Origin of the sequence: Buchnera aphidicola (Macrosiphoniella sanborni) (assembly GCF_005080885.1) — a bacterium.
In the GTDB taxonomy this organism is placed as follows: domain Bacteria; phylum Pseudomonadota; class Gammaproteobacteria; order Enterobacterales; family Enterobacteriaceae; genus Buchnera; species Buchnera aphidicola_AU.
Map to the genome: position 1 here is coordinate 473,245 of NZ_CP034864.1, position 115,343 is coordinate 588,587.

Annotated in this window: 112 protein-coding genes, 6 tRNA genes, 2 rRNA genes, 1 other RNA gene and 3 pseudogenes (1 of these 124 running past the window's edge); 44 read left to right on the plus strand and 80 right to left on the minus strand. The window is 24.6% G+C overall.

Going from position 1 to position 115,343, the window contains the following annotated elements; genetic code table 11:
• A pseudogene (locus D9V74_RS02990) lies at positions 1–185 on the plus strand (nicotinic acid mononucleotide adenylyltransferase); the annotation flags it as partial.
• A gap of 134 nt (positions 186–319) precedes the next feature.
• Here the strand turns inward: D9V74_RS02990 and asd are convergent.
• Positions 320–1,435: an aspartate-semialdehyde dehydrogenase gene (gene asd / locus D9V74_RS02120; RefSeq protein ID WP_158362853.1), complete on the minus strand. Its 1,116-nt coding sequence runs from the start codon at positions 1,433–1,435 to the stop codon at positions 320–322.
• Between the two features lie 278 nt (positions 1,436–1,713).
• On the opposite strand from asd, the gene D9V74_RS02125 reads away from it, so the two are divergent.
• The 8 genes from D9V74_RS02125 (at position 1,714) to recD (ending at position 14,218) form a co-directional block, all read left to right on the plus strand.
• Positions 1,714–2,307: a YhgN family NAAT transporter gene (locus tag D9V74_RS02125; protein ID WP_158362855.1), complete on the plus strand. Its 594-nt coding sequence runs from the start codon at positions 1,714–1,716 to the stop codon at positions 2,305–2,307.
• A gap of 108 nt (positions 2,308–2,415) precedes the next feature.
• Positions 2,416–3,597: a phosphoglycerate kinase gene (locus D9V74_RS02130; RefSeq protein ID WP_158362857.1), complete on the plus strand. Its 1,182-nt coding sequence runs from the start codon at positions 2,416–2,418 to the stop codon at positions 3,595–3,597.
• A gap of 8 nt (positions 3,598–3,605) precedes the next feature.
• A complete protein-coding gene (fbaA, locus tag D9V74_RS02135; protein WP_158362859.1) occupies positions 3,606–4,682 on the plus strand; it encodes a class II fructose-bisphosphate aldolase in 1,077 nt (358 codons plus the stop codon).
• A gap of 106 nt (positions 4,683–4,788) precedes the next feature.
• Complete coding sequence (mscS, locus tag D9V74_RS02140; protein ID WP_158362861.1) at positions 4,789–5,634, plus strand: small-conductance mechanosensitive channel MscS; 846 nt, start codon at positions 4,789–4,791, stop codon at positions 5,632–5,634.
• A gap of 58 nt (positions 5,635–5,692) precedes the next feature.
• Entirely contained in the window at positions 5,693–6,745 is a 1,053-nt protein-coding gene (locus D9V74_RS03015) for an exodeoxyribonuclease V subunit gamma (RefSeq protein ID WP_315984289.1), read from the plus strand.
• Positions 6,733–8,898: a hypothetical protein gene (locus tag D9V74_RS03020; RefSeq protein ID WP_315984290.1), complete on the plus strand. Its 2,166-nt coding sequence runs from the start codon at positions 6,733–6,735 to the stop codon at positions 8,896–8,898. The genes D9V74_RS03015 and D9V74_RS03020 overlap by 13 nt, the downstream gene beginning before the upstream one ends.
• A 1-nt stretch (position 8,899) precedes the next feature.
• Positions 8,900–12,412, plus strand: coding sequence for an exodeoxyribonuclease V subunit beta (recB, locus tag D9V74_RS02150; RefSeq protein WP_158362863.1), 3,513 nt, complete (start codon positions 8,900–8,902; stop codon positions 12,410–12,412).
• Between the two features lie 3 nt (positions 12,413–12,415).
• On the plus strand, positions 12,416–14,218 hold the full coding sequence (recD, locus tag D9V74_RS02155; protein WP_158362865.1) for an exodeoxyribonuclease V subunit alpha: 1,803 nt from the start codon (positions 12,416–12,418) through the stop codon (positions 14,216–14,218).
• A 1,067-nt stretch (positions 14,219–15,285) separates the two neighbouring features.
• On the opposite strand, the gene D9V74_RS02160 is transcribed toward recD, so the two are convergent.
• A tRNA-Met gene (locus D9V74_RS02160) sits at positions 15,286–15,362 on the minus strand.
• A 97-nt stretch (positions 15,363–15,459) separates the two neighbouring features.
• Between D9V74_RS02160 and mltA the strand changes: the two genes are divergently transcribed.
• From mltA to nusB, 4 genes and pseudogenes are all read left to right on the plus strand, one after another.
• A complete protein-coding gene (gene mltA, locus D9V74_RS02165) occupies positions 15,460–16,542 on the plus strand; it encodes a murein transglycosylase A (protein ID WP_158362867.1) in 1,083 nt (360 codons plus the stop codon).
• A 33-nt stretch (positions 16,543–16,575) separates the two neighbouring features.
• Positions 16,576–17,052 (plus strand): 6,7-dimethyl-8-ribityllumazine synthase, encoded by a 477-nt coding sequence (gene ribE, locus D9V74_RS02170; RefSeq protein WP_158362869.1) that lies wholly within the window; start codon positions 16,576–16,578, stop codon positions 17,050–17,052.
• An 834-nt stretch (positions 17,053–17,886) separates the two neighbouring features.
• Positions 17,887–18,984: pseudogene (gene ribD, locus D9V74_RS03000) on the plus strand (bifunctional diaminohydroxyphosphoribosylaminopyrimidine deaminase/5-amino-6-(5-phosphoribosylamino)uracil reductase RibD).
• 26 nt (positions 18,985–19,010) lie between these two features.
• The gene (gene nusB, locus D9V74_RS02185) at positions 19,011–19,448 is read left to right on the plus strand and encodes a transcription antitermination factor NusB (protein ID WP_158362872.1); all 438 of its coding nucleotides are present in this window, start codon (positions 19,011–19,013) and stop codon (positions 19,446–19,448) included.
• A gap of 24 nt (positions 19,449–19,472) precedes the next feature.
• Here nusB and dxs read toward each other — a convergent pair whose 3' ends face one another.
• From dxs to D9V74_RS02200, 3 genes are all read right to left on the minus strand, one after another.
• Positions 19,473–21,293: a 1-deoxy-D-xylulose-5-phosphate synthase gene (gene dxs, locus D9V74_RS02190; RefSeq protein ID WP_158362874.1), complete on the minus strand. Its 1,821-nt coding sequence runs from the start codon at positions 21,291–21,293 to the stop codon at positions 19,473–19,475.
• Positions 21,294–21,311: 18 nt separating this feature from the next.
• On the minus strand, positions 21,312–22,199 hold the full coding sequence (locus tag D9V74_RS02195) for a polyprenyl synthetase family protein (protein ID WP_158362876.1): 888 nt from the start codon (positions 22,197–22,199) through the stop codon (positions 21,312–21,314).
• 92 nt (positions 22,200–22,291) lie between these two features.
• Positions 22,292–23,452, minus strand: coding sequence for an MFS transporter (locus tag D9V74_RS02200; RefSeq protein WP_158362878.1), 1,161 nt, complete (start codon positions 23,450–23,452; stop codon positions 22,292–22,294).
• A 60-nt stretch (positions 23,453–23,512) separates the two neighbouring features.
• Between D9V74_RS02200 and D9V74_RS02205 the strand changes: the two genes are divergently transcribed.
• A complete protein-coding gene (locus D9V74_RS02205) occupies positions 23,513–23,857 on the plus strand; it encodes a TusE/DsrC/DsvC family sulfur relay protein (protein ID WP_158362880.1) in 345 nt (114 codons plus the stop codon).
• A gap of 45 nt (positions 23,858–23,902) precedes the next feature.
• On the opposite strand, the gene cyoE is transcribed toward D9V74_RS02205, so the two are convergent.
• The 5 genes and pseudogenes from cyoE to cyoA all read right to left on the minus strand — a co-directional run bounded on the left by cyoE (position 23,903) and on the right by cyoA (position 28,646).
• The gene (cyoE, locus tag D9V74_RS02210; RefSeq protein ID WP_158362882.1) at positions 23,903–24,766 is read right to left on the minus strand and encodes a heme o synthase; all 864 of its coding nucleotides are present in this window, start codon (positions 24,764–24,766) and stop codon (positions 23,903–23,905) included.
• A 17-nt stretch (positions 24,767–24,783) separates the two neighbouring features.
• A complete protein-coding gene (gene cyoD, locus D9V74_RS02215; protein WP_158362884.1) occupies positions 24,784–25,107 on the minus strand; it encodes a cytochrome o ubiquinol oxidase subunit IV in 324 nt (107 codons plus the stop codon).
• The gene (gene cyoC / locus D9V74_RS02220; RefSeq protein ID WP_158362886.1) at positions 25,107–25,727 is read right to left on the minus strand and encodes a cytochrome o ubiquinol oxidase subunit III; all 621 of its coding nucleotides are present in this window, start codon (positions 25,725–25,727) and stop codon (positions 25,107–25,109) included. The genes cyoD and cyoC overlap by 1 nt, the downstream gene beginning before the upstream one ends.
• Positions 25,724–27,711 (minus strand): annotated as a pseudogene (gene cyoB, locus D9V74_RS02225) (cytochrome o ubiquinol oxidase subunit I). The gene cyoC and the pseudogene cyoB overlap by 4 nt, the downstream one beginning before the upstream one ends.
• A 68-nt stretch (positions 27,712–27,779) precedes the next feature.
• Positions 27,780–28,646 (minus strand): ubiquinol oxidase subunit II, encoded by an 867-nt coding sequence (cyoA, locus tag D9V74_RS02230; RefSeq protein WP_158362890.1) that lies wholly within the window; start codon positions 28,644–28,646, stop codon positions 27,780–27,782.
• Positions 28,647–28,918: 272 nt separating this feature from the next.
• On the opposite strand from cyoA, the gene D9V74_RS02235 reads away from it, so the two are divergent.
• The 8 genes from D9V74_RS02235 to D9V74_RS02270 all read left to right on the plus strand — a co-directional run bounded on the left by D9V74_RS02235 (position 28,919) and on the right by D9V74_RS02270 (position 41,309).
• Positions 28,919–29,227, plus strand: a complete 309-nt coding sequence (locus D9V74_RS02235; RefSeq protein WP_158362891.1) for a BolA family protein — start codon at positions 28,919–28,921, stop codon at positions 29,225–29,227.
• A gap of 113 nt (positions 29,228–29,340) precedes the next feature.
• Complete coding sequence (tig, locus tag D9V74_RS02240) at positions 29,341–30,660, plus strand: trigger factor (protein WP_158362892.1); 1,320 nt, start codon at positions 29,341–29,343, stop codon at positions 30,658–30,660.
• Positions 30,661–30,748: 88 nt separating this feature from the next.
• Positions 30,749–31,363 (plus strand): ATP-dependent Clp endopeptidase proteolytic subunit ClpP, encoded by a 615-nt coding sequence (clpP, locus tag D9V74_RS02245; protein ID WP_158362893.1) that lies wholly within the window; start codon positions 30,749–30,751, stop codon positions 31,361–31,363.
• A 94-nt stretch (positions 31,364–31,457) separates the two neighbouring features.
• Complete coding sequence (clpX, locus tag D9V74_RS02250) at positions 31,458–32,741, plus strand: ATP-dependent Clp protease ATP-binding subunit ClpX (RefSeq protein ID WP_158362894.1); 1,284 nt, start codon at positions 31,458–31,460, stop codon at positions 32,739–32,741.
• A 193-nt stretch (positions 32,742–32,934) separates the two neighbouring features.
• On the plus strand, positions 32,935–35,283 hold the full coding sequence (gene lon, locus D9V74_RS02255; RefSeq protein WP_158362895.1) for an endopeptidase La: 2,349 nt from the start codon (positions 32,935–32,937) through the stop codon (positions 35,281–35,283).
• A 116-nt stretch (positions 35,284–35,399) separates the two neighbouring features.
• Positions 35,400–37,295, plus strand: a complete 1,896-nt coding sequence (locus tag D9V74_RS02260) for a SurA N-terminal domain-containing protein (protein WP_158362897.1) — start codon at positions 35,400–35,402, stop codon at positions 37,293–37,295.
• Positions 37,296–37,792: 497 nt separating this feature from the next.
• Positions 37,793–39,541 carry a SmdA family multidrug ABC transporter permease/ATP-binding protein gene (locus D9V74_RS02265; RefSeq protein ID WP_158362899.1) on the plus strand — a complete coding sequence of 583 codons (1,749 nt, stop codon included), beginning with the start codon at positions 37,793–37,795 and terminating at the stop codon, positions 39,539–39,541.
• Between the two features lie 25 nt (positions 39,542–39,566).
• Positions 39,567–41,309: a SmdB family multidrug efflux ABC transporter permease/ATP-binding protein gene (locus tag D9V74_RS02270; protein WP_158363128.1), complete on the plus strand. Its 1,743-nt coding sequence runs from the start codon at positions 39,567–39,569 to the stop codon at positions 41,307–41,309.
• Positions 41,310–41,315: 6 nt separating this feature from the next.
• Here the strand turns inward: D9V74_RS02270 and ffs are convergent.
• An RNA gene (gene ffs / locus D9V74_RS02275) (signal recognition particle sRNA small type) lies at positions 41,316–41,411 on the minus strand.
• A gap of 225 nt (positions 41,412–41,636) precedes the next feature.
• Between ffs and dnaX the strand changes: the two genes are divergently transcribed.
• From dnaX to adk, 5 genes are all read left to right on the plus strand, one after another.
• On the plus strand, positions 41,637–42,725 hold the full coding sequence (gene dnaX / locus D9V74_RS02280) for a DNA polymerase III subunit gamma/tau (RefSeq protein ID WP_158362901.1): 1,089 nt from the start codon (positions 41,637–41,639) through the stop codon (positions 42,723–42,725).
• A gap of 60 nt (positions 42,726–42,785) precedes the next feature.
• Entirely contained in the window at positions 42,786–43,361 is a 576-nt protein-coding gene (locus D9V74_RS02285) for a DNA polymerase III subunit gamma/tau C-terminal domain-containing protein (protein WP_158362903.1), read from the plus strand.
• Between the two features lie 53 nt (positions 43,362–43,414).
• A complete protein-coding gene (locus D9V74_RS02290) occupies positions 43,415–43,744 on the plus strand; it encodes a YbaB/EbfC family nucleoid-associated protein (RefSeq protein WP_014499618.1) in 330 nt (109 codons plus the stop codon).
• A 140-nt stretch (positions 43,745–43,884) separates the two neighbouring features.
• Positions 43,885–45,762, plus strand: a complete 1,878-nt coding sequence (gene htpG, locus D9V74_RS02295; RefSeq protein WP_158362905.1) for a molecular chaperone HtpG — start codon at positions 43,885–43,887, stop codon at positions 45,760–45,762.
• 80 nt (positions 45,763–45,842) lie between these two features.
• The gene (gene adk, locus D9V74_RS02300; RefSeq protein ID WP_158362907.1) at positions 45,843–46,490 is read left to right on the plus strand and encodes an adenylate kinase; all 648 of its coding nucleotides are present in this window, start codon (positions 45,843–45,845) and stop codon (positions 46,488–46,490) included.
• Between the two features lie 6 nt (positions 46,491–46,496).
• Here adk and D9V74_RS02305 read toward each other — a convergent pair.
• Positions 46,497–46,570, minus strand: a tRNA-Arg gene (locus tag D9V74_RS02305).
• Positions 46,571–46,714: 144 nt separating this feature from the next.
• Here D9V74_RS02305 and folD point away from each other — a divergent pair.
• The gene (gene folD / locus D9V74_RS02310; protein WP_158362909.1) at positions 46,715–47,575 is read left to right on the plus strand and encodes a bifunctional methylenetetrahydrofolate dehydrogenase/methenyltetrahydrofolate cyclohydrolase FolD; all 861 of its coding nucleotides are present in this window, start codon (positions 46,715–46,717) and stop codon (positions 47,573–47,575) included.
• Between the two features lie 4 nt (positions 47,576–47,579).
• On the opposite strand, the gene cysS is transcribed toward folD, so the two are convergent.
• Positions 47,580–48,965, minus strand: coding sequence for a cysteine--tRNA ligase (cysS, locus tag D9V74_RS02315; protein WP_158362911.1), 1,386 nt, complete (start codon positions 48,963–48,965; stop codon positions 47,580–47,582).
• Between the two features lie 217 nt (positions 48,966–49,182).
• Between cysS and ybeD the strand changes: the two genes are divergently transcribed.
• Positions 49,183–49,446: a DUF493 family protein YbeD gene (gene ybeD / locus D9V74_RS02320; RefSeq protein ID WP_158362914.1), complete on the plus strand. Its 264-nt coding sequence runs from the start codon at positions 49,183–49,185 to the stop codon at positions 49,444–49,446.
• Between the two features lie 102 nt (positions 49,447–49,548).
• On the opposite strand, the gene cspE is transcribed toward ybeD, so the two are convergent.
• The 7 genes from cspE to D9V74_RS02355 form a co-directional block, all read right to left on the minus strand.
• Complete coding sequence (gene cspE / locus D9V74_RS02325) at positions 49,549–49,758, minus strand: transcription antiterminator/RNA stability regulator CspE (protein ID WP_158362916.1); 210 nt, start codon at positions 49,756–49,758, stop codon at positions 49,549–49,551.
• Positions 49,759–49,946: 188 nt separating this feature from the next.
• Positions 49,947–50,063, minus strand: a 5S ribosomal RNA gene (rrf, locus tag D9V74_RS02330).
• A gap of 111 nt (positions 50,064–50,174) precedes the next feature.
• Positions 50,175–53,100: ribosomal RNA gene (locus tag D9V74_RS02335) — 23S ribosomal RNA — on the minus strand.
• A gap of 163 nt (positions 53,101–53,263) precedes the next feature.
• A tRNA-Glu gene (locus D9V74_RS02340) sits at positions 53,264–53,336 on the minus strand.
• 137 nt (positions 53,337–53,473) lie between these two features.
• Positions 53,474–54,319, minus strand: coding sequence for a shikimate dehydrogenase (gene aroE, locus D9V74_RS02345; protein WP_158362918.1), 846 nt, complete (start codon positions 54,317–54,319; stop codon positions 53,474–53,476).
• Entirely contained in the window at positions 54,312–54,839 is a 528-nt protein-coding gene (locus D9V74_RS02350) for a Sua5/YciO/YrdC/YwlC family protein (protein WP_187308554.1), read from the minus strand. Before D9V74_RS02350 ends, aroE begins: the two co-directional genes overlap by 8 nt.
• 99 nt (positions 54,840–54,938) lie before the next feature.
• Positions 54,939–55,412: a DUF494 family protein gene (locus D9V74_RS02355; RefSeq protein ID WP_158362922.1), complete on the minus strand. Its 474-nt coding sequence runs from the start codon at positions 55,410–55,412 to the stop codon at positions 54,939–54,941.
• Between the two features lie 228 nt (positions 55,413–55,640).
• Here D9V74_RS02355 and def point away from each other — a divergent pair, with 228 nt between their 5' ends.
• Positions 55,641–56,159 carry a peptide deformylase gene (gene def, locus D9V74_RS02360; protein WP_158362924.1) on the plus strand — a complete coding sequence of 173 codons (519 nt, stop codon included), beginning with the start codon at positions 55,641–55,643 and terminating at the stop codon, positions 56,157–56,159.
• A gap of 6 nt (positions 56,160–56,165) precedes the next feature.
• Positions 56,166–57,110: a methionyl-tRNA formyltransferase gene (gene fmt / locus D9V74_RS02365; protein WP_158362926.1), complete on the plus strand. Its 945-nt coding sequence runs from the start codon at positions 56,166–56,168 to the stop codon at positions 57,108–57,110.
• Positions 57,111–57,196: 86 nt separating this feature from the next.
• Here fmt and rplQ read toward each other — a convergent pair whose 3' ends face one another.
• The 36 genes from rplQ to fkpA form a co-directional block, all read right to left on the minus strand.
• Positions 57,197–57,592, minus strand: coding sequence for a 50S ribosomal protein L17 (gene rplQ, locus D9V74_RS02370; RefSeq protein ID WP_158362928.1), 396 nt, complete (start codon positions 57,590–57,592; stop codon positions 57,197–57,199).
• Positions 57,593–57,638: 46 nt separating this feature from the next.
• The gene (locus D9V74_RS02375; RefSeq protein ID WP_158362930.1) at positions 57,639–58,628 is read right to left on the minus strand and encodes a DNA-directed RNA polymerase subunit alpha; all 990 of its coding nucleotides are present in this window, start codon (positions 58,626–58,628) and stop codon (positions 57,639–57,641) included.
• A 39-nt stretch (positions 58,629–58,667) separates the two neighbouring features.
• Positions 58,668–59,288, minus strand: a complete 621-nt coding sequence (gene rpsD, locus D9V74_RS02380; protein WP_158362932.1) for a 30S ribosomal protein S4 — start codon at positions 59,286–59,288, stop codon at positions 58,668–58,670.
• A 28-nt stretch (positions 59,289–59,316) separates the two neighbouring features.
• Positions 59,317–59,712, minus strand: coding sequence for a 30S ribosomal protein S11 (gene rpsK / locus D9V74_RS02385; protein ID WP_158362934.1), 396 nt, complete (start codon positions 59,710–59,712; stop codon positions 59,317–59,319).
• A 26-nt stretch (positions 59,713–59,738) separates the two neighbouring features.
• Positions 59,739–60,095: a 30S ribosomal protein S13 gene (gene rpsM / locus D9V74_RS02390; protein WP_158362936.1), complete on the minus strand. Its 357-nt coding sequence runs from the start codon at positions 60,093–60,095 to the stop codon at positions 59,739–59,741.
• A gap of 47 nt (positions 60,096–60,142) precedes the next feature.
• A complete protein-coding gene (rpmJ, locus tag D9V74_RS02395; RefSeq protein WP_158362938.1) occupies positions 60,143–60,259 on the minus strand; it encodes a 50S ribosomal protein L36 in 117 nt (38 codons plus the stop codon).
• 17 nt (positions 60,260–60,276) lie between these two features.
• Positions 60,277–61,596 (minus strand): preprotein translocase subunit SecY, encoded by a 1,320-nt coding sequence (gene secY, locus D9V74_RS02400; RefSeq protein WP_158362940.1) that lies wholly within the window; start codon positions 61,594–61,596, stop codon positions 60,277–60,279.
• A gap of 10 nt (positions 61,597–61,606) precedes the next feature.
• Positions 61,607–62,035: a 50S ribosomal protein L15 gene (gene rplO, locus D9V74_RS02405; RefSeq protein WP_158362942.1), complete on the minus strand. Its 429-nt coding sequence runs from the start codon at positions 62,033–62,035 to the stop codon at positions 61,607–61,609.
• A gap of 5 nt (positions 62,036–62,040) precedes the next feature.
• Positions 62,041–62,220, minus strand: coding sequence for a 50S ribosomal protein L30 (gene rpmD, locus D9V74_RS02410; protein WP_158362944.1), 180 nt, complete (start codon positions 62,218–62,220; stop codon positions 62,041–62,043).
• A gap of 10 nt (positions 62,221–62,230) precedes the next feature.
• Complete coding sequence (rpsE, locus tag D9V74_RS02415; protein WP_158363130.1) at positions 62,231–62,734, minus strand: 30S ribosomal protein S5; 504 nt, start codon at positions 62,732–62,734, stop codon at positions 62,231–62,233.
• 14 nt (positions 62,735–62,748) lie between these two features.
• Entirely contained in the window at positions 62,749–63,117 is a 369-nt protein-coding gene (gene rplR, locus D9V74_RS02420) for a 50S ribosomal protein L18 (RefSeq protein WP_158362946.1), read from the minus strand.
• A 1-nt stretch (position 63,118) separates the two neighbouring features.
• Positions 63,119–63,655, minus strand: a complete 537-nt coding sequence (gene rplF, locus D9V74_RS02425; RefSeq protein WP_158362948.1) for a 50S ribosomal protein L6 — start codon at positions 63,653–63,655, stop codon at positions 63,119–63,121.
• A gap of 10 nt (positions 63,656–63,665) precedes the next feature.
• Entirely contained in the window at positions 63,666–64,058 is a 393-nt protein-coding gene (gene rpsH / locus D9V74_RS02430; RefSeq protein WP_158362949.1) for a 30S ribosomal protein S8, read from the minus strand.
• Positions 64,059–64,088: 30 nt separating this feature from the next.
• A complete protein-coding gene (gene rpsN, locus D9V74_RS02435) occupies positions 64,089–64,394 on the minus strand; it encodes a 30S ribosomal protein S14 (protein WP_158362951.1) in 306 nt (101 codons plus the stop codon).
• A 19-nt stretch (positions 64,395–64,413) separates the two neighbouring features.
• Positions 64,414–64,953 (minus strand): 50S ribosomal protein L5, encoded by a 540-nt coding sequence (rplE, locus tag D9V74_RS02440; protein WP_158362953.1) that lies wholly within the window; start codon positions 64,951–64,953, stop codon positions 64,414–64,416.
• 17 nt (positions 64,954–64,970) lie between these two features.
• The gene (gene rplX, locus D9V74_RS02445) at positions 64,971–65,282 is read right to left on the minus strand and encodes a 50S ribosomal protein L24 (protein WP_158362955.1); all 312 of its coding nucleotides are present in this window, start codon (positions 65,280–65,282) and stop codon (positions 64,971–64,973) included.
• A gap of 34 nt (positions 65,283–65,316) precedes the next feature.
• Positions 65,317–65,685 carry a 50S ribosomal protein L14 gene (gene rplN / locus D9V74_RS02450; RefSeq protein WP_158362957.1) on the minus strand — a complete coding sequence of 123 codons (369 nt, stop codon included), beginning with the start codon at positions 65,683–65,685 and terminating at the stop codon, positions 65,317–65,319.
• Positions 65,686–65,793: 108 nt separating this feature from the next.
• Positions 65,794–66,069, minus strand: a complete 276-nt coding sequence (gene rpsQ / locus D9V74_RS02455; protein ID WP_261979377.1) for a 30S ribosomal protein S17 — start codon at positions 66,067–66,069, stop codon at positions 65,794–65,796.
• Positions 66,066–66,263, minus strand: a complete 198-nt coding sequence (rpmC, locus tag D9V74_RS02460) for a 50S ribosomal protein L29 (protein WP_158362961.1) — start codon at positions 66,261–66,263, stop codon at positions 66,066–66,068. Before rpmC ends, rpsQ begins: the two co-directional genes overlap by 4 nt.
• Positions 66,263–66,673 (minus strand): 50S ribosomal protein L16, encoded by a 411-nt coding sequence (rplP, locus tag D9V74_RS02465; protein WP_158362963.1) that lies wholly within the window; start codon positions 66,671–66,673, stop codon positions 66,263–66,265. The genes rpmC and rplP overlap by 1 nt, the downstream gene beginning before the upstream one ends.
• Positions 66,674–66,690: 17 nt before the next feature.
• Positions 66,691–67,392: a 30S ribosomal protein S3 gene (rpsC, locus tag D9V74_RS02470; protein WP_158362965.1), complete on the minus strand. Its 702-nt coding sequence runs from the start codon at positions 67,390–67,392 to the stop codon at positions 66,691–66,693.
• An 18-nt stretch (positions 67,393–67,410) separates the two neighbouring features.
• The gene (gene rplV, locus D9V74_RS02475) at positions 67,411–67,743 is read right to left on the minus strand and encodes a 50S ribosomal protein L22 (RefSeq protein WP_158362967.1); all 333 of its coding nucleotides are present in this window, start codon (positions 67,741–67,743) and stop codon (positions 67,411–67,413) included.
• A gap of 43 nt (positions 67,744–67,786) precedes the next feature.
• Entirely contained in the window at positions 67,787–68,065 is a 279-nt protein-coding gene (gene rpsS / locus D9V74_RS02480; RefSeq protein ID WP_158362969.1) for a 30S ribosomal protein S19, read from the minus strand.
• A 19-nt stretch (positions 68,066–68,084) separates the two neighbouring features.
• Positions 68,085–68,906 carry a 50S ribosomal protein L2 gene (gene rplB / locus D9V74_RS02485; RefSeq protein ID WP_158362971.1) on the minus strand — a complete coding sequence of 274 codons (822 nt, stop codon included), beginning with the start codon at positions 68,904–68,906 and terminating at the stop codon, positions 68,085–68,087.
• 15 nt (positions 68,907–68,921) lie between these two features.
• On the minus strand, positions 68,922–69,224 hold the full coding sequence (gene rplW / locus D9V74_RS02490) for a 50S ribosomal protein L23 (RefSeq protein WP_158362973.1): 303 nt from the start codon (positions 69,222–69,224) through the stop codon (positions 68,922–68,924).
• Positions 69,221–69,826, minus strand: coding sequence for a 50S ribosomal protein L4 (rplD, locus tag D9V74_RS02495; protein ID WP_158362975.1), 606 nt, complete (start codon positions 69,824–69,826; stop codon positions 69,221–69,223). The genes rplW and rplD overlap by 4 nt, the downstream gene beginning before the upstream one ends.
• Before the next feature lie 17 nt (positions 69,827–69,843).
• A complete protein-coding gene (gene rplC, locus D9V74_RS02500; protein WP_158362977.1) occupies positions 69,844–70,473 on the minus strand; it encodes a 50S ribosomal protein L3 in 630 nt (209 codons plus the stop codon).
• A 25-nt stretch (positions 70,474–70,498) separates the two neighbouring features.
• Positions 70,499–70,810: a 30S ribosomal protein S10 gene (gene rpsJ, locus D9V74_RS02505; protein WP_009874476.1), complete on the minus strand. Its 312-nt coding sequence runs from the start codon at positions 70,808–70,810 to the stop codon at positions 70,499–70,501.
• A 315-nt stretch (positions 70,811–71,125) separates the two neighbouring features.
• Positions 71,126–72,310 (minus strand): elongation factor Tu, encoded by a 1,185-nt coding sequence (gene tuf, locus D9V74_RS02510; protein WP_158362979.1) that lies wholly within the window; start codon positions 72,308–72,310, stop codon positions 71,126–71,128.
• A 58-nt stretch (positions 72,311–72,368) separates the two neighbouring features.
• Entirely contained in the window at positions 72,369–74,477 is a 2,109-nt protein-coding gene (gene fusA / locus D9V74_RS02515) for an elongation factor G (RefSeq protein WP_158362981.1), read from the minus strand.
• A gap of 100 nt (positions 74,478–74,577) precedes the next feature.
• Positions 74,578–75,048 (minus strand): 30S ribosomal protein S7, encoded by a 471-nt coding sequence (gene rpsG / locus D9V74_RS02520; protein ID WP_158362983.1) that lies wholly within the window; start codon positions 75,046–75,048, stop codon positions 74,578–74,580.
• 62 nt (positions 75,049–75,110) lie between these two features.
• Positions 75,111–75,485, minus strand: a complete 375-nt coding sequence (rpsL, locus tag D9V74_RS02525; RefSeq protein ID WP_158362985.1) for a 30S ribosomal protein S12 — start codon at positions 75,483–75,485, stop codon at positions 75,111–75,113.
• A gap of 130 nt (positions 75,486–75,615) precedes the next feature.
• The gene (gene tusB / locus D9V74_RS02530; protein WP_158362987.1) at positions 75,616–75,903 is read right to left on the minus strand and encodes a sulfurtransferase complex subunit TusB; all 288 of its coding nucleotides are present in this window, start codon (positions 75,901–75,903) and stop codon (positions 75,616–75,618) included.
• A gap of 11 nt (positions 75,904–75,914) precedes the next feature.
• On the minus strand, positions 75,915–76,274 hold the full coding sequence (tusC, locus tag D9V74_RS02535; RefSeq protein WP_158362989.1) for a sulfurtransferase complex subunit TusC: 360 nt from the start codon (positions 76,272–76,274) through the stop codon (positions 75,915–75,917).
• An 18-nt stretch (positions 76,275–76,292) separates the two neighbouring features.
• Complete coding sequence (gene tusD / locus D9V74_RS02540; protein ID WP_158362991.1) at positions 76,293–76,679, minus strand: sulfurtransferase complex subunit TusD; 387 nt, start codon at positions 76,677–76,679, stop codon at positions 76,293–76,295.
• Positions 76,680–76,744: 65 nt separating this feature from the next.
• Complete coding sequence (gene fkpA, locus D9V74_RS02545; protein WP_158362993.1) at positions 76,745–77,503, minus strand: FKBP-type peptidyl-prolyl cis-trans isomerase; 759 nt, start codon at positions 77,501–77,503, stop codon at positions 76,745–76,747.
• 1,513 nt (positions 77,504–79,016) lie between these two features.
• Here fkpA and tsgA point away from each other — a divergent pair.
• Positions 79,017–80,183: an MFS transporter TsgA gene (tsgA, locus tag D9V74_RS02550; RefSeq protein ID WP_158362995.1), complete on the plus strand. Its 1,167-nt coding sequence runs from the start codon at positions 79,017–79,019 to the stop codon at positions 80,181–80,183.
• A 106-nt stretch (positions 80,184–80,289) separates the two neighbouring features.
• Here the strand turns inward: tsgA and trpS are convergent, their stop codons facing one another.
• The 4 genes from trpS to aroK form a co-directional block, all read right to left on the minus strand.
• Complete coding sequence (gene trpS, locus D9V74_RS02555; RefSeq protein ID WP_158362997.1) at positions 80,290–81,312, minus strand: tryptophan--tRNA ligase; 1,023 nt, start codon at positions 81,310–81,312, stop codon at positions 80,290–80,292.
• Between the two features lie 23 nt (positions 81,313–81,335).
• A complete protein-coding gene (gene rpe / locus D9V74_RS02560; protein WP_158362999.1) occupies positions 81,336–82,022 on the minus strand; it encodes a ribulose-phosphate 3-epimerase in 687 nt (228 codons plus the stop codon).
• Positions 82,023–82,695: 673 nt separating this feature from the next.
• A complete protein-coding gene (aroB, locus tag D9V74_RS02565) occupies positions 82,696–83,787 on the minus strand; it encodes a 3-dehydroquinate synthase (RefSeq protein WP_158363001.1) in 1,092 nt (363 codons plus the stop codon).
• Positions 83,788–83,815: 28 nt separating this feature from the next.
• Complete coding sequence (aroK, locus tag D9V74_RS02570; RefSeq protein WP_158363003.1) at positions 83,816–84,340, minus strand: shikimate kinase AroK; 525 nt, start codon at positions 84,338–84,340, stop codon at positions 83,816–83,818.
• 441 nt (positions 84,341–84,781) lie between these two features.
• Here aroK and D9V74_RS02575 point away from each other — a divergent pair.
• A tRNA-Ser gene (locus D9V74_RS02575) sits at positions 84,782–84,866 on the plus strand.
• Positions 84,867–84,878: 12 nt separating this feature from the next.
• Here D9V74_RS02575 and deoD read toward each other — a convergent pair.
• From deoD to D9V74_RS02595, 4 genes are all read right to left on the minus strand, one after another.
• Complete coding sequence (deoD, locus tag D9V74_RS02580; protein ID WP_158363005.1) at positions 84,879–85,583, minus strand: purine-nucleoside phosphorylase; 705 nt, start codon at positions 85,581–85,583, stop codon at positions 84,879–84,881.
• 42 nt (positions 85,584–85,625) lie between these two features.
• Entirely contained in the window at positions 85,626–86,849 is a 1,224-nt protein-coding gene (locus D9V74_RS02585; protein WP_158363007.1) for a phosphopentomutase, read from the minus strand.
• Positions 86,850–86,903: 54 nt separating this feature from the next.
• Positions 86,904–88,499: a peptide chain release factor 3 gene (locus D9V74_RS02590; RefSeq protein ID WP_158363009.1), complete on the minus strand. Its 1,596-nt coding sequence runs from the start codon at positions 88,497–88,499 to the stop codon at positions 86,904–86,906.
• 109 nt (positions 88,500–88,608) lie between these two features.
• On the minus strand, positions 88,609–89,205 hold the full coding sequence (locus D9V74_RS02595; RefSeq protein ID WP_158363011.1) for an NfuA family Fe-S biogenesis protein: 597 nt from the start codon (positions 89,203–89,205) through the stop codon (positions 88,609–88,611).
• Between the two features lie 115 nt (positions 89,206–89,320).
• Here D9V74_RS02595 and bioH point away from each other — a divergent pair, with 115 nt between their 5' ends.
• Complete coding sequence (gene bioH, locus D9V74_RS02600) at positions 89,321–90,091, plus strand: pimeloyl-ACP methyl ester esterase BioH (RefSeq protein WP_158363012.1); 771 nt, start codon at positions 89,321–89,323, stop codon at positions 90,089–90,091.
• A gap of 55 nt (positions 90,092–90,146) precedes the next feature.
• On the opposite strand, the gene D9V74_RS02605 is transcribed toward bioH, so the two are convergent.
• Positions 90,147–90,659, minus strand: a complete 513-nt coding sequence (locus D9V74_RS02605; RefSeq protein ID WP_158363014.1) for a single-stranded DNA-binding protein — start codon at positions 90,657–90,659, stop codon at positions 90,147–90,149.
• 497 nt (positions 90,660–91,156) lie between these two features.
• On the opposite strand from D9V74_RS02605, the gene dnaB reads away from it, so the two are divergent.
• The 4 genes from dnaB to hemW all read left to right on the plus strand — a co-directional run bounded on the left by dnaB (position 91,157) and on the right by hemW (position 96,043).
• Positions 91,157–92,536: a replicative DNA helicase gene (dnaB, locus tag D9V74_RS02610; RefSeq protein ID WP_158363016.1), complete on the plus strand. Its 1,380-nt coding sequence runs from the start codon at positions 91,157–91,159 to the stop codon at positions 92,534–92,536.
• A 279-nt stretch (positions 92,537–92,815) separates the two neighbouring features.
• Positions 92,816–93,787, plus strand: a complete 972-nt coding sequence (gshB, locus tag D9V74_RS02615; protein WP_158363018.1) for a glutathione synthase — start codon at positions 92,816–92,818, stop codon at positions 93,785–93,787.
• Between the two features lies 1 nt (position 93,788).
• The gene (gene ruvX / locus D9V74_RS02620; protein WP_158363020.1) at positions 93,789–94,202 is read left to right on the plus strand and encodes a Holliday junction resolvase RuvX; all 414 of its coding nucleotides are present in this window, start codon (positions 93,789–93,791) and stop codon (positions 94,200–94,202) included.
• 710 nt (positions 94,203–94,912) lie between these two features.
• Entirely contained in the window at positions 94,913–96,043 is a 1,131-nt protein-coding gene (hemW, locus tag D9V74_RS02625; RefSeq protein WP_158363022.1) for a radical SAM family heme chaperone HemW, read from the plus strand.
• Here the strand turns inward: hemW and trmB are convergent.
• Complete coding sequence (trmB, locus tag D9V74_RS02630; RefSeq protein ID WP_158363024.1) at positions 96,035–96,772, minus strand: tRNA (guanosine(46)-N7)-methyltransferase TrmB; 738 nt, start codon at positions 96,770–96,772, stop codon at positions 96,035–96,037. The genes hemW and trmB overlap by 9 nt on opposite strands.
• A 120-nt stretch (positions 96,773–96,892) precedes the next feature.
• On the opposite strand from trmB, the gene mutY reads away from it, so the two are divergent.
• From mutY to murI, 3 genes are all read left to right on the plus strand, one after another.
• Positions 96,893–97,966, plus strand: coding sequence for an A/G-specific adenine glycosylase (gene mutY / locus D9V74_RS02635; protein WP_158363026.1), 1,074 nt, complete (start codon positions 96,893–96,895; stop codon positions 97,964–97,966).
• On the plus strand, positions 97,963–98,196 hold the full coding sequence (locus D9V74_RS02640) for an oxidative damage protection protein (RefSeq protein WP_158363028.1): 234 nt from the start codon (positions 97,963–97,965) through the stop codon (positions 98,194–98,196). The genes mutY and D9V74_RS02640 overlap by 4 nt, the downstream gene beginning before the upstream one ends.
• Before the next feature lie 86 nt (positions 98,197–98,282).
• Positions 98,283–99,074: a glutamate racemase gene (gene murI, locus D9V74_RS02645; RefSeq protein ID WP_158363030.1), complete on the plus strand. Its 792-nt coding sequence runs from the start codon at positions 98,283–98,285 to the stop codon at positions 99,072–99,074.
• Here murI and sbcB read toward each other — a convergent pair.
• Positions 99,061–100,506 carry an exodeoxyribonuclease I gene (gene sbcB / locus D9V74_RS02650; RefSeq protein ID WP_158363032.1) on the minus strand — a complete coding sequence of 482 codons (1,446 nt, stop codon included), beginning with the start codon at positions 100,504–100,506 and terminating at the stop codon, positions 99,061–99,063. The genes murI and sbcB overlap by 14 nt on opposite strands.
• A gap of 54 nt (positions 100,507–100,560) precedes the next feature.
• Here sbcB and D9V74_RS02655 point away from each other — a divergent pair, with 54 nt between their 5' ends.
• On the plus strand, positions 100,561–100,869 hold the full coding sequence (locus D9V74_RS02655) for a DUF496 family protein (protein WP_158363035.1): 309 nt from the start codon (positions 100,561–100,563) through the stop codon (positions 100,867–100,869).
• Positions 100,870–100,873: 4 nt separating this feature from the next.
• On the opposite strand, the gene D9V74_RS02660 is transcribed toward D9V74_RS02655, so the two are convergent.
• A tRNA-Asn gene (locus D9V74_RS02660) sits at positions 100,874–100,946 on the minus strand.
• 141 nt (positions 100,947–101,087) lie between these two features.
• Between D9V74_RS02660 and D9V74_RS02665 the strand changes: the two genes are divergently transcribed.
• Positions 101,088–101,160, plus strand: a tRNA-Ile gene (locus D9V74_RS02665).
• Between the two features lie 122 nt (positions 101,161–101,282).
• Positions 101,283–101,924: an orotate phosphoribosyltransferase gene (pyrE, locus tag D9V74_RS02670; RefSeq protein ID WP_158363037.1), complete on the plus strand. Its 642-nt coding sequence runs from the start codon at positions 101,283–101,285 to the stop codon at positions 101,922–101,924.
• A 22-nt stretch (positions 101,925–101,946) separates the two neighbouring features.
• On the opposite strand, the gene dut is transcribed toward pyrE, so the two are convergent.
• The 12 genes from dut to D9V74_RS02730 all read right to left on the minus strand — a co-directional run.
• A complete protein-coding gene (gene dut / locus D9V74_RS02675) occupies positions 101,947–102,411 on the minus strand; it encodes a dUTP diphosphatase (protein WP_261979360.1) in 465 nt (154 codons plus the stop codon).
• 48 nt (positions 102,412–102,459) lie between these two features.
• Entirely contained in the window at positions 102,460–103,209 is a 750-nt protein-coding gene (gene cysQ / locus D9V74_RS02680) for a 3'(2'),5'-bisphosphate nucleotidase CysQ (protein ID WP_158363039.1), read from the minus strand.
• 58 nt (positions 103,210–103,267) lie between these two features.
• Positions 103,268–103,720 carry a 50S ribosomal protein L9 gene (gene rplI, locus D9V74_RS02685; protein ID WP_158363041.1) on the minus strand — a complete coding sequence of 151 codons (453 nt, stop codon included), beginning with the start codon at positions 103,718–103,720 and terminating at the stop codon, positions 103,268–103,270.
• A gap of 26 nt (positions 103,721–103,746) precedes the next feature.
• Positions 103,747–103,974 carry a 30S ribosomal protein S18 gene (gene rpsR, locus D9V74_RS02690; protein ID WP_158363043.1) on the minus strand — a complete coding sequence of 76 codons (228 nt, stop codon included), beginning with the start codon at positions 103,972–103,974 and terminating at the stop codon, positions 103,747–103,749.
• Between the two features lie 80 nt (positions 103,975–104,054).
• Positions 104,055–104,396, minus strand: a complete 342-nt coding sequence (gene rpsF / locus D9V74_RS02695) for a 30S ribosomal protein S6 (RefSeq protein WP_158363045.1) — start codon at positions 104,394–104,396, stop codon at positions 104,055–104,057.
• Between the two features lie 156 nt (positions 104,397–104,552).
• Positions 104,553–106,754, minus strand: coding sequence for a ribonuclease R (gene rnr / locus D9V74_RS02700; RefSeq protein ID WP_158363047.1), 2,202 nt, complete (start codon positions 106,752–106,754; stop codon positions 104,553–104,555).
• 89 nt (positions 106,755–106,843) lie between these two features.
• Positions 106,844–108,139: an adenylosuccinate synthase gene (locus tag D9V74_RS02705; protein ID WP_158363049.1), complete on the minus strand. Its 1,296-nt coding sequence runs from the start codon at positions 108,137–108,139 to the stop codon at positions 106,844–106,846.
• 51 nt (positions 108,140–108,190) lie between these two features.
• Positions 108,191–109,120: a protease modulator HflC gene (gene hflC / locus D9V74_RS02710; RefSeq protein ID WP_158363134.1), complete on the minus strand. Its 930-nt coding sequence runs from the start codon at positions 109,118–109,120 to the stop codon at positions 108,191–108,193.
• Between the two features lie 2 nt (positions 109,121–109,122).
• On the minus strand, positions 109,123–110,325 hold the full coding sequence (gene hflK / locus D9V74_RS02715) for an FtsH protease activity modulator HflK (protein ID WP_158363051.1): 1,203 nt from the start codon (positions 110,323–110,325) through the stop codon (positions 109,123–109,125).
• Positions 110,326–110,379: 54 nt separating this feature from the next.
• A complete protein-coding gene (gene miaA / locus D9V74_RS02720) occupies positions 110,380–111,267 on the minus strand; it encodes a tRNA (adenosine(37)-N6)-dimethylallyltransferase MiaA (protein WP_222836972.1) in 888 nt (295 codons plus the stop codon).
• Positions 111,268–113,116: 1,849 nt separating this feature from the next.
• Entirely contained in the window at positions 113,117–114,301 is a 1,185-nt protein-coding gene (locus tag D9V74_RS02725; protein WP_158363055.1) for a mannitol-1-phosphate 5-dehydrogenase, read from the minus strand.
• Between the two features lie 48 nt (positions 114,302–114,349).
• Positions 114,350–115,343: the 3' portion of a PTS mannitol transporter subunit IICBA gene (locus D9V74_RS02730; protein ID WP_158363057.1), read on the minus strand. Its footprint extends 890 nt past the window's final position; 994 of the gene's 1,884 nt are visible here — the last part of the coding sequence; its start codon lies off the right edge, out of view; its stop codon occupies positions 114,350–114,352.

Here is a 115,343-nt window from a genome sequence, read left to right on the forward strand (position 1 = left end):
ATAATTATGTTGTTAATGATTATAATTTACTTCATCGACAATCTTGTGGATTAATTTTTTTTTCTAAAATATCATTTTTGAATATATCGTCTACTATTATTAGAAAAAATTATTCTATCGGAAAAAATTGTCATGCCTTTTTACCCTCCAATGTCAAAAATTATATTGTATTAAAAAAATTATAATAATAATTTTACTATATATAATCATAAAATATTTAATATATACACTTAAAATTATATATATAATATTTTATAAATATAAAAGTTTAGTGTATATATTAAAAAAGTGATATTATTATATTTTCATATATAAAATATTAAAAATTAATTAATAAATTTAGCATTCGTCTTAATGGTTCGGCAGCTCCCCATAATAATTGATCTCCAACAGTAAAAGCAGATAAATATTTTTTTCCTATATTTAGGATTCTTATACGACCTATAGGTATATCTAATGTATTTGTTACAGCTGATGGAGTTAATTTTAATAATGTATCTTGTATGTTATTTGGTATAACATTCACCCATTTATTATCATTATCTATGAGCTCTTCAATACTTTTTAAAGAAAGTTCTTTTTTTAACTTAATAAAAAATGATTGACTATGACAACGTAATGAACCAATGCGTACACATGTACTATCAATAATAACTTTGTTAACACATCCTAATATTTTGTTAGTTTCAGCTTGAGCTTTCCATTCTTCACGACTTTGACCGTTCTTTACTTCTTTATCAATCCAAGGAATTAAACTTCCAGCCAATGGAACAGAAAAATATTTTATTGGAAAATTACAGCTACGAGTTATATTAGTAACCTTATTTTCAATATCTAATATTGTAGACGAATGATTTAACAAATCTTGTTTTACAGTATTATATAATGTTCCCATTTGATTTAATAATTCTATCATATGACGAGAACCTGCTCCAGATGCTGCTTGGTAAGTAGATACAGTAATCCACTCAATTAATTCTTTTTTAAATAATCCTGCTAATGCCATCAACATCAAACTAACTGTACAATTACCTCCAATAAAAGTTTTAATGCCTTTTTGGATGCCATTTTTAATCATTTCATGATTAACTGGATCTAATATAATAATAGAATCAGTTTTCATTCTTAAAGTAGAAGCAGCATCTATCCAATAGCCTTTCCAACCATTTGTTCTTAATTTAGGATATACTGTATCAGTATATGAACTGCCTTGACACGTAATAATAATATCCATATCTTTAAGAAGATTAATATCATAAGCATTTTTTAAACAATCATATGATATCTTATTAATAACAGGACTATCTTTACCGTATTGTGATGTTGAAAAAAAAACAGGATTTATTTTTGAAAAATCATTTTCTTCTATCATACGTTTTAATAAAACTGATCCAACAATTCCACGCCATCCTACTAAACCTACAAGTTTTATCATTGATAAATACACGGATTTTTCATTAAAATAATTTTATTAAAAAAATAATCAATACAATTTTAAGAAAAAATTTCCGGCTCCTAAAATAATTACAAATTCTAAATGAGGAAATATATAATAATTATGTACAATCAGAAAATTTTTTATAATAATAGAAATTTTTATTTTATTTAAAAATATTATAAAATGATAATTTTATATCATAAAATAGTTTATATAATTATTTTTTTAAAAAATTATATAAAAACTACTATTTTAAAAGGACACAATAAATTAAAATGAATGAAATTATCTCTACAACTATCTTGCTAATTCTTATTATGGATCCTTTAGGAAATTTACCAATATTTATGACCATTCTCAAAAATTTAGAAGATAAAAGAAGAAAAATTGTAGTTATACGTGAAATGATTATAGCATTAATTTTCATGTTGTTATTTTTATTTATTGGAGAAAAAATATTAATTACTTTAAATTTAAAAACTGAAACAGTTTCAATATCTGGAGGAATTATTTTATTTTTAATGTCTATTCAAATGATTTTTTCTGCTGAAAATAATAAAAATAATACATCTTCTCAAAATGAAGAACCATTTTTAGTTCCTTTAGCAATCCCATTAATTGCAGGACCATCTTTATTAGCAACATTAATGTTATTATCTCATAAATATATACATCATATATTTTATTTAATTATCTCATTACTTATTGCATGGTCTTTTACTGTTATAATATTATTATTATCTGGTTTATTTTTAAAACTATTTGGTACAAAAGGTGTTAATGCTCTAGAACGTCTTATGGGTTTGATACTGATTATGATTTCTACTCAAATGTTTTTAGATGGAATTCGATCCTGGTTTAAAAATTAAAATATATTATTTTTTAAGATTAATTGCCCATTAAATTAAAGGTGACCAATCTTAATACCAAATAAATAAACACACTGAGTAAAAAAAATTATTATTTAAGGTACTATTATGATTTTTAAAAATATTACTGAAATACATTTAACAAATAAAAAAGTTTTAATAAGAAGTGATCTAAATGTACCAATAGAAAATGGTATTATTCAATCTGAAGCAAGAATATTAGCTGCAATACCTACTATTAAATTTGCTCTTCAGAAAAATGCTAAAGTAATTATCATGTCTCATTTAGGTCGACCAAAAGAAGGATTACATCAAAAAAAATATTCTTTATTACCTATATTTGAATATTTAAAAAAAACATTCAACCATACAAAAATATATTTCTCACATGACTTTCTTAATGGTATTCAACTTAATTCAGGAGAAATAGCTATTTTAGAAAATGTTCGTTTTAACAAAGGGGAATTGAATAATAGTAAAAAATTAGCTAAAAAATACGCGGATCTTTGCGATATATTTGTAATGGATGCTTTTGCTAGTGCTCATAGAAAACAATCATCTACTTATGGAATTGGTGAATTTGTTAAAATTGCATGTGCTGGAATGCTTTTTATAAACGAAATTAATTCTCTAAAAAAAGCATTACATAAACCTAAACGTCCTATGGTGGCAATAGTTGGAGGAGCTAAAGTATCAACAAAATTTAATGTATTACATGTATTATCTAAAATTGCAGATACAATTATTGTTGGTGGGGGTATAGCAAATACTTTTTTAGCTATTGATTATAAAATTGGAAAATCATTACATGAACCGGATTTTATATTTGAAGCTAAAAAATTACGCGATAAATATCATATTATCACCCCTATTGATTCACGTGTTGGAAAAAATTTTTGTAAAACTGAAAAATGTATTATGAAATTACCTTCTGATATTTTAGAAGATGAAGAAATTATGGATATTGGTGATCAAACTATTAAAAAAATTTTATATATTTTGAAAAATGCTCAAACGATTATATGGAATGGACCTGTAGGAGTATTTGAGTTTCCAAATTTTAGAAAAGGTACTGAAATGATCGCAAAAACAATTGCAAATAGCAATGCCTTTTCTATAGCTGGGGGAGGAGATACGTTATCTGTTATTGACATGTTTAATATTAAAAATCATATTTCTTATATTTCAACTGGAGGAGGAGCCTTTTTAGAGTTTATAGAAGGTAAAACATTACCTGCAATTCAAATGTTAGAAAAACATTTCAAAAACACATTAAATGAAAAAAAATAGGAAATCAATTGAATATTTTAAATATGGTTAGCTCAGGTGTTTTAAATGGCAATGAAGCACGAATAATTTTTGAAATAGCTAAAAAAAAACAATTTGCAATTCCAGCAGTTAATTGTATAGGAACTGATTCTATTAATACTGTTTTAGAAACTGCTGCTAGAGTACAATCTCCAGTTATTATACAATTTTCTTATGGAGGAGCTTCTTTTATTGCTGGCTATAAACACCGGTTTCCTAAATATCAAGAACAAATAATTCAAGGTTCTATTTCTGGTGCTCAACATGTGCATTTAATGGCAAAATATTACAAAATTCCCGTGATATTACATACTGATCATTGCCCTAAAGAATTATTACCATGGATTGATGGATTATTAGAAATAGGTAAAAAATATTATCATGATAATCATAAACCATTTTTTACCTCTCATATGATTGATTTATCTAAAGAAAAATTAAAAGACAATATTTCTATATGTCAAAAATATTTTAAAAAAATGAATGAAATAAATATGATGTTAGAAATAGAATTGGGATGTACAGGTGGAGAAGAAGATGGAATAGATAATACTAATATAGATAAAAAATTACTTTATACACAACCTGAAGATGTCAACTATGCTTATGAAAAATTAAATAAAATTAGTAATAATTTTAGTATCGCTGCTTCATTTGGTAATATACATGGTGTATATCAAGCTGGAAATGTTGATCTTCAACCAATTATTTTAAAACATTCACAAGAATACGTTAGTATCAAACACAATTTAAAAAAAAATCCATTAAATTTAGTTTTTCATGGCGGGTCAGGTTCACAGTTAAACGACATACAAGAAGCAATAAAATATGGTATTGTTAAAATGAATCTTGATACTGATATGCAATGGGCAACATGGAAGGGAGTTTTAAATTTTTATAATAAAAATAAAGAATTTTTGCAAAATCAATTAGGAAATAAACATGATCAAAATAAACCTAATAAAAAATACTATGATCCAAGATCATGGATAAGACATGCGCAAGAATCTATGTCAAAAAGATTAGAAAAATCATTTAAAGAGTTGAATGCTTATAATATTTTATAAATATTTTTTATAAAAGATTATAACTTATTTCGGGGAATAAATAAAAATATTCTCCGTAAAATGAATTTATTTAACATACATTAAACAAAATATATAGAGATAATTAATGGATGAACTAAATGTAGTAAATGATATTAATCATGCAGGAAACTGGTTGATACGTAATCAAGAATTATTACTTGGATATATAATAAATTTAACATCAGCTGTGATTATTATAATTGTTGGCATGTTTATATCTAAAATTATTTCTAATGGTGTAAATCAAGTGTTAATTACACGTAATATTGATGCAACTATTTCTGGTTTTCTATCTGCATTAATGCGATATATTATTATTACTTTTACACTTATTGCAGCATTAGGACGTATTGGAGTACAAACAACATCAGTAATTGCTATATTAGGAGCAGCTGGTATGGCTATAGGTTTAGCTCTACAAGGGTCTTTATCAAATTTTGCAGCTGGTGTCTTATTAGTAACATTAAGACCTTTAAAAACTGGAGAATATGTAAATTTAGGTAGTGTATCAGGAACTGTATTAAATATTCATGTTTTTTATACAACACTTCGAACATTAGATGGGAAAATTGTAGTAATACCTAATAATAAAATTATATCTAATAATATTATAAATTATTCCAGAGAACCTGCTCGTCGAAATGAATTTATTATTAGTGTATCTTATAATAGTGATATTGATTTAGTTATAAAAACATTACGGAAAGTTATAGAAAGAGAAGAGAGAGTTATAAAAGATAAAGATATTATTATTGGTTTAAGTGAGTTGGCTCCATCTTCTCTAAATTTTATAGTTCGTTGTTGGAGTAAAAATAATGATTTAAATCCAGTTTATTGGGATTTAATGGCTAAATTTAAAAAAGAATTAGATAAAAATAATATTAATCTTCCTTATCCTCAGCTAGACGTACATCTTTATAAAAAAAAATAAGTATAATAATTATATAAATATATTTCAAAATATTCTACTTAATAAAAAATAGGTATTTATGTTTATTATCTACAAATCTAATAATCTTAATCATTTATTATTAAAAGCAACTCATATCATTCGAGATAAACCTCTTGATAATATCTTTTCAAAAGAAATTTTTATTCATGATCATTTAATATTATTTGAATACCTAAATATATTTATTGCTCAAAAAATAGGCATTTCTGCAAATTTACAATACTATCATCCAGATGTTTTTATTTGGAAATTATTTGAAAAATTATTATTAAAAAAAAAAATAAACAATATCTTTACTTCTTCTATTATAATGTGGAAAATTGTAAAAATTTTAGATCATAAAAAGTTTGTTATACCTTTTAATATAAAAAATAATAATTTTGAAAAATTAAAATTTTCTTTTTTAATGGCAAATATATTTAAACAATATATTTTTTATCGTCCGGATTGGATTAATGAATTTGAAAAAAATAAAAATATATTAAAATTCAATCATGATGAACAATGGCAAATAAAATTATGGATAGAAATTATTAATGATATAAAAAAAAATAATCAATCTGTTTACCATTTTTCAAATCTGTTTCAATCTTTCCAATTATTAATTCAAGAAAAAAAAATAAATAAAACCTGTTTACCTTGTCGTTTATTTGTCATCTCTTCTTTTTCATTAAATCCTTCTTATATCAAAATTTTAAAAGAAATCAGCTTATATATTGATGTTTATTTTTTATACACTACACCTTATAAATACAATATATTTAATATAATCAAAAATACTAAATCAATTGAAACAAAAAATATATACAAAAAAAACGTTTTAAATAATTCATTAATAAAATTATGGGGACAATATGCAAAAATTTATGAATTTCATATTATAGAATCTGAAAAAATAAAAATTATACATTATTTTAAAAAAAATAAAAATAATAATTTATTAAAAAACATTCAAAATGATTTTTTAAAAAAATTTCCAAAAAAAAAAAAAGATTATTACAATCAACAGATCATTCAATTTCTATCAATATTTGTTATAATAAAAAAAATGAAATTGAAATATTACATGAAAAATTATTGTTATTTTTAAATAATAATGCTTCTATTAAACCTGGTGATATAATTGTCACTTCTACATCTATTGAGACTTATATTCCATATATTAATTTAATATTCAATACAATAGATAAAAAAAAACAAATACCTTTTTTTATTGCTAAAAATTTTTCTAAAAAAATAGAAATTATCTTTTTGTCTTTCAAAAAAATACTCAATTTGTCAAATATTCGATTTGAAAATAAAGAAATATTAACATTTCTCGATGTTCCTGAAATATCAAATAAATTTAATATTTCTCATGAAGAAATAAAAATTTTATACAATTGGATAGAAGAAACAAATATTAGATGGGCTATTGATGGTAAACATAAAAAATCTTTGTTATTTCCTGAAAATAAACAAAATACTTGGTTGTATGGAATAGAAAAATTATTGCTTAGTTATTCTATGAACAATACAGAAAATATTTGGAATAATATTTTGTCTTGTAGTATAATTAATGGTTCTAGAGTAGAATTAATATCAAAACTTATTGTATTTATAAATACACTTAAAAAATGGAAAAAGATATTCTCTATACCAAAAAAAATACAATATTGGAGTACATTAGCTCATAATTTAACTGACGATTTTTTTTCTTATACTGAAGATACAGAGAAAATTTTTCAAATTATTCAAAAAAAATGGATAAAAACAGTTAATGATTGTATCACATCTTGTTATTCAAATAAAATTTCAATTAATATATTAAAATATTTTTTTTTCAATAAATTAAATTTCACGAATAATAAGAATATTTTACCTGGTGTAATAAATTTTTGCCATCCTGAATCTGTATGCTCTATTCCATTTAAAATAATCTGTGTAATTGGATCTGATAATAAAAGTATTCCAAAAGAAAATCATTTAAATTATTTTAATTTATTAAAAAAATATTCTTCATTTGATGATACTAATATTTATGAAAAAAATTGTTATTTGTTTCTTCAAAATATATCTTGTGCTGAAAAATATTTCTATATTAGTTATGTGGGATATTCTCTGACGAATCAAAACAAAATATACCCTTCGATTTTAATCGATCAACTATTAAATTACATAGCATTAAATTTTTATCTTATTGGTGATAAAGATTTAAATTTATATGATAACACTAAAAAAATTATTCAACATCTTTGTACAACACATAAAAAACAATACTTTTATAAAAAAAAAACAATCGATATAAATATTGTAAATAAGTTAAAATATACATATATAAATAAAACAATTAATCATAGCTATTTATTGGATCAAAATCATTTCAATGAAATTAATCTAAAAGATTTAATTAATTTTTGGAAACATCCAATACGTTACTTCTTTAATTTTAACTTAAATATTAAATTAAATAAACATAATAAAATTCTTAAAACTACAGAACCATTTTCAGTAAATCACTTAGATTCTTTCAAAATAAAAAATATTTTATTAACAAAAATAATAAACAAACAAGATACTGATCAATTATTCAAATATTATCTTTCTTCTGGAAAACTACCTTATGGTATATTTGGAAAAATATTTTGGGATAATACTATTAAAGAAATGCGCTCTATAGCAGAATTGGTTATAAAATTTAGAATTCATACAAAAGAAAAAAAAATTAATTTAAATATAAAAAAATATAAAATCATTGGTATATTATCTGAAATACAAAATACAGGTTTATTACGTTGGAAACCAAATATAATTAATTATAGTGATCGTATTAGTTTATGGTTAGAACATTTAATTTATTGCATATTAGGTAATTGCGGAGAAAGTAAAATAATAGGTTATAAAAAACAAATGTGGTCTTTTGTACCTTTAGATGCAAATACAGCATATTTTTATTTATTAAAATATATTCAAGGATATATACAAGGTATAAAAAAACCAATTTTATTAACAAAATCTGGTGCATCTTGGTTAGAAAAAATTTATGACATAAAAAAAAATGTTATTAAAAATGATGAAAAAACAAAAACACAAGGGGAAAAAAAATTATTTGAAACATGGAAAGGAAATATTTTTTCTGAGGGAGAAGAAAATGATTTTTATATTCGAAAAATATTTTTAGAATTAAATAAACAAAACATAAAAAAAATTTGTATTACAGCTCAAAAATGGCTTATTCCAATATTAACATATAAAAAAAAATAATATGAATATTACTCATGTACAAAAAAAACTTGATGTATTTAAAGTTTCTTTAAGTGAGATAAATTTAATTGAAGCTTCTGCAGGAACAGGAAAAACTTTTACAATCGTTCTATTATATTTACGTTGTTTATTAGGTCTTGGAAAAAAACCATATACAAAAAAACTTCATATACATGAAATACTAGTATTAACATTTACAAATGCAGCAAAAGAAGAATTATATATACGTATTAAAGAAGGAATCTATAATTTATATGTCGCTTGTATTAATAAAACTAGCACAGATCCTGTATGTAGATTATTTTTAAATGAAATTACAAATATAGACGAAGCTATTTATATTTTAAAAAATGCACATAATAATATAAATCATTCAGCTATTTATACCATACATAGTTTCTGTCAAAATATATTAAAATCAGATACTTTTTATATTAATAATTTTTTTGGAGATGAAATTATTGAAAATGAAGATGGTTTATATCTAAAAACTACACAAGATTTTTGGAGATTATGCTTATATAATTTACCAGAAAATATTATTAAAATTATTTTGAAAGATTATAAAAATCCTAAAAATCTTTTAAAAATAATAAAGCCTTTTATTTCTATAAATTCAATAAATTTTAAAAATAAAATTTTAAAAAACGATGATATAATTTTACTACATAAAAAAAATATAAAAAAAATAAATTCTTTTAAAAAAAAATGGTTAATTTATACTGATATAATATTAAAAATCATCAATAATTTAAAAATAAACAAAAAAATATATAATAAATATAATTTATCTCGATGGATTAATCATATTACAATATGGGCTCAGTCTAAAACTAAAGATTATCAGATCCCTATTTCATTGCAATATTTTACTGAAAATAATATAAAAAAAAATACAAAAAATTATATTTCATCACAATACATTATATTTAAAGAAACTGAAAAAATATTAAAATATCATTTTTCATTAAATCATATTATTCTTCTATATTCTATAAAAAAAATAAAAAAATTATTAATACAAGAGAAAAAAAAACAAGCATTGTTAGGATTTAATGATTTATTAAGTATTCTTTTAAAAATTCTAAAAAAAGAAAAATATTTAAGAAATCTAATAAGAAAAAAATATCCTGTAGCATTTATTGATGAATTTCAAGATACTAATATTGAACAATATGAAATATTCCATCTTTTATATAAAAAAAATAAAGAGTTAGCATTATTTTTAATTGGTGATCCAAAACAAGCAATATATAGCTTTAGAGGAGCAGATATTTTTTCTTATTTTTATATTAAATCTAAAATAAAAAAACATTATTATCTCGATATGAATTGGCGTTCTTCAAAAAATATGTGTGATAGTATCAATGTTTTATTTTCACAAAATAATAATGCTTTTATATTTGAAAACATCTCATTCCAACCTATTATATCATCTGATAAAAAATCAAAAATGCATTTCACAATAAAAGGTCTGTCCCAAACACCTATTAGATTTTTTTTATATAAAAAAAAAGAAGCATCTTTAGATGAATATCAAATATGGATTGCTAATCAATGTGCAAGAGAAATTAGTTATTGGTTAACTTGTGCAAAAAAAGGAGAAGCTAAAATTATAACTAAAAATAAAGAAAAAATATTATCCTCTAATGACATTGCTATATTAGTTAGAAATAAAAAAGAAGCAAATATTATTAAAGAAGAATTATGTAAACATAATATATTTTCAGTATATTCTTCTGAAAAAAATAGTATATTTAAAACTTTTGATGCACAAGAATTACTATGGATATTAGAATCTATTTTAGATCCTGATAATCAAATATTATTACAAAAATCTATTTCTACACATATTTTACAAGGAATATGTACTACAATAACAGCAAAAAAAAACGATCAAAATTCATATTTTTTAATTGAAAAATTATATGAATATCATGAAATATGGGAAAATATTAGTATTTTTCAGATGATTAAAGTAATGATATTAGAATATCAAAAAAATGCCAATTTAATAGAAATGAATACGAACTACATTAAAAATTTAAATTTTTTGCATATCGCTGAAATATTAGAAGAAAAATCTCAATATTTTAATAAACAAGTATGTTTGATTCATTGGTTCCAAAAAAAAATATCAGAAACAAAAGCACCGATGTCATATGAATATATTAGAAATTTTTCAGAATCTCCATCAGTGAAAATTATTACTATACATAAATCAAAAGGATTAGAATATCCCATTGTTTGGATACCTTTTATGATTAATTTTAATCAATCTGTCTTATCTATTTATCATAATCCTAAAAATTTTAAAATGATTATTGATATGAAAAAAGATGATTATGGTTTAGAAATGGCAGATAAAGAAAGATTAGCAGAAGATATAAGATTTTTATATGTTGCGATTACCCGATCAATCATGCACTGTTGTATTGGAATAGCTTGTTTGATTAAAAAAAAAATAAAAAATAGAATTCATAGTGATATTCATAAAAGTAGCCTAGGATACTTGATTCAAAATACTCAACCTATGAATTATGAAAATCTATTAACACAATTGAATAAATTAAATATTAATAAATTATTTGAAATTAAAAACAACAAAAAAAAAATTATATTATCTAATAATAAAAAAAATCTTTATTTAATATACAAACCTAATTTTTTTAATCAAAATAATAAAAAAATTTGGAATATCACTAGTTTTACAAAATTACAAAAAGAATATAACTATATAAAAAGTAAAAAAAAAATACTATCATTAGATAGTTATAACATTCAAATTACAACAAAAAAAAATAAAAAGTTAACAATACATAATTTTCCCAGAGGTAAAAATACTGGATTAATGTTGCATTATATATTAAAAAATTTACATATATTAAGTGATAAAAAAAATAATTGGTTTTCTGATATTTTAAGAAAATATAATATTTCTTCACAATGGACAGAAGTATTGGTATCTTGGATAAAAAATATTATTCATGTACCACTTGATAACCAAAATATGAGTTTATCAAACATAAAAAAAAAATTATATATACAAGAATTAGAATTTTTTTTTCCCATTAAAAACATTCTATATAGCAAAGAATTAAACAACATTATTCAATTTTTTGATCCAAATTCTATTAATACTCCAAAATTATTTTTTCATCCAACAAAAGGTATCTTAAAAGGATATATTGATTTATTTTTTTTATGGAATAAAAAATATTATATAATAGATTACAAATCTAATTGGTTAGGAGATAATAATTCCTATTATTCTCCTGAAAATATTAAGAAAGAAGTAATGAAACAAAGATATGATCTACAATATCAAATATATACAATAGCAATACATAAATATTTAAAACAAAAAATAAAAAACTATCATTATCAAAATGATTTTGGGGGGGTATTTTATTTTTTTTTACGTGCTATAGATAATCAAAACAATTATAATGGAATTTTTTATACACTTCCAAATTACTCACTCATCAAAAAAATAATTTCTTTAATTTTATAAAAAATGCTTATTTTACTAAAAGACGCTGTGAATAAAAACATAATACGTCCAATTGATTTATACTTTGCAGAATTTATTGAAAAAAAAAATAATATTATTATACTAGTAGCAGCTTGTATAAGTTATGAAAGTAACCAAGGTCATATATCTTTACCGATTAAGTATTTTCAAAAAAACTTATTTTTTTCTAGCTCTAATAAAAAATTTATAAAAAATATATTGATAATTTTAAAAAAAAAAATAAATTGGGAAGATGAATTATTAAAGCATCCATCTATTAGTTATGGTTTAATTCCTACACCATTAGTATTATACAAAAAAAAAATATATCTTTATAAAATGTGGAAAGCTGAAAATAATATTTTCAATTATCTTTTAAAAAACAATATAACAAATAAAATTAACAGAAAAAAACTTTCTATTATTTTAAATAATTTGTTTCCTAGTAAAAGAATAGATTTTCAAAAAATAGCAGTAGCAAATACTTTAATTAATAATATTACTTTTATTTTCGGTGGACCAGGAACTGGTAAAACTACTACTATATTAAAAATTATTATCGCTTTAATAAAAAATTCAAAAAAAATACTAAAAATTCAATTATCTGCACCAACAGGAAATGCAACAACACATTTATCTGAAATTATAAATAATAATATTTTCGATATTTATCTTTCTCAAAAAGAAAAAAAATCACTTTTATTCTCACCCAAAACTATACATAAACTTTTAGCAATTCATGAAATATCACAAAAAAGTTTTTTTAACCAAAATAATCAATTAGATTTAGATGTATTAATCATTGATGAAATTTCAATGGTAGATATTTTTTTGATGGAAAAAATATTATGTGCAGTATCAAAAAATACCAAACTAATCTTTATTGGTGATTATAATCAACTGCGTCCAATAGAATCCGGATCAATTCTTAGACATATTATTTTGAACATTTGTAATAATTCTAATCGTAAAAATATAATTAATATTGAAAAAATAACAGGTTATAAATTATGTCGAAATATTACAAAAAAAATAGAAATGTTAATTAGTTGCAATATATGTATATTAAAAAAAAATTACCGATTTAAAAAAAAATCTGGAATTCATCTATTATCAAATGCAATAATTAATAAAAATATGCATATTATTCAAAAAGTTTTCAACAATACAATTGATAATGTTCGTTTTTATAATATAAATTCAATTCAAGAATATCAAAATATGATCGAAAAAATTTCTTTTCAATATATATATTTTTGGAAAAAAATACACAAAAAAAATAAGATTAAAGAAATAATACAAGCATTTCAAAATCATCAAACATTATGTATATTGAATCATGGAATATTTGGTATAAATATTTTAAACAAAAAAATTGAAGAAAATATGCATAATAAAAAAATAATAAAATACCTTTATATTAATGAAGAACCATGGTATATAGGAAAACCTATTTTAATTACTAAAAATAATCAATATTTAAATATATTTAATGGTAATATAGGAATTACTAATATTAATAAATATGGTATTTTACAAGTATCTTTTTTAAAAGAAAACGATACTATTCATAGTATTCCAGTAAAAATTCTAAAAAATTACAAAACTGCTTGGGCTATAACTATTCATAAATCACAAGGTTCAGAATTTATAAATACTACATTAATAGTACCAAATATTTATTCATCTTTTTTAAATCAAGACATTATATATACTGGAGTTACAAGAACTAAAAAAAATTTAAATATCTTTGGCAACAAAGATGTATTTATAAAATCTATTCTGAATAAAATTAATGAAATATAATTTTATATTAAATTAATATCATATTTTAAAAAAAATAATTATAAAATTTTTTTTAAAAAAATTTTTTAAATATGTAAAATTTTGATAATTAGGATAAATAACTACATATTTTTGTATCTTTTATATTTTTATAATAAGATAACATATAAAAAAAATAATTATTTAATTGAATTTAATATATTTTAATATCACTACTAAATTCTATCTTATTATATTTGATAATTTGTAAACATCTTAATATTAATAGAATATAAAAATAATATTATTATATTAAAAAATATTTATAATTATTAATATCATAATATAATTAACTACTTTTATATTCCAGTATTTTAAATCTTTAAAAAAATATAGTCTACGTTATAATAATTTGTGATTTTTTATTTTATAATTTAATTTAATAACATCTTAAATTACTATCTTGTTAGAATAAATATTTTAACTTTTTATAAATGAAACATTAGTATAAAAAATAATTAAACTTTTTAAATTATAATTAATAATATTTGAATCATTTTTGTTAATATAACTACTATTATATAAAACACTATTTTTTATTTTTATTACTATACATAATTAAAAATTTTTTATTTAATACATTAATATTTTTTATATTATGAATATAATATAACTCAATTAGTATTAAAATTTTAATACTTGTATTTCTTGGTTGTCTTATTTTAAATATGAAAAATATTTGATTATTTAAAATAAATAAATATTTAAAGATATTTAAAAAAAGATATTTATATAAGAATATAATTTCTTAAAAAAAATTTAATAAATACTTAAATTAATTATAAAAAAACCATTTTTTTATTAATATTATGCTTAATTATAAATATTTTATTCTAATAAATAAACATTTTACAAAAACAAAAAAAGAAAATTCTAAAAATTTTCAACTAATTATTTATTGCGATTTTTAAAAGAATCTTCTTGAATTTTTTTATGATCTATATATTATTTTTTATTAAAAAAAACATCTAAATTAAAGAAATTAAGAAGAAATAGAAGAGTATATTTATTGAAATAAGAATATTAAAATTAAATTCTATTTTTTATCTTGGTTGCGGGGGCTGGATTTGAACCAACGACCTTCGGGTTATGAGCCCGACGAGCTACCAAGCTGCTCCACCCCGCGTCTTTATATATAATATAACTTTATTAAAAAAATTGCAACATATTTTATAAATGAAATTATTCAAGAAAATTTTGCAACTTAATAAGTTTAAAGAAAAATGAAATATAAAAAAATTAAAATAATAATATCCTTAATTTGTTTGTTTTCATTAAAACAAGTATATTCAGAATGTATTTTTTATAATCAAGCACAACAATATGAAAAAAAATTAATTAAAAATTTTACAAAAATAAATCAAATAAACATTAAAAAAAAAATAATGAATTCTAAATTATTCTTAATTCAAATTGACAAAATTAAAAAATCTTCTCCACTTTTATACTTAAAGAATAAGGCAATTTATACATCTATTTCTCATTGGTTAAAAACTAATGCTAATATTAATGAATTAAGTAAATTTGGAATTAATTTATTTCAAATGAAAGGGATAGATAATTATGGTAATGTTAAAATCACTGGATATTATACTCCTATAATACAAGCTAGAAAAATCAAGACAGGAAATTTTAAATATCCCATATATTCAATGCCTAATCGTATTGATAAAAATCACACTTTACCAAAAAGAAAAGATATATATAATGGAATACTCGATAAAAAATATATTTTAGCTTATAGCAACTCTCTTATAAACAATTTTATTATGGAAATTCAAGGAAGTGCATTTATAGATTATGGACATAATAAAAAATTAACTTTTTTTAGTTATGCAGGAAAAAACGGTTGGCCTTACAAAGCGATTGGAGAAATTTTAATTAATCGAGGTGAGATAAATAAAAAAAATATGTCAATGCAAGCTATTAAATTTTGGTGTCAAAGACATTCTGAAAGAGAAATAAAAGATATATTTGAAAAAAATGAATCTTTTGTATTTTTCAAAGAAACGAATCAAAAAGAAGTATATGGAGCTAGTTCTATTCCATTAATTTCTAAAGCATCAATAGCAGTAGATCAATCAATAATAAAAAGCGGTAGTGTAATTTTATTAAAAATGCCTTTACTTGATAAAAATGGTATATTTACTAATCAATACGAAATGATTTTAGTTGTTGCCTTAGATGTAGGAGGAGCAATTAAAGATCAACATATTGATATTTATCAAGGCATTGGTAAACAAGCCTCAATCTTAGCAGGATTTTATAATCATTATGGATATGCTTGGATTTTAAATAATCAATAATAAATTTTACAAACAATAAGTTAATAATAAAATATGAATATAATTCAATCAGGAATAACAAATAAAAATGCATCTATTTCTATAATTGTTGCTCGATTTAATGAATTTATTAATAAAAATTTATTATTCGGAGCAATAGATACATTAACAAGAATAGGACAAGTTAATCAAGAAAATATCTTAACAATATATGTTCCTGGAGCATATGAAATATCAACTGTAGCAAATTATATTGCAAAATCTAATAAATATCATGCTATTATCACTTTAGGTACTATTATTAAAGGAGAAACAGATCATTTTAAATACATTAGCAATGATACTATTAGTAATCTTTCAAAAATTAGTATTCAATATTGTATACCTATTACTTTAGGAATTTTAACAACAAATAACATCGAAAAATCAATTGAAAGATGTGGAACAAAAATGGGAAATAAAGGATCAGAAGCCGCTTTAGCGGCATTAGAAATGATTAATATAGTACAAGATTTAAAAAAACTAATATAATATTAAAATTAGACATATATTTTATATAATAATTATATAAAAATATTTAATTAAAATATTCACACTACATATTATTTTAAAAAATGTGTTCAATTAAAAATATATTTTATATTCATGTAATATATAAAATAATTATAATTACCAAAAATTTTTAATCTTTTTCTGATAATTTAATTATCTAACATAAATAATACTTATTATTACTAAATCTAAATTATAATGTGATGAGAAAAATCTAGTAGTAATTCTTAAAATATTTTTAATATATATAACATGTCATGCATCATCAATTAAAAATATTAAATATACTGTATTTAATCTTTTTTAAAAGATTTATATTTAAAATATTTATAGTTTATAGAATCTTAAAAATCATATCTTTCTACATACTAATATAAAAAAGAATACCAATATACAAAAGAGAGATAAATACATATAATTGACATATTTTATAAATATATAAATACTTTTTTTTAAAAAAATCATGCTCATTTTGGAACAAAAATATTAAATAAATTAATATCTGTTTAAACATATATTTCATTTAAAATATAAATAGATTATCTATAATTAATAATTTTTAAAATTTTTGTGATTCAAATAAGTGATTGAAAAAACATTAAATTATAAATTTATACTTAATTATGTTTTACTTATATTAAAAAGTATTAATTGATTAGAAATATTTATTAAAATATTTTCGATAAATTTTATACATATTAAATATTTAAAATCAATTAAAAATTTAAAATTTTTCTAAAAATATTTTAATCATGAAATTAAAAATTTTTGAAAGATATAAACATGTTGGTAAAAATGAACGATATATTTTATATGAAAAGAGCTATTAAAATTAGTAAATTAGGAGAATTTACAACTTCACCAAACCCTAATGTAGGATGTGTAATTGTAAAAAATAATAATATTATAGGAGAAGGATGGCATCAAAAAACAGGAAAAAATCATGCGGAAATTAATGCCTTGATAATGGCTGGAAAACAGGCAAAAGGGAGTACAGTATATATAACATTAGAACCATGTAGTTATTTTGGAAAAACTCCTCCTTGCTGTAATGCATTAGTAAAAGCAGGGATACATAAGGTGATAATCTCAAATCTTGATCCAAATCCTAAAGTTTATGGAAAAGGTATTGCATATTTAAAAAAACACGGTATTTTAGTAAAAATAGGTGTATTATCGAAAGAATCAAAAAAATATAATAAAGGCTTCTTTAAGAGAATGAAAACTGGTCTTCCATGAATACAACTTAAATTAGCTATGTCTGTAGATGGAAGAATTGCTACAAAATATGGTGAAAGTAAATGGATTACTTCAAAATATGCACGTCAAGATGTTCAAAAATTTAGAGCAAAAAGTTCAGCTATTTTGACTAGCAGTTCTACTATTCTTACTGATAATCCAAAATTAAACGTACGAGAAAAAGAATTTGATAAAAAAACATTATCTATTTTTCCTAAAAAACTATTTCAACATCCAATTAGAATTATTTTAGATAGTCAAAATCGTGTACAACCACATCATGAGATTATTAAAACAATAGGAAATATTTGGTTAATACGATTAAAATTAGATCAAAATATATGGCCTAAAAATACAAAACAAATTATAGAAAAAGAACACAAAAATAAAATTAATATATATTCTTTATTAAAATTTTTAGGAAAATCAAATATTAATAATATTTGGGTAGAAGCAGGTAGCCAATTATCAGGATTTTTATTAAAGCAAAATTTAATAGATGAATTAATTATATATATAGCTCCTAAAATATTAGGACATGAAGCTAAACCATTATGTATGGTTTATAACCAATTAAAACTGTCAAATGCTCTTCAATTTAACTTTCAAGATATTTGTCAGATAGGTCCTGATATTAGATTAATATTATCTTCTAAAAAATTTAATAACTAATATATAAAATAAGAGAAATTTTATTTATGAAACCATTATATCGACGAAAAGCACGAATATGTGCATTACAAATATTATATTCTTGGGAAATAATGTCTCATAATAACATCAAAGATAGTGCTTTTCAGTTTTTACAAGAAATTAATAAAAAAAATATTGATATAGAATATTTTTATGAATTGATTATCGGTGTTACATATCATTATAAAAATATAGATAATTTAATAAAACCCTATTTATTTAGATCTTTAAAAGAATTAGGACATATTGAAAAATCTATTCTAAGAATATCATTCTATGAATTATATAAAAGAAATGATATACCATATAAAGTATCTATCAATGAGGGAATTGAATTAGCTAAATTATTTGGTTCCGAAGATAGTCATAAATTTATTAACGGAGTATTAGATAAAGTTGCATTTACGATGGGATATAATAAAAAAAAAAATATAGCTATATAAAATGTCTTTTATTCATTGTTATTTTTACTCTTTTTTTAGCCAACAAAAAATTTGTTTATAAATACCTCTCTCATCTAGTTCATAATCATGTCTGATTTCTTCTTGCGTACCTTGCGGGATAAAAATATCAGGTAAACCGATATTTAAAACAGGTAAACAAATTTTGTTAATCATCATAAATTCATTAACAGCACTTCCTGCTCCACCAGAAATTACACCTTCTTCAATAGTAACAAAAAATTTATGTTTAGAAGATAATTTTAAAATCATATTTTTATCTAAAGGTTTAACAAAACGCATATCAACTAATGTTGCATCTAAATTATTAGCTGCAAAAAAAGCACATTGTAATAATACACCAAAATTTAAAATTGCTATTTTTTTTCCATACCTTTTTATTAAAGACTGTCCTAATGGAATGCTATTCATTGGCATTAATAATGTTCCAATACCTTTTCCTTTAGGATATCTGACTACACAAGGACCTTGATTATACATATAACCAGTATAAAGCATTTGACGACATTCATTTTCGTTACTAGGAGTCATAATAACTATTCCAGGGATACATCTTAAAAAAGCTAAATCAAAAATACCTTGATGAGTTGGTCCATCATTCCCAACAATTCCACTTCGATCCACAGCAAATAAAATAGATAATTTTTGTAAAGCAACATCATGTATAATTTGATCATACGCTCGTTGTAAAAAAGTAGAATAAATAGAAACAACTGGTTTATAACCGCTAACAGCTAAACCAGCAGCAAAAGTGACAGCATGTTGTTCAGCGATAGCAACATCAAAATACTGCTTTGGGAAAAGACGAGAAAATTTTAACATACCAGAACCTTCACACATTGCAGGAGTAATAGCAATAAGTTTGTTATCAAATGTAGCTATTTCACAAAGCCATGAACCGAAAACATCTGAATAACTTAATATTTCAGAAGATAACTTATTTTTTTCAGATATTGCATGCCATTTAATAGGATCTAATTCTGCTGGAAGATAACCTTTTCCTTTTTTAGTTACGAGATGCAACATATAAGTATCTTTTTTCTTTTTAATTTCTTTCAATATATTAATAATAGAAAAAATATTATGTCCATCAAATGGACCCAAATATTTAAAACCTAAATGAGAAAATATTGAATGTAAATAAAAATTAATATTTTTAATATTTTTATAACATTTCTGTTTCCATATGTGAAATTTAATTTCATCTTTTAAACTTTTTTTAATATTTCTTAACATTTTTAAATGAGTGTCTAAAGCACCAACATTTTTAGAAATAGACATTTGATTATCATTTAATATGACTAAAAAATCAGATTTAATTACTCCAGCATGATTCATAGCTTCAAATGCCATCCCTGCAGTTATTGCTCCATCACCAATGATACAAACAGTTTTTCTATTTTTTCCTTCTTTCTCTGCTGCAACAGACATCCCTAAACCTGCACTAATTGAAGTAGAAGAATGTCCAACACTAAACACATCATATTCACTTTCATCACGATAAGGGAATCCATGTAATCCATTTTTTTTACGAATACTATTAATTTTTTCTATTCTTCCAGTTAATATTTTATGAGGATATGCTTGATGTCCTATATCCCATAATAAATTATCAAACGGTGTTCTATAAATATAATGCAGTGCTACAGTAATTTCCACAACACCTAAACCAGAAGCAAGATGTCCATGCGAAATAGTTATAACATCTAATAAATATTGTCTTAATTCACAACATAATTGTGGCAATTCTTCAATAGGTAAACATCGTAAATTTTTTACTGAATTAGCAAAAGATAAAATAGGATATTTTGTAAGATTAAAATTCATTAGATACTCATATTTAATTTATTTTATAGGTTTCATTATAAAGTTTATGAATTTTTTTAATATTTTTGTATCAAAAGATTTATTTTTTAAATGATCTAAAGCTAAAAATGATTTTTTATATAGCTTATTAACTTGTATTTTTGACTCTTCTAAACCTATTACAGCCGGATAAGTATTTTTTTTAATAATTGCAGAATTTTTTACTTTTATACTATCGTGTTGTATATCTAAGATATCATCTTGAATTTGAAATGCTAAACCAATAGAAACTGAAAAAAAATCTAAAATAGATAAAATAGATTTAGAAAAACTATTAGAAGCAAAATATGTTAAACGTACAGCAGACCGCATTAAAAATGCAGTTTTATATAAATTAATCATATTTAACTCGGAAATACTTACTATTTTTTTTTGTGATTCTAAATCTAACATTTGACCTACACACATCCCTGACGAACCAATAGAATAAGATAATTCAGAAATCATTTTTATGCGCTTGATATTAGATATATTTGGCATGAAATTATTTGATAAAATATTAAATGCAAGACTTTGTAAAGCATCTCCAGCAAGTAAAGAAATATCTTCACCATATTTAATATGACAAGAAACTTTTCCTCTTCTAAAATTATCATTATCCATACATGGTAAATCATCATGTATTAAAGAATACGAATGGATACATTCTATTACTGAAGATATTGTATCTAATGTTATTATATTTATTTTAAGCATATCACCAGTCGCATATACCAAAGATGAGCGCAATCTTTTGCTTCCTGAAAATAGACTATATTGCATTGCTTTTAAAAGATCTGATTTCTGAAAAGGAAGACGATGCAATATATCATATAATTTTCTATTTACACGATATTGACTAATTTTATAAAAATTAAAAAAATTCATATATTTCAAACCTAAATAAATAAAAAAATATCAATCAAAAAAATAATTGTATAAATATAATATTTAATAAAAAGAATCATACTATAAAAAAACTATTTTTTTAAAAAACAACTAATAAAAAACCATGTTACAATAATACACATTTGAAATAAATATATTTGAAATATATTTAAAAAACTATAAATCCATCCCCCTAAAATACCTCCAAAACCAATTCCTAAAAATTGACTAGTCGAATAAATGCTCATAATACTACCTTTATAATTGTTTGATATTCTTTTATTTAACTCAGAGGGAAGAAAAACTTCAAGAAAATTAAAAGAGATAAAAAATATTTGCAAAGCAATTAATAACCATAAAAAAGAACTATTTGAAAAGAAAAAAATCAATTCTGAGAAAAACATAAAAATAATAGATATTTCAATAATATTATCTAAAAAATATTGTTTTTTACAATAAAATATAAATACAAATAAAATTGCAAAAGAAATTAATATAGTATAAAAATAAAGTTTCCAATGATTATTTAATAAATAACCTAATATTTCTAATTGATGAGGTATTATCATAAAATTAATCATTAAAATAAAATGTAAAAAAAATATACCCATATAAGATCTAAAAAAGAATTGATTTAAAAAAAATTTTAAAAATTCATTATATGAAGAAAACATATATTTTTTTATATATTCTTTATTTTTTAAAATAGGAATGAACAAATAAATTATTATTATACAAATAATAGATAAAAATGCAGATATCCAAAAAATTGAAAAAAAACCAAAATATTGAATTATTAAAGGTCCTGATATCATTGAAATCAAAAAAGATAAAGCAAAACTAACACCAATTGCAGAAATAGATTTAATTCGATGTTCTGCACGGATTAAATCTGATAAAAGAGCCATACATACACCAGATATCGCACCTGAACCTTGTAGAAATCTACCGATTATTAATCCCCAAATCGAATGAACATTGGCTGAAATAATATTTCCAGAAAAAAACATTAAAAGACCTATCAGAATTATTTTTTTCCGTCCAAATTTATCTGATAATATTCCTAATGGAATTTGAAAAAAAACTTGAGCAAAACCATATATTCCTATTGATAAACCAATTAAAAATTCATTGCTACCATCTAACAATATACCGTATTTACTCAATACAGGAAGAACCATAAACATACCTAACATCCGCAATAAAAAAATTAAACAAAAACTTAATGTTACTTGTAATTCTAAAAAATTCATTTTATAATCCTTTGCAATCTAATATTTTTTAATATACACATTAATCTATATATCTAAAATATGAATATTAAAAATAAAAACACTAAAATATATAAAAAAATTGAAAAAGATTCCGAAGGATATTTAAAAAAAACTACAGATTGGAATATAAACATCGCAAAAGAAATTGCAAAAATAGAAAATATTAATCTTAGCGCTGATCATTGGAAAATAATTATTTTTATAAGAAAGTTTTATTTGAAATTTAAAATTACACCATCAATGAGAATGTTAATAATAAGTATAAAAAAAAAAATGAATTGTTCTAAAATTAATAGCATTTATTTATTTCAACTTTTTCCCAAGGGACCAGCTCAACAAGCCAGTAAAATTGCTGGTATCCCTAAACCAAATGCATGTTTGTAAAATAAAATAGTTAATTAATATAAATAATTGAATATAAAATATACTTTATGTACTCAAAAAAACATCTGTTGCTATTAAGAAATTAAATACAACTATAACTATAATTGAAAAGAAAAATAATTGATCTGCATTATTTTTATGATTATTTTTTTTAATACTTAGATAAGATAAAAATAACCAATAAAAATTTATTATAGATGATAAAAATAAAAAATTATAACTAAGATAACCAAAGAAAGATAATAAAGAACTAAAAAAAATAAAAGCAAGAATATATAAAAAAATATGTTTTTTTGTTTTCAAAGAACCTTTTATTACAGAAAAAACAGGAATATTAGCTTTTTTATAATCAATTCTTCTAAAAATAGAAATAGAGTAAAAATGAGACATTTGCCAGAAAATAAGAATAATAAATAATAATATAGAAGACATATCAATAACATGAGATACTGCAACATAACCAATAATAGCAGGAGTAGAACCTGAAAAACTCCCAATAAATGTAGAATATATTGATGTTCTTTTATATATTAATGTATATAAAATTACATATATAAAAAATCCTAACATTGAGACAATCATTGATAAATAATTTACTAACACACCTAATATAGATATTCCTGATATTCCTAAAAATACAGCAAAAATTAAAGCAGAACGAAAAGAAATTAAATTCCTTGATAATACTCTAGTATTTGTACGGTTCATTTTTTGATCTATATCACGATCAATTATATTATTAAATATACAAGCAGAAGCTATTACTAACGAGCCACCGAAAATCGTATATATTAATAAATATAAATTAAAAATAATATTACGAGACGCAAATAAAAAACCTCCTATAATTAAAACAATATTTCCAATAATAATACCTGGTTTCATTATCTCTAAATAATTTTTTAACATATAAATTTTATCAATATTTAATTATGATAAATGTGATGATTTAAGTGATGCATAATCCATATAGAACCAAATATAACAATAAAAATAATTATAATCACAAAAAATAAAGTTATTAAGTGCCATTTTTTCTCTTCAGAAAAATTTAAATGTAAAAAATATACAAAATGAACAAATATTTGACAAATAGCACAAATTAAAAAAATAATATAATTAATTTCATGAGAAAAAAATTTTTTTATTGCTAATATAAAAGGTATTAACGTTAAACATAACGAAAGTAAAAAACCTAAAAAATAAGATTTTGTTTCTTCATTAATATTTAATTTGATTATATTAAACATTAAATAGACCCATTTAAGTAAACGAAAGTGAAAATGCAAACCCATATAATATCTAAAAAATGCCAAAAAATACTTAAACATAAAATACGATTATAAATTGTATTAGTTAAACCTAAATTTTTTAATTGATAAAGAATTGATAATATTAATACTAATCCAAAAAAAATATGAACTCCATGTGTTCCTACAAGAGTAAAAAAAATAGAAAATAATGCATGTTTATCAGGACTAAAATTGTTTTTTATTAATTCATAAAACTCATAAATTTCCATACATAAAAACATAAAACCTAAAATAAAAGTAATTGTTAAATAACAATAAAGCATCTGATATTTTTTTTTATTCATTGCAATAACAATCAAACCAGATGATAAAGAACTTAATAATAATAAAAATGTTTCTAATAATACAGAAGATAAATTAAATATTTCATTACTTATAAGATTAATTGTTACATTTGAAGAAAATATTGCATAAACAGCAAATAAAACTGCAAATATAATACAATCACTCATTAAGTATATCCATAAACCAAATAATTTATTATTATCTAATTGTTTCTTTAGAGTACCATTGAAGTTGACTTTTGATGTAATATTATTATTTTCATATTTTATCATTTTAAACCTGCTTTTAAGTGTTTTTTAAATGTTGATTTTCAATTTTTTTTATATCTTCGATGGAAATTATATATTCCTTATCTTCATTAAGACTATTTTTAATTAAACTAATCATTATCAAAATAAAAGATACACAACATAACCAAGTTATATGCCATACAGCTGAAAAACCAAAGAATAAAGAAAATAAACTAATTAAAAAACCTAATCCTGTATTTTTTGGCATATGAATTTCCTGATAATTTTTATTAAATATTTCTTTTTTATAATTTTCATTATATTTTTTTTCCCAAAAATCATCTCTATATTGTATTTTAGGAATAATTGCAAAATTATATAACGGAGCTGGAGAAGAAGTAGACCATTCTAAAGTTCTTCCGTCCCAAGGATCTCCTGTTAGATCTAAATTATATTGACGATTTCTAATAGAAATCACAAATTGAATTATTTGACATATAATACCAAGTCCTATTAAAATTGCCCCAATAGCAGCAAAACATAGTAATGGATGAAATTCAGAATTAATATTTTGGCTTAAACGACGTGTCATACCCATTAGACCTAAAAAATACAAAGGAATAAATGCAAACAAAAATCCTATCATCCAAAACCAAAAAGCACGTTTTCCCCATTTTTCATTTAAAATAAAACCAAACAATTTAGGAAACCAATAATTAATACCAGCAAAGCAACCAAAAACAACACCACCAATTATCACATTATGAAAATGTGCAACTAAAAATAAACTATTATGTAAAATAAAATCAGCTGGAGGAACTGATAAAAGAACACCAGTCATTCCACCAACAGAAAAAGTTATTAAAAAACCCAGAGTCCATAACATTGAAGAATGTATATATATGCGACCTTGGTACATTGTAAATAGCCAATTAAAAATTTTCACACCAGTAGGAATAGCTATAATCATTGTAGTAATCCCAAAAAAAGCATTGACATTAGCACCTGCTCCCATGGTAAAAAAATGATGTAACCAAACAATGAATGATAAAATAGTAATAGATAATGTTGCCCAAACTAATGATACATATCCAAATAAACTTTTCTTTGAAAAAGTAGGTACTATTTCGGAAAATATACCAAATACTGGAAGTACTAAAATGTATACTTCTGGATGACCCCAGATCCATATTAAATTAACATACATCATCGCATTTCCACCTAAATCATTAGTAAAAAAATGAAAATTAAAATAACGATCTAGAGTAAGAAATATTAAAGTGATGGTTAAAACTGGAAATGAAATAACTATAAGAATATTAGTGCATAAAGCTGTCCAAGTAAAAACTGGCATTTTAAAAAAAGACATACCTGGTGCTCTCATATTTAAAATAGTTACTAAAAAATTAATTCCTGTTAAAGTTGTTCCAATACCAGAAATCTGTAAACTCCAAATCCAGTAATCAACTCCTACACCAGGACTATATTCAATACCAGATAGAGGAGGGTAAGCTAACCAACCTGTTTGAGCAAATTCACCAATTCCTAAGGATAAAGTTAGCAATATAGCACTGCTTGCATTCAACCAAAAACTTAAATTATTCAGAAAAGGAAACGCTACATCACGAGCTCCAATTTGTAAAGGTATAACTAAATTCATTAAACCAATCACAAGAGGCATTGCTACAAAAAAAATCATTATTACACCGTGAGCTGTAAATATTTGATCATAATGATGTGGTGGTAAAAATCCTTGATAACCTGCCGATGAAATTACTTGTTGCGTACGCATTAATATTGCATCAATAAAACCTCGAAACAACATAATAAAAGAAAGTATTCCATACATAATAGATATTTTTTTATGATCTACTGTAGTGAACCATTCAGACCATAAATATTGCCATTTTTTATAATAAGTAATAGTTGTTACAAGACATAATGCAATTAAAATAATCGCACTATATGTAACCATAATAATTGGCTCATTATATGGTATAGCATCAAATGTTAATTTTCCAAACATGTTCTTTCTTTCCTCATACTTCATATTTATTATTTTTGTTATTTATTTTTTACGCAAAACATTTAGATCTAAGATTCTATGTTTTTTGAAGAATGTTCTTTAACAATTTGATTAAATAAATTTTTTTCAACATAAGAGAAATATTTTATTGAATAATTTTCATTTGGAATAGATATAATATTAAAATCTTTGATTGTTCTTAATGTTTCAGGTGACATTTTTATTTTTTTCACCCAATTTAAAAAACAATTATTTTTTAAAACAGATAAAACTGTAAATTTCATATTAGAAAAACCTTTACCACTATAATTAGATGATATTCCTTTATATTTTCCTGGATTATTAGAAATTAAATTTAATTTTGTTATCATACCTGGCATAGCATATATTTGACTTCCTAAAGCCGGAATAAAAAAAGCGTTCATGACAGATCTTGAAGTAATACGAAAAATAACTGGTCTATTAACAGGAAACATAATTTCATTAATAGTCGCAATATTATAATCTGGATAAATAAATAACCATTTCCAATCTAAAGCTATTACATCAATATTAATAGGATTGTTAGTAGAAATTATAGACTTTTCAGGTTCTAATTTGTGAGTATTATCCCAAGATAAAAATGCTAAAAAAGAAACTATTAGTATTGGAATAGTCCATACAGCAATTTCTATTTTTTTTGAATCTGACCAATTAGGTCTATATATCTGATTGATTTTAGTTGACCGATATTTTAAAGAAAAATATATAGTCATAAAAATCACAGGAAGTATAATAAATAACATCATAATAAAAGATATTAATATTAAAGAATATTCTTTTATAGCAATAGATCCATGAACATCAGCAATTAAACTACTACATCCATTAAGAAAAAAAAACACTAATATTAATGATATTACTCTAAAAAATTTAGTATAATTTAAACATGTCATTCAATAACCTTAAAATAATATTATTATATTAAAAAATATTTTTATATATAATTGATTATAAAAGATAAATAAAAATGTTATCAATACCAGTAATAATTCTTGAAATAATTGAATTATTTCTTAAAAATTGATAAAATTTAATGAATATTTTCATTTTAAGACATTTAAAAAAACGTCATATAAAACTGTTAATTATAAAAATATTCTTTTTTTAAAATACTTTTATTGATTTTTTTATTTATATTCATAAAACTAGGAATTAATATTAATTAATGATTTTACAAAAAATAAAACAATATTTAGTATCTACAATGAATACTAATTTTATTCAAATTTATGATCATAGCCATTATCATAATCATGAAAAAAAAAATCTTACACATATTAAAATAGTTATCGTAAGCAATGATTTTAAAAATCAAACATTAGTTCATAGACATCGTATGATTTTTTCAAAATTATTAAAAATTAAAAAAATATACTCATTAACACTTGAAACTTATACTTCAGATGAATGGCAAGAGAATAAATATAAAATTAATAATGATACTAAATGTTTAAAAAAAAATAGTATTCTATAAGTGATTAAAACATAACAAAAACATAATGTTAGAAAAATTTAATAAAAAAATATCAAAAAATTTCAAAATACAGAAAATCTAAAATGATAAAATTAATCGTTTGAGGTAATTAGATGAAATTTGTTATGGAAAAACTTAAAGATGCAGGACATCGTGTTACAATCAATATTCCAAAAACAATAATTGATAATTCTGTTTTAAAAGAATTTATAAAAATTAGTAAAACAAAAAATATTAATGGATTTAGAAAAGGTAAAATTCCAATTAAATTTATAGAAAAAGAATATGGTGATGCCATTTATTATGATATATTTAAGCAACTAATGCAAAAATTTTTTTATGAATTTATAAGAGAAAAAAATATAAAAATTATTGGTGCACCAAGATATTATATTCATGAAAATCAAGATAAAATAGAAAAACAGTATAAATATTCTGTCATCTATGAAATTTATCCTCAATTTAAAATTGATGATATTAAAAATATAGAAGTAAACAAAATAGATGTTCAAATTAAAAATGAAGATATTCGAAATAGTATAATAAAAAATAAATTACACAACATTTTTTGGAAAAAAGTAAATAGACCTATTCAATTAAATGATCGTGTAACAATTGATTATTATGTTTACAAAAATCGTTTTTTAATTCAACAATTTAACAAAAAAAATTTTATATTTATAGTATCTCACAACACATTAATACCTCAATTAAAGTATAAAATAATTAATCGTGTTATTAACGATATATTTTTTTTTAAAATAAAATTGCATCAATTACATCCAGAAAAAAAACTTCAAAATAAAGAAATTATATGCAAAATTAAAATTATTCAAATTGAAGCACAAGATGAAAAAAAAATATATGAAAAAAACATTATAAAAAAAACATTAGAAACAATAGATTATTTAAATATAAAACAAAATATTAGTTTACAAATAAATCAAATCACTGATAAATATCTTGAAGATCAAATAATTGAACAAATTATTAAAAAAAATATTATATCAATACCTCCTCTTTTATTTGAACAATACAAACAAACTATATATAAAAAATTTGTAAAACAATATGAAGAAGAAAATGCGAATATATTAGAAAAAAAATATCATTACAATATTGATATACAAGTCAAAAAAAAATTATGTATGAAAATTTTATTAGAAAAAATTATATCTGATAACAAAATATTTTTAGATGAAAAATATATGCAATCTTTAATAAAAAAAATATCTTTAAATTATCAAAAACCAAAAGAAATTATTTATTTATACAATAATAATAAAAATTTTCAAAATACTATAAAAAATATAGAATTAAAAAATCAAGCTATGATTCTTTTAAAAAAAAGAATAAAAATTATTAAAAAATATTGGAATTTTGATTATTTTATCAATTATAACTGGGCAACTCATGAAGAATTCATTTTCTAAATTTAAGTTAGTTAAAGTAGACTAAAATTATAAAAATTATTTATACAAACAATATTAATTGTAATATCAAATTTTTTTAGGAATTAAAATGCTATATAGTAATAATACAAAAAATGTCAATGGAACATTGATTCCAATGGTTATAGAACAACATTCTAGAGGAGAACGTTCATATGATATATATTCGAGATTATTAAAGGAAAGAATAATTTTTATTATAGGACCTATTGAAGATAATATGGCAAATAATATCATAGCTCAAATATTATTTTTAGAATCTGAAAATCCAGAAAAAGATATATTTTTATATATTAATTCTCCAGGAGGTATCATTACTTCAGGTATGTCAATTTATGACACAATGCAATTTGTCAAACCAGAAATTAGTACTATTTGCATAGGTCAAGCATGTTCAATGGCTGCTTTGTTATTAACTTCTGGAACTAAAGGAAAAAGATTTTGTTTACCTAATTCTAAAGTCATGATTCATCAACCATTAGGTGGATATCAAGGACAAGCTTCAGACATTGCAATTCATGCACGAGAAATTATGGCAATGAAAAAAAAACTAAATACATTAATGTCTTTTCATACAGGTCAATCTATAAAAAAAATTAATAAAGATACAGAACGTGATTGTTTTTTATCAGCATATGAATCTATTCAGTATGGACTAACTGATCTAGTTTTAACTAAACGTTAAAATTTATTTAAGATATTTTTATAAGAAATTTTCTTTAAATACATAGAATCTATTTACTCAAAAAAACATAAAAAATATAAAAACGAGGTTAAGAATGATAGACAAGAGTAAAGACAATTCTAAAACATTACTTTATTGTTCTTTTTGTGGGAAAAATCAAAAAGAAGTACAAAAGCTAATCGCTGGACCAACAGTTTATATATGTGATGAATGCATTAAATTATGTCATAATATTATTACTGAAGAGACTCTAGAAAAAAAAATAAAAAATACTACAAATAAAATTAATCACTTACCTAAACCTGATGAAATAAAAAAATATTTAGATAACTATGTGATTGGACAAGATCATACCAAAAAGATATTATCTGTTGCAGTTTATAATCATTATAAACGTTTACGTAATATTAACAATGATACACATACGGTAGAATTAGGTAAAAGTAATATTTTATTAATAGGACCAACAGGTAGTGGAAAAACATTGTTAGCACAAACATTAGCTAAATTTTTAGATGTTCCATTTGCTATTGCAGATGCAACAACTTTAACAGAAGCAGGATATGTAGGAGAAGATGTTGAAAATGTTATTCAAAAATTATTACAAACATGTAAATATGATATTCAAAAAGCAGAATTAGGTATTATTTATATAGATGAAATAGACAAAATAGCACGAAAATCTGATAATCCATCAATTACTAGGGATGTATCTGGAGAAGGAGTTCAACAAGCCTTGTTAAAATTAATTGAAGGAACTTTAGCTTCTATTCCTCCTCAAGGAGGACGGAAACATCCACAACAAGAATTTTTACAAATAAATACTGCGAATATATTATTTATATGTGCCGGAGCATTTTTAGAATTATCTAAAATCATTTCCAAAAGACTAGATACTGGAACAGAAATAGGTTTTAACGCAAATGTCAAGGAAAAAAAACAAAAAATATCAGAAGACTGTTTGTTAAAAAAAGTTGAACCTGAAGATTTAGTGAAATTTGGATTAATTCCTGAATTTATTGGTCGTTTACCAATTATAACAATATTAAATCAATTAACTGAAGATATACTAACTCAAATATTATATCAACCTAAAAATGCTTTAATTAAACAATATCAAATGTTATTTCAATTAGATAAAGTTCAATTAGAATTCAATACAGCATCTATTAAAGCTATTGCTCAAAAAGCAATAAATAAAAAAACAGGTGCTAGAGGCCTTCGTTCTATTATTGAAAATATATTATTAAATACAATGTACGAATTACCATCTATGGATCATGTAAAAAAAGTTTTAATTAATGAATCAGTTATCAATTCTAATTCATCACCTAAAATAATATATGAAAAAAAACAAATCAAAAAAAGCATCGAGTAAATAAAAAGAACATTCGATGATCTTAAAAAATAAAAGTAATAACTTTTATTTTCTCAAACGCTTAACATCACATGTCAAGCGACCATTCCGATATACTTGACTGATTATAGGTATAAATACCGCATATTTTATTATTACATCTTGCAGATTTTAACAATAAATAGCGGAAATTCAACTACTAAGAGAGAGCTCTATGAATTCTGAGCGTTCTGAACGTATTACAATCCCTGTCTTGCCATTAAGAGATGTAGTAATATATCCTCATATGGTAATTCCATTATTTGTAGGTCGTAAAAAATCAATTCAATGTATTGAAAATTCTATGAATAATGATAAAAAAATTATGTTGATTGCACAAAAAGAAGCATCTAAAGATGAACCTACTGAAAAAGATTTATTTAAAATTGGAACCATTAGTGCAATTTTACAAATGTTAAAATTACCAGATGGAACAGTAAAAGTGCTAATAGAAGGACTTCAACGTGGTTCTATTCACAATTTAATAAACAATGGACAGCACTTTATTGCAGAAGTTGAATTAATTTTTTCTCCAAAAATATTAGAAAAAGAACAAGAAATATTAATCCGAACTACAATTAATCAATTTGAATCTTATATTAAACTAAATAAAAAAATTCCATCAGAAATATTAAATACTCTTAATAATATTACAAATTCAGAAAAATTAGCAGATACTATTGCTGCTCATATGCCATTAAAATTAACTGATAAACAATCAGTATTAGAAATACGTAATATCAATGAAAGATTAGAGTTTTTAATGGCGATTATGGAATCTGAAATAGATTTATTGTTAGTAGAAAAAAGAATTAGAGATCGTGTCAAAAAACAAATGGAAAAGAGTCAAAGAGAATATTATTTAAATGAACAAATGAAAGCTATTCAAAGAGAATTAGGAGATATGGATGAAGTTCCAGATGAAAATCAAATATTAAAACGTAAAATTAAAATATCCAAAATGCCTAAAGAAGCTAAAGAAAAAACGGAATCAGAATTACAAAAATTAAAAATGATGTCACCGATGTCGGCAGAAGCAACAGTAGTGCGCAGTTATATTGATTGGATGATACAAATCCCTTGGTATACTCGAACTAAAATAAAAAAAGATATCCAACAAGCTAAAAAAATTTTAGATCTTGATCATTTTGGTCTTGAAAAAGTTAAAGAAAGAATATTAGAATATTTAGCAGTACAAAGTCGACAAAATAAAATAAAAGGTCCTATATTATGTTTAATTGGTCCTCCTGGTGTAGGAAAAACATCATTAGGTAAATCAATTGCAAGATCAACAGGAAGAAAATATGTACGCATGGCATTAGGAGGGATCAGAGATGAAGCTGAAATTAGAGGTCATAGACGCACATATATAGGTGCTATGCCCGGAAAATTAATTCAAAAAATGGTAAAAGCCAAGGTAAAAAATCCTTTATTTTTACTAGATGAAATTGATAAAATGTCTTGTGATATTAGAGTAGATCCAGCTTCTGCTTTATTAGAAGTTTTAGACCCAGAACAAAATACAACATTTAATGATCATTATCTAGAAGTAGATTATGATCTTTCTGATGTAATGTTTGTAGCAACATCTAATTCTATGAATATACCTTCACCACTTCTTGATCGTATGGAAATTATAAGACTTTCTGGTTATACTGAAAATGAAAAATTAAACATAGCAAAAAAATATCTCTATCCAAAACAAATAGAAAGAAACGCATTAAAAAAAGATGAATTAATAATTACTGATTGTGCAATAATAAATATTATTCAACATTATACTCGTGAAGCTGGAGTGCGCAATTTAGAAAGAGAAATTTCTAAAATATGTAGAAAGGTAGTAAAAAATTTACTTTTAGATAAATCTTTAAATAACATCATAGTTGATAGTAAGAATCTAAAAAAATTTTTAGGTATAAAACGTTTTGACTATGGAAAAATTCACAAAAAAAACCAAATTGGTCAAGTGATTGGTTTAGCTTGGACAGAAGTTGGTGGAGAATTGCTAACTATTGAAACTGCATGTATACCAGGAAAAGGAAAACTTACATATACTGGCTCTTTAGGGGAAGTTATGCAAGAATCTATTCAAGCAGCATTGACTGTAGTTCGTTCTCAAGCACATAAATTAGGGATTCAAAAAAATTTTTATGAAAAATATGATATTCATGTTCATGTTCCTGAAGGTGCAACACCAAAAGATGGACCAAGTGCTGGTATCGCAATGTGTACAGCTATAGTTTCATCACTAAAAAGTAATCCTGTTAAATATAATATCGCAATGACAGGGGAAATAACTTTATTAGGTCAAGTATTACCTATTGGTGGATTAAAAGAAAAACTATTAGCAGCACATCGTGGAGGGATCAAAATAGTATTAATACCATATGATAACAAACGTCATTTAGAAGAAATACCTCAAAATATTATTGAAGGATTAAAAATATATCCAGTAAAAAATATTACAGAAGTGTTAAAATTAGCATTAGAAAAAACACCTTATATTTTAATAAAGAAAAAATAATATTATACTAGTAAAATTAAAAAAATCTTGGCTGACAAAAATTGTCAGCCTTTATATTTCACAATAAACATATTTTTTCTTGAAAGAATATTGAAAATATATAGGATAATAAAATTATGAAAAAATATTTTCTATCACGATCAAATCGTATTATGGTCAAGTGTATTTTAGGTATTATTATTTTTTCTTTAATATTCAGTACAATGCATGGTTATATAAATTATAATTCTGAAAAATATATAGCAACCGTCAATGGTGAAAAAATTAGTCTAAACACTTTTAAAAAAATGTATTTTCTTGAACAAGAAAAACAAAAAAAAATCTTGGGAAAAAATTTTTTTAAAATATATAATAACAAAAATTTTATAAAAAAAACATACGATCATGTTATAATTCAATTAGTTAACAATATTCTTTTAGAGCAATATGCAAAAAAAATAAAATTACAAACCAATGACTCGGAGATTAAACAAATAATATTAAATTCTCCTTTATTTCAAAAAAATAAAATATTTAACAAAGAACAATATTTTAATTATCTAGCATCTATAAATTTAACTAATGATGAATACATTAATATAATTAAAACAAAAATAAACACAGAAAATTTAATCAATACTATTATCCATAGTAGTTTTGTTTTAAAAAATGAACAAAATAATATTATAAAATTACTGTCTCAAAAAAGAGTAATTAAAAAATCAACTATTACAATCAATCCGATAATTCATCAACAAAAAGTATCTAAAATCGAAGCACAGAATTATTTTTATAAAAATAGAAATAATTTTTATATTCCTGAAAAATTTAAAATACATTTTGTTAAATTACATCTGAATCAGTTTAAATCTAGTTGTAATAATAAAGAAATTAATGATTTCTATTTTAAAAATATTCAACAATATTTCACAAAAGAAAAAAAAAGATACAGCATTATTCAAACTAAAAGTAAAAAAGAAGCTTTATTAATATTATCCGAATTATCTAATAAACCAGAAAATTTTTCAAAAATTGCTAAAACAAAATCAATTGATCCTATATCATCCCAAAAAGGTGGTGATATTGGTTGGATGTCATCTGAAATTATACCTAATGAAATTAAAATAGCTAATCTACAAAAAAAAAACCAAATATCTGATGTAATTCCATTTCATAATGAATTTTTAATTGTTAAATTAAATGACATTTCACCTCCTCGACAAAAAAACATTCAGGAAGTATCCAATATAATTACAAAAAAAATTCAATATAAAAAATCTTTAAATTTATATAATACTTTTATTAATCAAATCTCTAGTATTATTAAAAACGATCCAAAAAAAGTTGAAGATATTCTTAAAAAGAATAATTTATTAATTAAAGAAACAAATTGGTTTGATCAAAATTCTATTCCTAAAGATTTAAATTATGATATTTTAAAAAAAGTAATTTTTCAGGAAAAATTACTTCAAAAAAATCACGCATTAAAACCATATTTTAATTTTATTGTTTTAAACAAAAATACATCTTTTTTAATTAAATTAATAAATTTTCAAAACAAAAAAAAACAAGTATTTCAACAAGTTCAAAATAATATTATTAAGAAATTAAAAATCATAAAAGCTATACAATACACTAAACAAAAAGTAGAAAACATTATCCGTGAATTAAATGAAGGAAAAAATAATTTATTTCAGAAATCTCATCTATATTTTAGTAAACCTGAAATTATATCTCGCTATGATCATGATCCTATTACATCAATTATTTTTTCTTTACCTCAACCTAAAGACGGCAAAAAAAAATATGCTTCATATCAAGATCAAAATAAAAATTTTGTGATTGTATCACTTGAAAAAACTTATAATACAAAATTTTCTCCAGAAGAAAAAAATATGATTCTTGAATATTTGGAAAAAAATAATATCCAAGTTATTTTTGATTCTATTCTTAAAGACCTTCGTGAAAAATCAATTATTACATATAATAGGACAGAATATGATGAATATTTTATCAAGAATAACTCGAGATAAACAACTGTTTGTATAGAAATAACTTTTTAAAAAATACACATTTTGATAAAAAATATATCATTAATTATTATAAAAAAATTTTCATAACATTTTTTTATTTTCATGAATACTATTATATGATTTATAAAAATTTACTTAAAATTACTTGAAATTAATATTTTTTATAAATTATTAACATATTTGTTTTATTATATTGTATTTTATTCAGATGTATAACTTATAATTTAAATTTTATAAATATATAGAACATAAAATTAATTACAATATTCTCAAATATATTCGTTATTTAAATATGTATTTTATTTTTTGAATATATTTTTTTTATCCAATTTTCAAAATAGAAATATATTTTTGAGTTGATATTTGTTTATGTTATTTATGTTATTTTTTATAAATCATGTACAATATTTTAAAATATATTAAATTATTGTTTAAAAAACAATAAATATTTTAATATTAAAAAATTAATTTTATAATATTTAAATTAGGGCGTTTTTGTGAAATTATTCAGTCAATTAAGATGGTTTTTTATACGAGAATGGACAAGATATTTAGGAGCAATTATATTATTAATAATAATTGCTATTTTACAATTATTACCACCTAAAATAGTGGGTCTTTTAATAGATTTGATTATAAAAAAAAATATTCATAATTTACAAATCATCATATGGATTTCTATTATTCTTGTAATTGCTATTATTGTTTATATGTTACGTTATTTATGGAGAATACTTTTATTTGGTGCTTCTTATAAATTAGCTATTGAATTAAGAGTGAAATTTTATTCTTATCTAAGTCAACAAAATCAAATATTTTATTTAAAAAATAGAACTGGAGATTTAATAGCTAGATCAACAAACGATGTAGATCGTATAGTATTTGCTGCAGGAGAAGGGGTGTTGACGCTTGTAGATTCATTAGTTATGGGTTTATCTGTTTTAATAGTTATGAGTACTCAGATTAGTTTTTTATTAACTATTATTTCTCTATTACCTATGCCTATTATGGCTTTATTAATTAAAAAATATGGAAAAGCATTACATGAAACTTTTCGTAATGCTCAGATTTCTTTTTCTTCATTAAATAATCAAACACAAGAAATACTCACTAGTATTCGCATGATCAGAGCTTTTGGATTAGAAAAAAATCAATTAAAAAAATTTAATCATATTGTTTCTGAAACAGGAAAAAAAAACATGGAAGTCGCTAAAATTGATGCTTGTTTTGATCCAGTCATTTATTTATCAGTAGCTTTTTCTAATTTATTAGCAATTATAAGTGGAGGATCATTAGTATGGAATAATCAAATTACTATAGGACAATTAACTAGTTTTATTATGTATTTAGGATTAATGATTTGGCCTATGTTAGCATTAGCATGGATGTTTAATATAGTCGAACGAGGTAGTGCTGCATGGGAAAGAATTTATTCAATTATCAACACAGAACCTGACATTCCAGATGGAAATAAAAATATCCCAGAATCTCCTGGAATATTAAAAATTAATATTAATAAATTTTATTATCCAAGTAAAACAATTCCATCTTTACAAAAGATAAATGTTATTCTTCAACCAGGAAATACTTTAGGTATTTGTGGACCTACAGGATCTGGAAAAAGTACTATATTAAAACTTATTCAAAGACAATTTAATTTTATTAATAAAGAAGATATTACATATCATTCATTATCATTATTAGAATTTAAAATTAATGATTGGCGCAGTCGTCTATCAGTTGTGAATCAAACTTCTTTTTTATTTTCAGATAGCATATCTAATAATATTTCTTTAGGAAAACCAAATGCGTCAAAAGAAGAAATTGAGACAGTAGCAAAACTAGCTGATATACATAAAGACATTATTGATTTACCAAATCAATATGATACTCAAGTCGGAGAGCGTGGTGTTATGTTATCTGGTGGTCAAAAACAACGTATTTGTATAGCACGTGCTTTATTGCTAAATACAGAAATATTAATACTTGATGATGCTCTATCTGCTGTCGATTCACAAACAGCAAGTAATATTTTAAATAATATTAACAATTGGAAGAAAAAGGGACATTCTTTAATTATTACAACACATCGTTTATCTACATTAATTAACGCTAATGAAATTATAGTTATTAAAAATGGTGTAATTATACAAAGAGGAAATCATTTGAAATTAATTCAAGAAGAAAATTGGTATAAATCTATGTATGATTATCAACAATTAGAAAAAAAACTTGAGGATTATTAAAAAATAGGTGAAAAATATTCATTATATCAAACGCTTAATTGAATTTTGGCCAATTTTAAAACGTTTGTCAAAATACGTTAATCCTTATAAAAAACAATTAATTCTTGCATCTTTTTTACTTTTAAGTGGATCAATATCAGAAGTTCTAGGTCCAATTTTGATAAGTTATTCTATTGATAATATTTTAGGAAAACATCAATTATATTTTATGACAATATCTATTGTAATTATATTATTCATTATATTACAAATATTGTCAGTATTTTTTAATTATTTTCAAGGTATTTTATTTAATAAAATTGCAGTAAAAGTTGTTAATAAATTGCGTCAAGATGTTATGTATGCTGCTTTAAGACAACCTATTAGCACGTTTGATTCGCAACCTATTGGACAAATGATTTCTAAAGTTACTAATGATACTGAAGTAATTAAAGAATTATATGATACAGTTGCACCAACATTATTTCGTAGTGGAATATTAATTATTGTTATATTATTTGCTATGTTTACCTTAGAATGGCATATGGCTATGATAGCTTTATTGATTTTGCCTATCATCATTACTATTATGCTATTTTATCAATATTATAGCACTCCTCTTTTAAGAAAAATGCGATATTACTTATCAGATATTAACAATAAATTTAATGAAACTATAAATGGAATGAATGTAATTCAACAATTTCGTCAGGAATATAGTTTTAAAGAAAAAATACAACAAAGTAGTTATTTACATTATGCATCACGTATGAAAATATTGAGATTAGATGGTTTTTTACTACGACCATTATTAAGTTTAATATCTACGATTATTTTATGTAATTTTATATTTTTATTTATTTTTTTTCCTATAAAAATATTCGAAGTAGGTATATTATATGCATTTATTACTTACTTAGGAAGATTGAATGAGCCTCTTATTGCTATCACTATTCAACAATCAGTCTTTCAACAATCTATTGTTGCAGGAGAAAGAATTTTTTCATTAATAGATTCTCCCCAACAAAAATACGGAAAAAATAAAAATTTATTAAGAAGTGGAAAAATAGAAATTAAAAATGTTAATTTTAAATACAAAAATTCTAAACAAAATATATTAAAAAATATTAATATTTATATTCCATCAAAAAGTTTTGTTGCATTTGTAGGAGATACAGGTAGTGGAAAAAGTACATTGGCAAATTTGATAATGGGCTATTACCCTATCAATAATGGACAAATATATTTAGATAATACATCTATTAATTTAATTAGTCATACAGTGTTAAGAAAAAATATATTAATGGTACAACAAGATCCTATAGTTCTATCAGATACTGTTTTTGCTAATATTGCATTAGGGAGAAATATATCAGAAGAAAAAATATGGAATATATTAGATACTGTTTATCTTTCATCTTTAGTAAAATCTATGTCAAAGGGAATTTATTCTCTATTAGGAGAAGAAGGAAATAATTTATCCGTAGGTCAAAAACAATTATTAGCTATTGCGAGAATATTAGTATCTTATCCTAAAATACTTATATTAGATGAAGCTACAGCTAATATTGATTCTGGTACAGAACAACTAATTCAAAAAACACTTTTATCAATACGAAAAAATTGCACTTTAATAATTATTGCTCATAGATTATCTACAATTACTGAAGCAGATTTAATTGTGGTTTTAAAGAAAGGAGAAATTATTGAATCTGGGACACATAAAAAATTATTAAACAAAAAGGGTGTTTATTGGCAAATGTATAAATGTCAAATATCGAAGAATTAAGAGAGTTTCTGTTAGCTTAATCAGAACACCTGTATGAATTGATGTGGCTGCTTTCTTCCGAATCTGACCAAATATTCAATTTTACAGTGTTTGGAGCTAACAGAAAACTTTTTCAAAAATATTAAATTTATATTATTTTTTTATATATTTAGATTTTCTATTGTATAGATGAACTTTAAAAGTTACAACTAATATTTATAATATTTATAAAATATTTTTATAACTAATGTCCAAAATAAAAAATATTTATAAAATAAATAAGAATACTTTCATAATACAATAAATATTGATAGCATAATATTCTTTTCCTAAAAATTATCAAAAAATATGACTTATCAAATATTAGCTCGAAAATGGCGACCACAATCTTTTCAAGATATTGTTGGTCAAGAACATATTGTTACTGCTATATCGAATGGATTGTCTCTTGGACGAATTCATCATGCATGGTTATTATCTGGTACTAGAGGAGTAGGAAAAACTACAATTGCTCGTTTATTAGCTAAAAGTTTAAATTGCAAAAATGGCATTTCAGCTAATGCTTGTAGAAAATGCATTATTTGTAAAGAAATAGAAAAAGGATTATGCTTAGATGTATTAGAAATTGATGGAGCTTCTCATACTAAAGTTGAAGATATACGAGATATATTAGATAATATTTCTTATACTCCTAATAAAAGTCGTTTTAAAGTATATTTAATTGATGAAGTTCATATGCTTTCTCGACATAGTTTTAATGCACTTCTTAAAAGATTAGAAGAACCTCCAGAACATGTGAAATTTATTTTAGCAACTACAGATATAGAAAGAGTTCCTAAAACTATTATTTCTCGTTGTTTATATTTTAAATTACAAGTAATTTCTGAAGAAAAAATTTTAAATTTTTTAAATTTTATATTAATAAAAGAATGTATTAAAACCGATAAATATTCTTTAAAAGAGATAGCATCTCATGCTAAAGGAAGCATTCGAGACGCATTAAATTTATTAGAATATGCTATAAATTTAGGAAATGGTTCTATTAACATTAAAAGCATCACAAAAATGTTAGGTATACCACTAGAAAAATATTCTTTTTTATTAACTCAATCTATATTAAAAAAAAATCCTAAAAAAACTATGTTTTTATTAAATAGAATTAATTATATAGGAGTAGAATGGGAAGAAATTTTGATTTCAATATTGCGTATTTTATATCGTATTTCTATAGCACAATCTTTTACATTACAACAATGGGATACACCTTTTCAAGAAATGTATCAACAACATATCGAAAAAATAGCTCAAAATATAAAAAAAAAGAATATACAATTATGTTATAAAATATTATTAAATGGAAGAAAAGAATTACCATTTGCACCTAATCAAAAAATTGGAGTTGAAATGACTTTATTACGTGCAATTGACGCTATATAAAATATAATTTAACAAATTTATAAAAATAATTTTTTAAACACTCTTTTTAAGATTAAAAATATGAATCATCAAACATATTTATTATTAAAAAATAGAAATGAATTATTTCAAAAAATAAAAAATACTGTATCTTTAAAAAATAATATAAAAAAATATCATACTTATATAAGCAAAAACTATTTTTTATCTGAAGAAAATAATTTTCTATTAACGAATATCAATAATAAAAATTTAATAATATTAAAAGAAAAAATTAAAATAATAGATCCCTGGTATAAAAAAATATGCCAATTAAAAAAATTATCAGAAAATGTTCAAACATTAGCTATCAATACAGTATATAAAAGTACTAAAAATTATTGGTATATATTTTTATCTGATACAAAAAAATATTTAATAAAAAATAACACATGGAATATTTTTTCAAAATTACTTAGTAAAATTACTAAAAAAAAAATTCAACTGATTATTACAAAGAATGCGCTATATACATTAACTCCTAAACAATGGTTTTTTAAAATATACAATGAAATGATATTACATGAATATTCATTTTTAATGAAAGATTCTAATATTAAAACCTTAAAAAATTTTTTTAACATAAATATATCAAAAAATAATATCAATTTAGTTTAATTATACTCAAAAAAAGAACATTTTTTAAAATATAAAAAAAGAGAATAAAAAATATGTTTACTAAAGGTGGTTTAGGTAATTTAATGAAACAAGCACAACAAATGCAAGAAAAAATGGCAAAAATACAAGAAGAAATAGCTCAAATGGAAGTCACTGGTGAAGCAGGTGCTGGATTAGTTAAAGTAACTATAAATGGAGCACATAATTGTAGACGCGTAGAAGTAGATCCTAGTCTACTACAAGACGATAAAGATATGTTAGAAGATTTAGCAGCTGCGGCTTTTAATGACGCAACAAGAAGAATATCAGAAGTACAAAAAAAGAAAATGTCAGCAATATCTACAGGAATGCAATTACCAAATGGATTTAATATTCCTGTTTAATATAAAATATAGTATTTAATATAAGAAGAGAAATGAAATCATTTTTAATTCATTTAAAATATTCAATTTTAAAAAATATTTAAATTTCAAACTATTTTAATTAAAATCAAATATTTTAGCAATATCATAGAGATATTTATATGCATAAACAAAAAAAAGAAATATATAATTTTCAATCAGAAGTAAAACAATTACTACATTTAATGATCCATTCTTTATATTCTAATAAAGAAATATTTTTAAGAGAATTAATATCAAATTCATCAGATGCTATAGATAAATTACGATTTGAGTCTATTTCATTACCAGAATTATATGAAAATGATAGTGATCTAAAAATCCAGATATCTGTTAATAAAGCTCAAAATACATTAATCATTAGTGATAATGGTATTGGCATGAGCAAAAAAGATACTATTGAGAATCTTGGAACAATTGCTAAATCAGGAACTAAAGCATTTCTAAAATCTTTAGAGCAACAAAAAAATAAAAAAAATGAGTTAATTGGAGAATTTGGAGTAGGTTTTTATTCTGTTTTTATGGTATCTGATCATGTATCTATTAGAACTAGATTTGCTGGAACACAATCTGATGAAGGGGTATTATGGGAATCATCAGGAGAAGGAGAATATAAAATTACAAATATTATTAAAAAAAATAGAGGTACTGAAATCACCTTATTTTTAAAAAAAGAAGAAGCAGAATTTTTAGAAACATGGCGTATTAAAAATATAATTAACAAATACTCTGATCATATTACTGTTCCCGTATATATGCAAAATTATGATGAAAAAAACAAAACATATTTTTGGGAAAAAATCAATCAAGCTAAAGCATTATGGACATTAAATAAATCTTCTATTACTGATGAAGAATATAAAACATTTTACAAAAATCTTACCCATGATCAGCACGATCCACTTGTATGGAGCCATAATCATGTAGAAGGTAAACAAGAATATATTAGCTTATTATATGTTCCTCAAAAAGCAGCTTGGGATATATGGAATAGAGATAATAAAAATGGTTTAAAATTATATGTAAAACGTGTTTATATTATGGATAATTCTCATGAATTTCTTCCTAATTATTTACGTTTTATTAGAGGTTTATTAGATTCTAACGATTTACCTTTAAATATTTCACGTGAAATATTACAGAATAATTCTATTACAGAAAAACTCAAAAAAGCATTAGTTAAAAAATCTTTAAATATGTTAGACCGATTATCAGTAAATAATGTTGAAAAATATCAAGTGTTTTGGAATGAATTTGGTCTTGTTTTAAAAGAAGGACCTGCTGAAGATCATGAAAATATAGAAAAAATTGCTAATTTATTACGTTTTACCTCTATAAAAAATAATAATTCCGAACAAAATATATCTCTAAAAAAATATGTATCAAATATGCATGAAAAACAAGAAAAAATATATTATATAACTGCAGACAGCTATTTATCAGCAAAAAATAGTCCACATTTAGAAATATTTAAAAAAAATAATATTGATGTTTTATTATTATCTGATCGAATTGACGAATGGATGATGAATTATCTTGTTGAATTTCAAGGTAAAAAGTTTCAATCTATCAGTAAAGAAGATATATCAATTAATAAACTTACAAAAGAAAAAAAAATTAATAATAATGAAATATCACAAGATATGATTAATTTTTTAAAAAAAACAAAAACAATACTTGGGAATAAAGTGAAAGATGTTAGATTTACTAATCGATTAACAGAAACTCCATGTGTTTTGTTAAGTGATTCTTCTGAAATGACTACACAGATGGCTAAACTATTTTCTGCAGCAGGTCAATCAATACCAGAATTAAAATACATTTTTGAAATTAATCCAGAACATCTTTTAATAAAAAAAATATGTTTTATTAATGATGAAAAAATCTTTAATGAATGGATTACATTATTGTTAGATCAGGCTTTATTGTCTGAGAAAGGTCATTTAGACAATCCCCATGAATTTATTTCTAGAATGAATAAACTTTTGTTAAAAAAATAAAATTAGCATCATGATTACTACTACTATTGATATAGTAGTAATCTAAATATTCATTAATATTTTTATAAGAAATCATAATTATGCGTATTATATTACTTGGAGCACCTGGAACTGGAAAAGGAACACAAGGAAAATTTATTACAGAAAGGTATAAAATTCCGAAAATATCTACAGGAGATATGTTAAGAGAAGCTATTTATTCAAAAACGAAAACTGGTATCATCATTCAAAGTATTGTTAGAGAGGGACGATTAGTTTCTGATGAAATTGTATGTAATTTAATTAAACAAAGAATACAGAAAAAAGATTGCATTAATGGTTTTTTGTTAGATGGTTTTCCAAGAACTATTACACAAGCTTTATATTTATCAAAAATTAAAATAAAAATAGATTATATTTTAGAACTCATAGTACCATATAAAGTAATATTAGAACGAATATCAGGTAGACGCGTACATCCTCAATCAGGTCGTATTTATCATATAAAATTTAAACCACCAAAAATTCAAGATCAAGATGATCTAACTGGACAATCTCTTATAATAAGAGAAGATGATAAAAAAGAAAGTATTATAAGAAGACTAAAAGAATATAAAAACATGCATAATTCATTAATTAAATACTATATTCAAGAAAAAAATATAGGAAATATAAAACTTTTTAAAATTTGTAGTACTGATTCAGTATCAGTTATTCATAAAAAAATAAAAGATATATTAAAAAAATAGATTATGTGCGTTCTACAGGATTTGAACCTGTGACCTACGGCTTAGAAGGCCGTTGCTCTATCCAACTGAGCTAAGAACGCATAAAAAAGATTAGATTAAAATCTAACATTAATATAATATATATGCAAGTAAAACCATTAATATTATAAAATAATATCTTATTTAATAATATTAAAACAATTGTTTTACAATAATATATATATAACATAAATGAGTTATTTAAAATGCCTGCAATAATAATAGATGGTAATAAAATAGCAGAAAAATTGCAATTAAAAATTTTAAAAAAAATTAATCAAAGAAAAAAAGATGGAAAAAAAATACCTGGATTAGCTATGATTTTAGTAGGAAATCATATTCCTTCTCAAATTTACGTTAATAAAAAAAGAATTGCATGCAAAAATGTTGGTTTTTTTTCAGAATGTTGGCATTTTCCTGATTATGTTAATGAAATAGAAATATTAAATCTAATTAATCAACTAAATAATGATAAAAATATAGATGGTATTTTAGTACAATTGCCACTTCCCAAACATATCAACCATCTAAAAATTTTAAGTAATATTACTCCTGATAAAGATGTTGATGGCTTTCATCCTTATAATACAGGTTCTTTATGTCAAAGAACACCTAAATTAAGAGCATGTACTCCAAAAGGTATTATTACAATGTTAAAATATAACAATATTAAAACTCATGGATTACATGCAGTCATGGTAGGAGCATCTAACATCGTTGGGAGACCAATGAGTTTAGAATTATTATTAGCTGGATGTACTACTACTGTCACACATCGATTTACTAGAAATTTAAAAAATCATGTAAAAAGTGCTGATTTATTAATTGTAGCCGTTGGTAAAGCACATTTTTTAAAAGGAAAATGGATTAAAAACGGATCGATAGTAATCGATGTAGGCATTAATAGATTACACAATGGAGAAATAGTTGGAGATGTAGACTTTAAAAACGCATATTTACGCGCATCATATATAACACCAGTACCAGGTGGAGTTGGTCCTATAACAGTTGCAACATTATTACAAAATACATTAGAAGCATGTGAAAATCATCATGATATTATTTAAATTTTTATTTTTTACGCCATTGTGTTTGATTAAAAAAATCTTCTACAATAACATCTAAAGAGATTAATTCTTCTCTTATTTTATCTGCTTCTTTCCATTGTTTTAACTCTCTAGCTATATTTCTTCTTTCAATTAACAATTCAATTTTCTTTTCTGAATCTAAAGTGAGCATAGATTTTTTTTGTAAAAAATCTTGTGGTTTTTTTAATAATAAACCTAAAAAATTAGCTAATTTTTTTAATCTAAAAGATAATTTATTTGCTTTTAAAATATTTTGTGTCTTAAAAAAATTAATCTTTCGTGCGATTTGTGAAAATATTAAAAATACTTTAGGAGTATTAAAGTCATCGTTCATAGCATCATAAAAAAACAATTCAAAATTCATACCTTCTTGATTATTATCTAAGGGATGAGTATTATGTAAAGAAGTATATAAATATTTTAATGATATATATGCTTGTTTCAAATTTTTTTGACAATAGTGTATAGGATGACGATAATGTGTTGCAAGAAAAAAATACCGTAAAATTTCAGAATCATAATCTTTTAAAATGTCTTTTAAAAAATAAACATTCTTTAATGATTTAGACATTTTTTGATTTTTTGTAATCACTATACCTGTGTGCATCCAAAAATTTATTTTTGCTTGATGATTAAAACATTTAGACTGAGATCTTTCATTTTCATGATGAGGAAAAAGTAAATCAGATCCACCTCCATGAATATCTATACAATCTTTAAAAAATACATTATTGATAGCAGTACATTCAATATGCCAACCAGGTCGACCTCTACCCCATGGTGAATTCCAAGAGTACTCTTTTTTATTAGTAACTTTCCAAAGTATAAAATCTAAAGGATTTTTTTTCATATGATTAATTGGAATACGTAATCCAGATTTTAAATATTTTAAAGATTGCCTAGATAAAGTTCCATAATTTGGATCACTATCTATAGAAAAAATAACATCACCATCTTGATTGAAATAAGCATATTTATTGTGTATTAATTTTTTAATAATGTTAATAATATTATCAATATAATCCGTAATACGAGGTTCTTCATCTGGAGGTAAAATATTTAATAAAGAAAAATCTTTATTCATAGCTTTTATCATCAAGTCAGTTAAAGTATTAATCTCTATTTTTTCTTCTATAGATTTTTTAATAATTTTGTCATCAATATCTGTAATATTTCGAACATATTTTACTTTGAATCCAATTAAACGTAAATAACGTACTATCATATCAAAAGCAACAAAAGTACGTCCATGTCCAATATGACAAAAGTCATATACAGTTACACCACAGACGTATAAATTAATTTTATTTTTTTTCATAGGAGTAAAAATTTCTTTTTTACCAGTTAGCGTATTAAAAATTTTTAACATAATATAAATCCTATAAAAATAATATTAAAACAAACTAAATATAAAAAATATGTTATTTTCTATATAACCAATATGTTAAAATAATATAATTATGATTAATTAAAAAAATATATAAACATTTTCTAAATCAATTATAAATATATAATAAAAAGTTAAATACTAAAAAATAATGTTTTTTAAAAAAGATTTTTTATTATAAAAAAATCAGGGATTAATAATGAAAACACAATTAAAAGAAATGTTAAAATTCCCTTGTTTTTTTACTTATAAAATTATTGGATTAGCACAACCAGAATTGATTGATCAAATAATTAAAGTAATTCAAATTCAAATACCTGGAGATTATACACCTCAAATAAAATCAAGTAATAGAGGAAATTATCTTTCCGTTTCAATTACAATCTGTGCTAAAAATTTTGAACAGATTGAAATTTTATATCATGAAATTAGTAAAATTAATATCGTTCGTATGGTTTTATAAAATAGTAAAATTGATATAGTACAGCCCTATTCAGAGCCGTACTATAAAAGAAATATTTATTTATACTTATATTTTGTAAAACTTATAATAAGCAAATAAATATTATACACTAATCACATTAGCAGCAGATGGTCCTTTTGCTCCTTCAGTTATTTCAAACTCAACACTTTGACCTTCGGCTAAAGTTTTAAATCCGTTACTTTGTATAGCTGAAAAATGAACAAACACATCTTTACTTCCATCTTCTGGAGTAATAAAACCAAAACCTTTAGATTCATTGAACCACTTAACATTACCTTTAATCTTGGACATCTATATTACCTTTACGTGAAAAAATATACTTAATTGAAAATATGAATAAATAATCGTTAATAGTTTTAAAAAAATTAAATTCTCAATAGATTAACATGTAAATCTTTTGTTAGCTAGAAAGTAATTTATTTTTATAAACAATTTATTTTAAATATAAAAAAACCCGAAAATAATTTCGGGTTTTTTTTGCCTGGATTTGACCTACTCTCACACGGGGAGACCCCGTACTACCATTGGCGTTACAGCGTTTCACTTCTGAGTTCGGAATGGGATTCAGGTGGTACCACTGCACTATTTTTACCAGGCATATTAATAAGTTTTATGTAATTAAAATACATTGATAAATTACAATAAATTCAGTAAAACAAGCTTTTAAGAAAAAAATCAATTTATTTTAAAAACACCTCTGGTGTTGTAAGGTTAAGCCTCTCGGGTCATTAGTACTAGTTAGCTCAACATATTACTATGCTTACACATCTAGCCTATCAACGTTGTAGTCTTCAACGTCCCTTCAGTAAACATTTCTGTTTCAGGGAAGATTTATCTTGGGGCAAGTTTCGTGCTTATATGCGTTCAGCGCTTATCTTTTCCGCATTTAGCTACCGGGCAATGCCATTGGCATGACAACCCGAACACCAGTGATGCGTCCACTTCGGTCCTCTCGTACTAGAAGCAGCCCCCCTCAATCTTCCAACGCCCACGGCAGATAGGGACCGAACTGTCTCACGACGTTCTAAACCCAGCTCGCGTACCACTTTAAATGGCGAACAGCCATACCCTTGGGACCTGCTTCAGCCCCAGGATGTGATGAGCCGACATCGAGGTGCCAAACACCGCCGTCGATATGAACTCTTGGGCGGTATCAGCCTGTTATCCCCGGAGTACCTTTTATTTGTTGAGCGATGGCCTTTCCATTCAGAACCACCGGATCACTAAGACCTGCTTTCGCATCTGCTCGCGTTATCACGCTCACAGTTAAACTGGCTTATGCCTTTGCACTAACCTCACGATGTCCGACCGTGATTAGCCAATCTTCGCACTCCTCCGTTACTCTTTGGGAGGAGACCGCCCCAGTCAAACTACCCACCAGACACTGTCTCTGTGCCGGATTACGGCACTAGGTTAGAACACCGAATTTTAAAGGGTGGTATTTCAAGTTTGGCTCTATTAAAACTGGCGTCTTAATTTCATAGCCTCCCACCTATCCTACACATTAAAATTTAGAATTCAGTGTCAAGCTATAGTAAAGGTTCACGGGGTCTTTCCGTCTTGCCGCGGATATACTGCATCTTCACAGCAATTTCAATTTCACTGAGTCCCAGGTGGAGACAGCCTGGCCATCATTACGCCATTCGTGCAGGTCGGAACTTACCCGACAAGGAATTTCGCTACCTTAGGACCGTTATAGTTACGGCCGCCGTTTACCGGGGCTTCAGTCTAGAGCTTTAAGTTTCCTTTGACCCTTTCGATTAACCTTCCGGCACCGGGCAGGCGTCACACCGTATACTTCCACTTTCGTGTTTGCACAGTGCTGTGTTTTTAATAAACAGTTGCAGCCAGCTGGTATCTTCGACTAGTTTCAGCTTAAAGAGAAAATCTTTTTACTTAATACTAGCGTGCCTTCTCCCGAAGTTACGGCACTATTTTGCCTAGTTCCTTCACCTGGGTTCTCTCAAGCGCCTTAGTATTCTCTACCTAACTACCTGTGTCGGTTTGAGGTACGATTTAATGTTATCTGATGCTTAGAGGCTTTTCTTGGAAGCGTGGTATCAGTTACTTCATCACCGAAATGATTCGTCATCATGCCTCAGATTAAAAAACAATCGGATTTGCCTAATTGTTCTACCTACACATTTAAACCAGGATAACCGTCACCTGGATAACCTAACCTTCTTCGTCCCCACTTCGCAATAACATTAAGCACAGGAATATTAACCTGTTGTCCATCGACTACGCTTTTCAGCCTCGCCTTAGGGGTCGGCTTACCCTGCCCCGATTAACGTTGGACAGGAAACCTTAGTTTTTCGGCGAGCAGGTTTTTCACCTGCTTTATCGTTACTCATGTCAGCATTCGCACTTCTGATACCTCCAATGTATTTCACAATACATCTTCATTAGCTTACAGAACGCTCCCCTACCCAACAAAAAAATATATTTTTGCTGCCGCAGCTTCGGTGCATAGTTTGAGCCCCGTTACATCTTCCGCGCAGGCCGACTTGACCAGTGAGCTATTACGCTTTCTTTAAATGATGGCTGCTTCTAAGCCAACATCCTGGTTGTTTATGCCTTCCCACATCGTTTCCCACTTAACTATGACTTTGGGACCTTAGCTGGCGGTCTGGGTTGTTTCCCTTTCCACAACGAACGTTAGCACCCGCTGTGTGTCTCCCGTGATAACATTCTACGGTATTCGGAGTTTGCATCGAGTTGGTAAGCCGGGATGGCCCCCTAGTCGAAACAGTGCTCTACCCCCGAAGATGAATTCACGAGGCGCTACCTAAATAGCTTTCGGGGAGAACCAGCTATCTCCCGGTTTGATTGGCCTTTCACCCCTAGCCATAGGTCATCCGCTGATTTTTCAACATCAGTCGGTTCGGTCCTCCAGTTAGTTTTACCCAACCTTCAACCTGCCCGTGGCTAGATCACCGGGTTTCGGGTCTGTATCCTGCAACTTAACGCCTATTTAGGACTCGGTTTCCCTACGGCTCCCTTATTCAGTTAACCTTGCTACAGAATACAAGTCGCTGACCCATTATACAAAAGGTACGCAGTCACACATCTCACAATATTAACTATGTTTGTGCTTCCACTGCTTGTACGTACACGGTTTCAGGTTCTATTTCACTCCCCTCGCCGGGGTTCTTTTCGCCTTTCCCTTACGGTACTAGTTCACTATCGGTCAGTCAGGAGTATTTAGCCTTGGAGGATGGTCCCCCCATATTCAAACAGGATTTCTCGTGTCCCGCTCTACTTTTTGAACTCACAATATAAATTATTTCATATACAGGGCTATCACCTTGTATCGCTGAATTTTCCAAATCATTCTACTGTAATTCATATTGATTATAGTTCTGGGCTGTTCCCTTTTCGCTCGCCACTACTAAGGGAATCTCAATTGATTTCTTTTCCTCAAGGTACTTAGATGTTTCAGTTCCCTTGGTTTGCTTTATTAACTTATTTAATTCAGTTAATAATGATGCATTAATTGCATCGGGTTTCCCCATTCGGAAATCGCCGGTTATTGCGCTTCATATCAGCTTACCGACGCTTTTCGCAGATTAGCACGTCCTTCTTAGCCTCTGACTGCCAAGGCATTCACCATGTACGCTTATTTGCTTAACCTTACAACCCACAGGTGTTTTAATAATAAAAAAGTTTATTATGCTTGTTTTTCCGAATTTTTAAAGAGCTTTTTTCAAATTTAACTTTATTTTAAAAGTTGTCTTTAGAATAACACAATTATTTAAATTAGTATATAAATATTTTGATAAATATTTTTATTTCTTGTCCCCTAGGGGATTTGAACCCCTGTTGCCGCCGTGAAAGGGCAGTGTCCTAGACCTCTAGACGAAGGGGACTTATGTGAGAGAGAAATATATTTAATATCTATTTAATATTATTATAAATAGCAGATCAAAAAAAAAGAGTCAAGTGATTTTTTTATTATTAGCTCAAATAATAAAAAATAATAATTTTTGATAAAAAATTAATTAAATTATTTTTTTTCAAAAGAATGCGCTTTTTTTAGAATATCAATGACACAATCAATGTCAGGCATAATATTATGCCATAAAAAAAAAGAATGAGCAGCCTGAAAAACTAACATACCTATTCCATCAGAAAAAAAATTCGCACCTATATGAATACACCATTTAATAAAACATGAATTATTTTTTTGATAATTTACATCATAAAAATGTGTGTTTTTTAAACAAAAAAAAGATGAAGGAATTATATTATATGTTTCTTCTGAAATATTTGTTCTTGCATTAATAATTAAGTCAAAATATTCTATTTTTGATGTATTTTCTTTTAATACTCTAATATCTCCATACTGATTAAATTGTGATACTAATTTTTCAGCATTTTTTATAGTTCGATTTAAAATGTATACAGAACAACCAAAAGATAAAAGCGGAAATAAAATACCTCTAACAACACCACCAGCACCAAGTATTAAAATTGAATATCTTTTTTTTATAAAATTTAATCTTTTTAAATCAGACAACAATCCAATTCCATCTGTATTATCTCCTAAAATTTCTTGATTATCTAATTTTTTTAATGTATTAACTGATTGAGCAATTTGAGCTCGTTTAGTTAATTGATTGCAAAAAAAACGTGCTTCTTGTTTAAATGGCGCAGTAATATTTGCACCACAACCATTACTTTTAAAAAAAAATCTTAAATAAGAATATAAACTGTTTAATGGAACATGAACAGCCTTATAAGGATGAAAAATATTTGTTTGTTCTGAAAAAAATTTATGAATAACAGGTGATTTAGTGTGATTAATAGGATTTCCAAATACAGCATAATTAAAATCTTGACATCTAAACATAACGAATTACATTTCCATTAATAATATTAATAATCTTAGAAGGATTTTTTTCAGTACCTATTTTCCCATAGAGTAATGGAAAATTATGACCAAAATATTTATAAACTTCTTTAACTGTAAAACAAGGACTCATTGATGAAATATTTGCACTTGTAGATATTAAAGCCCCTCCAAATGCATTACATAATTGTATTATTTGTGAATGAGAACTAATACGTACAGCTATAGTATTAAATTCACCAGTTAACCAATAAGGAACTTCAGGTTTAGCTGGAACTAAAAAGGTAAATGGTCCTGGCCAATGAAGAAACATTATCTGTTTTTGTTTATATGATAAATCATTTTCATTAATATAATTTTTTATTTGATGAAAATTAGCAGCGACTAATATAAAACCTTTTTTTATATTTCTCTTTTTTAACTGAAGTAATTTTTTTACCGCTTTTTCACTATCAGGATTACATCCAAGTCCAAACATTGATTCTGTAGGATATGCAATAACATTATTATTTTTTAACATTTTTACACAATATAATAATGATTTTAAAAAAAAATCGTTATTCATTACTTCTTCTCATTAAAAAAAATATATCACTTTTTAAATTTTTTCTTAAAATATCTAATGAATAATTTCTTCTTGAAAATTAAATAATAAATTTTCAAGTTTACGATATACTAACTCACATCCAGGGACATTAAATAAGACAATTAATACAATCCATTTTAAATCTTCAAGATTTAATTCTTTAATATCCAAATCCATAATTCTTTCAATAATCATTTCTCTTGTTTCTAATGTTAATATTTCTAATTGCTCTAAAAAAAGAATAAAACCACGACAATCAACGTTTAACTTTAAAGATTCTTCTTGAGTATAAATGCGAGTAGATATCTGTTTTGATAATACATGAATAGACGAAATAATATTATTTTTATAACAAGAAAGATTTTTTAACCAACGCAAAGCGTTATAAATATCTCTTTTTTGAAATCCTATATCTGATAAATCATTAGTTAAACTATCATAATCAATAGATATTTTTGATTCAGTATGTACATAATTTTCAAATAAATATATTAATATATCAAACATTACATCCTCAATTATATACTTAAAAACTTAAATGTTTAGTAATATATTCTATATACAATTTTATCACGAATATTATTAATATATAACATATAAATATTATAATATAATTTAAATAGATTTTTATTAAAAATAAAATATATTTTATTAAACAAACTAAGTAAACTTTTAATTATAATAAAAAAGTCTATACTAATAAATCAAATTCCACTATTTATAGCTAAAATCCATATGCCTTTTTTAAAAATACTTTACTATCCTGATAAACGCTTAAGACTTGTTGCAAAACCCGTAACAAATATCAATAAAACAACAAATGAAATTATCAATAACATGATAGATACAATGAATCAAGAAGATGGAATAGGTTTAGCAGCCACGCAAGTTAATATTCAATTACAAATTATAGTTACTAATACAATGAAAAAGAAAGAAAATAATTTAGTTCTTATCAATCCTAAAATTATTGAAAAAGAAGGTAATATCAGCATTGAAGAAGGTTGTTTATCAATTCCAGAATATCGAGCCTCTATTCCAAGATTTAACTATATTAAAGTTCAAGCTCTCAATCGAGATGGAAAAAAAATAGAAATAGAAGCAAAATCAATACTTTCTATATGTATACAACATGAAATAGACCATCTCAAAGGAAAATTATTTATTGATTATTTATCTCAATTTAAAAAAGATAGAATTGAAAAAAAATTTAAAAAATTAAAAAAACAAACGAAATTTTATTCAAAGGATTAGATAAATTTGAAAAAATTAAAAATTATCTTCGCTGGAACAGACAATTTTTCTGCTGAATATCTCAATGCATTAATTCATTCTCCACATAAAATTATTTCAGTTCTTACTCAACCAGATCGTCCTTCTGGAAGAGGACAAAAAATACACTTTTCACCAGTAAAAATAATATCTATAAATAATAAAATCCCTATTTTTCAACCATTATCTTTAAACAATGAGATATTTCAAAAAAAAATATTTAAACTTAATGCAGATATTATGATAGTAGTATCTTATGGTAAAATTATACCTAAAAAATTATTAGATATCTTTTCAAAAGGATGCATCAATGTCCATCCTTCACTTTTACCAAGATGGCGTGGTCCAACTCCTATTCAATCCTCTATTTTACATGGTGATACAAGTACCGGGATTAGCATTATTAAAATGAATGATAAAATTGATTCTGGAACTATTATATATTCTATGAATTGTAATATATCATCAAAAGATACTACTCAAAGTTTATCTGTAAAATTAATAAAAATAGGTATAAAAGGATTATTAGAAACATTAGAAAATATCATTTTAAATAACATTTTTGAAAAAAAACAAGATGAAAAAAATATTACTTTATCAAGAAAAATATATAAAAAAGATGCTTTGTTAAACTGGAATATACAAGCTCAACAATTAGAACGTTTAATTAGAGCATTTAATCCATATCCAGTATGTTATTTTATGTTTAACAATCAAAATATAAAAGTCTGGAAATCAACAGTAATACCTACAATAGAAAAAAATTTTTCTATAGGAGAAATTATATGTTTAGATAAGTATGGAATGCAAATTAAAACATCTTATCAAATACTGAATATTCAAAAAATACAATTACCAGGAAAAACAATTATTGATATAAAAAATATAGTTACATCTAAAAAAAATTTTTTTAAACCAGGTATAATTCTCTAAAAAAGAAGCAAACGGACACACACACCGTTTGCTTTGATTAAATAAAAAAATATTTATATAATTAAATGATATAACTTAATTACAATTTACTCTGTTTTTACTATTGCTTCTGTTTTCTCTTTTTTAACACGATCAACTAATTCAATATAAGCCATAGGAGCTTTATCTCCAGATCTAAATCCACATTTTAAAATACGAGTATAACCTCCTAATCTATTTAAAAATAATGGGCCTAATTTATTAAATAATTTTGATACTATTAAATTATCACGTATGCGAGAAAATGCTAATCTTCTATTTGACACAGTATCTACTTTCGATAAAGTAATAAGAGGCTCTACAATATAACGCAGTTCTTTTGCTTTAGATAAAGTAGTTTTTATAATTTCATATTTTAATAAAGAACATGCCATATTTTTTAACATAGCATTTACATGAGTTCTATTACGATTTAATTGACGGCCACGTTTACGATGACGCATAAATTTATTCCTTTAATTAATTTGTTAATATAAAATATAATATAAATTATTCATCTAAAATACTTGATGGTGGCCAATTCTCTAATCTCATACCTAGAGATAAATTACGAGAAGCTAATATATCTTTAATCTCGGTTAAAGATTTTTTTCCTAAGTTAGGTGTTTTTAAAAGTTCTACTTCAGTGCGCTGCACTAAATCTCCAATATAATGTATTGATTCTGCTTTAAGACAATTAGCTGAACGAACAGTGAGTTCTAAATCATCTACTGGACGCAATAAAATAGGTTCAAATTCTGGTTTTTCTTCCTGAATTTCAGGTTCACGAACGTCTCTTAAATCAACAAATGCTTCTAATTGATCTGATAAAATAGTAGCCGCTCGTCGAATTGCTTCTTCTGGATCAATTGTTCCATTTGTTTCCATCTCAATAACTAATTTATCTAAATCAGTTCTTTGTTCAACACGTGCAGCTTCAACATTATAAGAAATACGATCTATAGGACTATAACACGCATCTAATAACAAACATCCTATTGGTCGTACATCCTCTTCTATATGAATTCTAGAAGCAGCAGGAACATAGCCTCTTCCACGTTGTACTTTAATTCTCATATTAATAGATGCTTTTTCATAAGTTAAATTACAAATTATATGTTCTGGTTTAATAATTTCAACATCACTATCATGTATAATATCTCTGGCAGTAACAGGACCAATTCCAGATTTATTTAATGTCAGAAAAGCTTCATCCTTTCCATGTACTTTAATAGCTAATCCTTTTAAATTTAATAATATTTCTAGAATATCTTCTTGTATTCCTTCTTTAGTACTATATTCATGAAGTACTCCGTCAATTTGAACTTCAGTAACTGCACATCCCGGCATAGAAGATAAAAGAATTCTACGCAGTGCATTTCCAAGTGTGTGACCGAATCCTCGTTCTAACGGCTCTAAAGTCACTTTAGTATGAGTCATGCTAATTTGTTCAATATCAACTAAACGAGGTTTTAAAAAACCCATTATAGCATTCTGCATATTCCCTCCTATTCAATAGTCAACTTATGTTTTTATTGATTACTTGGAATACAGTTCAATAATTAAGTATTCATTAATTTCTGCAGATAAATCAGAACGTTCCGGGAACCTTTTTAAAATACCTTCCATCTCTCTTGAATTAACTTCTAACCATATTGGTTTTTCTCTTTGTTCAACAAGTTCTAATGCAGCTTTTATTCGTGATTGATTTTTAGATTTTTCTCTAACAGAAATCAAATCATTAGGAGATACCTGATATGAAGAAATATTAACAATTTTTTTATTCACCATAATTGCTTTATGATTAATTAATTGTCTCGATTCTGAGCGAGTACAACCAAAACCCATACGATAAACTATATTGTCTAATCTACATTCTAATAATTTTAATAAATTAGCTCCAGTATTTCCTTTTAAACGAGCTGCATTTTTATAATATATTTTGAATTGACGTTCTAAGATACCATATAAACGACGTACTTTTTGTTTTTCTCGTAATTGTACAGCATAATCAGACAATCTAGGTTTTCTAATACCATGCTGTCCAGGAAGTTGATCTAATTTACATTTTGATTCTATTGCGCGAAGTCCTGATTTTAAAAATAAATCAGTTCCTTCTCGTCGACTTAATTTTAATTTAGGACCGATATATTTTGCCATTTTTTTCTCTACAAAGTTTTTAAAAAAATTATACACGACGTTTTTTTGGAGGACGACAACCATTATGAGGAATAGGTGTCACATCAGTAATATTTGTAATACGAAATCCAGCAGCATTCAAGGCTCTGATTGTTGATTCTCTACCTGGACCTGGCCCTTTTACCATAACTTCTAAATTTTTTATACCATAATCTTTAACTATCTCTGCACAACGTTCAGCAGCTACTTGAGCTGCAAAAGGAGTAGATTTTCTAGATCCTCTAAAACCAGAACCACCAGATGTTGCCCAACCTAAAGCATTTCCTTGTCTATCAGTAATAGTAACAATCGTGTTATTAAAAGATGCATGTATATGTGCTATACCATCTAAAATTTGTTTTTTAACACGCTTGCGTGTTCGAATAGTTAAAGAATTTTTTATCATAATATAATATTACCTTCTATCCTAATTTATTTTTTTATTGGTTTTCGTGGACCTTTACAAGTTCTTGCATTAGTTTTAGTTCTTTGTCCATGTACAGGCAGACTTCTTCGATGACGTAAACCGCGATAACAATTTAAATCAATTAAACGTTTAATATTAAGTGTTACTTCTCTTCTTAAATCACCTTCAATTACATATTTTGCAACATTTGTTCTTAAACATTCAATTTGTTCTTCATTTAAATCTATAATTTTAGAAGACTCAGGAACTTGTGAAATAGAACAAATTAATTTAGACAGTTTTTTTCCAATACCATATATAGAAGTTAATGCAATTAAAGTATGCTTATTTTCAGGAATATTAATACCTGCAATACGTGCCATATTATAAGACCTTATTATTTTTTTTAAAAATATGTAATATCATAAAATTATCCTTGACGCTGCTTATGTTTTGGATCATTTTTACATATCACTCTCACAACATTTTTTCTTTTTATTATTTTACAATTTCGACACAATATTTTAACAGAAGCTTTGACTTTCATATCTTTCCTTAAATATTTTAATTTAAATTAGCTTTTTTTAATATAGAATCGTATTGATTAGACATTATTAATGTTTGTACTTGAGATATAAAATCCATAATAACTACAACAACAATCAAAAGTGAAGTACCACCAAAATAAAAAGGAGCATTCATAGCACTTCGCATCAATTCTGGAATTAAACAAATAAAAGTAATATAAAAAGATCCAACTAATGTTAATCTCATCATAATTTTATGAATATATTTTGCTGTTTGCTCACCAGGTCTAATGCCCGAAATAAAAGCACCTGATTTTTTTAAATTATCAGCTGTTTCACGAGGATTAAACATTAATTCAGTATAAAAAAAACAAAAAAAGATTATTGTAGATATGTATAAAATTAAATATAAAGGTTGATTTGGTTGCAAATAAAATGCAATATTTTTTAACCATGTCCATTGATTATTTGGTTTACACCATGATATAATTGTTGTGGGAAATAAAACAATACTAGATGCAAAAATAGCTGGCATAACACCAGACATATTAACTTTTAAAGGTAAATGAGTACTTTGTGCAGTATAAATACGTCGACCTTGTTGACGTTGTGCATAATGTACGATAATTTTTCTTTGTCCTCTTTCTATAAATACTACAAAAAAAATAACTAAAAAAATTACCAATAAAATAGATAAAAATAATAAAAAAGATAAATCTCCTGCTTTAGTTTGCTCAATAGTATTTCCAATAGCTGAAGGTAAACCTGCTACAATTCCTATAAAAATAATAATGGAAATACCATTTCCAATACCATATTCAGTAATTAGTTCTCCTAACCACATTAAAAACATAGTTCCAGTTACTAAACTTATAACTGCAACTAAATAAAAAGAAAAATCTGGATTAATAATAATCACACGTGTTCCTAGGAGATTAGGAAGACTTATAGACATTCCAATGGATTGTAAAACAGATAATATTAACGTCCCGTATCTAGTATATTGATTGATTTTATGACGTCCAGATTCTCCTTCTTTTTTCATTTCAGATAAAGTTGGATATATTAATGTTAATAATTGAATGATAATAGAAGCGGAAATATATGGCATAATCCCTAAAGAAAAAATAGAAGCGCGACTTAGCGCTCCACCAGAAAACATGTTAAAAATGTCAACAATAGTACCTTTTTGTTCATTTAATATTTTAGACAAAATAACAGTATCAATTCCAGGAATAGGAATAAAAGAACCGATACGAAAAACAATAAGAGCTATTATTACAAAAATAATTCTATGTTTTAATTCACTAAATTTTTTTTTAGTTTTTTTAAAATTTAATTTCAATTTTTTGACCATTATTCAATGCTCATCCTTCAACTTTGCCACCGGACTTTTCAATTTCAATACGAGCACCCTTAGTCACAAGTAAACCTTTAATTATTAAGGATTTATTTATTGTTCCTGAAAGAATTATTTTGGCATATTTGATATTTTTTTTAATAATATTTTCTTTTTTTAATATCTCAAGATTCACTGTCGTGAAATTAGATAAATCCGATAAACGAACTTCTGCAGTAATATTTTTTTTTCTCGAATTAAATCCAAATTTAGGCAATCTTCTATATAAAGGCATTTGCCCTCCTTCAAAACCACGACGAATACTGCTTCCTGATCTAGATTTTTGACCTTTATGCCCTCTTCCTGAAGTTTTTCCAAATCCAGAACCAATTCCGCGACCTAATCTTTTTCGATTACGACGAGCTCCATTTGCTGGTGCAAGAGTATTTAAATGCATCTTTTCTATGCCTCTTGTATTTTTAAAATATAAGAAATTTTTTTAATCATACCTTGAATAGATGGTTTATTTTCTCGTATAACAGTGTGTCCAATATGACGTAATCCCAATCCAATTAATGTTTTTTTATGCTTTGGTAATCTACCAATAGAACTTTTTATTTGAGTAATTTTTATATTTTTCATGAAATATTCTTTATCCTAATATATCTTCTATACATTTATTTCGCTTTGCAGCTATTATTTCTGGAGATTTCATGTTAATTAAACCATTCATAGTTGCACGAACTACATTAATAGGATTAGTAGAACCATAAGTTTTAGCTAAAACATTATGTATCCCTGCAACTTCTAATACTGCACGCATAGCTCCACCTGCAATAATTCCAGTTCCATCAGAAGCAGGTTTCATAAACACATTAGATCCAGTATGAGAACCTTTTAATGCGTGTTGTAAAGTTTTATTTACTAATGGTACCGTAATCATATTACGTCTAGCTTTTTCCATAGCCTTCTGAATTGCTGCAGGAACTTCACGAGCTTTACCATAACCAAAACCTACTCTTCCATCTCCATTTCCTACTACAGTTAATGCAGTAAAGGAAAATACACGACCACCTTTAACGGTCTTTGAAACACGATTGACTGTAATTAACTTTTCTTGTAAATCATTATTATTTTTTTTTTCAATATTAACCATCATCAATTCTCACTTTAAAACTTTAAGCCCATTTCACGAGCAGATTCAGCTAATATTTTTATACGCCCGTGATATTTAAAACCAGATCGATCAAAAGAAACAGAATATATTCCTTTCACAAAAGCACGTTCTGCAATAATTTTTCCTATTACAGAAGCAGCTTTTTTATTACCTGTATATTCTAAATCAGTATTTATTTTTTTTTCAACTGTAGAAGCGTAAGCTAATACTTTTGATTGTTTAGAACAAATAATTTGAGCATACATATGACGTGAAGTGCGATGTATAACTAATCTTATCGCACCAAGTGTTTTTATTTTACATCTTGTTTTCATAGATCGACGCATACGAGAGATTATTTTTGTTTTATTTGATAGAATCATATTATTTCTTTTTAGCCTCTTTTATACGAACGATTTCATCTGAATATCGAATACCTTTTCCTTTATATGGTTCTGGTGTACGGTAAGAACGTAAATTCGCGGCAATTTGACCTACTAATTGCTTATCTATACCTCGAATAATAATTTCTGTTGGAGATGGATTGTCTGCAAATACTCCTTTAGGTAAATTATACGTAATAATATGAGAATAACCTAATGACATATTGATTACATTACTTCCTGTAATAGAAACTCGATAACCTACTCCGGATAATTGTAATTTTTTTATAAATTGTTCAGAAACACCAACAATCATAGAATTTACAAGTGCTCTTGAAGTTCCTGCTTGGGCCCAACCGTCAGAAAAACCTGAACGTGGTGAAAAAAAGATTTTATCATTTAAATATTCTATTTTTACAGATTTATTAATCACACGTGAAAGATAACCATATTTTCCTTTAATGGAAATTAGTTGTAAATCTAATTTAATATTAATATCAGAAGGAACAATAATTGGACATTTAGCAACACGAGACATGCTTCCTCCATTAAGCTACATAACAAATAACTTCACCACCCAGCCCTTTTTGACGAGCTATACGATCTGTCATAACACCTTGAGAAGTGGAAATTATTGCAATTCCCAAACCAGACATTACTTGAGGTAAATCTTTCTTATTTTTATATATACGTAAACTTGGCCGACTAATACGTTCAATCATTTCTACTACTGATTTTCCTTTAAAATATTTTAAAAAAACTTTTAATTCAGGTTTTTTCATACCAGTAATTTCATAATCTTGAATATAACCTTCTTCTTTTAATAATTTTATAATTGATTTTTTTAATTTAGATGATGGCATCGTAACAGAATATTTATTAGCTGACTGACCATTTCGAATACGAGTTAGCATATCTGCTATTGGATCTTGTATACTCATTATTTAAACTCCAAAAACTAAAAATATATTTTACCAACTTGCTTTTTTTAAACCAGGTATTTCACCTTGCATCGCTGCTTCTCTTACTTTTATACGACTTAATCCAAATTTACGCAAAAAAGCATGTGGTCGACCTGTTTGACGACATCTATTTCTTTGACGAGATGGACTAGAATCACGTGGAAAAGATTGCAATTTTAACATCGCATGCCAACGTTCTTCTTCTGAACATTTTATATTAGAAATAATTTTTTTTAATTCATTGCGTTGCGCATAAAATTTATTAGCTAATATTACACGTTTAATTTCACGTGCTTTTATAGATTGTTTAGCCATTTATGACATAACCTTATTTTTATCGACGAAAAGGAAAATTAAAAGCAGATAATAATAAAAAACCTTCATCATTAGATGTAGCAGTAGTAGTTATTGTAATGTCTAATCCTCGAATACGATCAATTTTGTCATAATCAATTTCAGGAAAAATAATTTGTTCTCGTATACCTAAACTATAGTTTCCTTGACCATCAAAAGAATTTTTTGATAATCCGCGAAAATCACGAATACGGGGGATAGCAATCACAATTAAACGTTCAAAAAAATCCCATTTTTTTTGACCACGTAATGTTACTTTACATCCAATAGGATAACCTTGACGAATTTTGAAGCTAGCAATAGACTTTCGAGCTTTAGTGATTATAGGTTTTTGACCAGAAATTAACGTTAAATCTGAAACTGCATTGTCTAAAATTTTTTTATCAGAAGCAGCTGCTCCTACACCCATATTTAAAGTTATTTTATCGATGTTAGGTACTTGCATAAAAGAACTATATTTTTTTTGTAACATTAATTGTTTTATAACTTTAGATTTATAATAACGATAAAATGTTGTCATTATATTACTCCAAACTATTAAATCGTTTTTTTATTAGACTTAAAAAAACGTACTTTTCTTCCCTTTTCTAATCTAAAACCTACACGATCAGATTTATTAGATTCCGGATTTAAAATAGCGATATTTGATATATGAATAGGTGCTTCTTTTTCTATTATTCCACCACTTTGATTTTGAGATGGAACAGGTTTTTGATGCTTTTTAATTAAGTTTAATCCACTAACAATTGCTTTATTAGAAGATAAAATTTTTTTAATCGTACTTTTTTTTCCTTTATCTTTTCCAGTTAATATAATCACTCTATCATTACTGCGTAACTTTGATGCCATTTTTTAATTCCTTTAACATATTTTTATTAAAAAATTAAAGAACTTCAGGAGCTAAAGAAATAATTTTCATAAATTTTTCAGTTCTTAGTTCACGAGTAACAGGTCCAAAAATTCGAGTTCCAATAGGTTGTTCATTATTATTTAACACAACACAAGCATTATTATCAAAACGAATAATTGAACCATCATTTCGTCTGACTCCTTTTTTTGTTCTTACAACTACTGCTTTTAAAACTTCTCCTTTTTTTACTTTCCCTCGAGGTATTGCTTCTTTAACAGTAATTTTAATGATATCTCCAATAGCAGCATAACGACGACGTGAACCACCTAGAACTTTAATGCACATTGCAGATCGTGCACCAGAATTATCAGCTACATGGAGAACAGTTTGTTCTTGAATCATATATTTAAAATTCCTATAATCTTAATTAAAAAAATAACAAAAATATTTTATATACTTATTGTATTACAATTTGTATTACAATAATACAAAATGCAATAAACTTTAACGTTATTTATTTGTTATCTTATTGATAAGATTATTTTTTTCAATAATACGGACTAACACCCAAGATTTTTTTTTAGAAATTGGACGAGATTCTCGGATTTCTATGAAATCTCCAACATTACATTCATTTTCTTCATCATGAATATGAATTTTTGTAGTACGTTTAATAAATTTTCCATAAACAACATGTTTGACAAAACGCTCAATTGCAACAACAGCAGATTTTTGCATTTTGTTACTCATCACTCGACCTTTGAGAGTTCGAATTTTTTCCATTATTTTAATCGCTCTTTTTCAGCTAATAAAGTCTTAATTTTTGCAATATTACGTCTCACTTTACGTAATAAATGAGGTTGTTTTAATTTTCCAGAAACAGATTGCATTCGAAGATTAAATTGTTCTCTTAATAATTGTAAAAGTTCTGTACTCAGATCTTTTTTAGTTTTATTTCTCCATTCTACTATTGCTTTCATTACATCACCATCTTATTTACAAAAGTAGTTTTAATTGGTAATTTTGCTGCTGCTAATTTAAATGCTTCACGAGATTCTTCTTCAGTAACTCCATCTAATTCATATAAAATTCTACCAGGTTGTATTAAAGCTACCCAATATTCAACATTTCCTTTACCTTTTCCCATTCTCACTTCTAATGGTTTTTGTGTAATAGGTTTATCAGGAAATATACGTATCCACATTTTACCTTGTCTTTTAATAAAGCGAGTAATCGCTCTTCTTGCTGATTCAATTTGACGAGCAGTTATACGTCCTCTATTAATTGCTTTCAAACCAAAAATTCCAAATTCAACATGAGTACCAGAAGCTAAACCACGATTTCGACCCTTATGCATTTTTCGAAATTTAGTACGTTTGGGTTGTAACATTATAGCTCTCTCTTTTTTTATTTTCTATTTTTACGAAATTGCTTTTTTGTCTGAATAGTAGGTTTTTCTAGTTTTTCAATTGTTTCCATACCACCTAATATTTCACCTTTAAAAATCCATACTTTTACACCTATTACACCATAAGTTGTATGGGCTTCTGAAACACTATAATCAATATTAGCACGCAAAGTATGAAGTGGAACTCTTCCTTCTCTATACCATTCTCTACGAGCTATCTCTGCTCCCCCTAAACGTCCGCTAACTTCAACTTTAATACCTTTAGCTCCTTGTCTCATTGCATTTTGTACAGATCGTTTCATAGCACGACGAAACATTATTCTTCGTTCTAACTGAGAAGTGATACTATCTGAAACAAGTTTAGCATCTAGTTCAGGTTTACGTACTTCAGAAATATTAATTTGAACTGGTACTCCAGTAATTTTAGCAATAGATACTCTTAATTTTTCTACATCTTCTCCCTTTTTACCAATAACAATACCTGGTCTAGCAGTATAAATAGTAACTCTTATACTTTTTGCTGGTCTTTCAATAACAATCCGTGAAATAGAAGCTTTTTCAAGCTCTTTCATTAAAAAACGACGAACTTTATAATCACTATCTAAATAATCAGCAAAATTTTTTGTGTTAGAAAACCAAACAGAACTCCATTTTTTTATTATACCCAATCGCATACCATTAGGATGTACTTTCTGCCCCATAACTACTTCTCCTTAAGGTTAACCATCAGATACAATCACAGTAATATGACTTGTACGTTTTAAAATACGATCCGCACGACCTTTAGCACGTGGCATCATTCTTTTCATTGTTGAACCTTCATTAACAAATATTTGTTTGATTTTTAATTGATCTATATCTAAACCATCATTATGTTCTGCATTGGCTACTGCAGATTCAATGACTTTTTTTACGAGAATAGCTGCTTTTTTTTTATTATAAGTTAAAATATTCAACGCTTCTGGTACTTTTTTCCCACGAATTAAATCAACGATTAGACGTACTTTTTGAGCTGAGGAACGTGCTTGACGATGTTGCGCTAAAATTTCCATTTACTTCTCTTTTTTTATATATTATGTATATTTATTTTTAAAATTAACGTTTTTTTACTTTTTTATCAGCAGTATGTCCTCTATAAGTACGAGTTAAAGAAAACTCTCCTAATTTATGTCCTACCATTTCTTCAGTAATAAAAACTGGAATATGAACACGACCATTATGAATGGATATCGTTAAACCTACCATATTCGGGAAAATTGTTGAACGTCTTGACCATGTTTTAATCGGTTTTTTATCATTTTTTTTAGCTGATTTTTCTACTTTTTTTAACAAACTTATATCAATAAAAGGACCTTTTTTAAGAGATCGTGGCATAAAATCATCCTTTCTATAATTATTTTCTACGATGACGCAAAATAAATTTTTCAGTACGTTTATTTTTACGAGTTTTTTTACCTTTAGTCTGAATGCCCCAGGGAGTTACTGGATGTTTACCAAAATTTCTTCCTTCACCACCTCCATGAGGATGATCTACAGGATTCATAGCAGTGCCTCGAACAGTAGGACGAACTCCAACCCATCGAGATGCTCCTGCTTTTCCTAAAACTTTTAACATATGTTCAGAATTACCTATTTCACCAATAGTAGCTCTACAGTTTGATTGTACTTTCCTCATTTCTCCTGAACGTAAACGTAATGTCGCATATTCTTGATCAAATGCAACCAATTGTACATAACTTCCTGCAGAACGAGCTATTTGACCACCTTTTCCTGGTTTCATTTCTACATTATGGATACACGTGCCGACTGGAATATTTTTAAGTGGTAAAGAATTACCTACTTTTATAGGAGATTGTGCACCAGAAATAATAGTATCTCCTATCTTAATATTTTTTGGAGCTAAAATATATTTTCTATTACCATCTTTGTATAATACTAAAGCAATATGAGCAGAACGATTCGGATCATATTCAAATCTTTCTATATTTGCTTCTATACCATCTTTGTTTCTTTTAAAATCTATAATGCGATATGCTCTTTTATGCCCACCACCAATATGACGAGTCGTAATCCTACCATTATTATTACGTCCTCCACTTTTGCTTTTTTTTCTCAATAATGAAGAATATGGTTTTCCTTTATGAAGATTTCTATTCATAATTTTAATTACGTGACGACGACCCGGAGATGTCGGTTTGCATTTAACAATTGTCATTGTTGTTTCCTCCGACTACTCTGTATTACCTATAAAATCTAAATTATACCCTTTTTTAATTTTAATATATGCTTTTTTCCAGTCACTTCTTTTTATAATACGATTAGATTGACGTTTCTTTTTTCCTTTTATTTTTAACGTCTTTATTGTATCTACCTCGACATTAAATATTTTTTTTATTGCACATTTTATTTCATATTTTGTTGAGTTATTTAATACTTTTAAAACAATAGTATTATCTTTTTCTAAAGATAGAGATGATTTTTCAGATACGTGTGGAGAAAGTAGTATTTTTAATAAACGTTCTTCAGAAATCATGAAAGTATTTCCTCTAATTTTTTTACTGCTCCCACAGTAATAATAACATTCTCAAAAGCAATTAAACTAATCGGATCAAGAGAATGAACGTCTTTAACATCAACTGAATACAAATTCCTTGATGCAAGAAATAAATTATTATCTATTTTATTTGTAAGAATAAGGACATTTTTTAAATTTATCTCTTGTAATTTTTTTACTAAAAGATTAGTTTTAGGCGAATTTAATGAAAAATTTTCAAAAACTATTAATCTTTTTTGACGGATTAATTCAGAAAAAATACTTTTTAATGCTCCACGATACATTTTTTTATTAACTTTTTGACTATGATCTTGAGTTTTTGCAGCAAATGTCACACCACCTGATCGCCAAATTGGACTTCTAAATGATCCTGCTCGTGCACGACCAGTACCTTTTTGACGCCAAGGTTTTCTGCCAGACCCAGAAACTTCAGAACGATTTTTTTGCGCTCTTGTACCTTGTCGATTACCTGCTGAATAAGCAACAACCACTTGATGAATTAGCCCTTCATTAAAATCTCGACCAAAAATAATTCTAGATACACTAAGAACACTTTGTGTATCTTTAACTGCTAATTCCATGTTTTAATCCTCACTACTCATACCTTGATAGCTGGTTTCACAATAAGATTACTACCAGCAGCACCGGGAACAGCACCTTTTACTAGAAGAAGATTTTTATTTTCATCAATATATACGATTTTTAAGCTTTGAACAGTAACACGATTATTCCCTAATTGTCCTGCCATTTTTTTTCCTTTAAAGACTCTACCAGGAGTTTGATTCTGACCGATAGAACCTGGTGCTCTATGAGATAAAGAGTTTCCATGTGTTGCATCTTGAGTATGAAAATTCCAACGCTTCACCGTACCAGAAAAACCTTTTCCTTTAGCTGTACCTGTAACATCAACTTTTTTAATATTATTAAAAATATTAATTTTAATACTTTCCCCTATTTTAAAAATATCACTTTGTTTAGTTCTAAATTCCCATAAACCGCGACCAGGTACTACCCCAGATTTTAAAAAATGACCTGATTTTGGTTTATTAAGTCTATTTGTTTTTTTTATTCCAGTAGTTACTTGAACGGCACAGTAACAATCAGCATTTATATTTTTTACTTGTGTAATTCGATTATCTTGTAATTCAATGACCGTAACAGGAATTGCAGTACCTTCTTTAGTAAAAATACGAGTCATCCCAAGTTTTTTACCAACTAAACCAATCATGTATTAAACACCTTAATTGTATCTATTAGCCTAAACTAATTTGCACATCTACACCAGCAGCGAGATCTAATCTCATAAGTGCATCGACAGTTTTTTCAGTAGGTTCTACTATATCAATTAAACGCTTATGCGTGCGAATTTCATATTGATCACGTGCATCTTTATTGACATGCGGAGAAACTAAAATAGTAAAACGTTCTTTACGAGTCGGAAGAGGAATAGGTCCACGTACTTGTGCCCCAGTTCTTTTTGCTGTTTCAACAATTTCAGTAGTTGATTGATCAATTAATCTATGATCAAAAGCTTTTAAGCGAATACGGATTCTTTGGTTCTGCATCAGCCAGAACTCCAATTATTTACACATTAAAAATTTAATCTTCTCTGAAGATTTATATTCTAGAGTAGATATAATTAAATAATATTTGTAACCCCTGTATTAGGAGTATTGTTTATAAAATATATTTAATATATATCACATAATTTATTTTTAAACAATTTTCCATTTAAAATAAATTTTTAATTATATTATAATTAATAAAAATTTAAAATTTTTTCTATAAAATTATGAAAATTAATCAAGAAAAGAGCATTTTTGTACTCTTTTCTTAATATATTCAAATAAATATTAATATAAAATATTTTAATTTAATCATTAGATTAAAACTTTAGAAACTACCCCTGCTCCAACAGTACGACCACCTTCACGTATAGCAAATCGTAATCCATCAGTCATAGCAACAGGATTAATTAAAGTAACAGTCATTTTTATATTGTCGCCTGGCATAACCATTTCAACACCTTCTGGCAATTCAATAGAACCTGTCACATCAGTAGTTCTAAAATAAAATTGAGGACGATATCCTTTAAAAAATGGAGTATGACGCCCACCTTCTTCTTTGGATAGAACATAAACTTCAGACTCAAATGTTGTATATGGATGAATACTACCTGGTTTAGCTAAAACTTGACCTCTTTCTATTTCATCACGTTTTGTACCACGAAGTAAAACACCTACATTTTCTCCAGCACGACCTTCATCTAATAATTTTCTGAACATTTCCACACCTGTACAGGTGGTTTTTGTTGTTTTTTTTATGCCAACAATTTCTACTTCTTCACCTACTTTAATTATACCTTTTTCTACTCTCCCTGTCACAACTGTACCTCTCCCAGATATAGAAAAAACATCTTCTATTGGTAATAAAAAAGGTTGATCTACAGCTCTTTTTGGCTCAGGGATATAATTATCTAAAAATCTAGATAATTCAATAATTTTAGATTCCCATTCCGGATCACCTTCTAATGCTTTAAGTGCTGAACCGCGAATAATAGGGGTATCATCTCCAGGAAAATCATATTGTGTTAATAAATCACGAACTTCCATTTCTACCAATTCCAGCAATTCTTCATCATCTACCATATCACATTTATTAAGAAACACAATAATATAAGGAACACCTACTTGTCTGCCAAGTAAAATATGTTCACGAGTTTGAGGCATTGGTCCATCTGTAGCAGCAACAACTAAAATCGCACCATCCATTTGAGCTGCACCAGTAATCATGTTTTTTATATAATCTGCATGACCTGGACAATCTACATGAGCATAGTGTCGAAACTCAGTATCATATTCTACATGAGAAGTATTAATAGTTATACCTCTTGCTTTCTCTTCTGGAGCATTGTCTATTTGATCAAAAGCTCGTGCAGAACCACCATATTTTTTAGATAAAACAGTTGTAATAGCTGCAGTTAATGTTGTTTTTCCATGATCTACGTGACCAATAGTACCTACATTGATATGAGGTTTTAACCGTTGAAATTTTTCTTTAGACATTATTATTTTTTCCTTAGATAAAAACTTTTTTTAAACAAAATAAATTATAAAAATCTTTCTACTTATCCTTTTTATCAATAATATCTTTTGATATATTTAAAGGAGCTTCTATATATTTTAAAAATTCCATTGAATAAGAAGCTCTTCCTTGAGTTTGTGAACGTAAATCAGTAGCATAACCAAACATTTCAGATAAAGGAACAGATGCATTAATAATTTTATACATAGATACATCTTTCATACCTTCAATAACACCTCTTCTACGATTTAAATCACCTATAACATCTCCCATATAATTATCTGGTGTTTCTACTTCTACTTTCATAATAGGTTCTAATAAAATTGGATGTGCTTTTTTAAAACCATCTTTAAACGCTATTGCTGCTGCTAATTTAAAAGCTAATTCCGAAGAATCAACATCATGATAAGAACCAAAATAAAGACGAACACCAATATCAACTACGGGATAACCAGCTAGTGGTCCATACTTTAATTGTTCTTGAATTCCTTTATCAACTGCTGAAATATATTCATTAGGTATAACTCCTCCTTTTATATCATTTATAAATAAATATTCTTTCTCTCCAGGAGTTAATGGAAATAATTCTATAACAACATGTCCATACTGACCTCTCCCACCCGATTGTTTAATATGTTTACCTTCAACTTCTGTTACCTTTTTAAGAATAGTTTCGCGATATGCTACTTGCGGTTTTCCAATATTAGCATCAACACTGAATTCTCTTTTCATTCGATCAATTATAATTTCTAAATGCAATTCACCCATTCCGGAAATAATGGTTTGATTAGATTCTTGATCAGTTCGAACTCTAAAAGAAGGATCTTCTTTAGCTAATCGAGCTAATGCTAAACCCATTTTCTCTTGATCAATTTTAGTTTTAGGTTCTACAGAAATAGATATTACTGGTTCAGGAAATTCCATACGTTCTAATATAATTGGTTGATTTAAATCACATAAAGTATCACCTGTTGTTACATCTTTTAAACCAATTGCTGCAGCTATATCACCTGCATATACTTCTTTTATTTCTTCTCTTTTGTTTGCATGCATTTGAACAATTCTACCAAATCTTTCTCGTTGAGATTTAACAGAATTAAACACAGTATCTCCAGATTTTACTACTCCTGAATAAACACGGAAAAAAGTTAAATTACCTACAAATGGATCATTTGCAATTTTAAAAGCTAAAGCAGAAAAAGGTTCTTGATCATCAGATCGTCTAATAGATGGAGTACTATTTCTATTATTTAAAACACCTTTAATATCTTGAACATCATTAGGAGCAGGTAAATATTCAATTATCGCATCTAGTAAAGATTGTACCCCTTTATTTTTAAAAGCAGATCCACAAGTAATTAACATAATTTCATTATTTAAGGAACGTTTTCTCAAAGAAGATTTAATTTCAATTTCAGATAATTGAATTTCATTCAAATACTTTTCTAAAAGTTCTTCATTATTTTCTACTGCAGATTCAATTAATTTTTGATGCCATATTTTTGCTGATTCAATCATATTTTGAGGAATATTTTTGTATGTAAATGTTAATCCTTGATCAGAATCTGTCCAATATACAGCACGCATTTTAATTAAATCAATAATACCAATAAAACTATCTTCTGAACCAATTGCTAATTGTAAAGGAATAGGATTAGCTCCTAGACGAGTTTTAATCTGTTCAACTACTCTTAAAAAATTAGCTCCCATACGGTCCATTTTATTTATAAAAGCTATACGCGGTACATTGTATTTATTTGCTTGACGCCATACAGTTTCAGACTGTGGTTGAACACCTCCTACCGCACAATATACCATAACGGCACCATCTAATACACGCATTGAACGTTCAACTTCAATTGTAAAATCTACATGTCCTGGTGTGTCAATAATATTAATTCTATGCGGTGCAAATTGTTTTGCCATTCCGCTCCAAAAAGTAGTAGTAGCTGCTGAAGTAATTGTAATACCTCTTTCTTGTTCTTGTTCCATCCAATCCATAGTAGCAGCACCATCATGTACTTCACCAATTTTATGATTAATTCCTGTATAAAATAAAATTCTCTCAGTTGTAGTTGTTTTACCTGCATCTATATGTGCGCTAATTCCAATGTTACGATATCGAGTAATAGGTGTTATACGAGACATTATCTTTCTCTCATTTTTAAATGTTCAAATTCAGACTTGATAAAGTTCAATTAAGATAATTGTCTCAATTCATAGTATTAAATTTATCATTAAAATAATATTACCAACGATAATGAGCAAAAGCTTTATTTGCTTCAGCCATTCGATGAACTTCTTCTTTTTTCTTAACTGCAGTACCTTTATTTTCTAAAGCATCATACAATTCATTAGATAAACGTAAAGACATAGATTTATCTGCACGTTTACGAGCTGATTCTACAATCCAACGCATAGCTAAAGCATTTCGTCTAACTGGTCTCACTTCCACAGGAACTTGATATGTTGATCCACCAACACGACGAGATTTTACTTCTACTGTAGGACGAACATTTTCTAAAGCTATTTCAAATGCTTCCAATTCATTTTTCTCAGAACGTTTTGATAAGTTTTTTAATGCAGTATATACAATCACTTCAGCAATAGATTTTTTTCCATCTACCATTAAAATATTAATAAATTTAGCTAACAAATCTGAAGAAAACTTTGGATCTGGTAAAATTTTACGAGCATTAATAATACGACGACGTGGCATAAAAACTCCATTGATTTTTGAAATATATAACAAAATTATTACTATAATTTTTGATCGTATTTTTATACTTTTACTTTCTTGACTCCATATTTAGAACGTCCTTTTTTTCTCTCTTTAACACCTGCACAATCTAAAGATCCTCTAACAACATGATACCTTACTCCAGGTAAATCTTTAACACGTCCACCTCTTATTAAAATCACAGAATGTTCTTGCAAATTATGGCCTTCCCCGCCAATATATGCAGTTACTTCAAAACCATTAGTTAATCTGACACGACATACTTTACGTAATGCTGAATTAGGTTTTTTAGGTGTAGTTGTATAAACTCTAGTACAAACACCTCTTTTTTGTGGACTTTTACTTAATGCTGGAACATTACTTTTAGTAATTTTTCGTACGCGAGGTTTACGGACCAATTGATTGACTGTGGCCATAAAAAACTCCTATTTTTATCATTGATTTTCTGAAAATATTAAAATTTTATAAATAAAAAAATATTTACTATTATAATATGAAGAATTTGAGGATTGGATATATTAATTAAATAAAGATACAGAAAATTTATTACCAGTTCATCTGTTTTTTATTGTTAAGTGTTAAAGATACGAAATGAATATAACTAATTAAACGAAAATTAGTAGAAATATTTTTATGAATACCTCTTGCATACACATCTTCTTTTATAAGATATAATCTTACCGAAGATCTAATCATTTTTGTTAAAAAAATATTATTTTTTAATCCAATTAGCACACCATCTTGAAGAGCTAAAAAATCATCTGATTTTTTTAACATACTTATAAGAAAATTAATATTAGTTTCAAAAGGAGATTTCATCAAAATATGTAACATATTCATAAACCTTAAAAATTTATTATTACATCATAACACTCTAATTTTGAGCGTAAAAAATATTCATCTAATATCGTTATATTTAATAAAAAATTTTTATGATTTTTTAATCCTCTTATTCTTAATGAAGATTTACAACAATAAAAATTTTTAATATCATACATAGATAAAATAGAAAAAGAAGGTGTATAATCACGACATAAAATCTTTTCTGGTTGATAATTTTTAATGACTTGAAAAACACCATCACCAATAAAAAAAATACCTATTTCTTTAAAGATAGATGAAAAACTCAAAATAGCGTCTAATCCTTCTCTACCAAAACTAGTTCCATGTGGAACATGAGAAAAAATAAATGCAATTTTTTTCATTATCATTTAAATACCAAATTAAAATTGTATTACACGATCAGATATTTGAATAGCATAAGCTAATTCTACTAAACCACTTATCTGAAAATAAAGCGCTAAATTCCCTATAGCTAAATTAATCTTTGAAGATTGTTGATTATCTACAATTCCTCTTCTAAGAGCAGCACTGTTACAAATATGTAATTTAACTTGATATTTCTTATGCAAATTTTGCCATGCTTTGATTAAATTAAATTCATCACTTTCTGGCTGAGTCATTCCATTAGCATTCAATACTCCATCACCATAAAAAAATATACTAAATATTTTATGTTTTGTTTTTATTAAAGATTGACAAAATAGAAAAGCAGTTCTCGCATTTTGAGTACCATAAGCCGCACCCATTACTAATATTGTATAATTCATGAATTAATATTTTATACCAATAAAATTATCAGAAGTTTTAAATATTATTTACAATTAATTATTCACTACACTACATCTAGTAATTCTATATCAAAAACTAAAGTAGAATTACCGGGTATTCCATTAATTTCTTTTGATCCATATCCTAAATTTGGAGGTATTACTAACTTAATTTTACCACCCTTTTTGATGTATTTTAAACCTTCTTGCCAACCTAATATAACATCTTTTAGTATTAAAGAAACAGGTTTACCTCGAATATAAGAATTATCAAATTCTACACCGTTAATTAATGTACCTTTGTAATGAACAGTAATTTTTGTATCATTTGTAACAATTTTTCCTTCTCCGGGTTCTTCTACAAGATATAAAAGACCACTAGGTGTTTTCTGTACACCTTTTTTTTTAGAAAAATTTTTCATATATAATTCCCCTTGAAAAAAATTTTCTTTTAAATTTTTTTCTAGTTGAATATTAGTTTCTTTTTTTAATATTGTTTCAAATTTTTTTAATATTGATGAAATCTCTTCATAAGACAATTTTAAATTACCCGAAAGAGCATCTTTTAATCCTTCTATAAGACTATTTTTATCTATTTTGATACCTATTTTTTTTTGTTTTTCAAAAGATTGATTAACGTAACTTCCTAAGGAAACACCTAAAGAATAACCTAATTTTTCATCATTATTTTGAAGTTTATTTGTTATTTGTACATGAGATATGGAATAAATATCAGATTCAGATTTTAACATTGCAAAAGATTTTGGAATAAAACATAATATCAAGAAGAACAGAATTATTTTTTTTAGAAGAAAAAAAATCATTTTATACCTCGATAAAACATAAAATGTTTAACATTTTTTCATTTTTTTATTATCATTTTTTATATAAACATTATATAATCCAATAATTCATTCAAAATACTTGTCATTCAAAATATTGATTATTTATTTGTTTATTTATGATTTGTTAATATAAAATATAAATTATATAATTTTAAAATTTTTTTATTAAACTTATTTTTTAATAAATGTCTTTTTAAAAAAAGAAAAATCAAGAAATTGTTATTCTTGAAAATGCAATATTTGATATTTATATTAATATAATACGATTTAATTTAATTAATGTAATACCAATTAATGTAATACTACATATTGATTACCTATTTATTTTCATTTTTTTTAATGATGTAAATTTTTTATTAATCTTATGTAATCTTATCTATTTCAGTAGTATTAATTTATTTTTACTAGTATTCATTTAATTCTTTTATAGATAGTATTAGTCTTAATAAAATGATTAATATAAAAAATAAGAATACACGCTCTAATTAAACTAACTACACTAGATATTAATTCTCTTTTATATACATATATATTTTTTATACATGCATTGATTTTTTAGATATAATTTTATATTTTTTTAATAAGAAAAAATTTACTAATTAGAGATTCTTTAAGATTTCAAATATTTTAAGTAATTATATTACAATCTTTGACGAGAAAAGAATTTTCTAATTATTTCTTTTTATTTAAAATCAGTTGATAATATTATTATTTTATACATTTAAATTTAACATATAATTATTAAAAATACTTTTATATGTTCTATATAAAATATTAATAAGTATATAACTTTAAACATAAAAAATTTAGAACATACTTTGATGTTTTTTAATTGCATTAAAATTATTATTTTATCAGATTGTAAAAAGATACAAGAACCTCTTAAAAATCTCTTGATTAATAATTTAAAAGAGCATCTAAATTTTTAAAAATGCTATTTTAATATACTACTTATTTTATTGCCTCTTAATTGTTTGGTTATATTATTATATCGATATTTTATAACAAATTTTTCTGATAATATAACTACAATTGAATTCTCTTTAATAATACTATACGAATTAATATCATATATTAATATCATATAATACTACTAATAATACTACTAATAATACTACTAATATAAGCAGAATAAGAATATTAAGTAAGAAGAATTAATATTTACCTCTATCTTGTAAATTAATCTAAAAAATAAAATTTTTTTTATTATTATTTATTCTTTTTTTTAATTAATGTTAAATGTTGTCAAAAATATTATAAAATTTATAATTTTAGATAAAATATACATCATATTTTATTAAAATTAAACTTATTTCGTTAATAATATTAAAAACATTTTGTTGTCTTCTTATTTAAAAAAATTCAACAAAAAAATAATATAATTGAAGAATGAATTATTACATTTGAATATATTTTAATATATCATATATTTCATTTTATAAAAAAATATACTATATTCATAGTAGTTGTTATAAAAAAAACAGGTAAAAATATGAATAATATTAATCGAATAGGACTTACATGGATTAGTTTTTTGTCATATGCTTTTACAGGTGGATTAGTTGTAATTACTGGAATGATTATAGGAAATATTTCTGATTATTTTAATTTATCTGTAGCCCAAATGAGTAATACATTTACTTTTTTAAACGCAGGAATATTAATATCAATTTTTTTAAATTCTTGGTTAATAGAAGTGATATCATTAAAAAAACAACTAATATTTGGATTTATACTGACTAACTTAGCTATAATTGGAATAGTCTTATCTAATAATCTATTTTTATTTTCAATCAATCTTTTTATACTTGGATTAGTTAGTGGGATTACTATGTCTATAGGAACTTTTATAATTACTAATTTATATTTAGATTCTAAAAGAAGTCAAAAATTATTATTAACTGACTCTTTTTTTAGTATGTCTGGAATGATATTTCCAATTATTACAGCGTATCTTTTAGAAAAAAAAATTATATGGTATTGGAATTACATATGTATAGGTATTATTTATATTTTAATTTTTCTTCTTACTATTAATTTAAATTTTGAAAAATTAAAAATAGATGTTCAAAACATTAAAGAAACAAAAGAAAAGTGGAATCTAAATGTATTTTTATTATCTTTATCAGCATTACTTTATATTTTAGGACAATTAGGCTTTATCTCATGGGTACCACAATATGCTACTAAAATAATGAATATTAATATAAACAAAACAGGTACCTTAGTAAGTAGTTTTTGGATGTCTTATATGATAGGAATGTGGTGTTTTAGTGTTTTAATTAAATTTTTTAATTTAAATCGTGTTTTTATTTTTCTAACAGGTACATCTACTGTAATCATGTATTTCTTTATTCACAGCGAAAATTTTATAACACAACAGTGCACAATTATTAGTTTAGGTTTTTTTTCAAGTGCAATTTATACTATTATTATTACGTTAGCTTCATTACAAACAAAAAACCCTTCTCCAAAATTAATAAATTTAATTTTATTATTTGGTACCATTGGAACTTTACTAACATTTGTTATTACTGGACCAATAGTAAAATACAAAGGATTATATATAACTTTAATCAGTGCTAATATATTATATGGTATAGTTTTTTTTCTTTCTCTTTTAATTTATAATAATAGAAAATATAATATAATTAAATAAAAATTTTATATCTAATACCTAAAATTCTAAAAAAATTATAATACTAAATACTACATAATAAACTAGACTAAACTAAAAGATAAAAATTTTGGTTTATATTATAAAATTAGTTCAATGTCATTATACCCAAAATATCATATACACGTTTTAAAGTTTTTTTAGATTTGAATTGTGCTTTTATTGCACCTTCATAAGCAATTTTTTTTAAATAAGTTTCATCACAACGATAATTATTATAAGATTTTTGTAAATTATATAAAAATTTAGATATAGAATCTATAACAATTTTTTTAAATTCAGAATACATAACTCCCTCTAATTCTTTTAATAATATAGTTATATCTTGATTAGTAATAGCAGAAAGAATTTCTAATAAATTTGAAATACCAGGTTTATTTTCTATATCATAATATATTTTAGAAGGTATTTCTGAATCAGTCACAGCATTATTTATTTTTTTTATAATAGAATGCATATCATCTAATAAATAAATAACATTTTTTTTATTAATATCAGATTTAGACATTTTTTTCTTAGGTTCTAATAAAGACATAATTTTAGAACCGTATTCGCTAATTAATGATTCAGGTAATGTAAATATATCACCATATAAACTATTAAAACGATGTGCTATATTTCGAGTTAACTCTATATGTTGTTTTTGATCTTTTCCTACTGGAACAATATTAGTTTGATACAATAAAATATCTGCTGCCATTAAAATAGGATAATTAAATAAAGCAGTATTGATTTTTTGAATAGCATTCTTCGCTATTTTTCTTTTTTGTTTGAATTGTGTCATACGAAATAATTCTGAAAATTCACTGAAACAATTTAGGATCCAATTTAATTGACTGTGTTCGTGAACATGTGATTGAATGAAAATAATGCTTTTATTAGGATCTACTCCAGAAGCTAAATATAAAGATAATGTGTCTAATATCGATTTTTTCAAATTTAATCTATTTTTTTGTGCAGTAGTCAATGCATGCAAATCAGCAATACAATAAAGACAATCATAATTTTCTTGCATACTAGACCAATAACGCATGGTTCCTATATAGTTTCCGATAGTCAAATTCCCAGAAGGTTGTATTGCACTGAACAAAATAGGTTTATGAAGAATCATATTATTTCCTAACGTTAAAATACTTAATGAATAAATCTTGAATGCACGTATTCTAATTCTTTCCGAATTTTTTTAATAATCAATTCATAGTTTGTATACTTAAATAATCCGGATCCGATTACAAAAACATTTGCTCCAGAAAATGCAATGTCACCAATATTTTCTAATTTTATTCCACCATCTACTTCTAAAAGAATATCAGAAAAATTAGAATCAATAATTTTTCTTACTTCACGTATTTTTTTGAAAGTAGATGATAAAAAAGATTGATTGCTAAAACCTGGATTTACAGACATTAACAAAATTAAATCTAATTTTTCTAAAATATATTCTAACACATTAAGTGGTGTAGCCGGATTAATTGCTAATCCTGCCTTGCATCCATGATCTTTAATTAAATGTAACGTTCGTTCAATATGTAGCGTAGCTTCTGGATGAAAAGTTATAAAAGTTGCTCCTGCTTTAGCAAATAAAGGAATCAAACTATCTACTGGTTTAACCATCAAATGAACATCAATAGGAGCTTGAATACGATAATTACGTAATGACTCTAAGATCATAGGCCCCATAGTTAGATTAGGAACATAATGATTATCCATAACATCAAAATGTATTAAATCAGCTCCAGCATCTATTACTTTTTTTGTATCTTCTCCTAAACGTGCAAAATCAGCAGATAAAATAGATGGAGCTAAAAAAAACTTTTTCATCTTAATTTCCCTATCTTTGATATATATAAATTAATTTATTACATATATTTAAAATAAATAATTATGTTAGAGATATTAAAAATATTCATGATTTCATAATAATTTTATATTTAAGTTGAAAATATTTATATTTAATACGAATCAAAATAATTTTCATAAAATATGAAAAAAGAAAATAAATTTTTTATCTTGAGTAAAGACTATATTTTTAAAAAATATAAATTACTACAGAAAATAATAGATTATTACATTTATAATAATTTTTTTATATTCTATAATATAAAATTATTTTTTTTAAACAGATTGATTATGAATAATATTTTTAAGAAAATATTTCATACTTCACTAATTTAAGAATTCATACTAATTTAAGAATTCATGTTAAAAAATATATAAAATAATTTATATAAAAATAGTTGATTTTTAAAAATATATAAAAAATTTTTTTTATAGTACTTTACTTAAATTCACAAAAAAAAATTCAGAATACCTACAACATATTATTTTTATTATTTATAATATCACTTTTATTATTTATATTTAATAGAATATATTTAATAGAATATCATAGAAGATTTGATTAATATAATGAGTCTATAGTTTTGTAAGAACACAATATAACGTCTATTTTAAAAACTTATAAAAATATATAATTATTTTATATTTTAAAAAGTTATTGCGAATTTTTTATAGCGCTTAAAATAATATTTTTATCTACATTACTATAAATTTTTGCTTTTCCAATAGATATTGGTAAAACTAATCTAATTTCTCCTGACATCACCTTCTTATCTCGCATCATATAAGGAATATATGAAGCAGCTGACATATTTTTTGGCCCTTTAATAGGTAAACCTGCTCTTTTCAACAATCCAATAATTCTTTTAAAATCTTGTTTTTTTAGATATCCAAGTAATTCAGAAGTGCGCGTTGCCATAACTATTCCTACTGATATCGCTTCTCCATGCAGCCAATTTCCATAACCAGAATGAACTTCAATAGCATGTCCATATGTATGACCAAGATTTAATAATGCCCGCAGATTCTTTTCTCTTTCATCTAAAGAGATTAATTGTGATTTTAGTTGACAACATTTTTTTATACAATAAGATATAGCTTTTTGATTTAAAGATAATATTTCTTTAATATTTTCTTCTAACCAAGAAAAAAAATGTTCATCAAAAATAATTGCATATTTAATTACTTCAGCTATACCTGATATTAACTCATTATAAGGTAGACTTTTTAAACAATCAATATCGATAATAACAGAAGATGGTTGCCAAAAAGAACCAATCATATTTTTTCCAAGTAAGTGATTAACACCTGTTTTACCTCCAATAGATGCATCAACTTGAGATAAAAGCGTAGTTGGAATTTGAATAAAACGTACACCTCTTTGATAAATAGAAGCTGCAAAACCAACTAAATCTCCTATCACACCACCACCTAATGCAATTAAGGTAGTATCACGAGCATGTTTTTTTTCTAATAAAGCAGAAATAATTAATTCCATTTCATTTAATGTTTTATATTGTTCACCATCTGATAAAATGACTTGATCTATTTTTACTCCAGATTTTCTCAGATGAAAAAGAACTTTGTCTTTTAAAAGATTAGCTAGTGTTTTATTTGTAACTAACATAGCTTGATTTCCAGGCTTTAAAGGCCAAAAAATATTATCTTCCTGAATAATATTTGAACCTATACTAATAGGATAACTCCGTTTTCCTAGAACAACTTCTAATCGTTCCACAATTTTCATACTCCATAAGTTCTTAATACTGAGACTGTTAATGTATTTCTTTTAATAAGCGAATGATATTAAAAACTACAGATCTTGCTGTTTTCTCATCAGTGTTAACTTTTATATCTGAAATTGATTCATATAAAGGGTTTCTTTCATTAGCCAACTTTTCTAATATAAAACGGTTAGAAGTAGAGACTTGTAACAATGGTCTTTTTGTATCTCTTTTAGTACGATCTAATTGTTTTTCAATAGTAGTTTCTAAATATATTACAATTCCACGAGCCGACAAAAAATTACGATTTTCTTTAAAGTTTACTGAACCTCCACCTGTAGCAAGAACAATACCTTTTTTAGAAGTTAGTTCATCAATAATTTTACTTTCTCTTAAACGAAATCCCTTTTCACCTTCTACATCAAAAACCCAACTTATATCTGCTCCAGTACGTTTTTCAATTTCTTGATCAGAATCAAAAAATTCCATATTTAGTTGTTGAGATAATTGCCTACCAATAGTACTTTTTCCAGCACCCATTGGTCCAATTAGAAAAATATTTTTTTTATCTGCCATATTTTTATTACTAAGATAATTCGTTAATAATACCTGTTCTCAGCATATTATGCTGGCAGGACATAAATACATATTAAAATAGAAAAAATGAGAAATAAATTGTTTTTAAATAAAAAATTTAAAAAAAATAAAAATTAACATAATCCATTTTGGAATGATATTCAATATTTTAATAATGTTGAGTTTAATAATATTATTAGAACATTTTTTTAAATACGCATTTAAATAAATCTAATTAGAAAATACATCTAATTAGAAATTAAATAAAAAATAAAATACATTCTAACAGAATCAAGAGAATTTTTTCTAATTTTATTTAAAATAAATACTATTTCTATGAAAATATTAAAAATATTTTTTAAAATTACAAAAAAAAATTAATTAATTAAAACTTGACGTAATTTATTCTTTTTGATTACAATAAATATGTAAAAATATATCGGTGAGGTGTCCGAGAGGCTTAAGGAGCACGCCTGGAAAGCGTGTATATGGAAACGTATCAAGGGTTCGAATCCCTTTCTCACCAAAAAAAATATTTTTATAAAGTAGATTCTAAAGCTATTTCAATCATATCATTAAAACTTGATTCTCTATCTATAGAAGAAAGACTTTCTCTTTTTATAATATGATCAGATACTGTGCATATTGATAATGCTTTTGCGTGTAGTTCAGCTGCAACAGAATATATTCCTGCAGTTTCCATATCTATTCCAATAATATTATATTTTTTTAAAATATTAAGCATGTGTTTATCATCATTATAAAAAGAATCTGTTGTAAAGAAATTTCCAACAGAGACAGTAATATTCATTTTTTTTGCAATATTAAACACGTGATAAAGCATTTCAAAATCTGAAATAGCAGAGAAATCATGATTATTAAATTTTATTCGATTTATTTTTGAATCAGTAGATGCACCCATACTAATGACTATATCACGTAAATTAATATCATCTCGTATAGAACCACAAGTTCCTATTCGAATAATTTTTTTTACATTAAATGTAGAAATTAATTCATGAGTATAAAGAGCAGCAGATGGAATGCCTATTCCATGACTCATGATAGATATCTTTTTATTTTTATAAAATCCAGTATAAGCAAACATTAAACGTGTATTATTAATTTGAATACATTTACTTAAATATTTTTCAGCAATATATTTTGCTCTCACTGGATCACCAGGCATTAATACTATATCTGAAAAATCATTATTTTTACTATTAATATGAGGTGTAGACACTAATTAATTCCTTTTTAAAATAAAACAATAAAAATGTAATTTTTACAACATACTTTCTCCATATTGCATAGGAGATAAGAGGAAATATTTTGCAATAGTTTGTCCTATATCAGAAAATGTTTTGCGATGACCTAAAAATTTTTTTTCAAGATTAGGTGAATAAATTAATATAGGAATATTTTCACGAGTGTGATCTGTTCCTTTCCATGTTGGATCACATCCATGATCTGCAGTTAAAATTAATAAATCATTATCTTTAACTAAATCAATTATTTGAGATAATTTATTATCAAAAAACTCTAAACCTCTAGCATATCCCGAAATGTCACGACGATGACCCCAATTTGAATCAAAATCTACTAGATTAGTAAATATTATAGTATTAGTATCAGATTTTTTTATTTCATCAATAGTTATATTACATAATTCATCAAGACCTGTAGCTTTAATATACTTACTTATTCCTACTCCAGAATAAATATCAGACACTTTTCCAATTCCAATAACTTGACCCATTTTTTCATTTATTAGTTTCTGCATTACTGTAGTAGAAAATGGTTTAATTGAAAAATCACGTCTATTACCTGTACGTTGAAAATTAGATTTATTAATTCCAATAAAAGGTCTGGCAATTACTCTTGCCACTTTATATTTTTCTTGATCTAAAAACAATCGAACTTTTTTACATAATGCATAAAGATTAGATAATCCAAAAAAAACTTCGTGACATGCTATTTGTAAAACAGAATCTGATGAAGTATAAATAATAGGTTTATTGGTTTTGATATGTTCTTCCCCTAAATTATTTATAATATCAGTACCTGATGCATGACAGTTACCAATAAAACCTGTTAATTTAGATACATTTATAATTTTTTTTAAAAAATTTTCAGGAAAACTATTATTTTTTTGGGAAAAATAAAACCAATCATCTAAAACTGGCACTCCCGCAATTTCCCAATGTCCTGAAGTAGTATCTTTTCCAGAAGAAATTTCACTAGCAAAACCATAACTTCCAATAATATGTGAATTATTATGACACCCTAAAAGATTTTTTTTTGTAGATTTTTGTAAAGCATGCATTATCCCTAATTTTACTAAATTAGGAATATATAAAGCACCTTTTCTTCCTATATTTACTTTACCTAAAAAACATTTTTCTACTATATGACCAAATGTATTTGCACCAACATCATTAAATTTATACGCATCTGGACTAGAACCAATTCCTAAAGAATCTATAACAATTAAAAAAACCCGTTTCATAATTACAATTCCAAAAATATATTAACAAATAAACACATTTGAAAATTTTTAAAATTATTCCTGTTCTCGTGTTAAATCAAAAAAAATGTCAGAATGTTGAGTCATAACAATATTTAAATTAGCTATACTTGGAGATAAATATATTAAATTATTGTTATTATCATAAGCTAAATAAGAACTATAATTTTTTTTAAAATTATTAATACTGTCATTATTTTTAGACCTAATCCAACGAGCAAGAATAATGTTAACTTTTTCATATATTGCATCAATATTATATTCTATTTTTAAACGTTCAATAACAACATCAAATTGCAACATTCCAATAGCTCCTAAAATTAAATTATTATTAATAATAGGTCGAAATACTTGAACGGTTCCTTCTTCAGATAACTGCATCAAACCTTTTTTTAATTGTTTTTGTTTTAAAGGATTTTTCAAATAAATTTGACGAAATATTTCTGGTGCAAAACTAGGTATGCCAATAAATTTAATATCTTCTCCTTCTGTAAATGTATCTCCAATTTTAATTGTTCCATGATTATGAAGTCCTATAACATCACCAGGATATGCATTTTTAATTAATATTCTCTCTCCAGCTAAAAAAGAGAAAGCATCAGAAACTATAATATATTTTTTAATTCTTACATGTTTCAATTTCATACCTTTTTTATATTTCCCTGAAACAATTCTTATAAAAGCTATTCTATCACGGTGTTTTAAATCCATATTAGCTTGAATTTTAAATACAAAACCCGTAAATTTTTTTTCTTGAGGATTAACTCGACGTTTATTACTTTGGCGATATAAAGGAGAAGGAGCCCATTGTATTATACTATTTAATAAATGGTCTACACCAAAATTACTAAGTGCGCTACCAAAAAAAATAGGGGTTATCATTGCTTCTAAAAATTTTTTATGATTAAATTTAAGATATATATTAATAATTAATTCTAATTCTTTAGAAATATATTCAGATAAGTCTACTCCAATTGATTCTTTTACAAAAGAATCAGAAAAATTAGTAATATCTTGAATAACATAAGATTTTTTTTTTATAATTTTATGTTTATAAAAATGGATTGTTTTATCATATATATGATATACACCTTGAAAATTTTTTCCACAACTAATCGGCCAAGTAATAGGAATACAATGCATTTTAAAATCTTTTTCAATTTCATCAAGAAGAGATATTGGATCACAACTATCACGATCTAATTTATTAATAAAAGTAATAATAGGAGTACTATGAATACGTGTCACTTCTATTAATTTTCTTGTTCGTTCTTCTATACCTTTAGCTGCATCAATTATTACCACACAGCAATCGACTGCAGTAAGGATACGATATGTATCCTCTGAAAAATCTTGATGACCCGGAGTATCTAATAAATTTATTAAAATATTTTTATATGTAAATTGCATAACAGATGTAGTAACTGAAATACCACGTTCTTTTTCAATATTCATCCAATCTGATTTAGCATATTTTCCATTTTTTCTCCCTTTAATTGTTCCAGAAATATGAATTGCTTTACCAAATAATAACATTTTTTCAGTAATAGTAGTTTTTCCAGCATCAGGATGCGAAATAATTGCAAATGTTCTTCTTTTAATTAATTCCTGTTCATGCTTGTTTTCAAACATATATATACTCATTTAAAACATTTAATAAAAATATTTTGATATACTATTTTTTTTATAAATTTTTAAAAAAATTATCATCAATTGATGTAGTAAGATATATTATATAATATTAATAAAATGAATGTGTTCCATGTAAATGTTCTGTTTCATCACGTACTTTTTTTATTACAGAAAAAGTTGATAATAATTTTTTTTCTACTGTTTGTTTTAAAGTTAATCCAATCATTGAACATCCATTACAACCTCCGCTAAATCTAATTGTCACTGTACCAGTTTTATCGATTTTAGTTACATGTACTTGTCCTCCATGCATGGATAATTGAGGATTAATTTCTTCATTTAAGAAATTTTGTATTTTTTCTTCTAATGAAGATTCTTTTGAATAAAAAGAATTTTTCTCTAAAGAACAATTCTTTTTAACATAAGGAGCTTTTAATGTTAATTGTGAGCTAATGTGATCAGTAATTAAATCAATTTCTGCATTTTTTAAATAAGAAATAATTTCTTGATTAACATAAATAAAAAAATTTTTATATTTTAATTTTATATCTAATTTTTCAATTTCATTTTCATGGCAAAATGCAAGACCACATTCTGCAATTTGTGTACCTGGATGAATTACAAAAACTCGTATTTGAGTTCCAATAGGTTCATGAGATAACAGTGATGTAAGATGTTTTTGTGCATTTTTAGAAACAATAATCATAAGCATTACTTAAATTAAGTATTTTATAATAATTTTACTAATTTATTGACACAAAAACAAGAAGATTTATATTTAATATAAAACGAATATTTTTAAGATAGTTAAGAGAAAATAAATGAAAAATTTTTCTTGGGAAATCATGGGAATCGGAAAAATTAATGTTATCATATTAAACGGATGGGGAATTAATTCAAAAATTTGGTTATTTATTATTCAAGAACTAAGATACTATTTTAAATTTCATTTAATCGATTTACCTGGATCAGGACAAAATAAAAATCTTATTCCAATAAAAATAGATAAAATCGTTGAAATATTACGTCAAAAAATGCCTAAAGATGCGATATGGATAGGATGGTCACTCGGAGGTATCATTGTCAATTATTTTGGATTGCATTATCCTGAATATATTTTAGCTATCATTAATGTTGCTTCATCTCCATGTTTTATCGAAAAAAAGAACTGGCCAGGAATTAAAAAAAAAATAATTAATAATTTTTATTTTAATTTAAAAACAAAATATCATTATACAATAAGAAATTTTTTAGATTTAGAAAAAATAAATTCTGAAGAAAACTGTAAAGATATAATAATACTAAAAAATATTTTATCTTTACAATCATCACCAAATATAAAATTATTAAAAAATAGTCTAGAAATAATCTTATTATTTGACTTACGTGTAGATTTAACATTTCTTCAAACACCTTTATTAAGAATATATGGAGAACTAGATAACTTAGTACCTAAAAAAATAATATCCATATTAGATAAAAAATGGCCTAAAACAAAGTCTATTATTATAAAAAAATCTGCTCATGCTCCATTTATCACAAAAAAAAAAGAATTTTGTTATATTTTATCACATTTCAATCATTTTCTTTAAAAAAAATATAGCCCCAAAATCGGGGCTATCTACAATAAAAATTTTTAATATTTTATCAAAAAGGAATTTCATCATCAAAATCTATTTCTGATGTATGAATAACATCTTTATTTGAATGATGTGATTCTAATGTTTTTTTAAAATCTCCTGGATCTGATTTTTTCATATTTGATTCAATGCTATTATTTTCATGAGTTGATGATGTTTGCAAATGAGTATTACGGCTCCCTAGCATTTGCATTGTTCCACCTATATTAACAATAATTTCTGTAGTATAACGTTCAATTCCATTTTGATCTTGCCATTTTCTAGTTTGTAATGATCCTTCAATGTATACTTGAGAACCTTTTCTAAGGTATTCACCCGCAATTTCTGCTAATTTTCCAAATAACACTATTCGATGCCATTCTGTTTTTTCTTTGTTTTCTCCAGTATTTTTATCTTTCCAATTTTCTGAAGTGGCTAATGTTATATTAACTACTGCGTTACCATTAGGCATATAACGAACTTCAGGATCTTGACCTAAATGCCCAATTAAAATAACTTTGTTTATACCTCTACTGGCCATAACATGAACTCCATTTTTTTAAGAAATATGATTAAAAAATATATTTGTATATATTCATTTAAATTATACATCTTAAATATTTTATTTAATATGATCAAATCTATAAAAAATGCTATATTATTTTTTAGATATTTTGCAATTTAATAAATATAAAAACCTTATAAGTTTTGATTATTAATCTATGAATAATATTAAATATTTCACATAATTAATTTATAATTTAGATTTATTTTATAACAGATTATTTTATGCTTAATAAATTATCGATGTAATTTATTAATAAATTCTTCATGAAAAAAATATCAAATAAAATAGTTAACGTGACACATATATTAAGTATATTTTTATGTTTATTTTCATGATAAAAGAAATACAAAAAATGAAAAATATTTTTAAAAGGACTAAAATTAGATTAGTCTATACAGAGTGTGTTATTGCAATATTACGATATAATTTCATATAGATTCACTAAATAATAATGGTATATGCAATAAAATATGGCTAAAAATAAATTATATTTAAATCAAATTAATCGATTAAAAATTCCACCACATTCTTTAGAAGCAGAACAATCAGTATTAGGTGGTTTAATGTTAGATAATGAACAATGGGATAATGTTTCAGAGCATGTAGTAGCTGATGATTTTTTTAGTAAACCTCATCGATTAATATTTCAAGAAATGCAAAAACTTCTTGATTTAGGCTATCCGATAGATTTAATTACTCTTTCTGAATCTTTAGAACAAAAGGGTAAATTAGAAAGTGTGGGTAGATTTTCTTATCTAGCTGAATTATCAAAGAATACACCAAGTACAGCTAATATTACTGCGTATGCTGATATTGTTCGAGAACGTGCAATAGTCAGAGAAATGATATTAGTAGCTAATAAAATTGCTAATGCTGGATACGATACACAAGGAAGAAAAAGCGAAGAATTATTAGATTATGCTGAATCAAGCGTTTTTAAAATTGCAGAAAAACGTTTTAAAAAAGATTCAGGACCAAAAAATATCGAACAAATTCTTGATGAAACTGTTACAAGTATTGAAAAATTATTTTTATCACCAAATGATGGTGTAACAGGGATTAATACTGGATATCAAGATTTAAATAAAAAAATATCAGGTTTACAACGTTCTGAACTTATTATCATTGCTGCTAGACCTTCTATGGGAAAAACAACATTTGCTATGAATTTATGTGAAAACGCTGCTATGCTTTATGATAAACCTGTATTAATATTTAGTTTAGAAATGCCTGGAGAACAAATTATGATGCGTATATTAGCTTCTTTATCACGAGTAAATCAAGCCCGAATCAGAACTGGACAATTAAACGATGAAGATTGGGCTCGAATATCTGGAACTATTAATATATTACTTAAAAAAAAGAATATTTATATTGATGATTCTTCAGCATTAACTCCTAGTGAAGTACGTTCACGCGCGCGGCGTATTTATCGTGAAAACGATGGATTAACTTTAATTATGGTAGATTATTTACAACTTATGAGAGTACCCTCTCTTTCTGAAAATCGTACATTAGAAATTGCAGAAATATCTAGAACTTTAAAAGCATTAGCAAAAGAACTACAAGTTCCAGTAATAGCATTATCACAATTAAATCGTTCTTTAGAACAAAGAGCAGATAAAAGACCAGTAAATTCAGATTTACGTGAATCAGGATCTTTAGAACAAGATGCAGATTTAATTATGTTTATATATCGTGATGAAATTTATAATGAAAACAGTGATTTTAAAGGAATAGCTGAAATTATAATAGGAAAACAAAGAAATGGTCCTATTGGTACCATTCGTTTAACTTTCAATGGACATTGGTCTAGATTTGATAACTATGCAGGTCCTAAATATGATTAAATATTAAGTTGTTTGTTTAAAAATTTGTTACTAATTTATTTTGAAAATATAATATCAATTATTGAATTACAAAAATATTTTTTTAATTATTTAATTTTTTAATTATTTAATAAATTAATTTTTTTTATAATAAATGATTCAATAAAAAAATACGATTTATAAAAATATTTTTAGAAAATAAAATAATTAAAATAATATATTTTTCATTTTTATCCAGACATTATTATTAATATAACTCTTTTTTTTAATTTTTTAATTCATTATAAGATAATCTAATCTATGTATAAGAAAAAACATTTAAGTATTGGAATCATTATGGATTCTATTAAATCAATTAATATAAAAAAAGATTCAAGTTTCGCTATGATGTTGGAAGCTCAAAAGAGAAATTATATTATACATTATATGCAAATGAATGATCTTTATTTATTAGAAGGCACACCATATGCAAGAACTCGTATAATAAAATTAAAAAATAATATAGAAAAATGGTATGAATTTATTGCAGAAAAAAACATTTCTTTAAGTGAACTAGATGTTATCTTAATGCGAAAAGACCCACCATTTAATATAGAATTTATTTATTCAACATATATTTTAGAACGTGCCGAAAAAATGGGTACACTTGTTATTAATAAACCTCAAAGTTTAAGAGATTGCAATGAAAAAATGTTTATATCATGGTTTCCTGAATTAACTACTAATACTTTAGTAACAAGAAATATTCATAAAATACGTCAATTTTGGGAAAAAAATCAAGATATTATTATTAAGCCATTAGATAGTATGGGAGGAACTAATATTTTTCGTATTAAAAAAAATGATCCTAATTTTTCAGTGATTGCAGAAACAATGACTTCTTACCAAACAAAATATTGTATGATTCAAAAATATTTACCAGAAATTAAATTTGGTGATAAAAGAATTTTAATAATTAACGGAAAAGCCATACCTTGGTGTTTAGCAAGACTTGCTAAAATTGGAGAAACTAGAGCTAATTTAGCAGCTGGTGGAACAGGAAAAGTACAAGCTCTCAGTAAAACTGATTGGAAAATAGCACATTATTTATCTCCAATTTTAAAAGAAAAAGGTTTAATTTTTGTTGGTATAGATATAATAGGTGATAAACTTATCGAAATTAATGTTACAAGTCCAACCTGTATTCGTGAAATTGAATCTAAAAAAAATATTTCTATTACAAGCATATTATTTGATTATATAGAAAAAAAAATATTATATCAGAGATCATAAAATGATAATACTTGCATTTGATTTTGGAATTAAAAAAATTGGAGTAGCTGTAGGAGAAAATATTACTAAAAGAGGGAGACCGTTAAAATTTTTACATGCTCAAAATGGACATCCTGATTGGAATTTAGTAAAATATTTAATACATTTTTGGAAACCTAAATTTATTATTGTAGGTTTGCCATTAAATATCAATGGCACTAAACAAACTATAACAAAAAAATCTGAAGCATTTGCTCATATATTATATACTAAATTTAAGATTATTGTTAAAATGCATGATGAACGCTTGACAACTGTTGAAGCTAAATCAATTTTATTTAACAAAAGTGGTTTTAAATCATTAAAAAAAAGAGAAAGAATTCATTCTTATGCTGCTGTCATTATATTAGAAAGTTGGTTTAATGAATATGATTAATTAATAAATATTTTATAAACATTATTATACAAAAAAATAATATCAATAAAGTTTACTATAATTTCAAATAAAAATATATAAAAACACTCATCTCTTTCCAAGAAATCTGAACATCATAAAAATAAGTAAAAAAATTAACATGCTAATTGAACATCAATACCAGAAAAAATTAATCATTTTAAAGAAAACCATTTACAATTACGTATTTTAAAAATAGAAAATTAAAGAAATATAAAAACATGAAATGATATTTTATTAATAAAATATCATCTATTAAAAATAAAAACATTTTTTAAAACTGTTTTTGGTACTAAAAATTAATATCACATAATAGAATAAGAAAAAATTACTATTTTATTAAAAAAATTTAGACTTTTAGACATCTTATAACGCCTTAATAAAAATCAAAACTATTCAAGAAGTAGAAATAAAAGCTATCTAAAACTAGAGAAAATAGTTTCTTTATTGTCCACAATGAAAATTAAGAAAAATAATAGCTATTCCTAAAATAAAAGATAGAAATAAAGAGTATGTAATCATCAATAAAAACACAACGTTTTCCTGCTATAAATTCTTTATTATTAGACACTAATTTACCATATTTAAGAATCATTATTTACTATTAGTGATATAATGAAAATCAGATACCATATTTTTTAAAATATGAATATTATTTTTCAAATTAATACTTAAAAGATAAAAATATTATTATGTTTGAATTTCCTCCTCTAAGTTTATATATTCATATTCCCTGGTGCTCAAAAAAATGTGGATACTGTGATTTCTATTCGTATGTCAGTCAGACTAGTATTCCTGAAGAAAAATATATTGAACACATTTTTAAAGATTTTGAAAAAGATTTGCTAATGATAAATAATAGAATAATTAATACGATTTTTATTGGTGGTGGAACACCTAGTTTATTAAAAAAAGACTCTATTCAAAAATTAATATTAGGTATAAAAAAAAGACACACCATTTTAAATAATGCAGAAATTAGTATAGAAGCAAATCCTAAAACATTAGAATATAAAAATTTTATTCATTATAAAAATGTTGGTATTAATCGTTTGTCATTAGGCATTCAAACATTCAATTCTTCTTTATTAAAGAATATAGAACGCACATACAAAAAAAAAGAAGCTCTAGATGCAATCATAGAAGCAAAAAAATATTATTCTAATTTAAACTTAGATTTAATGTATGGTTTACCTGATCAATTATTAGAAGATACATTAGAAGATTTAAAATTAGCTATTGAATATAATCCTTCTCATATCTCATGGTATCAATTTACTATAGAACCAAACACTGTATTTTATAGAAAAAATATACATTTACCACATGAAGAATTAGTATTCCAGATGTTATTAGAAGGGGAAAAATTATTAAAAAAATCAGGATATAAAAAATATGAAATATCTTCATATGCTAAGATCAATTATCAATGCAAACATAATCTTAATTATTGGAACTTTGGAGATTATATAGGAATAGGTTGTAGTGCTCATGGAAAAATTACTCAAAAAAATGGAACAATTATTAGAACTATTAAAAACAAAAATATGCATCATTTTTTAAATGGAAATTATCTTCATTCAAAACATATAATTTCTAGAGAAGAAAAAATAATTGAATATTTTATGAATATGTTCAGGTTATATCAACCTGTTTTTAAAAAGCATTTTAGAAAGATGACTTATATTAATGAAAATACTATAGTAGAAAAAATTAAAATAGCACAAAAAGAAGGTTTAATAATAAATTATCCAAATCATTGGTATGTTACAAAAAAAGGAAAATTTTTTTTAAATACATTACTAGAAATTTTTTTAAGTTAAATCAGAAATATTATTTTTTAATTTAAACATTAAATCAAAAACACTATTGCCCTGAATACATGCTTTTATTTCAAATTTTGTCATTACACGAGATATAGGTCGGGGGATAAAATCATTTTTTTTAGATAAATTTTGATATTCATTAATATCTTTAATTTCATTTAATATATAACAAGCATATGATTTAGAATCAGTGGCAACATGTAATATACCATTAATTATTAATTTTTTTGCAATAATTTCTAAAAATTTTTTTTTTACAAGTCTTCTTTTATGATGACGTTTTTTGTTCCAAGGATCTGGAAAAAAAATTTGTACAATAGATAAAGTATTATCTGGAATCATATATTTCATAACTTCTACCGCATCGTGATAAATAATTCTTAAATTTTTAACTTGATAAATATGTGCTAAATTTAAACAAGAACCGATTCCAGATTTATATACTTCAATTCCTAAAAAATTTTTTTTAGGAAAATTTATAGCATTTTGAATTAAAGTTTTTCCGCAACCAAAACCAATTTCTAATACAATTTGATAATTTGAATTAAATATAGACGATAGATTTAATAATTGATCTTGAAAATTCACACCAATACAAGACCAATATTTTTGAATTGCATTTTTTTGTGAAGTAGTAAGACGCCTTTGACGAAATATAAAACTATGAATTTGGCGTAAAAAAGTACCATCTTTTTTATATTTTGGTATAAAAATATTATTTCTCATATTTTTTCATAAATCTTAATAAATTAATAAAAAATTTCTAATTATGATTTTTTAAGAATATCATAATATTAATATTATTAAAATATACTAAAAAATTTTTATCACATGGTTTATATAATAATGACAACATATTTTTTTTCACAATTAATAATAAATTGGTACCATAAATATGGCAGAAAAGATTTACCTTGGCAAAAAAATAAAACATTATATACAGTTTGGATATCTGAAATAATGTTACAACAGACTACGGTAAAATATGTCATTCCATATTTTAAAAGATTTATATTACATTTTCCAAATATACGTTCTCTTGATAAAAGTAAATTAGATGACGTTTTATATTTATGGAGTGGTCTTGGTTATTATAATAGAGCAAAAAATATTTATAAATCAGTGAAAATTATACGAGAAAAATACAATGGAAAATTTCCTGATCAATTTTTAAATGTCATAAAATTACCGGGAATTGGAAGATCTACAGCAGGAGCTATTTTATCTTTATCATTAAATTTTTTTTATCCTATATTAGATGGTAATGTTAAAAGAATTTTAATTCGTTACTATGGTATTATGAGTACAGTTCAAGATAAGAAAATAGAAAAAAAATTATGGAAAATTATTGAATCAATTACTCCAATATATAATACTGCTCAATTTAATCAAGGTATGATGGATTTGGGTGCATCTATTTGCACACGTATTAATCCTAAATGTCAATATTGTCCATTAAATAAAAAATGTATTGCACAAATACAAAAAGCATGGGATAAATACCCCTTAAAAAATAAAAAGAAAATCTATCCTAATAAGTTATTTTGGTTCGTCGTAATTAAATATAAATATAATTTTTGGCTACAAAAAAATACTCAAAAAAATATTTGGAACAATCTTTTTTGTTTTCCACAATTTAATAATGAAAAAAAAGCTTTAAATTGGCTTCAAGAAAAAAAAATAAATATTAATACATATCAAAAAATGATATCATTTTCTCATAAATTTAGTCATTTAATTTTACATATTCAACCAATTATTATCGAATTAACTCATATTTCACAATTACATGAAGAAAATCAAAAAAATATTTGGTATAATTTAAAAAACCCGCAACATATAGGAATACCTAAACCAGTACAAAGAATATTTGAAATATTTAAAAAAGATATTTTTAAAACAAGGATTATAAAATTATGAATAGAATTATTTTTTGTACATTTTTAAAAAAAAAATCTGAAGGACAAGATTTTCAATGTTATCCTGGTAAATTAGGAGAAAAAATATATAATCACATTTCAAAAGCAGCATGGGAACAATGGATTAAAAAACAAACAGTTTTAATTAATGAAAATAAATTAAATATGTTTAACTATAAAGATCGTCAAATTATTGAACATCATATGAAATTATTTTTATTTAAAAAATAAAATAATTTTATAAATTCTAAATTATTTTTTAACACTTAATATTATATTATTAATTAAAAAAAATCTTATAAAAAAAAACTCTTATAGTGCTTATATTTGATTCCGGTGTTGGTGGATTATCTGTATTAAAAACTATTAAAAAAATTTTACCGAATATTCATTATATTTATGTATTAGATAATGAAGTATTTCCGTATGGAAATAAAACAGAATGTTTTATAGTGCATAGAACTATAAAAATTATTCAAATTATTAAAAAATATTATCCTATTAATATAGTAGTTATTGCGTGTAATACAGCTAGCACTATAGCTTTATCTATTTTAAAAAAAAAATTTAATTTTCCTATTATTGGAATACTTCCTGCTATAAAAAATGCTGAAAAAATAACAAAAAATAAAATTATTGGTTTGATAGCCACACAAGCAACAATCAATTCAATTTATACCAAAAAATTAATACATGAGACATCTTCTTTCAATACTATTAAAATTATTAGTACAAATCAACTAGCATCAATATCTGAAAAAAAAGTTAGAGGAATGATATTTTCAAAAAAATATTTAAAAAATATTTTTACACCTTGGATAAATTTAAATATTAAACCTGATACAATTATATTAGGATGTACTCATTTTTCATTTTTAAAAAAAGAAATTCAAGATACTATATATCATAAAAAATCATTAATTAATTTTGTTGATTCTAGTGAAACTATTGCATTATCCATTCAAAGTTATTTTGATAAATTTAATATTCATCAAATTATTAAAGAAAATATTTTTTTATATTCAAAAAATGATTATTTTTTACAACGTTTATTATTTTTTTTAAAAAAATACCAATTTAAAAAAATCAAATATATTAATTTAAATTAATACTATTAATTAAAATATTTTTATTTTTTTGAAAAGCATAATTTAATAATTTTTTTAATAAGATTACTTTCTTAAAATCATTATTATTTTTTTTTAATAATATTAAAATTTGGTTATTATATTTTTTAAAAAAAATTGGATTAAAAATTTCCATGCAATATTTTAGCCATATTTTTTTTTCATTTTTATCTAATGTATAAAAAAAGTTACGAGCGCGATAACGAAATAATAACGTTTTTAAACGCATATCATAAAAACTATAATTAGTATTTTTTAAAAGTATTGGTAGAGTATTTCGAATAGATTTGATGATCTTTTTATCATGTAAATTAAAAAAAGAATCATATATTTTTAGATCAACATTTGACGATTGATTGATGTCAGGTTCTTTAAAAAATATATTTTCAATATGTATAATTAAAAAATAATTTTTTTTTATTAAATTAATATTTTTCTTACATAAAGACAAATTAAAATTTAATCGATTATAATCATCTTTATTAATTACTGTCATTGGTGCTAAAATAGGACAACGATTCAAATGTAATAACACTATTCCAAAATTAGAAAAATCTTTTATAGAAAGATTATCATTTAAAGATATTCTTTTAAACAAATTAATTAATATTTCAAAATCTTTTAATAAATCTATAGCAATTAATACATTGTTATTTTTTTTTAAATACATTATTGGCAGCACAATACTAGCATTATGACGCATCGCTGTAAAATAACTAGAAATATATATCATCGGGGTAAATTTTTTTATATTAATTAATTTTTGTAACTCATTTTTCTTTCTTATATTAAAGAAAAAATTAAATAATTTAGGTTCTTTTTTTTGGATAATTTTTGCAATTTCAATAGTTGCATACACATCCGAAACAGCATCGTGTGCATTTTTATGTAAAATGTTATTTTCTTTTGTTATATCTGAGAGTTTAAAACTAGTAAATCCTAATTTATTTTTAGGCCATTTTATACTATTAGGCCTAAACACATAACATGCTCGTAATATATTTAATAAATCCCAACGAGAGTTACCATTCTTCCAACTCCATTCATAAGAATCAAAAAAATTTCTATAAAATATATTTCGTGTAATTTCATCATCAAATTGAATATTATTATAACCAACAATACAAGTATTAGGATATATTAAAATATCATGTACTTTTTTAGAAAAATTATATTCATTAGTTCCGTTTTTATGTGTATATTGAGGAGTGATATGAGTAATTAGAACAGAATTTGGATCAGGTAAATAATCATCTGGTGGAATACAATAAAAATATTGCGGATCATCCACTATATTAAATTGCATATCAGTTCTAATACATGCAAATTGAGCTGGCTTATCTAAAGATGTATGTTTTCCAAATGTTTCATAATCATAAAACAAATAAGTAGATATATTATTTTTAAATAGCATAATTGTAAATTTTAATAAAATAATTAACTATCAATATAAAAAAGGTTTATAAAAATGTCTGAAATAAAGCAATCATTTAAGAATGTATTAGAATTTGTGCATAAATCTAGAAGAAAAAATAAAATTAAAAGAGAAATTTGTGATATTGAAAAAAAAATAAGAGATAATAAAAAAAGAATATTACTTTTAGATAATCTAAATCAGTATATTAGTAGAGATATGAGTTATGAAGAAATTAAAAAAATAATTTTTATGATGAAAAATGATTATGAAGATCGAGTAGATGATTATATTGTAAAAAGTGCAGAATTATATAAAGAAAAAAAAAGTTTATCACAAGAGTTAAAATTAATGATCAAGTAATTTTCTCCTCCGACTGGATTCGAACCAGTGACATACGGATTAACAGTCCGCCGTTCTACCAACTGAACTACAGAGGAATATGAATATATATATCAAAAATTTTTATATCTGTCAAATGTATATATAAAAAAAACATCAAAAAAAAAAATATATAAAATATTTAAAAGATTTCTAGATTATTATAAAAAATTGCTCTATAGTAAGAATAGTAAAAATTTGGCCCTTTAGCTCAGTGGTAAGAGCAGGCGACTCATAATCGCTTGGTCGCTGGTTCAAATCCAGCAAGGGCCATAAAAAACTAACTTCTTCTAAAATTTTTTATCTAAACATCATACTAATTTTAATATCAATTCAAATGATTAATTTTCAAAATTCTATTCTAAATTTTTACGATTAATTAGGATCTAATTTTTATGAACTGGAAAAAAGAATTTATTGATTATTCTTTTAAAAAAAAAGCATTAAAATTTGGAAGATTTAAATTAAAATCAGGACGAACTAGTCCTTATTTTTTTAATTCGGGATTGTTATCCACAGGAAAAGATATTATAAAAATTGGTTTATTTTATGCACATTCTATTATAAAATCAAAAATAAAATTTGATATATTATTCGGTCCTGCATATAAAGGCATTCCTATAGTTGCAGCAACTACAATAGCATTAAAAAATCACTATAACTTAAATGTTTCATATGCTTTTAATCGTAAAGAGAAAAAAAAATATGGAGAGAAAGGAGGTTTAATTGGAACAGAAATATATCAAAAAAGAGTTATTATTTTAGACGACGTAATTACATCGGGCACTGCAATACATCATTCTATTAAAATTATAGAAGAACAAGAAGCAAAAATTTCTTCTATTTTTGTTCTTTTAGATAGACAAGAAAAAGGACAAAGAAATTTATCTACAATTAATCATATTTCAAAAAATAATAGTTATAATATTATATCTATAATAACAATTGAAGATTTGATTTCTTATTTAATAGAAGATCCAAAATTAAATAAACATATTCCTGATTTAATAAAATATCGTAAAAAATATGGAATATAAAATACTATCTTATTAATCTTTATTAATCTAAACCAGAATGGCCAAAACCTTTTTTTGCACGTTCTGTACATTTAAAATCTTTTACTAAAGAAAAAAAAGGTCTAATAATTGGAACAAATACTATTTGTGCTACTCTTGCATACGGATAAATATCAAAATTTCTTTTACTTCTATTCCACAGAGAAATCATTAATTCACCTTGATAATCAGAATCAATTAAACCAATTAAATTGCCTAAAACAATACCTTTTTTATGACCTAATCCAGATCTCGGCAAGATTAATGCAGTAATATTAGGATTAGAAATGTGTATTGCTATTCCAGTTGGAATCAATATTGTTTGTTGTGATTGTAATTGAATTTTTTTTGTTAAACAAGCTCTAAGATCTAAACCAGACGATCCTGGAGTTGCAAAATTTGGCAAAAAAAATTTTTTTTTTATATCATTATTTAAAATTTTTATTTTAATAGTATTAATAGTATTCATAGTAATATTATATATTTTTAAAAACTCATAACTGTTATTATAAAAGCTTTATAATACCGATGCATAAAAACCTGGATTAATAAAAGAAGAACGTGTAGACAATGAATAATTTAAATTATGATTTGTCCATGTTTTAACTATGCCTCCAGATGCAACAAGAATAGCATTACCGGCAGCGGTATCCCATATATTTGTATTTCCAAATCTTGGATAAATTTGAGCTTTTCCTTCAGCTATTAAACAAAATTTTAATGATGAACCTAATTTTTTAATTTTATAATTTTTGATATTTTTTAAATATTGTTTTAATTTTTCATTAGGATGAGAGCGACTAATAACTAATAAAGGAATATTTGCTTTAGAAACATGAATTTTTCTTTTGCAACCTATTTTTTTCTCTTTCCATGCATTATTTTTATATGAAGAATATAAAATGTCTAACACAGGAGCATATATGACACCTAATATAGGAATATTATTTTTAATTAAACAAATATTTACAGTAAATTCACCGTTTTTTTTTAAAAACTCTTTTGTTCCATCTAATGGATCAATCAACCAATAATTATTCCAATTTTTACAAATATTCAAATCATAATTTTCTTCTTCTGAAACTATTGGAACATTAGGGGTTATTAATACGATACCTTTTTTAATAATATTACTAGCTTCACGATCTACATTAGTTACAGGCGTATTATCAGATTTATAAGAAATATTTAAATATTCCTGAGAATTATAAAAATTCATAATAGAATGACCAGCACAACGTGCTAGTTGACAGATTTTATCCAACATTTTATACCGCTTTTATGTATAATTTAGTATTTAAATAACATTTAAAAACATATAAAAATTAATTTTTTGGAATAATATTAACTATAAATTCAACACATACTTTTTTATGTGGTTGGAAAATTACTTTATGTTCACCTATTTTACGTAATAAACCATTAGGTAATCGAATTTCTTTTTTATTTATTTTCAAACCTAATAACATTATTGCTTTAACAATATTTCTAATACCTACAGAACCAAATATTTTTCCTTCTTTTCCGACTTTTGATACTATAGTTATTGCATTAATTTTTTTTATTTTTTCAGCTCGTGACTGTGCTGTAAGAATTCTACTAATTTTTTCTTGCTCTAACGCAATGCGTTGTGCTTCAAAAGATTCAATATTTTTTTTATTAGCTAAAATTGCTTTTCCTTGTGGAATTAAAAAATTTCTAGCATAACCTGATTTAACATTTATTATTTTTCCTGGATCACCTAATTTATAAATTTTTGATAAAAGAATAATTTGCATAATAATTTTTCTCTTTCATGACGAAATTAAATATGATGGTCAGTGTATGGTAATAAAGCAAGATAGCGTGCTCGTTTAATAGCTCTAGATAATTGTCTTTGATATTTTGCTCGTGTTCCTGTAATGCGACTAGGAACAATTTTACCACTTTCAGTAATATAGTTTTTTAACATAATAATATCTTTATAATCTATTTCATGAATACCTTCTGCAGTAAAACGACAAAATTTTCTACGACGAAAATAACGTGCCATTTAATTCTCCTAAAATTTTATATAAATTAAAAATATTATATATTTTATTGAGAAACTAATTCTTAATAAAGAATCATTTTTTATTTTTTTTCTTTTTTATCATCTTTTAATTTTAAAATCGGTGATAACTCAACTACAGCTTTTTTCATACATATAATCATATTTCTAAGAATGATTTTATTAAAACGAAAATCTGTTTCTAAAACACAAATAGTTTTTGGAAAAACTTCTATATTCATTAAAATATAATGTGCTTTATGTAATTTATTAATAGAATAAGATAGTTGACGTCTGCCCCAATCTTCTAAACGATGTATGATTCCACCATCTTTTTCAATAATTTTTTTATATTTCTCATTAAGCAATGGTATTTTTTCGCTTTGATCAGGGTGAATGATGAATATTATCTCATAATGACGCATGAATATTTGCTCTTTTTAATAATGAAGTATTTTATAAAATGTTTTTAATAAATTTCTAAAAAACAAGAAAAATTTTTAAAAATTTAAATTAATTATTTTATATAATATTGTAATTTATAAGAAAAATCAATATAATTTGGTATAGTTTAAACAAAATTAATAAGATTGATATAAAGATAACTCTATTTTTCGTTCTTGTAAATTTACTGACATTACTTTAACTTGTAAAGCATCTCCAAGACGATAAACATTCTTATTCACTTTTCCAATTAATTTTAAATTTAAGGTATCAAAATAATAATAATCATCATTTAAAGAAGTTATATGTACTAAACCATCAATAAAAAATTGATTTAAACGAACAAAAAAACCAAAAGAAGTAATATTAGAAATAACACCATTTAATATACAACCAATTTTTTTATGCATAAAATCACATTTTAACCAATCAATAACGTCTCTAGTAGCCTCATCTGCACGTCTTTCAGTCATTGAACAATATTTTCCTATATTTCTCATTTCATTCATATTATATAAATAATTATTATAAATATTATCTATTTGATTAATATTTCTTTTTTTATTCTGCAATAATAAATATTTAATAATTCTATGTAATATTAAATCAGGATAACGTCTAATAGGTGAAGTAAAATGAACATAACTAGATAAAGATAAACCAAAATGACCATAATTATCAGGTGAATATATAGCTTGCTTCATAGAACGTAATAATACTGTTTGAACAATCTCATATTGAGAACTATTAGAAATTTTTTTTAATAAATTCGAATAATGAATAGATTTCGGAGTGTCTCCTCCTAATAATTTTAGACCTATTTTCTTTAAAAATATACGCAAACTAACAATATTTTCTGTTTTAGGAGAATCATGATTCCGAAATAAAACAGGATGTGTGTATTTTTTAATAAAACAAGCAGAAGCAATATTAGCTAAAATCATACATGATTCGATAAATTTATGAGCATCATTTCGAATTTTTTGATGTATTTTTTTAATACGAAGATTAGAATCTAAAACAAATTTCGGCTCAATTTTTTCAAAATCAATACCTTTTTTAGATACTCTATATTTATTAAAAATTTTTTGCAAACATAACAAATTTTGAATATATTTTAAATTTTTTTTATATTTTTCTTGTAATAAAACATCACCATTCCAAATTTTATCTATTTCATCATATGTAAATCGTCCATGAGAACAAATAACAGCTTCATAGTGTTTATAACTTATTAATTCCCCGCTATTTGATAAACTCATTTCACAAATCAAACATAAACGTTCAACATGAGGATTTAAAGAACATAAATCTGTAGACAGTTGCTCTGGTAACATAGGGACAACTAATGAAGGAAAATATATAGAGGTACCTCTTTCTAACGCTTCTTTATCTAAAGGAGTATTAGGTTCAACATAAAAACTTACATCTGCAATAGCAACCCATAAATTCCAACCTTCTTCTGCATTATTTTTTTTTTTACAAAAAATAGCATCATCAAAATCATAAGCATCTTCATCATCGATTGTAAAAAAAGAAAAATGTCTTAAATCAATACGATTTTCAAAATTATATTTTTTAATTTTTTTATTAATATCATATAATTGACTTTTTACTGCGTGTGACCATGAAGAGGGAATCGAATATGTACGTAATGCAATTTCTATTGCTAAATTTGTCTCCATTTTTTTACCAAGAACTTCTGTAATTGATCCTATCATTTTAATATTTCGTATAGATTTTTTATTGATTTTCACAACTACAATAGATCCTATAGAGATATGTTCCTGAATAGATGATGCAACAATAAAAATTTTAAAATGAAAACGAGTATCGTTAGGTATAACAAAAGTAATATTTTTATTAATATAATATCTACCAACAATGAATGTATTATTAGGTTCTAATAATTTTAAAAATCTTGCTGAACTTCTTTTTTTTACATTAGAATAAGTAATATAAGCAAGAATAATATCACCATGAATACAAAATTTCATTTCTTCTGATGATAAAAAAAGATCATCTTTTAATATTTCTGTTCTAAGAAAACCATAACCATCTTTATGTCCTATTACTTTTCCTTTAACCACTTTATAATTTTCAGGAACAGTATAAAAATGATTTTTAGTATATATCACTTGACCGTCTTTTTCCATTTTCTGTAATCTGCAGCGTAATGCTTTCTTTTGTTCTTTATTATTAATGTAAAATTTTTTTTCTAAATTTCTTTGACTTATCAAGTTTTTACATGTTTTTAACCATAATAAAATACATTCACGACTTGGAATAGAATTTCTATATCTATTTAACAACTTCTTGTGGTAGAGATCTACTACCATATTCACTTCTCCACATATATTATTTAATCATTAATATAATGATATACTATTGCTAATTATTTTATTTATTTAATTAAAATTATTCATTTTTAACATTCAAAAACATCTTTTATTAAAATAATATCAGAACGCTCTGGACCAGTAGAAATGATATCAACAGGGGTTTGTGTGATTTCTTCTATAGAATTTATATAATGATGTGCTTCATAAGGTAAATCTTCCATTTTTTTTGCACCTAAAGTTTTTTTAGTCCATCCAGGATAACTTTTATAAATTGGAACTATTTTTTCCCATTCGTTTATATCTGGAAAAGATATTATTTCTAAAGTATCTATATTTTTGTAAGCTACACAAATCTTAATTTCGTCTAATCCATCTAATACATCTAATTTTGTAATACATAAACTAGATAGAGAATTAATTTTTACTGCTCGACATAAAGATACAGCATCTAACCATCCTGTTCTTCTTTTTCTACCAGTTGTAGAACCAAATTCATGACCTTTATTAGAAAAATGTCTATCTTTATCATCAAACACTTCAGTAGGAAAAGGACCATAACCAACTCTAGTAGAGTACGCTTTTGTTATACCAAGAATATAATCTAAATCTTTAGGTCCAACTCCTGTTCCTGTAATTACTCCTCCAACAGTACTATTAGAAGAAGTGACATAAGGATATGTACCATGATCAATATCTAAAAAGCTACCTTGAGCACCTTCAAAAACGATTTTTTTCTTATCTTTGATAGCTTTATGTAAAATATTAGTAGTATCTTGTATCATATCATGGATCACATCTATTGTTGGTAATAAATCTCTTAAAATTATTTTATAATCAATAGGTTTATGTTGATAAAAATTTACTAATTGATGATTATAATAATGTACTATTTTTTCTAAACGAGTAGATAAATTTTTTTCATTTTTTAAATCTCCTATTCGTAATGCTCGACGTGCGATTTTATCTTCATATGCAGGTCCAATCCCTCTTCCTGTTGTTCCTAATGCATTAATTCCTAATTTTTTTTCACGAGCTATGTCCATTTCAATATGATATTGCAAAATTAAAGGAGAAGCATCTGAAATAAATACACGTTTATTAATAAAAATATTGTTTTTTTCTAACATTTTTATTTCTTTTATTAATTCTGCAGGTGAAACTACTACACCATTAGCAATAATACCGATTGTATTTTGATGCAATAATCCAGATGGAATTAAATGTAAAATTATTTTTTTTTCATTTACAACTAAAGTGTGTCCTGCATTATGTCCTCCTTGATATCTTACAACATATGAAGCATCTGAACTTATATAATCTACTATTTTTCCTTTACCTTCATCACCCCATTGTGTACCTAATATCACAATATTTTTTTTCATTTTTTTACGTACCTATTGTCATTAAAATATTTTATATCTATTTTTGAACAATTAATTTTTTAGTTCAATAATTTTATTGAGATACTTAAGAAAATGACTATTTGAATTAATTAACATAATATTGTCATTATTTTTAAAACTATTTTCATAAGCATGTAGACCACGCATAAAAAAATAAAAATCTGGTTCTTTACTAAAATTTTTTGCAAATAATTTAGTGACTGTAGCTTCTCCTTCACCTTTAATAATTAGTGCTTTTTTTTGTGCTTGTGCTAATATAATAGATACTTTATAATCTGCCTCTGCACGTATTTTTTCAGCTGTTTCTTGACCTTGAGAACGTTGACTACGCGCTACTGCTTCTCTCTCAGCTCTCATTCGATTATATATAGCATCTGATACTTCAATAGGTAAATTAATTTGTTTAATACGAACATCTACTATTTGAATACCTAATGCATTCATGCTATTTACATTAATTAAAGATGTTTTTCTTAAATTAATAGTTCCTTTATTCAAGTCATTTAAAACTTCTGCAGTTAATTTTCCTCGTGAATCTGTAACAATTTCTTTAACATTTAAACGACCAATTTTAGATCGTAATCGATCATTAAATTTTCTTTTTAATAATACTTCAGCTTGAAAAACATCTCCTCCACTAGTAGCAAGATAATATCTACTAAAATCATTAATACGCCACTTTATATAAGAATCAATAATAAGATCTTTTTTTTCCTTCGTTACAAAACGATCTTCTTGATTTTCCATAGTATGAATACGAACATCTAACATTTTAACTGTCTCTAAGAATGGCAATTTAAAATGTAATCCTGGATTATATACTACAGTTTTTTGATTATTATTACGTAAAACTTTTCCAAATTGTAAAATAATTCCACGTTCCCCTTCTTTTACAATAAAAACAGAAGAAGATAATAAAAAAAGAAAAATACTTAATAGAAAAATAAAAACTTTATTTATATTCATTTTCTCTCCATATTTTTAAAATCGTTTCGAATAGAATTGATACGACGTTCTTCTAAAATATTCTTAGGAGATAATGAAGAAAAATAATTTTTATCTTTTTTATTTTTAAAAGAATTATTTTTCTGTAAATTCATATTTTTTTTAAATGATTTGATATTAGAAAATAAATTATCTAAAGATAAAAAAAATATAGAATTGTCTTTGTTATCAAAAAATATTTTTTTATTATTTCTCAATAATCTTTCCATAGATTCTATATATAGACGTTTTAACGTCATTTTTTTTGATAATTGATATTCAGGCAAAATTTTATTAAATCGAGATATTTCACCTTGAGCTTCTAAAATTATACGTGAAGAATATGCTTTTGCTTCTTCTAAAATTCTTTGTGCTTTTCCATTAGCTTTTGGTTTCACTTCATTAGAGTATGCTTCAGCTTCACGTATATATTGTTCACGATTCTCACGAGCAGCAATTGCATCATCAAAAGAAGCTTTTACTTCTTCAGGAGGTCTAGCTGTTTGAAAATTAACATCTAATATTGTTATACCCATATTATATGGTTTAATTATTTCTTCAATTTCTTTTTGAGTATCATTTCTAACTAACGTACGACCTTCTGTTAATACTCTATCCATAGTAGAACGTCCAATAACACCTCTTAATGCACTATCTGTTGCTTGTCGTAAACTGTCATCAGGGTATGAAATAGAAAAAAGATAATCTACAGGATTAGTGATTTTGTATTGTACATTCATTTCAACACGAACTACATTTTCATCTGCAGTTAACATAGTACCTGAAGTTGCTAATTCACGAACAGTTTCAACATTAATAGCTTGTACTTCATGAAAAAAAACAGGTTTCCAATTTAATCCAGGTTTAACTAAATAACTAAATTTCCCAAAACTAGTTACTACACCACGTTCAGCTTCTTTTATAGTATAAAAACCACTCACACACCAAACAAAAAAGATTATTAATATTATTATGAAAATAGGATGAACTATTTTTTTTGATGAATGTGAAGAATTATTATTTTGAGTAACAATATTTTTAAGATTACATAAAAATTTTTTTATATCTAATATTGTTTTTTTTGTATCTTTTTTATTTTCTGAATAGTTTTTATTATAACCATCCTTCTTCCCCCATGGATCAAATTCAGGTTTATTATCATGTGGTTTATTCCAAACCATTTTATACCTCATTTTTAAAAAAATAGTAAATTTATTCAAATAATTTTTCTGTTTTTAAAGAATGGTTAATATTTTTTTCAGTAAAATATCAGGATGTAAATTACATAATACTTCATCAATATTATTCCACTTTTTTAACCATGTTAATTGATTTTTAGCCAGTTTTCTTGTTGCATAAATCATTTTATTAAACATTTCTTGATAACTATTTTTATATTCAAGATATTCCCATATTTGGCGATAGCCAATACACCTCATAGATGGCAAATTAATATGTAAATCACCTCGTAAAAAAAGTAGTTCGACTTCTTTTTGAAAACCAGAAATCAACATTTTTCTTATGCGTATTTCAATCTTATTATTCAACCATTCTTTATTTGGAGGCATTAATGCAAATTGGAAAATTTTATACGGTAATTGATAGTTGTTATTTTTTGTTAATTCTGTTAAATTTTTCCCTGAAATATAAAAAACTTCTAAAGCTCTAAGTAATCTTTGATAATCATTCTTATGAATTCTTTTTGCTGCAATAGGATCTATTAATTTTAATTTTTCATGCAAAAAATATTTTTTAGAGTTTTTTTGTAATAAATATTGTCGTAATTTAAGATTAGATGGTGGTAAAGTAGATAATCCATTCAATAAAACATGGTAATAAAACATGGTTCCACCAACAAGAAAAGGTATTTTCCCTAATTTAATAATATTATTAATTTCATTTAAAACATCATGATGAAATTCTGCAGCTGAGTAATTTTCAATTGGGTCTCTAATATTTAATAATCGACAAGGATGAATAGATAAATCAGTAATACTTGGTTTATCTGTTCCAATATCCATACCCCGATAAATTAATGCAGAATCTACACTAATTAATTCTATTGGTAGATATTTTCTAAGATAAATAGAAACTTTACTTTTTCCACATGCTGTTGGACCCATCAAAAAAATAACAATAGGTTTAGTTTTATTTATATTTTTAACATACATAATGCTTTATCAATATTTATTTTTTGTAATAATTTTGGTGGAGGATTAAATTATAGGGCAATATTGTTCTAGTTATAAAATAACTGAAATTCTTTTGATACAAATCTAATGTTGTATTCTATAAAAATATTTTTATAAAACTAATTTACTAATTCTATAATTGATATTTTTTCCTGATAAATAAAAATTTGAAAAATTCTAATATTGTATATTCAATATTTTTTTAGAAAAAGAAGTAGAAATTTTAAAATAACATATTTTTTTTAAAATATTAAATTAAATACAATTCTTGATAAAATCTTTTAATTTTGAAATAATATTATATATTCTTGAATTCTAAGAAATAATAAAAAATTAATTAAAATAATTAAATATTAATGAAAAATTAATTAAAATATATAGAGGTAATGTTTTTTTTGTGAATATCATTGGCTAATTTTATTTTTTTAATTATTACATGTAGTATCCAGAAAAGAAATTTATGAAAAATTATCAGTATTTTCATTAAAAAATAATATACATTTATCATGTTTAACAATTTTCCAATAAAAAAATAATATTTTTTTAAGAAATTATCTAGTATATATCTAATATCAATTATGTATGTATCTAATATCATTAGATTCATCTTCTTTTTTAAATATTTTAAATATAAAGGGGCTTGTTTAAAAACAAAAAATTTCCAAGAACATGATCTGTTATTTTCATATAAATTTATTTATATATTTTTTCCTTAATGAAGATCATGTCTTGAAGAAAATATTTTTTTGGATATTTTTTAAGTTATATAAAATTGTTTCATAAATAAATTTATATATTTTATTAAGTTTATACAACTTAATCGTGTTTTTAGTAGGATGAATATCAATATTAAATAATTAGATGAAATATTTAAATATAAAAAAGAGATGTTTTTTATGTTTTGTTATTCTAAAATAACCCGTATATACTGTTCTGAATTAAATAAAAATATGATTTTCTGAGAATAACGATCCTGAATATTTTTTAGATAATTAAAATAATTAGGATTTGCAATCGATTTAAATAAGAAAATATGATTTTTGTTTCTGAATTGTAATTAATGTATTAACATCAATTTTATTCAAAATATCTTGAATTCTATCAATGTTTTTAGTTTTATTTTTTATAGCATTAAATTTTAAAATAAATTTTTTATTTTTGAGAGAAAAGTTAATATTAAATTCAAATAAAGCTATTTTTTTATTACTGTAACTATATTTAAAAATTTTATTTTTTTATTTCGTATAAAAAATAATTGATTAGGTATATTAAAAAAACAATTTTATAATAAGACTGGTACTTATAAGACAAGAAATATATTCTAAAATAATATCAAATCAAGAAATTTTTCTGATTTTTCAATCAATATTATAAAATGATATATTTGAAAAAATAATAGTTCATTGCGAAACAGTTCTAATACTAGCTAAAACTTTCTTCCTTCTCCCCTCAAACCAAAAGTAGTAATTGAATCTAAAAATCTGATAAAAAATGAATTTTACTAGTATTATTAGTATGATGAAAGATTGTAAGAAATAAATCTTTTTTTGGAATCCACTACCATCATCTTGTATTACATTAAAATTCGCTTTTATTATAAAATTAATATTTTTTGTACCAGAATCTATAACTATTTTCTATCATTTCTTTTACTACAGAATCTGATCTATCAATAATTTCTCTGGAAGAAATTTAACTCAATAAATCAGTTGAAAATACACGAATAGATATTTTTTGATATTCTAATTTTGAATTAAAAAAATACATTCAATCAAAATTATTATATAAAATTATATGATTCTATTTCTTTTAATTCTTTTACAATTGTATTGTATGATGAAATAATAGAATATATTCCTTCTTCATTTAAACTAGCACTACAAATTTTTATTAATGTTTTTTTTATTCCTATTTTTTTTATTAAAGATGAAATTTTTATAGATTCTAAATCATTTGGATTACAGTAATGCAATGCTGCTGCTGCACCTTTAGATAAATGAGAATACGGTAATTTATATTGAATACTATCTAAAATAGGCTTAATTAAACGTTCTTCTTTTCCCAATTTTTGAATGGGGTTACGTGCTATTCGTTCTAAACAATCTGATAAAATAGAATTTTCAAAACGAAAAAAAATTTTTTTAATATAATCTAAGTGATCATTTTGATTTAAATTATAACGTTTGATTAATATTGCACCACTTTCTTGCATAGCACTCTGAACAATAATACGTATTTTTGGATCTTTAATAGCTTCTTGTATCGTTCTGTATTTTTTTATTAATCCAAGATAAGCTGCAATAGCATGTCCAGTATTTAATGTAAATAGTTTTCGTTCTATAAAAAGATTTAAATTATCGCTGAATTGCATATCAATAATTTTTGGTATTGTACCTTTAAATTGGTGAATATTAACAATCCATTCTTTAAATTCTTCTGCGATAACAAATAAATCACATTTATTATAATTAACTAGCGGAATGATCGTATCAATACTACAATCTATAAATCCTACACATTCACTTAAATAATTATGATATCTTATAGGTAATATTTTCAAAACTTCTTTTTTTAAAAAAGAACTTGCTTTTATTTTATTTTCACAAGCAATAATATTTAAAGGTATTACTGATTCATTTTGCACTTTTAATATTATTCCTTTTGCTATAATATTAGCAAGGTTATTGAGTGCATTCACACCTACTGCTGTTGTAATTAAGTCAACTGAAGAGATTTTTTTAAAAATATCTAAATCATTTACATTAATAGCAGTTATATTTTTAATATTAGTGATTTTATATCTATTACAACTTACTGTTTTAACTGAATATTCTTTATTATTATTAATTGCATTTACTATATCTTGATTAAGATCTGCAAAAATAACTTCAAATCCAGATTCTGATAACGTTTTGCCAATAAAACCACGTCCAATATTACCTGCGCCAAAATGGAGTGCTTTCATAAATCGATCCAATAAAATATTATATTGAAAATTAAAATAAAATTAAATTTATTTAATAGTTAATAATTCTAAAACTTCATTTATACTAGTAGTAGTAGATAATTTTTGAATAGTTTTTTGATTATCTAAAGCATTAGTGATATTACTTACTACCATAATATGTTCGTTATTTTTTGCCGCAATACCAATAACAAGATAAGCAATTTCATCTATTTCTTCTCCAAATTGAACACCTTTAGGAAATTGACAAAAAATTATTCCTGTTTTTAAAACAGAATCTTTTGATTCAATTGTTCCGTGCGGTAATGCTATTGATTCTCCAAGCCAAGTAGAAGACATTTTTTCTCTTTCTAACATAGATTCAATATAATTCTCTTTAACATAACCTTGCGTAACAAGTTGTTTTCCAACAATTTTAATAGCTTCTTCTTTACTATCAGCATATTGATTGAGTAAAATATTTTTTTCAGTCAATTGGAATAAACTAAATGATTGTTTCTTATTATCATTATCTGTAATACGGACATGATCAATATTTTGATTAATATTGATAGTATTAGTATGTTTGATTAATTTTTCTATTAAATTATCATAAAAATTATTATTAAGAAAGTTTTTTAAAGAGATATGCTGCGCATATGGTGCATATTTTTGAGCACGAGATGTTAAATTTTGATGTGTAATAACTAAATCTGTTTTTTTTGGTAATAAATTAATAGCTGTATTTAAAACAGAAATATAATTTAAATTAGCTTTTTTTATTTTTTTTCGTAGAATACTTGCACCTAATGCACTAGATCCCATACCAGCATCACAAGCGACAATAATACTTTTAATTCCATTAAAATTAATATGATCTAAATTATTTTTCAAAGATAAGGGATTAAAATTATTTTTATACTCTACTTTATACAGATCAAAATTAAATTTTAAAAATAATGCAGAACTGATAAAAGAAACTAAAAAAGAACAAAAAATAGCTAGAATATTAGCTAAATAACAACCTTTCGGAGTCATAGCTAAAATAGATAACACAGAACCT

What these genes read in the sequence shown, in the direction of transcription:
- asd (WP_158362853.1), bottom strand. Translation starts at nt 1,435, where the DNA reads ATGATAAAACTTGTAGGTTTAGTAGGATGGCGTGGAATTGTTGGATCA.
- D9V74_RS02125 (WP_158362855.1), top strand. Translation starts at nt 1,714, where the DNA reads ATGAATGAAATTATCTCTACAACTATCTTGCTAATTCTTATTATGGAT.
- D9V74_RS02130 (WP_158362857.1), top strand. Translation starts at nt 2,416, where the DNA reads ATGATTTTTAAAAATATTACTGAAATACATTTAACAAATAAAAAAGTT.
- mscS (WP_158362861.1), top strand. Translation starts at nt 4,789, where the DNA reads ATGGATGAACTAAATGTAGTAAATGATATTAATCATGCAGGAAACTGG.
- D9V74_RS03015 (WP_315984289.1), top strand. Translation starts at nt 5,693, where the DNA reads ATGTTTATTATCTACAAATCTAATAATCTTAATCATTTATTATTAAAA.
- recB (WP_158362863.1), top strand. Translation starts at nt 8,900, where the DNA reads ATGAATATTACTCATGTACAAAAAAAACTTGATGTATTTAAAGTTTCT.
- recD (WP_158362865.1), top strand. Translation starts at nt 12,416, where the DNA reads ATGCTTATTTTACTAAAAGACGCTGTGAATAAAAACATAATACGTCCA.
- mltA (WP_158362867.1), top strand. Translation starts at nt 15,460, where the DNA reads ATGAAATATAAAAAAATTAAAATAATAATATCCTTAATTTGTTTGTTT.
- ribE (WP_158362869.1), top strand. Translation starts at nt 16,576, where the DNA reads ATGAATATAATTCAATCAGGAATAACAAATAAAAATGCATCTATTTCT.
- nusB (WP_158362872.1), top strand. Translation starts at nt 19,011, where the DNA reads ATGAAACCATTATATCGACGAAAAGCACGAATATGTGCATTACAAATA.
- dxs (WP_158362874.1), bottom strand. Translation starts at nt 21,293, where the DNA reads ATGAATTTTAATCTTACAAAATATCCTATTTTATCTTTTGCTAATTCA.
- D9V74_RS02195 (WP_158362876.1), bottom strand. Translation starts at nt 22,199, where the DNA reads ATGAATTTTTTTAATTTTTATAAAATTAGTCAATATCGTGTAAATAGA.
- D9V74_RS02200 (WP_158362878.1), bottom strand. Translation starts at nt 23,452, where the DNA reads ATGAATTTTTTAGAATTACAAGTAACATTAAGTTTTTGTTTAATTTTT.
- D9V74_RS02205 (WP_158362880.1), top strand. Translation starts at nt 23,513, where the DNA reads ATGAATATTAAAAATAAAAACACTAAAATATATAAAAAAATTGAAAAA.
- cyoE (WP_158362882.1), bottom strand. Translation starts at nt 24,766, where the DNA reads ATGTTAAAAAATTATTTAGAGATAATGAAACCAGGTATTATTATTGGA.
- cyoD (WP_158362884.1), bottom strand. Translation starts at nt 25,107, where the DNA reads ATGTTTAATATAATCAAATTAAATATTAATGAAGAAACAAAATCTTAT.
- cyoC (WP_158362886.1), bottom strand. Translation starts at nt 25,727, where the DNA reads ATGATAAAATATGAAAATAATAATATTACATCAAAAGTCAACTTCAAT.
- cyoA (WP_158362890.1), bottom strand. Translation starts at nt 28,646, where the DNA reads ATGACATGTTTAAATTATACTAAATTTTTTAGAGTAATATCATTAATA.
- D9V74_RS02235 (WP_158362891.1), top strand. Translation starts at nt 28,919, where the DNA reads ATGATTTTACAAAAAATAAAACAATATTTAGTATCTACAATGAATACT.
- tig (WP_158362892.1), top strand. Translation starts at nt 29,341, where the DNA reads ATGAAATTTGTTATGGAAAAACTTAAAGATGCAGGACATCGTGTTACA.
- clpP (WP_158362893.1), top strand. Translation starts at nt 30,749, where the DNA reads ATGCTATATAGTAATAATACAAAAAATGTCAATGGAACATTGATTCCA.
- clpX (WP_158362894.1), top strand. Translation starts at nt 31,458, where the DNA reads ATGATAGACAAGAGTAAAGACAATTCTAAAACATTACTTTATTGTTCT.
- lon (WP_158362895.1), top strand. Translation starts at nt 32,935, where the DNA reads ATGAATTCTGAGCGTTCTGAACGTATTACAATCCCTGTCTTGCCATTA.
- D9V74_RS02260 (WP_158362897.1), top strand. Translation starts at nt 35,400, where the DNA reads ATGAAAAAATATTTTCTATCACGATCAAATCGTATTATGGTCAAGTGT.
- dnaX (WP_158362901.1), top strand. Translation starts at nt 41,637, where the DNA reads ATGACTTATCAAATATTAGCTCGAAAATGGCGACCACAATCTTTTCAA.
- D9V74_RS02285 (WP_158362903.1), top strand. Translation starts at nt 42,786, where the DNA reads ATGAATCATCAAACATATTTATTATTAAAAAATAGAAATGAATTATTT.
- D9V74_RS02290 (WP_014499618.1), top strand. Translation starts at nt 43,415, where the DNA reads ATGTTTACTAAAGGTGGTTTAGGTAATTTAATGAAACAAGCACAACAA.
- htpG (WP_158362905.1), top strand. Translation starts at nt 43,885, where the DNA reads ATGCATAAACAAAAAAAAGAAATATATAATTTTCAATCAGAAGTAAAA.
- adk (WP_158362907.1), top strand. Translation starts at nt 45,843, where the DNA reads ATGCGTATTATATTACTTGGAGCACCTGGAACTGGAAAAGGAACACAA.
- folD (WP_158362909.1), top strand. Translation starts at nt 46,715, where the DNA reads ATGCCTGCAATAATAATAGATGGTAATAAAATAGCAGAAAAATTGCAA.
- cysS (WP_158362911.1), bottom strand. Translation starts at nt 48,965, where the DNA reads ATGTTAAAAATTTTTAATACGCTAACTGGTAAAAAAGAAATTTTTACT.
- ybeD (WP_158362914.1), top strand. Translation starts at nt 49,183, where the DNA reads ATGAAAACACAATTAAAAGAAATGTTAAAATTCCCTTGTTTTTTTACT.
- cspE (WP_158362916.1), bottom strand. Translation starts at nt 49,758, where the DNA reads ATGTCCAAGATTAAAGGTAATGTTAAGTGGTTCAATGAATCTAAAGGT.
- aroE (WP_158362918.1), bottom strand. Translation starts at nt 54,319, where the DNA reads ATGTTTAGATGTCAAGATTTTAATTATGCTGTATTTGGAAATCCTATT.
- D9V74_RS02350 (WP_187308554.1), bottom strand. Translation starts at nt 54,839, where the DNA reads ATGTTAAAAAATAATAATGTTATTGCATATCCTACAGAATCAATGTTT.
- D9V74_RS02355 (WP_158362922.1), bottom strand. Translation starts at nt 55,412, where the DNA reads ATGTTTGATATATTAATATATTTATTTGAAAATTATGTACATACTGAA.
- def (WP_158362924.1), top strand. Translation starts at nt 55,641, where the DNA reads ATGCCTTTTTTAAAAATACTTTACTATCCTGATAAACGCTTAAGACTT.
- rplQ (WP_158362928.1), bottom strand. Translation starts at nt 57,592, where the DNA reads ATGCGTCATCGTAAACGTGGCCGTCAATTAAATCGTAATAGAACTCAT.
- D9V74_RS02375 (WP_158362930.1), bottom strand. Translation starts at nt 58,628, where the DNA reads ATGCAGAATGCTATAATGGGTTTTTTAAAACCTCGTTTAGTTGATATT.
- rpsD (WP_158362932.1), bottom strand. Translation starts at nt 59,288, where the DNA reads ATGGCAAAATATATCGGTCCTAAATTAAAATTAAGTCGACGAGAAGGA.
- rpsK (WP_158362934.1), bottom strand. Translation starts at nt 59,712, where the DNA reads ATGATAAAAAATTCTTTAACTATTCGAACACGCAAGCGTGTTAAAAAA.
- rpsM (WP_158362936.1), bottom strand. Translation starts at nt 60,095, where the DNA reads ATGGCACGTATTGCAGGTATTAATATTCCTGAAAATAAGCATACTTTA.
- rpmJ (WP_158362938.1), bottom strand. Translation starts at nt 60,259, where the DNA reads ATGAAAGTCAAAGCTTCTGTTAAAATATTGTGTCGAAATTGTAAAATA.
- secY (WP_158362940.1), bottom strand. Translation starts at nt 61,596, where the DNA reads ATGGTCAAAAAATTGAAATTAAATTTTAAAAAAACTAAAAAAAAATTT.
- rplO (WP_158362942.1), bottom strand. Translation starts at nt 62,035, where the DNA reads ATGCATTTAAATACTCTTGCACCAGCAAATGGAGCTCGTCGTAATCGA.
- rpmD (WP_158362944.1), bottom strand. Translation starts at nt 62,220, where the DNA reads ATGAAAAATATAAAAATTACTCAAATAAAAAGTTCTATTGGTAGATTA.
- rpsE (WP_158363130.1), bottom strand. Translation starts at nt 62,734, where the DNA reads ATGGTTAATATTGAAAAAAAAAATAATAATGATTTACAAGAAAAGTTA.
- rplR (WP_158362946.1), bottom strand. Translation starts at nt 63,117, where the DNA reads ATGATTCTATCAAATAAAACAAAAATAATCTCTCGTATGCGTCGATCT.
- rplF (WP_158362948.1), bottom strand. Translation starts at nt 63,655, where the DNA reads ATGTCTCGTGTTGCTAAATGTCCAATTATTGTTCCTTCTGATATTAAT.
- rpsH (WP_158362949.1), bottom strand. Translation starts at nt 64,058, where the DNA reads ATGAGTATACAAGATCCAATAGCAGATATGCTAACTCGTATTCGAAAT.
- rpsN (WP_158362951.1), bottom strand. Translation starts at nt 64,394, where the DNA reads ATGGCTAAACAATCTATAAAAGCACGTGAAATTAAACGTGTAATATTA.
- rplE (WP_158362953.1), bottom strand. Translation starts at nt 64,953, where the DNA reads ATGACAACATTTTATCGTTATTATAAATCTAAAGTTATAAAACAATTA.
- rplX (WP_158362955.1), bottom strand. Translation starts at nt 65,282, where the DNA reads ATGGCATCAAAGTTACGCAGTAATGATAGAGTGATTATATTAACTGGA.
- rplN (WP_158362957.1), bottom strand. Translation starts at nt 65,685, where the DNA reads ATGATTCAAGAACAAACTGTTCTCCATGTAGCTGATAATTCTGGTGCA.
- rpmC (WP_158362961.1), bottom strand. Translation starts at nt 66,263, where the DNA reads ATGAAAGCAATAGTAGAATGGAGAAATAAAACTAAAAAAGATCTGAGT.
- rplP (WP_158362963.1), bottom strand. Translation starts at nt 66,673, where the DNA reads ATGTTACAACCCAAACGTACTAAATTTCGAAAAATGCATAAGGGTCGA.
- rpsC (WP_158362965.1), bottom strand. Translation starts at nt 67,392, where the DNA reads ATGGGGCAGAAAGTACATCCTAATGGTATGCGATTGGGTATAATAAAA.
- rplV (WP_158362967.1), bottom strand. Translation starts at nt 67,743, where the DNA reads ATGGAAATTTTAGCGCAACATCGTCAAGCACGTTCCTCAGCTCAAAAA.
- rpsS (WP_158362969.1), bottom strand. Translation starts at nt 68,065, where the DNA reads ATGCCACGATCTCTTAAAAAAGGTCCTTTTATTGATATAAGTTTGTTA.
- rplB (WP_158362971.1), bottom strand. Translation starts at nt 68,906, where the DNA reads ATGACAATTGTTAAATGCAAACCGACATCTCCGGGTCGTCGTCACGTA.
- rplW (WP_158362973.1), bottom strand. Translation starts at nt 69,224, where the DNA reads ATGATTTCTGAAGAACGTTTATTAAAAATACTACTTTCTCCACACGTA.
- rplD (WP_158362975.1), bottom strand. Translation starts at nt 69,826, where the DNA reads ATGGAATTAGCAGTTAAAGATACACAAAGTGTTCTTAGTGTATCTAGA.
- rplC (WP_158362977.1), bottom strand. Translation starts at nt 70,473, where the DNA reads ATGATTGGTTTAGTTGGTAAAAAACTTGGGATGACTCGTATTTTTACT.
- rpsJ (WP_009874476.1), bottom strand. Translation starts at nt 70,810, where the DNA reads ATGCAGAACCAAAGAATCCGTATTCGCTTAAAAGCTTTTGATCATAGA.
- tuf (WP_158362979.1), bottom strand. Translation starts at nt 72,310, where the DNA reads ATGTCTAAAGAAAAATTTCAACGGTTAAAACCTCATATCAATGTAGGT.
- fusA (WP_158362981.1), bottom strand. Translation starts at nt 74,477, where the DNA reads ATGTCTCGTATAACACCTATTACTCGATATCGTAACATTGGAATTAGC.
- rpsG (WP_158362983.1), bottom strand. Translation starts at nt 75,048, where the DNA reads ATGCCACGTCGTCGTATTATTAATGCTCGTAAAATTTTACCAGATCCA.
- rpsL (WP_158362985.1), bottom strand. Translation starts at nt 75,485, where the DNA reads ATGGCCACAGTCAATCAATTGGTCCGTAAACCTCGCGTACGAAAAATT.
- tusB (WP_158362987.1), bottom strand. Translation starts at nt 75,903, where the DNA reads ATGTTACATATTTTGATGAAATCTCCTTTTGAAACTAATATTAATTTT.
- tusC (WP_158362989.1), bottom strand. Translation starts at nt 76,274, where the DNA reads ATGAAAAAAATTGCATTTATTTTTTCTCATGTTCCACATGGAACTAGT.
- tusD (WP_158362991.1), bottom strand. Translation starts at nt 76,679, where the DNA reads ATGAATTATACAATATTAGTAATGGGTGCGGCTTATGGTACTCAAAAT.
- fkpA (WP_158362993.1), bottom strand. Translation starts at nt 77,503, where the DNA reads ATGATTTTTTTTCTTCTAAAAAAAATAATTCTGTTCTTCTTGATATTA.
- tsgA (WP_158362995.1), top strand. Translation starts at nt 79,017, where the DNA reads ATGAATAATATTAATCGAATAGGACTTACATGGATTAGTTTTTTGTCA.
- trpS (WP_158362997.1), bottom strand. Translation starts at nt 81,312, where the DNA reads ATGATTCTTCATAAACCTATTTTGTTCAGTGCAATACAACCTTCTGGG.
- rpe (WP_158362999.1), bottom strand. Translation starts at nt 82,022, where the DNA reads ATGAAAAAGTTTTTTTTAGCTCCATCTATTTTATCTGCTGATTTTGCA.
- aroB (WP_158363001.1), bottom strand. Translation starts at nt 83,787, where the DNA reads ATGAAAATTGTGGAACGATTAGAAGTTGTTCTAGGAAAACGGAGTTAT.
- aroK (WP_158363003.1), bottom strand. Translation starts at nt 84,340, where the DNA reads ATGGCAGATAAAAAAAATATTTTTCTAATTGGACCAATGGGTGCTGGA.
- D9V74_RS02585 (WP_158363007.1), bottom strand. Translation starts at nt 86,849, where the DNA reads ATGAAACGGGTTTTTTTAATTGTTATAGATTCTTTAGGAATTGGTTCT.
- D9V74_RS02590 (WP_158363009.1), bottom strand. Translation starts at nt 88,499, where the DNA reads ATGTTTGAAAACAAGCATGAACAGGAATTAATTAAAAGAAGAACATTT.
- D9V74_RS02595 (WP_158363011.1), bottom strand. Translation starts at nt 89,205, where the DNA reads ATGATTATTGTTTCTAAAAATGCACAAAAACATCTTACATCACTGTTA.
- bioH (WP_158363012.1), top strand. Translation starts at nt 89,321, where the DNA reads ATGAAAAATTTTTCTTGGGAAATCATGGGAATCGGAAAAATTAATGTT.
- D9V74_RS02605 (WP_158363014.1), bottom strand. Translation starts at nt 90,659, where the DNA reads ATGGCCAGTAGAGGTATAAACAAAGTTATTTTAATTGGGCATTTAGGT.
- dnaB (WP_158363016.1), top strand. Translation starts at nt 91,157, where the DNA reads ATGGCTAAAAATAAATTATATTTAAATCAAATTAATCGATTAAAAATT.
- gshB (WP_158363018.1), top strand. Translation starts at nt 92,816, where the DNA reads ATGTATAAGAAAAAACATTTAAGTATTGGAATCATTATGGATTCTATT.
- ruvX (WP_158363020.1), top strand. Translation starts at nt 93,789, where the DNA reads ATGATAATACTTGCATTTGATTTTGGAATTAAAAAAATTGGAGTAGCT.
- hemW (WP_158363022.1), top strand. Translation starts at nt 94,913, where the DNA reads ATGTTTGAATTTCCTCCTCTAAGTTTATATATTCATATTCCCTGGTGC.
- trmB (WP_158363024.1), bottom strand. Translation starts at nt 96,772, where the DNA reads ATGAGAAATAATATTTTTATACCAAAATATAAAAAAGATGGTACTTTT.
- mutY (WP_158363026.1), top strand. Translation starts at nt 96,893, where the DNA reads ATGACAACATATTTTTTTTCACAATTAATAATAAATTGGTACCATAAA.
- D9V74_RS02640 (WP_158363028.1), top strand. Translation starts at nt 97,963, where the DNA reads ATGAATAGAATTATTTTTTGTACATTTTTAAAAAAAAAATCTGAAGGA.
- sbcB (WP_158363032.1), bottom strand. Translation starts at nt 100,506, where the DNA reads ATGCTATTTAAAAATAATATATCTACTTATTTGTTTTATGATTATGAA.
- D9V74_RS02655 (WP_158363035.1), top strand. Translation starts at nt 100,561, where the DNA reads ATGTCTGAAATAAAGCAATCATTTAAGAATGTATTAGAATTTGTGCAT.
- pyrE (WP_158363037.1), top strand. Translation starts at nt 101,283, where the DNA reads ATGAACTGGAAAAAAGAATTTATTGATTATTCTTTTAAAAAAAAAGCA.
- dut (WP_261979360.1), bottom strand. Translation starts at nt 102,411, where the DNA reads ATGAATACTATTAATACTATTAAAATAAAAATTTTAAATAATGATATA.
- cysQ (WP_158363039.1), bottom strand. Translation starts at nt 103,209, where the DNA reads ATGTTGGATAAAATCTGTCAACTAGCACGTTGTGCTGGTCATTCTATT.
- rplI (WP_158363041.1), bottom strand. Translation starts at nt 103,720, where the DNA reads ATGCAAATTATTCTTTTATCAAAAATTTATAAATTAGGTGATCCAGGA.
- rpsR (WP_158363043.1), bottom strand. Translation starts at nt 103,974, where the DNA reads ATGGCACGTTATTTTCGTCGTAGAAAATTTTGTCGTTTTACTGCAGAA.
- rpsF (WP_158363045.1), bottom strand. Translation starts at nt 104,396, where the DNA reads ATGCGTCATTATGAGATAATATTCATCATTCACCCTGATCAAAGCGAA.
- rnr (WP_158363047.1), bottom strand. Translation starts at nt 106,754, where the DNA reads ATGGTAGTAGATCTCTACCACAAGAAGTTGTTAAATAGATATAGAAAT.
- D9V74_RS02705 (WP_158363049.1), bottom strand. Translation starts at nt 108,139, where the DNA reads ATGAAAAAAAATATTGTGATATTAGGTACACAATGGGGTGATGAAGGT.
- hflK (WP_158363051.1), bottom strand. Translation starts at nt 110,325, where the DNA reads ATGGTTTGGAATAAACCACATGATAATAAACCTGAATTTGATCCATGG.
- miaA (WP_222836972.1), bottom strand. Translation starts at nt 111,267, where the DNA reads ATGGGTCCAACAGCATGTGGAAAAAGTAAAGTTTCTATTTATCTTAGA.
- D9V74_RS02725 (WP_158363055.1), bottom strand. Translation starts at nt 114,301, where the DNA reads ATGAAAGCACTCCATTTTGGCGCAGGTAATATTGGACGTGGTTTTATT.